This is a genomic window from Mesorhizobium sp. Cs1299R1N1, from assembly GCF_037179655.1.
Classification (GTDB): domain Bacteria; phylum Pseudomonadota; class Alphaproteobacteria; order Rhizobiales; family Rhizobiaceae; genus Mesorhizobium; species Mesorhizobium salmacidum.
Genome location: NZ_JAPYKR010000012.1, coordinates 53684 through 168555 on the forward strand (window position 1 = coordinate 53684; position 114872 = coordinate 168555).

General features: G+C 63.7%; 101 protein-coding genes (2 of these 101 running past the window's edge). 60 read left to right on the forward strand and 41 right to left on the reverse strand.

Going from position 1 to position 114872, the window contains the following annotated elements; translation table 11 throughout:
- From O7A70_RS24580 to O7A70_RS24635, 12 genes are all read left to right on the forward strand, one after another.
- Positions 1 to 1035, forward strand: the 3' portion of a protein-coding gene (locus O7A70_RS24580) for a DHA2 family efflux MFS transporter permease subunit (protein ID WP_337142713.1). 399 nt of this gene lie to the left of the window's left edge; the window shows 1035 of its 1434 coding nt (coding positions 400–1434); the start codon falls outside the window, past its left edge; its stop codon occupies positions 1033 to 1035.
- A 272-nt stretch (positions 1036 to 1307) separates the two neighbouring features.
- The gene (locus O7A70_RS24585) at positions 1308 to 2294 is read left to right on the forward strand and encodes an ABC transporter permease (protein WP_337142714.1); all 987 of its coding nucleotides are present in this window, start codon (positions 1308 to 1310) and stop codon (positions 2292 to 2294) included.
- 86 nt (positions 2295 to 2380) lie between these two features.
- Positions 2381 to 3406, forward strand: coding sequence for a sugar ABC transporter substrate-binding protein (locus O7A70_RS24590; protein ID WP_337142715.1), 1026 nt, complete (start codon positions 2381 to 2383; stop codon positions 3404 to 3406).
- Positions 3407 to 3496: 90 nt separating this feature from the next.
- Positions 3497 to 5620, forward strand: a complete 2124-nt coding sequence (locus O7A70_RS24595) for an ABC transporter permease (RefSeq protein ID WP_337142716.1) — start codon at positions 3497 to 3499, stop codon at positions 5618 to 5620.
- A complete protein-coding gene (locus O7A70_RS24600) occupies positions 5617 to 6669 on the forward strand; it encodes a hypothetical protein (protein WP_337142717.1) in 1053 nt (350 codons plus the stop codon). Before O7A70_RS24595 ends, O7A70_RS24600 begins: the two co-directional genes overlap by 4 nt.
- Positions 6669 to 8165: a sugar ABC transporter ATP-binding protein gene (locus O7A70_RS24605; protein WP_337142718.1), complete on the forward strand. Its 1497-nt coding sequence runs from the start codon at positions 6669 to 6671 to the stop codon at positions 8163 to 8165. Before O7A70_RS24600 ends, O7A70_RS24605 begins: the two co-directional genes overlap by 1 nt.
- A gap of 218 nt (positions 8166 to 8383) precedes the next feature.
- Positions 8384 to 8794, forward strand: coding sequence for a carboxymuconolactone decarboxylase family protein (locus O7A70_RS24610; RefSeq protein ID WP_337142719.1), 411 nt, complete (start codon positions 8384 to 8386; stop codon positions 8792 to 8794).
- 146 nt (positions 8795 to 8940) lie between these two features.
- Positions 8941 to 9777 carry a metallophosphoesterase family protein gene (locus O7A70_RS24615; RefSeq protein ID WP_337142720.1) on the forward strand — a complete coding sequence of 279 codons (837 nt, stop codon included), beginning with the start codon at positions 8941 to 8943 and terminating at the stop codon, positions 9775 to 9777.
- A complete protein-coding gene (locus tag O7A70_RS24620; protein WP_337142721.1) occupies positions 9774 to 10931 on the forward strand; it encodes an ABC transporter ATP-binding protein in 1158 nt (385 codons plus the stop codon). The genes O7A70_RS24615 and O7A70_RS24620 overlap by 4 nt, the downstream gene beginning before the upstream one ends.
- Positions 10924 to 11847, forward strand: coding sequence for a carbohydrate ABC transporter permease (locus tag O7A70_RS24625; RefSeq protein WP_337142722.1), 924 nt, complete (start codon positions 10924 to 10926; stop codon positions 11845 to 11847). Before O7A70_RS24620 ends, O7A70_RS24625 begins: the two co-directional genes overlap by 8 nt.
- Positions 11844 to 12674 carry a carbohydrate ABC transporter permease gene (locus O7A70_RS24630; protein ID WP_337105066.1) on the forward strand — a complete coding sequence of 277 codons (831 nt, stop codon included), beginning with the start codon at positions 11844 to 11846 and terminating at the stop codon, positions 12672 to 12674. The genes O7A70_RS24625 and O7A70_RS24630 overlap by 4 nt, the downstream gene beginning before the upstream one ends.
- A 26-nt stretch (positions 12675 to 12700) precedes the next feature.
- Positions 12701 to 13966: an ABC transporter substrate-binding protein gene (locus tag O7A70_RS24635; RefSeq protein WP_337142723.1), complete on the forward strand. Its 1266-nt coding sequence runs from the start codon at positions 12701 to 12703 to the stop codon at positions 13964 to 13966.
- Positions 13967 to 14139: 173 nt separating this feature from the next.
- On the opposite strand, the gene O7A70_RS24640 is transcribed toward O7A70_RS24635, so the two are convergent.
- From O7A70_RS24640 to O7A70_RS24690, 11 genes are all read right to left on the reverse strand, one after another.
- Complete coding sequence (locus O7A70_RS24640) at positions 14140 to 15027, reverse strand: amidohydrolase family protein (RefSeq protein WP_337142845.1); 888 nt, start codon at positions 15025 to 15027, stop codon at positions 14140 to 14142.
- Positions 15027 to 16163 carry a vWA domain-containing protein gene (locus O7A70_RS24645; protein ID WP_337142724.1) on the reverse strand — a complete coding sequence of 379 codons (1137 nt, stop codon included), beginning with the start codon at positions 16161 to 16163 and terminating at the stop codon, positions 15027 to 15029. Before O7A70_RS24645 ends, O7A70_RS24640 begins: the two co-directional genes overlap by 1 nt.
- Before the next feature lie 202 nt (positions 16164 to 16365).
- Positions 16366 to 17247 (reverse strand): AAA family ATPase, encoded by an 882-nt coding sequence (locus O7A70_RS24650; RefSeq protein ID WP_337142725.1) that lies wholly within the window; start codon positions 17245 to 17247, stop codon positions 16366 to 16368.
- 9 nt (positions 17248 to 17256) lie between these two features.
- On the reverse strand, positions 17257 to 18258 hold the full coding sequence (locus O7A70_RS24655) for a xanthine dehydrogenase family protein molybdopterin-binding subunit (protein WP_027050994.1): 1002 nt from the start codon (positions 18256 to 18258) through the stop codon (positions 17257 to 17259).
- Position 18259: 1 nt separating this feature from the next.
- The gene (locus O7A70_RS24660; protein WP_337142726.1) at positions 18260 to 19627 is read right to left on the reverse strand and encodes a xanthine dehydrogenase family protein molybdopterin-binding subunit; all 1368 of its coding nucleotides are present in this window, start codon (positions 19625 to 19627) and stop codon (positions 18260 to 18262) included.
- A gap of 11 nt (positions 19628 to 19638) precedes the next feature.
- Complete coding sequence (locus O7A70_RS24665) at positions 19639 to 20121, reverse strand: (2Fe-2S)-binding protein (protein ID WP_337142727.1); 483 nt, start codon at positions 20119 to 20121, stop codon at positions 19639 to 19641.
- Between the two features lie 57 nt (positions 20122 to 20178).
- Positions 20179 to 20967 carry an FAD binding domain-containing protein gene (locus O7A70_RS24670; protein WP_337142728.1) on the reverse strand — a complete coding sequence of 263 codons (789 nt, stop codon included), beginning with the start codon at positions 20965 to 20967 and terminating at the stop codon, positions 20179 to 20181.
- A gap of 11 nt (positions 20968 to 20978) precedes the next feature.
- Positions 20979 to 21422 (reverse strand): SRPBCC family protein, encoded by a 444-nt coding sequence (locus O7A70_RS24675; RefSeq protein WP_337142729.1) that lies wholly within the window; start codon positions 21420 to 21422, stop codon positions 20979 to 20981.
- Positions 21423 to 21537: 115 nt separating this feature from the next.
- Entirely contained in the window at positions 21538 to 22365 is an 828-nt protein-coding gene (locus tag O7A70_RS24680) for an AraC family transcriptional regulator (protein WP_337142730.1), read from the reverse strand.
- Between the two features lie 272 nt (positions 22366 to 22637).
- Positions 22638 to 23636, reverse strand: a complete 999-nt coding sequence (locus O7A70_RS24685) for an ABC transporter permease (RefSeq protein ID WP_140502312.1) — start codon at positions 23634 to 23636, stop codon at positions 22638 to 22640.
- 52 nt (positions 23637 to 23688) lie between these two features.
- Positions 23689 to 24432, reverse strand: coding sequence for an ATP-binding cassette domain-containing protein (locus O7A70_RS24690; protein WP_027141547.1), 744 nt, complete (start codon positions 24430 to 24432; stop codon positions 23689 to 23691).
- A 447-nt stretch (positions 24433 to 24879) separates the two neighbouring features.
- On the opposite strand from O7A70_RS24690, the gene O7A70_RS24695 reads away from it, so the two are divergent.
- Together O7A70_RS24695 and O7A70_RS24700 are read left to right on the forward strand one after the other, a co-directional pair.
- Entirely contained in the window at positions 24880 to 25869 is a 990-nt protein-coding gene (locus tag O7A70_RS24695; RefSeq protein ID WP_337129282.1) for a sugar-binding protein, read from the forward strand.
- A 186-nt stretch (positions 25870 to 26055) separates the two neighbouring features.
- On the forward strand, positions 26056 to 26838 hold the full coding sequence (locus tag O7A70_RS24700) for a FadR/GntR family transcriptional regulator (RefSeq protein ID WP_337142731.1): 783 nt from the start codon (positions 26056 to 26058) through the stop codon (positions 26836 to 26838).
- Between the two features lie 21 nt (positions 26839 to 26859).
- On the opposite strand, the gene O7A70_RS24705 is transcribed toward O7A70_RS24700, so the two are convergent.
- On the reverse strand, positions 26860 to 27798 hold the full coding sequence (locus O7A70_RS24705) for an NAD(P)-dependent oxidoreductase (RefSeq protein WP_140747654.1): 939 nt from the start codon (positions 27796 to 27798) through the stop codon (positions 26860 to 26862).
- A 120-nt stretch (positions 27799 to 27918) separates the two neighbouring features.
- On the opposite strand from O7A70_RS24705, the gene O7A70_RS24710 reads away from it, so the two are divergent.
- The 3 genes from O7A70_RS24710 to O7A70_RS24720 all read left to right on the forward strand — a co-directional run bounded on the left by O7A70_RS24710 (position 27919) and on the right by O7A70_RS24720 (position 30299).
- Positions 27919 to 28815, forward strand: a complete 897-nt coding sequence (locus O7A70_RS24710; RefSeq protein WP_337142732.1) for an NAD-dependent epimerase/dehydratase family protein — start codon at positions 27919 to 27921, stop codon at positions 28813 to 28815.
- Positions 28816 to 28916: 101 nt separating this feature from the next.
- Complete coding sequence (locus O7A70_RS24715; RefSeq protein ID WP_027141552.1) at positions 28917 to 29693, forward strand: FadR/GntR family transcriptional regulator; 777 nt, start codon at positions 28917 to 28919, stop codon at positions 29691 to 29693.
- Positions 29694 to 29855: 162 nt separating this feature from the next.
- Entirely contained in the window at positions 29856 to 30299 is a 444-nt protein-coding gene (locus O7A70_RS24720) for an SRPBCC family protein (protein WP_337142733.1), read from the forward strand.
- Positions 30300 to 30340: 41 nt separating this feature from the next.
- Here O7A70_RS24720 and O7A70_RS24725 read toward each other — a convergent pair whose 3' ends face one another.
- Positions 30341 to 30631: a DUF3175 domain-containing protein gene (locus O7A70_RS24725; protein ID WP_337142734.1), complete on the reverse strand. Its 291-nt coding sequence runs from the start codon at positions 30629 to 30631 to the stop codon at positions 30341 to 30343.
- Positions 30632 to 30804: 173 nt separating this feature from the next.
- Here O7A70_RS24725 and O7A70_RS24730 point away from each other — a divergent pair, with 173 nt between their 5' ends.
- From O7A70_RS24730 to O7A70_RS24760, 7 genes are all read left to right on the forward strand, one after another.
- Positions 30805 to 32034 carry an MFS transporter gene (locus O7A70_RS24730; protein ID WP_337142735.1) on the forward strand — a complete coding sequence of 410 codons (1230 nt, stop codon included), beginning with the start codon at positions 30805 to 30807 and terminating at the stop codon, positions 32032 to 32034.
- 159 nt (positions 32035 to 32193) lie between these two features.
- Entirely contained in the window at positions 32194 to 33222 is a 1029-nt protein-coding gene (locus O7A70_RS24735) for a LacI family DNA-binding transcriptional regulator (RefSeq protein ID WP_027141556.1), read from the forward strand.
- A 286-nt stretch (positions 33223 to 33508) separates the two neighbouring features.
- Positions 33509 to 34636, forward strand: a complete 1128-nt coding sequence (locus tag O7A70_RS24740; protein ID WP_337105046.1) for a sugar ABC transporter substrate-binding protein — start codon at positions 33509 to 33511, stop codon at positions 34634 to 34636.
- 77 nt (positions 34637 to 34713) lie between these two features.
- Positions 34714 to 36261 (forward strand): sugar ABC transporter ATP-binding protein, encoded by a 1548-nt coding sequence (locus O7A70_RS24745; RefSeq protein WP_337142736.1) that lies wholly within the window; start codon positions 34714 to 34716, stop codon positions 36259 to 36261.
- Positions 36258 to 37238 (forward strand): ABC transporter permease, encoded by a 981-nt coding sequence (locus tag O7A70_RS24750; RefSeq protein WP_027141559.1) that lies wholly within the window; start codon positions 36258 to 36260, stop codon positions 37236 to 37238. The genes O7A70_RS24745 and O7A70_RS24750 overlap by 4 nt, the downstream gene beginning before the upstream one ends.
- Entirely contained in the window at positions 37235 to 38221 is a 987-nt protein-coding gene (locus O7A70_RS24755) for an ABC transporter permease (protein ID WP_337142737.1), read from the forward strand. Before O7A70_RS24750 ends, O7A70_RS24755 begins: the two co-directional genes overlap by 4 nt.
- A 2-nt stretch (positions 38222 to 38223) precedes the next feature.
- Positions 38224 to 38772 (forward strand): gluconokinase, encoded by a 549-nt coding sequence (locus O7A70_RS24760; RefSeq protein ID WP_337142738.1) that lies wholly within the window; start codon positions 38224 to 38226, stop codon positions 38770 to 38772.
- Here the strand turns inward: O7A70_RS24760 and O7A70_RS24765 are convergent.
- From O7A70_RS24765 to O7A70_RS24775, 3 genes are all read right to left on the reverse strand, one after another.
- The gene (locus tag O7A70_RS24765) at positions 38767 to 39918 is read right to left on the reverse strand and encodes a hypothetical protein (RefSeq protein WP_337142739.1); all 1152 of its coding nucleotides are present in this window, start codon (positions 39916 to 39918) and stop codon (positions 38767 to 38769) included. The genes O7A70_RS24760 and O7A70_RS24765 overlap by 6 nt on opposite strands.
- Positions 39919 to 39928: 10 nt before the next feature.
- Positions 39929 to 40378, reverse strand: coding sequence for an RrF2 family transcriptional regulator (locus O7A70_RS24770; protein ID WP_337142740.1), 450 nt, complete (start codon positions 40376 to 40378; stop codon positions 39929 to 39931).
- Between the two features lie 241 nt (positions 40379 to 40619).
- A complete protein-coding gene (locus O7A70_RS24775) occupies positions 40620 to 41603 on the reverse strand; it encodes a sulfate ABC transporter substrate-binding protein (protein ID WP_337142741.1) in 984 nt (327 codons plus the stop codon).
- A 247-nt stretch (positions 41604 to 41850) separates the two neighbouring features.
- Between O7A70_RS24775 and O7A70_RS24780 the strand changes: the two genes are divergently transcribed.
- Positions 41851 to 42132 carry a type II toxin-antitoxin system TacA family antitoxin gene (locus O7A70_RS24780; protein ID WP_027141564.1) on the forward strand — a complete coding sequence of 94 codons (282 nt, stop codon included), beginning with the start codon at positions 41851 to 41853 and terminating at the stop codon, positions 42130 to 42132.
- Entirely contained in the window at positions 42132 to 42608 is a 477-nt protein-coding gene (locus O7A70_RS24785; RefSeq protein ID WP_337142742.1) for a GNAT family N-acetyltransferase, read from the forward strand. The genes O7A70_RS24780 and O7A70_RS24785 overlap by 1 nt, the downstream gene beginning before the upstream one ends.
- Positions 42609 to 42673: 65 nt before the next feature.
- Here O7A70_RS24785 and O7A70_RS24790 read toward each other — a convergent pair whose 3' ends face one another.
- The 7 genes from O7A70_RS24790 to O7A70_RS24820 all read right to left on the reverse strand — a co-directional run bounded on the left by O7A70_RS24790 (position 42674) and on the right by O7A70_RS24820 (position 55353).
- The gene (locus O7A70_RS24790) at positions 42674 to 43714 is read right to left on the reverse strand and encodes a sulfate/molybdate ABC transporter ATP-binding protein (protein WP_337142743.1); all 1041 of its coding nucleotides are present in this window, start codon (positions 43712 to 43714) and stop codon (positions 42674 to 42676) included.
- A gap of 12 nt (positions 43715 to 43726) precedes the next feature.
- Positions 43727 to 44611: a sulfate ABC transporter permease subunit CysW gene (gene cysW / locus O7A70_RS24795; protein WP_337129272.1), complete on the reverse strand. Its 885-nt coding sequence runs from the start codon at positions 44609 to 44611 to the stop codon at positions 43727 to 43729.
- Positions 44604 to 45455: a sulfate ABC transporter permease subunit CysT gene (cysT, locus tag O7A70_RS24800; RefSeq protein ID WP_337142744.1), complete on the reverse strand. Its 852-nt coding sequence runs from the start codon at positions 45453 to 45455 to the stop codon at positions 44604 to 44606. Before cysT ends, cysW begins: the two co-directional genes overlap by 8 nt.
- A 22-nt stretch (positions 45456 to 45477) precedes the next feature.
- Complete coding sequence (locus tag O7A70_RS24805; RefSeq protein WP_337142745.1) at positions 45478 to 46506, reverse strand: sulfate ABC transporter substrate-binding protein; 1029 nt, start codon at positions 46504 to 46506, stop codon at positions 45478 to 45480.
- A 213-nt stretch (positions 46507 to 46719) separates the two neighbouring features.
- On the reverse strand, positions 46720 to 47469 hold the full coding sequence (locus O7A70_RS24810; RefSeq protein WP_337142746.1) for a M15 family metallopeptidase: 750 nt from the start codon (positions 47467 to 47469) through the stop codon (positions 46720 to 46722).
- A 204-nt stretch (positions 47470 to 47673) separates the two neighbouring features.
- Complete coding sequence (gene pbpC, locus O7A70_RS24815) at positions 47674 to 49779, reverse strand: penicillin-binding protein 1C (RefSeq protein ID WP_442921208.1); 2106 nt, start codon at positions 49777 to 49779, stop codon at positions 47674 to 47676.
- A 93-nt stretch (positions 49780 to 49872) separates the two neighbouring features.
- Complete coding sequence (locus tag O7A70_RS24820; protein WP_337142748.1) at positions 49873 to 55353, reverse strand: alpha-2-macroglobulin family protein; 5481 nt, start codon at positions 55351 to 55353, stop codon at positions 49873 to 49875.
- Positions 55354 to 55633: 280 nt separating this feature from the next.
- On the opposite strand from O7A70_RS24820, the gene O7A70_RS24825 reads away from it, so the two are divergent.
- From O7A70_RS24825 to O7A70_RS24850, 6 genes are all read left to right on the forward strand, one after another.
- On the forward strand, positions 55634 to 57562 hold the full coding sequence (locus O7A70_RS24825; protein ID WP_337142749.1) for an autotransporter assembly complex protein TamA: 1929 nt from the start codon (positions 55634 to 55636) through the stop codon (positions 57560 to 57562).
- A gap of 2 nt (positions 57563 to 57564) precedes the next feature.
- On the forward strand, positions 57565 to 63621 hold the full coding sequence (locus O7A70_RS24830; RefSeq protein WP_337142750.1) for a translocation/assembly module TamB domain-containing protein: 6057 nt from the start codon (positions 57565 to 57567) through the stop codon (positions 63619 to 63621).
- A gap of 252 nt (positions 63622 to 63873) precedes the next feature.
- The gene (locus O7A70_RS24835) at positions 63874 to 65532 is read left to right on the forward strand and encodes an ABC transporter substrate-binding protein (protein WP_140502334.1); all 1659 of its coding nucleotides are present in this window, start codon (positions 63874 to 63876) and stop codon (positions 65530 to 65532) included.
- A 149-nt stretch (positions 65533 to 65681) separates the two neighbouring features.
- Positions 65682 to 66716, forward strand: a complete 1035-nt coding sequence (locus tag O7A70_RS24840; RefSeq protein ID WP_337142751.1) for an ABC transporter permease — start codon at positions 65682 to 65684, stop codon at positions 66714 to 66716.
- An 11-nt stretch (positions 66717 to 66727) separates the two neighbouring features.
- On the forward strand, positions 66728 to 67885 hold the full coding sequence (locus O7A70_RS24845; RefSeq protein WP_337131425.1) for an ABC transporter permease: 1158 nt from the start codon (positions 66728 to 66730) through the stop codon (positions 67883 to 67885).
- Between the two features lie 48 nt (positions 67886 to 67933).
- Positions 67934 to 70714 (forward strand): dipeptide ABC transporter ATP-binding protein, encoded by a 2781-nt coding sequence (locus tag O7A70_RS24850; RefSeq protein ID WP_442921209.1) that lies wholly within the window; start codon positions 67934 to 67936, stop codon positions 70712 to 70714.
- Between the two features lie 25 nt (positions 70715 to 70739).
- Here the strand turns inward: O7A70_RS24850 and O7A70_RS24855 are convergent, their stop codons facing one another.
- Positions 70740 to 71330, reverse strand: coding sequence for a transglycosylase SLT domain-containing protein (locus tag O7A70_RS24855; protein ID WP_140502338.1), 591 nt, complete (start codon positions 71328 to 71330; stop codon positions 70740 to 70742).
- A 216-nt stretch (positions 71331 to 71546) separates the two neighbouring features.
- On the opposite strand from O7A70_RS24855, the gene O7A70_RS24860 reads away from it, so the two are divergent.
- Both O7A70_RS24860 and O7A70_RS24865 read left to right on the forward strand, forming a co-directional pair.
- A complete protein-coding gene (locus tag O7A70_RS24860) occupies positions 71547 to 73085 on the forward strand; it encodes a trimethylamine methyltransferase family protein (protein ID WP_337142752.1) in 1539 nt (512 codons plus the stop codon).
- Positions 73086 to 73327: 242 nt separating this feature from the next.
- Positions 73328 to 75754 carry a GcvT family protein gene (locus O7A70_RS24865; protein WP_337142753.1) on the forward strand — a complete coding sequence of 809 codons (2427 nt, stop codon included), beginning with the start codon at positions 73328 to 73330 and terminating at the stop codon, positions 75752 to 75754.
- A 20-nt stretch (positions 75755 to 75774) separates the two neighbouring features.
- On the opposite strand, the gene O7A70_RS24870 is transcribed toward O7A70_RS24865, so the two are convergent.
- Positions 75775 to 76170 carry a DoxX family protein gene (locus tag O7A70_RS24870; RefSeq protein ID WP_337142754.1) on the reverse strand — a complete coding sequence of 132 codons (396 nt, stop codon included), beginning with the start codon at positions 76168 to 76170 and terminating at the stop codon, positions 75775 to 75777.
- Between the two features lie 202 nt (positions 76171 to 76372).
- Here O7A70_RS24870 and O7A70_RS24875 point away from each other — a divergent pair, with 202 nt between their 5' ends.
- On the forward strand, positions 76373 to 76864 hold the full coding sequence (locus tag O7A70_RS24875; RefSeq protein ID WP_337142755.1) for a hypothetical protein: 492 nt from the start codon (positions 76373 to 76375) through the stop codon (positions 76862 to 76864).
- Positions 76865 to 76906: 42 nt separating this feature from the next.
- Here the strand turns inward: O7A70_RS24875 and O7A70_RS24880 are convergent, their stop codons facing one another.
- Positions 76907 to 77683: a VOC family protein gene (locus O7A70_RS24880; RefSeq protein WP_337142756.1), complete on the reverse strand. Its 777-nt coding sequence runs from the start codon at positions 77681 to 77683 to the stop codon at positions 76907 to 76909.
- Between the two features lie 175 nt (positions 77684 to 77858).
- On the opposite strand from O7A70_RS24880, the gene O7A70_RS24885 reads away from it, so the two are divergent.
- The 7 genes from O7A70_RS24885 (at position 77859) to O7A70_RS24915 (ending at position 83800) form a co-directional block, all read left to right on the forward strand.
- The gene (locus tag O7A70_RS24885; RefSeq protein ID WP_337142757.1) at positions 77859 to 78584 is read left to right on the forward strand and encodes a gamma-glutamylcyclotransferase; all 726 of its coding nucleotides are present in this window, start codon (positions 77859 to 77861) and stop codon (positions 78582 to 78584) included.
- Positions 78585 to 78705: 121 nt separating this feature from the next.
- Positions 78706 to 80061 (forward strand): NAD(P)-dependent oxidoreductase, encoded by a 1356-nt coding sequence (locus tag O7A70_RS24890; RefSeq protein ID WP_442921210.1) that lies wholly within the window; start codon positions 78706 to 78708, stop codon positions 80059 to 80061.
- A gap of 5 nt (positions 80062 to 80066) precedes the next feature.
- On the forward strand, positions 80067 to 80909 hold the full coding sequence (locus O7A70_RS24895) for a class I SAM-dependent methyltransferase (protein ID WP_337142759.1): 843 nt from the start codon (positions 80067 to 80069) through the stop codon (positions 80907 to 80909).
- Between the two features lie 12 nt (positions 80910 to 80921).
- Positions 80922 to 82235, forward strand: coding sequence for an NAD-dependent dihydropyrimidine dehydrogenase subunit PreA (preA, locus tag O7A70_RS24900; protein WP_337142760.1), 1314 nt, complete (start codon positions 80922 to 80924; stop codon positions 82233 to 82235).
- A 112-nt stretch (positions 82236 to 82347) separates the two neighbouring features.
- The gene (locus tag O7A70_RS24905; protein WP_337142761.1) at positions 82348 to 82866 is read left to right on the forward strand and encodes an RrF2 family transcriptional regulator; all 519 of its coding nucleotides are present in this window, start codon (positions 82348 to 82350) and stop codon (positions 82864 to 82866) included.
- A 28-nt stretch (positions 82867 to 82894) separates the two neighbouring features.
- On the forward strand, positions 82895 to 83353 hold the full coding sequence (locus O7A70_RS24910; protein WP_337142762.1) for a carboxymuconolactone decarboxylase family protein: 459 nt from the start codon (positions 82895 to 82897) through the stop codon (positions 83351 to 83353).
- A gap of 69 nt (positions 83354 to 83422) precedes the next feature.
- Positions 83423 to 83800, forward strand: a complete 378-nt coding sequence (locus O7A70_RS24915; protein ID WP_337142763.1) for a DoxX family protein — start codon at positions 83423 to 83425, stop codon at positions 83798 to 83800.
- 44 nt (positions 83801 to 83844) lie between these two features.
- On the opposite strand, the gene O7A70_RS24920 is transcribed toward O7A70_RS24915, so the two are convergent.
- Positions 83845 to 84567 (reverse strand): SDR family oxidoreductase, encoded by a 723-nt coding sequence (locus O7A70_RS24920; RefSeq protein WP_337142764.1) that lies wholly within the window; start codon positions 84565 to 84567, stop codon positions 83845 to 83847.
- Positions 84564 to 85424 carry an SDR family NAD(P)-dependent oxidoreductase gene (locus O7A70_RS24925; protein WP_337142765.1) on the reverse strand — a complete coding sequence of 287 codons (861 nt, stop codon included), beginning with the start codon at positions 85422 to 85424 and terminating at the stop codon, positions 84564 to 84566. Before O7A70_RS24925 ends, O7A70_RS24920 begins: the two co-directional genes overlap by 4 nt.
- Before the next feature lie 103 nt (positions 85425 to 85527).
- On the opposite strand from O7A70_RS24925, the gene O7A70_RS24930 reads away from it, so the two are divergent.
- Positions 85528 to 86409, forward strand: a complete 882-nt coding sequence (locus O7A70_RS24930) for a helix-turn-helix transcriptional regulator (protein ID WP_337142766.1) — start codon at positions 85528 to 85530, stop codon at positions 86407 to 86409.
- 134 nt (positions 86410 to 86543) lie between these two features.
- On the opposite strand, the gene O7A70_RS24935 is transcribed toward O7A70_RS24930, so the two are convergent.
- Positions 86544 to 87179 (reverse strand): TetR family transcriptional regulator C-terminal domain-containing protein, encoded by a 636-nt coding sequence (locus tag O7A70_RS24935; RefSeq protein ID WP_337142767.1) that lies wholly within the window; start codon positions 87177 to 87179, stop codon positions 86544 to 86546.
- Positions 87180 to 87405: 226 nt separating this feature from the next.
- On the opposite strand from O7A70_RS24935, the gene O7A70_RS24940 reads away from it, so the two are divergent.
- The 4 genes from O7A70_RS24940 (at position 87406) to O7A70_RS24955 (ending at position 91951) form a co-directional block, all read left to right on the forward strand.
- Entirely contained in the window at positions 87406 to 88734 is a 1329-nt protein-coding gene (locus O7A70_RS24940; protein ID WP_337142768.1) for an aspartate aminotransferase family protein, read from the forward strand.
- 68 nt (positions 88735 to 88802) lie between these two features.
- A complete protein-coding gene (locus O7A70_RS24945; RefSeq protein ID WP_337142769.1) occupies positions 88803 to 90053 on the forward strand; it encodes a Zn-dependent hydrolase in 1251 nt (416 codons plus the stop codon).
- Positions 90054 to 90119: 66 nt separating this feature from the next.
- Complete coding sequence (gene hydA, locus O7A70_RS24950) at positions 90120 to 91571, forward strand: dihydropyrimidinase (RefSeq protein WP_337142770.1); 1452 nt, start codon at positions 90120 to 90122, stop codon at positions 91569 to 91571.
- A gap of 2 nt (positions 91572 to 91573) precedes the next feature.
- Positions 91574 to 91951: a hypothetical protein gene (locus O7A70_RS24955; protein ID WP_337142846.1), complete on the forward strand. Its 378-nt coding sequence runs from the start codon at positions 91574 to 91576 to the stop codon at positions 91949 to 91951.
- A 26-nt stretch (positions 91952 to 91977) separates the two neighbouring features.
- Here the strand turns inward: O7A70_RS24955 and O7A70_RS24960 are convergent, their stop codons facing one another.
- The gene (locus O7A70_RS24960) at positions 91978 to 92382 is read right to left on the reverse strand and encodes a cupin domain-containing protein (RefSeq protein ID WP_015317160.1); all 405 of its coding nucleotides are present in this window, start codon (positions 92380 to 92382) and stop codon (positions 91978 to 91980) included.
- Between the two features lie 139 nt (positions 92383 to 92521).
- Between O7A70_RS24960 and O7A70_RS24965 the strand changes: the two genes are divergently transcribed.
- The 6 genes from O7A70_RS24965 (at position 92522) to O7A70_RS24990 (ending at position 97516) form a co-directional block, all read left to right on the forward strand.
- A complete protein-coding gene (locus O7A70_RS24965; RefSeq protein ID WP_027141599.1) occupies positions 92522 to 93313 on the forward strand; it encodes an ABC transporter ATP-binding protein in 792 nt (263 codons plus the stop codon).
- On the forward strand, positions 93306 to 93839 hold the full coding sequence (locus O7A70_RS24970) for an endonuclease domain-containing protein (protein WP_442920960.1): 534 nt from the start codon (positions 93306 to 93308) through the stop codon (positions 93837 to 93839). Before O7A70_RS24965 ends, O7A70_RS24970 begins: the two co-directional genes overlap by 8 nt.
- Positions 93840 to 94718: an ABC transporter permease gene (locus tag O7A70_RS24975; protein WP_337142771.1), complete on the forward strand. Its 879-nt coding sequence runs from the start codon at positions 93840 to 93842 to the stop codon at positions 94716 to 94718.
- Positions 94715 to 95869 carry an ABC transporter permease gene (locus O7A70_RS24980; RefSeq protein WP_337142772.1) on the forward strand — a complete coding sequence of 385 codons (1155 nt, stop codon included), beginning with the start codon at positions 94715 to 94717 and terminating at the stop codon, positions 95867 to 95869. Before O7A70_RS24975 ends, O7A70_RS24980 begins: the two co-directional genes overlap by 4 nt.
- A 40-nt stretch (positions 95870 to 95909) precedes the next feature.
- A complete protein-coding gene (locus O7A70_RS24985; protein WP_337142773.1) occupies positions 95910 to 96881 on the forward strand; it encodes an ABC transporter substrate-binding protein in 972 nt (323 codons plus the stop codon).
- Between the two features lie 191 nt (positions 96882 to 97072).
- A complete protein-coding gene (locus O7A70_RS24990) occupies positions 97073 to 97516 on the forward strand; it encodes a CHRD domain-containing protein (protein ID WP_337142774.1) in 444 nt (147 codons plus the stop codon).
- 52 nt (positions 97517 to 97568) lie between these two features.
- Here O7A70_RS24990 and O7A70_RS24995 read toward each other — a convergent pair whose 3' ends face one another.
- From O7A70_RS24995 to O7A70_RS25005, 3 genes are all read right to left on the reverse strand, one after another.
- Complete coding sequence (locus O7A70_RS24995; RefSeq protein WP_337142776.1) at positions 97569 to 99218, reverse strand: thiamine pyrophosphate-binding protein; 1650 nt, start codon at positions 99216 to 99218, stop codon at positions 97569 to 97571.
- On the reverse strand, positions 99215 to 100390 hold the full coding sequence (locus O7A70_RS25000; RefSeq protein ID WP_337142777.1) for a CaiB/BaiF CoA transferase family protein: 1176 nt from the start codon (positions 100388 to 100390) through the stop codon (positions 99215 to 99217). Before O7A70_RS25000 ends, O7A70_RS24995 begins: the two co-directional genes overlap by 4 nt.
- Before the next feature lie 99 nt (positions 100391 to 100489).
- Positions 100490 to 101422 (reverse strand): alpha/beta hydrolase, encoded by a 933-nt coding sequence (locus O7A70_RS25005; RefSeq protein WP_337142778.1) that lies wholly within the window; start codon positions 101420 to 101422, stop codon positions 100490 to 100492.
- Positions 101423 to 101609: 187 nt separating this feature from the next.
- Between O7A70_RS25005 and O7A70_RS25010 the strand changes: the two genes are divergently transcribed.
- Positions 101610 to 102617: a ribonuclease T2 family protein gene (locus O7A70_RS25010; protein WP_337142779.1), complete on the forward strand. Its 1008-nt coding sequence runs from the start codon at positions 101610 to 101612 to the stop codon at positions 102615 to 102617.
- A 49-nt stretch (positions 102618 to 102666) separates the two neighbouring features.
- Here O7A70_RS25010 and O7A70_RS25015 read toward each other — a convergent pair whose 3' ends face one another.
- Positions 102667 to 103953 (reverse strand): GGDEF domain-containing protein, encoded by a 1287-nt coding sequence (locus O7A70_RS25015; RefSeq protein WP_337142847.1) that lies wholly within the window; start codon positions 103951 to 103953, stop codon positions 102667 to 102669.
- Between the two features lie 253 nt (positions 103954 to 104206).
- Between O7A70_RS25015 and ettA the strand changes: the two genes are divergently transcribed.
- The 3 genes from ettA (at position 104207) to O7A70_RS25030 (ending at position 107912) form a co-directional block, all read left to right on the forward strand.
- Complete coding sequence (gene ettA / locus O7A70_RS25020; protein WP_015317172.1) at positions 104207 to 105856, forward strand: energy-dependent translational throttle protein EttA; 1650 nt, start codon at positions 104207 to 104209, stop codon at positions 105854 to 105856.
- Positions 105857 to 105901: 45 nt separating this feature from the next.
- Complete coding sequence (tam, locus tag O7A70_RS25025) at positions 105902 to 106672, forward strand: trans-aconitate 2-methyltransferase (protein ID WP_027141610.1); 771 nt, start codon at positions 105902 to 105904, stop codon at positions 106670 to 106672.
- Positions 106673 to 106790: 118 nt separating this feature from the next.
- Positions 106791 to 107912, forward strand: a complete 1122-nt coding sequence (locus O7A70_RS25030; RefSeq protein WP_337142780.1) for a beta-ketoacyl-ACP synthase III — start codon at positions 106791 to 106793, stop codon at positions 107910 to 107912.
- Between the two features lie 11 nt (positions 107913 to 107923).
- Here the strand turns inward: O7A70_RS25030 and O7A70_RS25035 are convergent, their stop codons facing one another.
- The 3 genes from O7A70_RS25035 to O7A70_RS25045 all read right to left on the reverse strand — a co-directional run bounded on the left by O7A70_RS25035 (position 107924) and on the right by O7A70_RS25045 (position 109457).
- Positions 107924 to 108490 (reverse strand): methyltransferase family protein, encoded by a 567-nt coding sequence (locus tag O7A70_RS25035; RefSeq protein ID WP_337142781.1) that lies wholly within the window; start codon positions 108488 to 108490, stop codon positions 107924 to 107926.
- Positions 108491 to 108606: 116 nt separating this feature from the next.
- The gene (locus O7A70_RS25040) at positions 108607 to 109023 is read right to left on the reverse strand and encodes a glyoxalase/bleomycin resistance/extradiol dioxygenase family protein (RefSeq protein WP_337142848.1); all 417 of its coding nucleotides are present in this window, start codon (positions 109021 to 109023) and stop codon (positions 108607 to 108609) included.
- A gap of 11 nt (positions 109024 to 109034) precedes the next feature.
- Positions 109035 to 109457 (reverse strand): hypothetical protein, encoded by a 423-nt coding sequence (locus O7A70_RS25045; protein WP_140717598.1) that lies wholly within the window; start codon positions 109455 to 109457, stop codon positions 109035 to 109037.
- Between O7A70_RS25045 and O7A70_RS25050 the strand changes: the two genes are divergently transcribed.
- Complete coding sequence (locus tag O7A70_RS25050) at positions 109447 to 110217, forward strand: TetR/AcrR family transcriptional regulator (RefSeq protein ID WP_337142782.1); 771 nt, start codon at positions 109447 to 109449, stop codon at positions 110215 to 110217. The two genes, O7A70_RS25045 and O7A70_RS25050, sit on opposite strands and share 11 nt — an antisense overlap.
- A gap of 7 nt (positions 110218 to 110224) precedes the next feature.
- A complete protein-coding gene (locus O7A70_RS25055; RefSeq protein ID WP_337142849.1) occupies positions 110225 to 110839 on the forward strand; it encodes an MOSC domain-containing protein in 615 nt (204 codons plus the stop codon).
- A 73-nt stretch (positions 110840 to 110912) separates the two neighbouring features.
- On the opposite strand, the gene O7A70_RS25060 is transcribed toward O7A70_RS25055, so the two are convergent.
- The 4 genes from O7A70_RS25060 to tsaA form a co-directional block, all read right to left on the reverse strand.
- Positions 110913 to 111752, reverse strand: a complete 840-nt coding sequence (locus tag O7A70_RS25060; protein ID WP_337142783.1) for an SDR family oxidoreductase — start codon at positions 111750 to 111752, stop codon at positions 110913 to 110915.
- A 154-nt stretch (positions 111753 to 111906) separates the two neighbouring features.
- On the reverse strand, positions 111907 to 112863 hold the full coding sequence (locus tag O7A70_RS25065; RefSeq protein WP_337142784.1) for a D-amino acid aminotransferase: 957 nt from the start codon (positions 112861 to 112863) through the stop codon (positions 111907 to 111909).
- 137 nt (positions 112864 to 113000) lie between these two features.
- The gene (locus O7A70_RS25070; protein ID WP_337142785.1) at positions 113001 to 113315 is read right to left on the reverse strand and encodes a DUF2293 domain-containing protein; all 315 of its coding nucleotides are present in this window, start codon (positions 113313 to 113315) and stop codon (positions 113001 to 113003) included.
- Positions 113312 to 113836 (reverse strand): tRNA (N6-threonylcarbamoyladenosine(37)-N6)-methyltransferase TrmO, encoded by a 525-nt coding sequence (tsaA, locus tag O7A70_RS25075; protein WP_027141620.1) that lies wholly within the window; start codon positions 113834 to 113836, stop codon positions 113312 to 113314. Before tsaA ends, O7A70_RS25070 begins: the two co-directional genes overlap by 4 nt.
- A gap of 176 nt (positions 113837 to 114012) precedes the next feature.
- Between tsaA and O7A70_RS25080 the strand changes: the two genes are divergently transcribed.
- Positions 114013 to 114872 carry the 5' portion of an ArsR/SmtB family transcription factor gene (locus O7A70_RS25080; RefSeq protein WP_337142786.1) on the forward strand. 163 nt of this gene lie beyond the right edge of the window, so only the first 860 of its 1023 coding nucleotides appear in the window; it begins with the start codon at positions 114013 to 114015; its stop codon lies off the right edge, out of view.

Sequence of the window (114872 nt, forward strand, 5' to 3'; positions counted from 1 at the left end):
CGCAACGCGTCGAAATCCGAATTGCTCAACGCCACGGCGCTGATCACCTGGCCGGCGCTGTTCGCGCCTGTCGTCGGGCCGGTGCTTGGCGGCTTCATCACCACCTATCTGTCCTGGCACTGGAATTTCTTCATCAACATCCCGCTCGGCGTGATCGGGCTGGCGCTGGTCGCCCGTTTCATCCCGGGCGACCGTGAAGCCGATGCCAAGCCACTCGACTGGCCGGGTTTTTTCCTGACCTCGCTGGGGCTCGCCTGCCTGCTCTATGGTCTCGAGCGCATCGCGCATCCGGAAGATGGCGCCTGGCCGACGGTGGGGCTGATCGTTGCCGGCATCGTCGTCGGCTGGGTAGCGGTGCGGCATCTCCGTCGCGCGCCGCATCCGCTGCTCGACCTCTCCTCGTTCAAGGTGCAGACCTTCGCCATCTCGACGCTTGCCGCCGGCACCATCTTCCGGGTGGCGATCAACGCCACGCCATTCCTGTTGCCGCTGCTGTTCCAGGTCGGCTTCGGGCTATCGCCGGTCGATGCCGGCATGATGATCCTGGCCTATTTCCTCGGCAATCTCGGCATGAAGACGGTGACGACGCCGACGCTGCGCCGCTTCGGCTTTCGCTCGGTGATGGTCGTCAACGGCATCATCGCGTCCGCATCGATCATGGCGTGTGCGGCGATCTCGCCACAGACGCCTCAGGCCCTGGTGGTGGCGCTGATGCTGATCGCCGGCCTGACGCGCTCGATGCAGTTCACCGCGCTCAACACGCTGGCCTTCGCCGATATCGCGGCTGGGCAGCGCAGCTCCGCGGCGACGTTATCCTCCATGCTGCAGCAGGTGGCGATGCTGTTCGGCGTTGCCGTGGCGGCGGCGATCCTCAACCTGTCGCAGATCGCCAGGGACCGGCCGGCGCTCGATCTCGTCGATTTTCGAGCAGCCTTCCTGGTGATCGGCGTCATCGGACTGGTTTCGTCGTTCCGTTTCCTGGTGTTGCCGAAGACCGCCGGCGCCGAGGTCTCGGGCCATATTGCCGGAAACTGAAATCGAATTTTCCCGTCGATCGCAGGGTTAAATTCCGTCTTCGCCTTTCGGCTTGGTGCGGTATCTTCGCGGGCACCGACGATGACGCAAACAATTGCCAAAAGCGCAGGAGTTTCCGGGCATTGCGCCAGATTCGGCAATCAATGCGTCCACTTTGCGAATCTCATCGCCAGACCGCCTTTTGAACGCGGATTCATTTGACGAAGCAGCGCTGAGCCGATTAGCTTTCTCTCCCAGGGATGGCAGCGCTGCCACCGGGGTGAAAGCAGACAATGAACATGGGCGGCTGGCTGAACTTCAGGAGCCTGAATCAGGAAGGCATTGTCTTTGCCATAGCGGTGGTGCTGTTCGTTGCCGCGGCTATAGGCCTGCCCGGCTTCATCGATGCCAACAATCTCGTCGCCATCGTCCGCTCGGTCTCGGTGCTGGGTATTCTGGCGCTGGGCATGGCGGTCGTCATCATCGGCCGCGGCATTGACCTGTCGGCGGTGGCGATCATGGCGATGTCGGTCGCCTGGTACCTGCAACTGCTCAATACCGGAACGCCGGATGGGCTGGCCTTCACCTATGTGCTGGCCGGCGTGCTCGCCATCGGCCTGCTCAACGGCTTTCTCGTCGCCTACGCCGATGTGCCGGCGATCTTCGTCACCCTGGCGACCGGCTCCTTCGTCTTCGGCTATGTCCGTTCGCAATTGATCACCCAGGACGCGGTGCCGGTGCCGCAGGGCCATTGGGTGGAACTGCTCGGCGGCCTGCGCTTCCTCGACGTCCCGATCGAGGTGTTCGTCTTCGCGGGTCTCGCCTTCCTGTTCTTCCTGTTCCTGCGCTACACCAAATGGGGCCGCTATATCTATTTCGCCGGCGACAATCCGGTCGCGGCGCGCAATATCGGCATTCCGGTACGGCCGATGCTGGTGCTGCGCTATGTGCTGTCCGCTTTCGTGGCACTGATCGCCGGCCTTTTGACCGCGGCCAGCCTGCATTCGATCAACACGCGCGTCGTCAATTCGACGCTGCTCTACGACATCGTGCTGGTGGCGGTGATCGGCGGCATCGGGCTGTCGGGCGGGCGAGGCGGGGTGCGCAACGTGCTGGTCGGGGCAGCACTCATCGGCATCCTGCTCAACGCCATGACCATCATCGATATTCCGCTGCTCTACCAAAACCTGATCAAGGCGGCGATCCTGCTTGGCGCCATCATCGTCGACGGCATCATCAATCCACGTGACGAACAGACAGCCCAGCAGGGCGACATTTAGAGCAGATGGGCTAGCCCATCTGCTCGGGGTACCCGGCGCGATCGGGGCGATCGGCCGGCAATGAAAACCGAACCAGAGGATGACACATGAAACTGATCAGGACACTCATGGCGGCGGCCACGGCCCTTGCCGTCACCGCCTTCGCGGCGCCGACCTTCGCCGCCGACGATCCAGGCCCCCCTGCCTATGCGCAAGCGCTGAAAGGCAAGCGCGTCATGCTGGTGCCGCTGGCGATGGGCTTCGACCTGGCGCAGGGCTGGGCGCATTACCTGAAGAAGGAAGTCGAGGCCTGGGGCGGCACGTTCGAGACGCGTGATCCGAACTGGGTGGTCGATGCCGGAGCGCAGGCGATCACCGATGCAATCTCGTCGGACACGAGGCCCGATGTGCTGATCATCCATGCGCCGGACCTCAACTCCTATTCCAAGCTGATGAAGAAGGCGCAGGCCGCCGGCACCTATGTGATCCTCGTCGACAATCCGGCGAATTTCCCCGCCGACGCCTTCGTCGGCAGCGACTGGGACCGGCTCGGCCAGCTCGAGGCCGAAGCCGCGATCAAGGGCTGCGGCGAGAACTCATCCAAGAAGATCGGGCTGGTGCAGGGCGACCAGGCCAACTCTTCCAGCCTCTACCAGTATGCCGGCATCATGAAGGTGCTGGACAAGCATCCCGACTTCAAGGTCGTGGCCAAGCCCGACTCCAACTGGGATGCGACGACGTCGCGCAACGTGACGACGACCATGCTGCAACAGAACCCGGACATCTGCTCGATCATCGACTTCTGGGATGGTGACGCGACCGGCGCATCCGCCGCGATCCGCGACGCCAAGCTCGACGGCAAGGTGTTTTTGGTCACCACCGGCGGCGGCGAAAAAGCGGCCGATTGCGACAAGCTGCAGGACGGTACTTACGGTGCTGTCGTCATGACGGAACTTGCCCGGCAGTCGGGCGACATGAACGCTATCATCAAATTCCTGCTGCAGAGCGGCCAGCCGGCCGGCACTTCGCACACCTACATCTATACGCTGGAGAAGGCGACGACGAAGGCCGATCTCAAGCCGGACAGCTGCTGGGACCTGAAGGCGCTGCAGGCCGAAGCGGCGGCGAAGTAAGCCGATTGCCGTCAGCTGGTATCAGCGAGGCGGCCGGACAATCCGGCCACCTCTTCTCTTTCCTTGTTCTCTCGTGCCCGCAGTGACCTGATGACCTTTCGCGAACGCCTGCAGTCCTGGCGCTACAATCTCGTGCCCGACCATCTGGTCGGCGAGATCCTGACCAAGCGCTGGACCGACAACGCCATTCCGTTCCTGGCGTTGGTGGCGACGCTCGGCGTGTTCGGGTCGATCATTCCAGGCTTCTTCAAGCTCTCCTCGCTGCAGGAATCGACCCGGCAACTCGGCGAATTCTCGATGGTGGTCACCGGCATGACGGTGGTGATGCTTGGCGGCGGCATCGATCTCTCGGTCGGCTCGATCTTCGCGCTGTCCTGCTTTTCCGCGGTCTATGTCTTCTTCATCCTCGAACAATCGATCTGGCTGGCGCTGGCCGCCTCGCTCGCCACCGGTCTCGTCTTCGGCGCGATCAACGGCTATCTCGTCGGGTACCTGCGGCTGCGTGCCTTCCTCACCACGCTGGTCACCTTCATCTTCGGACGGGCGCTGTTCGACATCCTGGTCACCACCTATGCCGCCGACGTACAGCTTTCGACCGCTACGTCCGACGTGCTCGATTTCATCGGCGACAGCACTTTCTGGGGTCTATCCGTTTCGGTGTGGCTGGCGATCATCCTGGCCATCGTCACCCATATCGCGCTGACACGCTCACGTCCCGGCTGGCATGTGCTGGCGGTGGGTGGCTCCCGGCGCTCGGCGCACAATGCCGGCATCCGGGTGCGCCGTACCGTGTTCATGACCTATGTCTTTTCCGGTTTCTGCGCCTCGATCGGCGGCTTTCTCATCGCTTGCCGCCTGAGCGGGGCAGGGCCGGGCACAGGCCTCAACCTCGAGATCATGGCGCTGACGGCGGCGGTGGTCGGCGGCGTCAGCCTCGGCGGCGGCCGCGGCTCGGTGATCAAGGGCCTGATGGGCGCCATCATCGTGCTCACCATGACCAATGGGCTGATCCGGCTTGGCTACGGCACCGGCACCAACCAGATGGTACTGGGCATCATGCTGGCGGTGGCGGTGACCATCGACATCCGCTGGCTGAAGAACCGCCACAAGGTGCTCAACGAGGTCTATGTCGCGCCGGTCTATCTCAAGATGGGCAAAACACAGTCCGCGGTGCCGGGCTCCGGCACGCCTTACGCCCTCGACAACCGACTATCGGCTGCGGACCATATCGGGCTCGGTGAGCTGGAAGGGCCAGAAGACGTCATCCTCGACCGCGATGACAATCTCTATTGCGGCACGCGCCATGGCGAGATCGTCCGCTTCTTCGCGCCGGACTATGTCAGGTCGGAAGTGTTCGCCCATATTGGCGGGTTTCCGCTGGGGCTGGCTTTCGACAAGTCGGGCAATTTGATCAGCTGCGTCGGAGCCATGGGGCTGTATTCGGTTTCGCCGCAGCGCGAAGTGAAACGGCTGTCGGCGGAGACGTCGCGCTCCTGGACGTCGATCGTCGACGATGCGCGGCTGCGCGATCCCAATGATTGCGACATCGCGCCGGACGGCCGCATCTATTTTACGGACTCGACCAAGCGCTATGATGCCCATGATTGGGCGCTGGATTCGATCGAAAACCGCGCCACAGGCCGGCTGCTGGTCTACGATCCCAGGGATGGGTCGACGAAGACGCTGCTCGACGGCTACCGCTACACCAATGGTGTCTGCATGGCGCATGACGGCAAGTCGCTGTTCTTCGCCGAAAGCTGGGCCTGCCGGGTGCACCGCTATTGGCTGGACGGGCCGAAGGCCGGCACCGCCGAATGCCTCATCCGCGACATGCCGGGTTATCCCGACAACATCAACCGGGCGTCGGACGGCAATTACTGGATGGCGTGGCTGGGCATGCGCACGCCGAGCTTCGACCTCTCGCTGCGCCATCCCGACATGCGCAAGCGCATGACGCGCCGGCTGCCGCAGGACGAATGGCTGTTTCCCAACATCAACACCGGCGGCGTGGTGAAATTCAACGAAAAGGGCGGCATCGTCGAGGCGATGGGCGACTTGACAGGCGGTGCGCACCCGATGGTCACCTCGATGCGCGAGCACAAGGGATATCTCTTCGTCGGCGGCATCCTCAACAATCGCATCGGCCGCTACAAAATTGCCGGCGCCGACCCGAGCTGGACCAGCCCCGCCTCCTACTGGGGAGCGAAGCCATGATCCTCGATCCGATCCTGGATATGTTTCGTGGCAAGGCGGTGACTATCCCGCCGCTCGACGGCGCCTTCCGCCCCAACACGCGGCTCGATGATGCGCCGGCGTTCGCCGAGCTGACCGAGCCGGACAATCTGCTGGTTGCCGATGGCCGGCTGCTGGCCTCCAGCGGCAACGCCGTCTGCGCGATTACTGTCGGTGTAGCACCTGTCGCAGTCGAGACCTTTCCGTCTCCAGTCGCGGCGCTGGCGCTGTCGCCTTCGGGCGAACTGACGGTGGGGCTGGAGAGCGGCAAGCTGTTGATCGCGGGCAGGGAGGTGTCCTTGCCGGCAGGGATCGGCTGCATCACCGCGCTTGCCTATGCAGGAGATGGTACGCTGTGGCTGGCCAATGGTTCGGCCGAATTCGCGCCGTCGCAATGGGCCGCCGACCTGATGAAGAAGGGCGCGTCCGGTTCGCTTTGGGCTCGGGCGGCGGGTGGCGCGTTCCGCAAGGTGGCTGGCGACATCGCTTTTCCCTATGGACTTCACATCCTTGGCAGCGATGTGCTGGTCAGCGAAAGCTGGCGCCACCAGCTTGTCCGTTTCGATGGCGCGACCGGCAACCGCTCGACGGTGCTGACGCATCTGCCCGGCTATCCCGCGCGGCTGTCGCCTGCTGGCGATGGCGGGGCGTGGCTGACGCTGTTCGCGCCACGCAACCGGCTGATCGAATTCGTGCTGCAGGAGACGCACTACCGTCAGGACATGCTCGACCAGGTGCCGCCGGCCTACTGGATTGCCCCGACGCTGGCATCCAGCCGCAGTTTCCTCGAGCCGCTGCAATGCGGCGGCATCCGCACGATGGGCATTCACAAGCCGTGGTCGCCCAGCCGCTCCTACGGGCTGGTGGTCCGGCTCGACCGGGAGATGCAACCACAATTCAGCCTGCACAGCCGCGCCAACGGCACGCGCCACGGCATCTGCAGCGTGGTGGAGAAAGGCGGCGAGCTGTTCATTGCTTCCAGGGGTGGCGATTGCGTGCTGGCCGTCGACCTTGCCTCGGGAGGTTTCTGATGGAACCGATCGTTCGCCTTGAAAACGTCACCAAGAATTACCGCGGCGTGCCCGCGGTGAAGAACGTCAGCTTCGAGCTACGCAAGGGCGAAATCCATGCGCTGCTCGGCGAGAATGGTGCCGGCAAGTCGACACTGACCAAGATCATCGCCGGTGTGGTCGATGCCACGTCGGGCAAGATGTTCCACAAGGGGCGGGAGATCGCCTACGCCTCGCCGCATGCGGCGCTCGAGGCCGGCATCGCCATGGTGTTCCAGGAGACCAGCCTGGTGTCGTCGATGACGGTGGCGCAAAACCTCTATCTCGGTACTGAAAAATTCCTCAACCGGCTGCGCGGCACGTATATTTCAGCACAGCAGTTCCTGCAGTCGCTGAATTTTCCGGTCGATCCCAACGCCACGGTGGCGACACTGGGTGCCGCCAAGCGGCAGATGGTCGAGATCGCGCGCGCCGTGCACCACAATGCCGAGATCATCATCTTCGACGAGCCGACGGCGACGCTGACGCCGGAGGAGAAGCGGCATTTCTTCGCGCTGATCCGGCGGCTGAAGGCGAACGGTGTGTCGATCGTCTTCATCAGCCATGCTCTCGAAGAGGCTCTGATGATCGCCGACCGCATCACGATCCTGCGAGACGGCGAACTGGTCATCACCGACGACACATCAACCTTCGACCGCGAAAAGATCGTCGCCGCCATGGTTGGGCGAACGCTGTCGGGACAGATTTACCGCCAGCGCGACGAAGCCAAGCTGCGCAAGGCCGGCAAGAAGGTGCTCTCGGTGCAGGACATCTCGATGAGCAATGTCGTGCGCAACAATTCCTTCTCGATCTTCGAAGGCCAGATCACCGGCGTGTTCGGGCTGATCGGTTCCGGCCGCACCGAGACCTTCAAGATCGTGTCGGGCATCTACAAGCGCGATTTTTTGCGCGGTGGGGCGATCGAACTGGACGACAGGCCGGTGCGCTACCTCGTGCCGAGCGAAGCGGTGGCGGACGGCATCGTCTATGTCACCGAGGACCGCAAGAGCGAAGGTATCTTCGAAACGATGGGCATTGCCGAGAACCTGTTCGGCGGGCTGCTGGCGGCAGGCCGCGAACAGGCCTGGGTGATCAACCAGCAGGAAATGCGTCAGCTTTCGGCGGAATGGACCAAGACGCTGAACATCAAGGCGATCAACGACAATGCGCGCGTGGTCGAGCTGTCCGGCGGCAACCAGCAGAAGGTGGTGATCGGCAAGGGGCTGGTGCAGCAGCCGCGCATCGTCATATTCGACGAGCCGACGCGCGGCGTCGATGTGGGCGCCATCGCCGAGATCCACCAGATCATCAACAGGCTGGCCGATGAGGGCCTCGCGGTCGTTGTCATCTCGTCCTACTTGCCGGAGATCATGAACCTGTCGGATCGCATTTTGGTCTGTCGGCAGGGCCGCATCGTCGAGGAGTTTTCCCCGGCGGAGGCGACGGAGGAGAAGATCATGTATGCGGCGGTGCATTAGGGTTATGGCCAGTGCGGAATCCGACAATTAGCTGGGATGCTGCTCCATTCGTCATCCTAGGGTCTCCGCGACGGAGCTTCGCTCCTGCTTCGCCCTAGGATGACGAAGTCGTGGGCCAGACTCCAAGGTTCTACGCTACATTGGAAAATGAATCATTCGAAGCAATTAGCCGCATTCGCTCGTTACCCGATTCAATTGCCCAAAGGGAAGGAAACACCATGGCCACCACAAGACTCCTCAGCGATGCCGAGGTGGAGAAGATCCCGGTAGTGAAGGCGGTGTTCGATGACATCAGGGCGACGCGCAAATCGGACTTCGTCAACAATTTCTGGCGGGGGCTCGCCAATGATCCGGCGGCGTTGAAGCGCATCTGGGAGCAGCTGAAGGTGGTGATGGTCGCCGACAGCGCCATCGACCCACTGACCAAGGAAATGATCTATATCGCGGTATCGACGGCCAATGGCTGTTCCTACTGCGTTCATTCGCACACGGCGGCAGCGCGGGCCAAGGGCATGACCGATGTACAGCATGGCGAACTGATCTCGATCATCGGGCTCGCTGGCCAGACCAATCATCTGGTCACGGCCATGCAGATCCCGGTCGATCCGCAATTCGAGGTGAAGAGCTAATCTAGGAGCCAGCCGGCCAATCGGCGTGGAAGGAAAATTTGTCCCCAGGCTGTTAAGGAAGTGACATGTAACGGCTCTAAGGAGACCCCACGCGAAGTCGCTCGCCGGTGGTTTTTCCGGCAGCCGGCTCTCGCAGTGGAGCCGGCATGAAAATCGTCCAGATCACCGATACCCATTTCAGCCCAACCAAGCCGCATTTCAACGGCAATTGGGAGCCGCTGGCCGCGTGGATCGCGCAAGGCGGCGCCGATCTCGTCATCCACACCGGCGACATCAGCGTCGATGGCGCCGACAAGGATGCCGACATCAGCTTCTGCATGGAGCTGATGCGGGAGATTTCGGTCCCGATGCTGCTCGTGCCTGGCAATCACGATGTCGGCCATCTGCCCGGCTCGTTGCAGCCGGTCAATGCGGAACGTCTTGAGCGCTGGCGCCGGCTGGTCGGTCCCGATTACTGGATGGAGGACGCTGGAAACTGGCGATTTATCGGCCTCGACAGCCTGCTGATGGGCTTTGATGATGCCGAGGAAGAGGCCCAGTTCGAATGGTTGCGGACTGTGCTGGAAAGCCGCGGCGGCCGTCGCGTCGCGCTCTTCGCCCACAAGCCGTTGTTCATCGATCAGCCGGGTGAGGGCGACACCGGCTACTGGAGCGTCAGGCCGGCGCAGCGCCAGCGTCTTTATGACCTGATCGGTTCCCATGATGTTGCATTGTTCGCCAGCGGTCACCTGCACCGGGCATGGCAAGGCAGATACGAAAACACCGCGCTGGTATGGGGGCCATCGGCAGCCTTCGTCGTCGGCGACATGGAGCGCGACATGCCGGGCGAGCGGCTGCTCGGTGCGGTCGTGCATGATTTCGGCGACGCAGTCACCAGCGAGATCGTCGCAATCCCAGGTATGAGCGTCCATGTCCTCGACGACGTGGTCGAGGAGGTCTACCCGCACGAGGCGCACAAGGTCCGCGGGAAGGTCGCATCATGAGCGCGCTCTCGCTTCGCGATCTGAACAAGTCCTTTGGCGGCAATGCCGTCCTGAACGGCGTCAGCCTCGACGTCGAAGCGGGCGAGTTCATCGCCTTGGTCGGCCCCTCGGGCTGCGGCAAAAGCACCCTGCTGCGCATCCTCGCGGGCCTTGATCATGCCGACAGCGGCGAGATTTTCGTCGGCGGCAAGGACATGTCGGCGGTCGCCGCGGCCGATCGCAACATCGCCATGGTGTTCCAGTCCTACGCGCTCTATCCGCATCTGACGGCCAGCCAGAACATCGCGGTTCCACTGGCCATGAAGCGGCTGAGCCGGACGCAGCGGCTGCCGTTGGTCGGCTCGGTCCTGCCGGGCCAGAAAGAGATTCGCGCCGGCATTTCACGCGATGTCCGCGAGATGGCAACCGTGCTGAAGATCGACCATCTGCTCGACCGCAAGCCGGGACAGATGTCGGGCGGGCAGCGGCAGCGCGTGACCTTGGCACGCGCCATGGTGCGCCACCCCAGCATCTTCCTGATGGATGAGCCGCTTTCCAATCTCGACGCCAATCTGCGCGTCCATGCCCGCGGCGAGATCGTCGAACTGCACCGCCGCGCCGGCGTGCCGACGCTCTATGTGACGCATGACCAGGCCGAAGCGCTTTCGATGGCCGATCGCGTGGCGGTGATGATTGGCGGCAACCTGCTGCAGCTGGCCGCGCCCGAAGCGATCTACAACGATCCCGCCCATATCGAGGTTGCGCGCTTCGTCGGCCAGCCAAGGATCAATGTCATACCGGCGCTCGCCGAAAACGGTCGGGTCAGTTTCGAGGGCATCAGGCTGGCCTTGCTGGAGAAGGTGGCGAATGGCCCGGTCAGCCTCGGCATCCGGCCTGAATTCGTCAAACTGTCTCCCAGCGGGCGGAGCGGCCTTGCGGGGCGGATCGAGCGTCTGGAATTCCTCGGGTCGGAGGTCGTTGCCCATTGCCGGCTCGACGCGACCGGCGACATCGTCATCGCCAAGCTGGCACCGCACGAGGCGAAGGACTTGATCGCGGGAATGCCGGTGGGTGTCCTTCTGTCACCTGAACAGGCCATGGTCTTCGGGCCGGAGGGGCGGCGGCTGCGCACCGCGAGTGCTACACCCGCACGCCAGGAGCCGGCCTATGTCTAGTATCGCACTGGCGGGCAATGTCCCGAGCGCCGCGGCCCTCCACAGGCGCAGCGAAGATCGCACCGCCTGGCTGCTGGCGGCTCCCGCGATCGTGCTGTTGCTGCTGTTCGTGCTGCTGCCGGTGGTTGCCGTTATTTTTCTCGGCTTTACCGATTTCGAGCTCGGCTATGGCAAATTTCGCCTGGTCGGCTTCGAGAACTACGCGCATCTCCTGACCGACCGCACCTTCCGCAGATCGCTGTGGAACACGTCAGTCTATACCGCGATCGTGGCACCGGTCTCGATCATGCTTGGCCTCGGCGTTGCCTTGCTGATCGAAGGCGAACCGCGCGCGCGCGGCTTCTTCCGCACCGTCTATTTCCTGCCTGTGGCGTCGCTGATCGTCGCCATGGCGACTGTCTGGCAGTATCTCTTCCATCCGACCATCGGACCGCTCAACGCGCTGCTTGCGCTCGCCGGCATTCCCGGTCCGAACTGGCTCGGCGCCTCGAGCACCGTGCTCTACAGCCTGTCGATCATCGGCGTCTGGCAGTCGGTCGGCTTCAACATGGTGCTGTTCCTGGCGGGCCTGACGGCGATCCCGCGCGAACTCTATGCCGCCGCACATGTCGACGGCGCGAAATCGGCGCTCGACCGGTTCTTCCTGGTCACCTGGCCGATGCTCGGACCGACGACGCTGTTCGTCGTCACCATCAGCATCACCAATGCGGTGAAGGTCTTCGAAACCGTGAAGATGCTGACCGACGGCGGTCCTAACAAGGCCTCCGAAGTGCTGCTGTTCACCATCTACCAGGAGGGTTTCGTCTATCTGCGCGTCGGCTATGCCTCGGCAATGACGGTCGTCTTCCTGGCGATCCTCGTCGTGCTGATGCTTCTCCAATACCGCGTGCTCGACCGGCGGGTGCACTACACATGACCAGCATCCCGGCCGGCCGCATCATCCGTTTCGCGCTGCTTTCGCTCGGCGCGCTGATGATCCTTGCGCCTTACATCTTCATGATCTCGACCGCGGGCAAGACGCAGAGCGACATCTTCACTTCGTCGCTGTCGCTCATCCCCGAGCATTTCTATTTCGCCGAGAATTTCGCCAAGGCGCTGAGCAAGGTGCCGATGGCAACGCTGCTGTGGAACGGCGTTGTCGTCTGCGGCCTGATCTTCTTCTTCCAGGTGCTGGTCGCCATTCCTTGTGCCTACGCCATGGCCAAGCTGAAGTTCCGCGCCGCTCGGCTGATGATGGTGCTGGTCATGCTCGGGCTGCTGGTGCCGATCCATGCCACGGCGCTGCCGCTCTACGTCGCCTTCGACAGGATGTCGCTGCTCAACAGCTACACCTCGCTGGTGGCGCCGTTCACCATCTCGGTGTTCGCGATCTTCATGTTCCTGCAGTTCTTCCGCGCCATGCCCGACGACCTCATCCACGCGGCGCGGCTCGACGGCATGTCCGAACTCGGCATCGTCGCGCGCGTCATCGTCCCCAACGCCTGGCCGGCGGTCACCGCGTTCGCGATCTTCTCGGTGGTCGCGCACTGGAACGATCTCTACTGGCCGCTGATCGTCGTCAGCAAGCAGGCCTACGCCACGCCGCCGCTCGGCCTGATGTATTTCCGCGCCGCCGAGGCAGGCGACGACTATGGCGCGCTGATGGCCGCCACGCTGATCATCACCCTTCCACTCGTCGTCGCCTTCCTGTTCGCACAGAAGCGCTTCGTCGAAGGCATCACCATGACCGGTCTCAAAGGCTGACCGGGTCGAACCAGGAGCACGAGCATATGAAGCAACTTCCCAGGATTCTCGCAGCGGCGGCGGTTTCGCTGGCGTTCGCCGTTCCGGCCTATGCCGACACGACGCTGACGGTTCATTACCCGATGCCCGGCTTCTTCAAGAACGTGATGGACACGATCTCGAAGAAGTTCATGGAAGAGAATCCTGACATCAAGATCCAGTTCGCCAGCCCGTCCGCCACCTATGAGGAAGGCATCCAGACCATCCTTCGCCAGGCCGGCACCGACGAAATGCCCGACATCACCTTCATCGGACTCAACCGCCTGCGGATGCTCAACGAGCGCGACGTTGCCGTCGATCTTGGCCCGCTGGTCAAGAAGGAAGGCAACATGGCGGAGCTCGGCTTCTCCGACACGATCCTGAAGCTGGCGCGGGTCAACGGCAAGCAGGTCGGCCTCGCCTTCGCCACCTCGAACCCGATCATGTATTACAATGCCGACCTGGTGAAAGCCGCCGGCGGCGATCCGGACAATCCGCCCAAGACCTGGGACGAGGTCATCGCGCTCGGCGGCAAGATCAAGGCGCTCGGCAATGGCGTCGACGGCATCGATTTCCGCTGGCAGGGCGACGACTGGATGTTTTCGGCGCTGCTGTTCGGCGCCGGCGGCAAGATGCTGAACGAGGACGAAAGCAAGGTCGCCTTCAACGGGCCGGAGGGCGAGAAGGCAATGGAAATCCTGCAGCGGATGGTGAAGGAGGGCGGCATGCCGGTCTTCACCAAGCCGGCGGGCGAGCAGGCTTTCGCGGCAGGCAAGGTCGGCTTCGAATTCCAGACCACCGGCGCCCTGGTCAACACCATCAAGAATGTCGGTGACAAGTTCACGCTGCGCACGGCCAAGATCCCGCTGATCGATCCTGTCAACGGCCATCTTCCGACCGGCGGCAACGCCGTGGTCATCCTGACCAAGGATGCGGCAAAGCAGGACGCCGCCTGGAAGTTCGCGAAATTCGCCGCTGGTCCTTACGGCGCATCGGTCGTCGTGCCCGGCACGGGCTATGTCCCCAACAATGAGCTCGCGGCGAAATCGCCGGAATATCTCGGCGATTTCTACAAGAAGAACCCGCTTTTCCAGGCCGGGCTCAGCCAGATGCCGCGGATGATACCGTGGTATGCTTTCCCGGGCACCAACGGTGTGAAGGTGACGCAGACCATCGTCGACAATCTGTCGCGGATCGTCGACCAGTCGGCGACCCCGAAGGAAGCGCTCACTGACGCGGCAAGCGATGTCGAAGGCATGCTGCCGACGCAGTAAGGGCTGTGGCCCTTCTCCCCTTGTGGGAGAAGGTGGCCTCGCGAAGCGAGGTCGGATGAGGGGTGTTCCAGGGAATGCCCACGTCTCACTCCGCTGGAACACCCCTCAACCGTCTCGGCGCTGCGCGCCGATCCACCTTCTCCCACAAGGGGAGAAGGGAAGTGCGCGCGCACCTAGGCCGGCCGGTAGACCCGCTCCGCCGTGTTCCAGAAGATATCCGCCTCGGCGGCCGCACCATGCTTTGCCACGGCATCGCGATGCACCCTGATCAGTTCGGCGTGGCTGGTCCAGAGTTTCTCGATGGGGAAGTTCGAGCCGAACATCAGGCGATCCGCGCCCAATATCTCGATCGCGTTGTCGACGATATAGGCGATCAGCGCCGGGTCGTTGCGGTGGACGAAGGTGCCCAGACCGGACAGCTTGGCGTAGAAGTTCGGCGCCGCCGACAGCGTGCGCAGGCCGGCCTTCCAGGCTTCGGTGGTTTCCGCGTCCATGCCGGTCAGCATGCCGGCATGGGTGAGAATGAAATTGGTTTGCGGGTTCTCGCCGACCAGCGTCAGTCCGTCCTTCATCTGGCCAGGGAAGAGCTGCAGGTCGAAGGACAGGCCGTAATCCTTCAGCCGCGCCACATTGGCTCGCACCTTCGGATCGATGACCTGATCGGGGCCAGTGGCAAAGCGGAAGGCGGGCGTTTCGTGCCAATGCAGTTGCATGCGCACGCCGCGCAGCAGCGGATATTTTTTCAGCCGGTCGATTTGGGGCCTGACATCGTCGACCGTCATGTCGGTGTAGCCGACGATGGCGTGCGGCCAGCCTGTCTCGTCGGCCGTTTTCTGCAGGAAGGCGACTTCCTTTTCGAAATCCTCCTTGGCCCAGTTGGTCTGGACATAGACGGCCTTCTCGACACCCGAACCCTGCTGGTCGGCGAGAAACTCCTCGATCGGGTAGTCGCGGCGGATTGGCTCGTAGGGGCCGAAGATGCGCGGCACCATCGGTCCGACCAGCCAGGGCTGGTCCTGCTGGCGCCAGATGTGGAAATGCGCGTCGATGGCTTTCTGCATCACGATACCCTTTTCCAGATGGTCTCGGCCGCCGGGGCGGGGCGGGCAAGCGACAGGATGAAATCGGTGAGGCTGTTCACCGACGAGCCGTCCACCAGATCGTCGAGCACTGGCAGGATTGCGCGGAGCGCCGCCGTTGCCGGCTGGAAGCGCGGGTCGCCGGCCAGAGGTGTCGCCAGCGACAGCCGGAAGGCGCGGGCGCTCAGCCGGCGGATAGCCGTCTCCAGTTCGGCATGGTCGCCGCGCTCCAGCGCGTCGGACAGAATGATGATGGCCGCACCGCGCGCAAAAGAGGAGAAGCGCGGCACCGATAGAAAAGCCAGCAGCGTCGGTCCCATGCGGGTTCCGCCGTCCCAGTCGTCGACCTGGGCGGCCGCGCGCGCCAGCGCCTGCTCGCGATCGCGGATGCGCAACGCCGTGGTGATGCGGGTCAGACGCGTGCCGAAGGTGAAGATTTCCGCCCGGTCAGCGCCCTGCACGGCGGCATGCGCGAGCTTGAGGTAGTCAGCCGTGTGGAGCTTCATCGAGCCAGAAACGTCGATCAGGATCAGCAGCTTGCGCGGCACGGCCTGGCGGCGGCGCAGCAGCGGCGAGGGGACATCGCCATCGGCGCTGACGATTTCCCTGAGCGAGCGGCGCAGGTCGAGCTTGCCGCGCGAATGGGTGCGCACCGTGCGGAAGGAGCGGCGGGCGGGCAAGGCGCTCGACAGTCGGCGGCGAAAGACGGTCAGGCTGTCGCCGTCGCGCTGGAAGTCGCGGCTGCTCAACTGCTCCAGCGCCGAGGACAGCTCGCCGCCTTCCTGTCGCTGCTCGGCCTCGATCCGCTCGTCGTCGGCGCCGCCATCATCCTTGATGCGGGTTTCCTCGTCGGCGTCGCCTGCCACCACGGCTGACGTGTCGCCGTAAAAATGGCTCTGGAAATGCGCCTCGAATTCGTCGCGGCGGTCAGGTGGCGGCGCCAGGGTGGCCAGCGCTGCTTCGCGGATATCCGCCATCGAGCGTGGCCCAAGCAATGTCACCGCCTGCATGAAGCCGGAGACTTGTTCGGGGGCGATGGCGAAACCGTAGCGATGCAGCAGCCGGGCGAAGGCGAGGAAGGGCGCGGCGGCACGGGGCAAGCTTGTTTCCCGCATCATTGCGTGGCGCCCCCCTCTGTCCTGCCGGACATCTCCCCCTCTAGGGGGGAGATTGGCAGCTTCGATGCTTCGCCTGGTTCTGCGATCTCGGGGATTAGCGAAAGCCGGGATGACAGCCGATCTCCCCCCTTGAGGGGGAGATGTCCGGCAGGACAGAGGGGGGCACTGTCCCGCCAGCGTTGCGGATTGCGCCGGTGGGATCTCACGCCAGCGCCTCCTCGACGATGCTGCCAAGCTCGGGCGCGATGTAGGAGAGGTCTTCCTCGTCCTTGATCAGCACGCCGATGGCGCGGCGGAAGGCTTCCGGCCACGGGCTGCCGCCTTTTTCAAGAATGGTGGCCGCGTTCGCCCATTCGACCGCCTCGGCGATGCCGGGCGGCTTGGCCAGCGGGCGCGCTCGGATGGTCTGCACCGCTGTCGCCACGGCGCGTGCGGTGGCCTGCGCGACATTGCCGGCGCGCAGCATGATGATGGCGGCCTCCCGTTCGGCGTCGGGATAGCCGATCCAGTGATAGACGCAGCGGCGGCGCAGCGCCTCGGCAAGTTCGCGGGTGCGGTTCGAGGTCAGGATGACGATTGGCTGTGCCTCGGCGCGGATGGTGCCGCGCTCGGGAATGCTGATCTGGAAGTCGGAGAGGAATTCCAGCAGCAGCGCCTCGAATTCATGGTCCGAGCGGTCGATCTCATCGACCAAAAGCACGCGCTGCCGCGGCGCCTTCAACACCTGCAGCAGCGGCCGGGCAATGAGGAAACGGTCGTCATAGATGTCGATCTCATGCTCGCCGGCATGGCGAATGGCGAGCAGTTGGCGCTGATAATTCCACTCGTAGAGCGCGTGCGCGGCGTCGATCCCTTCGTAGCATTGCAGACGCACCAGTTCGCGGCCGAGCAGCTCGGCGATCGCCTTGGCCGCTTCCGTCTTGCCGACGCCCGGCGCGCCTTCGAGCAGCAGCGGCTTGCCGAGCCGGATGGCAAGAAAGATGGCGGTGGCGAGGCTGTCGTCGGCCAGATAGCGCGAGGCGGCGAGATGCTGTGCCACCGCCTCCGGCGAGGTCGCGACAGTCTCGGTGTTCACCTCGGACATTTCTGGCACTCAGTTCGCTTGCGCCTTCAGCGCGCGCAAAATGCGCTCGGGCGTGATCGGCAGCGTGTCGATGCGCACGCCGACGGCGTCGAAGACGGCATTGGCGACCGCCGGTATTTGCGGGTTGGCGCACATCTCGCCCGGACCCTTGGCGCCATATGGTCCGTCGGCCGAGGGACGCTCCAGCACGATGATCTCGGTCTCGGCGAGGTCGCCGGGGCCAGGCATCAGATACTGGTTGAAGTCGGTGCCGCCATGGTCGCGGTTGGGATAATAGGGCTCGGTCGTTTCGTAGAGCGCGTGGCTGATGCCCATCCAGGAGCCGCCGACCAGTTGCTGCTCGACCATTTTCGGGTTCAGCGCGCGGCCGATCTCGAAGACGTTCTTCACTGTCAGCACGGTGACTTCGCCGGTCTCGTCGTCGACCTCGACTTCCGCCACCGTGCAGGCGTGCGCATAACAGGTCGACGGCTTCATCGCGCCGGTTTCCTTCTCCGGATAGGAGCGCGGGATCAAAAACATGCCTCGTCCCGAGATCGAGCGGCCGCGCTTGAAATGCGCCGACAGCGCGACATCGAAGATCGAGATCGACTTCTGCGGCGCGCCCTTGACCAGTATGTTGCCCTGGCCGTCGGTTTCGAGGTCCGAGGCGTTCACCTCCAGCTCTTCGGCCGCCACTTCCAGCATCACCTGGCGCGCTTCCCTGGCGGCCTGGATGACGGCGTTGCCGGCGCGGTGGGTGCCGCGCGAAGCGAAGGTGCCCATGCAATGCGGGCCGGTATCGGTGTCGGCGGTGTCGACAACGACGCGGTCGGTCGGCACGCCGATCGTCTCTGCGCAAATCTGCGCCATGATCTGCTTCATGCCCTGGCCGAGATCGACCGACGACAGCGTCACCATGAAATTGCCGGTCGGGGTCGAATGCACCAGCGCCTGGGTCGGGTCGCCGCCGAGGTTCATGCCGGTGGGATAGTTGATCGCGGCGACGCCGCGTCCGCGCCTGATCGCCATCTCAAGCTCCGCTCTTGTAGGAGGACATCGCCATGAATTTCTCCGCCACCGGCCAGTTGGCGGCGCGCGAGGCTTCCTGCATGCATTCGATCAGTGCTGCGCCCTCCGTCGGCTGGCGATGCGCCTTCATGTCGCCGTCGCGATAGGCGTTGATGAAACGGAATTCGAGCGGGTCCATGCCGATCAGCCGGGCCAGCTTGTCCATCTGAACCTCCAGCGCGAAATCGCCGATGGTGACGCCGAAGCCGCGCATGGCCGACGATGGCGTGCGGTTGGTGTAGACGCAGTAGGTGTCGATCCAGACATTCGGGATGGTGTAGGGGCCGGGATAGTGGCCCGCCCCCTTCTGCGCGCCATAGGGCGAGTGGCGGGAGTAGGCGCCGGCATCGGTGTAGCCTGTGACTTTTCTGGCGACGATGCGGCCGTCCTTCATGACGCCGTCCTTGATGACGACTTTTTCGGCCGCGCGGGGCGACGAGATCTGCATCTCCTCCTCGCGGCTGTAGATAAAACAGACCGGTCGCCCGGTTAATTTTGCGCCGAGGATGGCGATCGGCTCGACGATGACATCGACCTTGCCGCCGAAACCGCCGCCGACCGTGCCGCCGACGAAATGCAGCTTGCTGCCCGGCATCCGCAGGATGATCGATGTGTTGTCGAGGGTGAAGAACATCGCCTGCGTGTTGGTGTAGCAGGTGAAGCGGTCATTGCCCTCGGGCACCACCACGCAGCCGGTGGTCTCGGTCGGCGCGTGCTCGATGGGCGAGGACTGATAGCTTTGTTCCAGCACGTGATCGGCTTGAGCAAAGCCCGTCTCGACATCGCCGAAGCGCACCTTGCGGCACGCGCCGCTGTCATAGAGGTAATAGTTCTGGCCGTGATATTCGTTGACGATGGGCGCGCCGGGCTTCAGCGCTTCCTCCATGTCGAAGACGGCGGGCAGCACCTCATAGTCGACCTTGACCTTGGCGGCCGCTTCCTGGGCGGCACGCTCGGTTTCGGCCAGCACCGCCACCACGGCCTCGCCCTTCCAGCGCACCTTGCCGTCGGCCAGCACCGTCTCGTCCTCCGGTCCGACCTGGATGAGGATCAGGATGGTGTAGACATTGTGCGGCACATCCTTGGCTGTCAGCACCTTGATAACGCCTGGGTGTTGTTCGGCCTCGGAGGTGTCGATCGAGCGGATGCGGGCATGGTGGTGCGGGCTGCGCACCATCTTGAGGTGCAGCATGCCGGGGAAATTACGGTCGGCGAAATAGGCGGTTCTGCCGGTGACGTGGCCGGGCGAATCCGAGCGTGGCCGGGGCTGGCCGATCTCGTGCAGATCGTCCTTGCGGACATCGGCGAAGTAGCTCTTGCGCAGTTCCATTCCTTGGTCCCTCAGGCCGCGTTCTGCGAATTGGCGCGGGCGGCGGCGAGCACCGCCTGGATGATCGGCTCGTAGCCGGTGCAACGGCAGATGTTCCCAGACAGCGCCTCGACGACGTCCTCGCGGCTGGGATTGGGAGTGTGGTCGAGCAGCACCTTGGCCGCCATGATCATGCCCGGCGTGCAGAAGCCGCATTGCGTGGCGAATGTGTCGAGAAAAGCCCGTTGCAGCGGGTGCAGCACGCCGCCTACGGCAAGGCCCGACGTGGTGGTGATCGTTGCACCATTGCAGGTCTCGGCCAGCGTCAGGCAGGAGAGCCTCAACTCGCCGTCGATAATAACGGAGCAGGCGCCGCACGTGCCCTGGTGGCAGCCGCCCTTCGGCGAGGTGTCGCCGATCTTGTCGCGCAAGGCATTGAGCAACGTCGTGCCGCTGTCGATGAATTCGGCCTTTTCAGACCCATTGAGCGTGAATTGAACCGGGACTTTTGCCATTCTTCCTCCTTGCGCGCCTGCCCCGCAGGCAAGGGCGCGCCCCCGACGTGTTTCAGGCTAACTCAACAGCAGCCGGCCGAGGTGGACCGGCAGGACTTCAGCGCGATACCAGGCGCTGGCGATGGGATCGGTGATGGGCGCGGTGCCTTTGGTGGCGGCGGCCAGCGCTGCCGCGATGCCGTCCGGATCGAGCGTCCTGCCGAGCAGCGCCTTTTCCGCTGCCTTGGCACGCATCGGCCGATCGGCCATGCAGCCGAGCGCGATCCGCGCCGAGGACACGGTCCCGTCTCCAGCCTGTTCCAAAACGACCGCGATGCTGAGCACCGAGACTCCCTTGGGCTTGACCCGCGACACTTTGAGGAAGCGGAAGCTGTCGGCCTTCGTGAAACTGACCGACGTGACGATGGCGCGGCTGTCATCCCGCCCGGCCAGGAAAGTCTCGATGGGTGTTTCGCCCTCAGCGGTGTCGACCGTTGCATCGAGTGCCAGCAGGGCGACGGCGAAATCACCATAGGGCGCCGGCGCGAACAGATTGCCGCCGACGGTCGCCATATTGCGGATCGCCGGACCGCCGACGGCGCGGGCGGCCTTGGCAAGCGCACCGAGTTCCGGATGGCGGGCGATCTCCGCCATGGTTACCGAGGCGCCGATGCGGACCTTACCGCCGCTGACTGCGATGGCCGACAGCGCCGGGGCGGTCAACCTGACAAGGCTGGAGACCGAGACGTCGCCTTCATTGGCCGCGCGGACCACGAGTGTACCCCCGCCGAGATAGCGGGTGCCGGCGGACTTCAGGGCGGCATCCGCGTCCTTTACCGTCGAGAATGTCTGCAGCGCCAGCGCCATGGCCCGGTCCTTCAGCTCTGGCCGGCGAAATGGCTCTTCAATGCATTGAAGCCGCCTTGAAAAACATTGGTTCCCATGCCCTCGGCCAGCTTGTCGGCTTCCTCCGGGGCCGCGTCGAAGCTGGCGGTCCATTCGGCATAGGTGCGGTCGCCGTCGGTGACGCGCCTGAGCTGCAGCGTCGCCTTGTGGTTGGTGAGCGGCTGCGGTGTTTCCAGGATGGAATAGCTGACCAGGAAATTGTCATCGGAAAAGTCGAGCAGTTTTTCGCGCAGGCGGGCGCCGCTGGCGAGCTGGAAATTGCGCACGCAGCCAATCGTGGTGGCATCCTCGCCGTCTTCGATATGGCTTTCGACCATGCGCGGATGCCAGCCCGGCAGGCCGTTGAAGTCGCGTATGCGCGCCCAGACCTTTTCGACCGGCGCGTCGATGACGCTGGAGATGGTGACTTTCGCCATAAAATGTTCCCTTCCGAATGATCGTTGCGGCAAGGGTAGGGCGCCAGAGCGGGCAGCGCTTATCAATGCGTCTTGAGCGTGTATCAACCAGTCTGAAAAACAGATGGCTGCCGGTTCAGGCCGTCGCCCGCGCGGCCTCGCGGTAGAGCGTCGGCGGCACGCCGACATGATCGCGGAAGAAGCGCGAGAAATTGCCTTGCGTGGTGAAGCCGAGATTGCATGCGACAGAGATCAGCGGCTCCCGCGACCACTGCAACTGCCGCACCGCTTCCTCCATGCGCAGCGTGTTCCAGTAGACGTTGGGCGTCAGATTGGTCTGTTCCTTGAACAAGGCGAAGAAATGCGGCCTGGACAGGCCAACGGCGCGGGCGACGTCATCGAACGAGATTCGCTCGCAGACATTGGCCTTCATCAGCTGGATCGCCTTGCGGACGCGGAAATCCTGCATCGTGTTTATGCGGCCGCGCGCCTCCTGCGGTGCCGAAGCGTCGGCGGCATCGAGCACCGAGTCGATGAAGCGCTCGATCTCGTAATTGGCGACATCGTCGACGCTTTCATTGTCGGTGAGATGATCGAGCAGGCTGGCGGCGGCCTGGTGCAGCCATGGTTCGAGCGCGATCGCCGCCCGCGAGAACAGCGGCGCGCTGGACGGCAGGTCGCGGCGCCGGCGCGCCCAGTCCGGGTCGATGTAGAAGGCCAGGAACAGGCCCGGCCTGCCATCCTGGGACAGGACGTGGCTATGCGGCTGGAGCGAGTTGATGCCGGCGGCGATGCCCGGACCGAGGCGGACCGTCTCACGGCCGATTGTCATCTCGCCGGCAGTGCCTTCGAGCCAGATGATCAGATGTGCCTCGACATGGGCATGGGTGACGAAGTCGCTCGCGACATTCAGGACAGAAACATGTCCGAACCGGCCCCAGTAGAGCCTGATCGCTTCCGTCATGGGTATATCCTCCCGCAAGCGACTGGCCTCCCTTCGCCTGCAGGGGGATTGTGCGGCTGAGTGCTGGCTCGCGTCAAGCTACGGGGCCGGGACCTACGCTCGCAAGGGTTCCTGGCGACGGATTTTCAGACTGAGCGATAGGAGGCGAAAGGAATGGCGCTCGAGCGCGGTTTTCCAGCGGAGTGAGGCGTTGGTATTCCCTGGAACATCCCTCATCCGACCTCGCTTCGCGAGGCCACCTTCCCCCACAAGGGGGGAAGGAGGATGCAGCGCTAGTCGCTGCGCCTGAAATTGCGGATGCGGTCGAACAGAACCGCCAGCAGGATGGCGCCGCCGATGAAGGTGCCTTGCCAGAAGGCATTGATGCCAAGCAGGCCAAGGCTGTTGCGGATCACCTCGATGAGGGCAGCACCGACGATGGCGCCAAAGGCGGTGCCGACGCCGCCGGCCAGATTGGCGCCGCCGATGACGGTGGCGGCGATCACCTGCAGTTCCATGCCGTTGCCGAGATTGGTGGTGACGGCGCCGAGCCAGCCGGTCTCGATGATGCCGGCAATACCGGCCGACAGCGCCGAGATCATGTAGACGGCGACCTTGATCTGGCGCACCGGCACGCCGGTCAGCGTCGCGGCGTGCTCGTTGCCGCCAATGGCGAAGATATGGCGGCCGAACTTCGTCCAGCGCAGGATGAAACCGGTGATCAGCGCCAGCAGGATCATGTAGAGCACCGGATTGGCGATGCCGAACACCCAGGCGCCGCCGCCGAGTGCCAGAAGCTTGTCGTGGTCCGGCCCGAACTGGAAGACGACGGTGTTGTTGGAGGCGACCATGGCAAGGCTGCGGGCGATCGACAGCATGCCGAGCGTCACCACGAAGGGCGGAAAGCCCAGGTAGGCGATAAAAATGCCGTTGAAGGCACCGATGACGAGCGCGGTGGCGATCGAGGCCAGAATGCCGATCTCGATCGAATAGCCGGCATGCATGGTGACGGCCAGCACCATCGAGCACAGGCACAGCACCGAGCCGACCGACAGGTCGATGCCGCCGGTGATGATGACGAAGGTCATGCCGAGCGCGACGATGGCAACGAAGGTGATGTTGCGGGTGATGTTGTAGAGGTTCTTCGAGGTGGCGAAGGCGTCGGTGGCGAAGGACAGGAAAATACAGGCCAGGATGACGGCGATCACCACCCAGAAAGTCTGGCTGGAGAACAGGCGCGACAGGAAGCTGTGCTGCTTCTGCGCGATCGTCTGGTCAAGGGTGACTGCCATTATAGACCTTTCCTGCGCTGCCGATGCGCGGTGAAATCCGGGTTCGCCATTGTCATGCCACCTGCTCGATGGCGCCGGTGATCAGCCCGGTGACTTCCTCGGGCGAACTCAACGCGATCGCCTTGTCGGCGACCTTCCTGCCGCGCCGCATGACGATGACGCGGTCGGCGACGTCGAAGACGTCGGGCATGCGGTGGCTGATCAGCACTACCGCGATGCCCTGGTCGCGCAGATGACGGATGAGGTTCAGCACTTCGGCCACCTGCCGCACCGAGATTGCCGCCGTCGGCTCGTCCATCAGCACGATCTTGGCCTGCGACAGCATGGTGCGGGCGATCGCCACCGCCTGGCGCTGGCCGCCCGACATCTGCTTGACGAGGTCGCGCGGGCGGGTCTCGGATTTCAACTCGGCGAAGATCTGACCGGCGCGCTTGTACATCGCGGCATAGTCGAGGATGCGGAACGGGCCGACGCCACGGCGCAATTCGCGCCCGAGATAGACATTGGCCGCCGCCGTCAGATTATTGCAGAGCGCCAGGTCCTGGTGGACGATCTCGATGCCGTGCTGGCGCGCCTCGACCGGCTTGTGCAGGATCAGTTCCTTGTCGTCCATCCGCATCGTGCCATGGCTCGGCCGGAAGTTGCCGGCTATCATCTTGACCAGCGTCGACTTGCCGGCGCCATTGTCGCCCATCAGGCCGACAACCTGGCCCGGTTCGATCGACAGCGACACGTCGTTGACAGCCTGGATGGCGCCAAAATGCTTCGAGATGTTGGTGAGTTCGAGAACCGCCACCAGTCTTTGCCTCCCATGTCTGGCCCATCCGCCCGCGGACAGGCGACGGCTTCCATTGGCTTTCCCCAGCTCCTCCCGGGGACAGCGATGCGGTCATTTACGCGAATGGCGTCGCGGGCGTCAATTGTCGAACAGGCAATTGTCAGACGAATAGTGCCGTGCTGTTTTTGAAAAATCCGTTTTGTAGGACAAATAGCAATTGACGTTGGCGGCAAGCCGTTATTAGTTGAGCGTCGGAGGAAGACATGCCGGATTGACGACGCCATCGGCGCGCTACCGGCAGAAGGGTTTTGGCGATCTGCCGGCGTCATCGCTGAGCTGGTCGCATCTGAAAATGCTTATCGGCCTAGCCGGATTGAATGAGCGCACGCGTCTCAGTCATCTCGCATCCGGGCTGGTTTGTGTGGCGGGCACGCCGTGTCCGTCTGTTTCCAAGGGAGGACTGACATGAGGAAAACAGTATTGCTCGCCGCCGTCGCCGCCATGGCGTTGGGCGCCGGGCCGGCTTTGGCCAAGAAGCAGCTCGTCATCGTGGTGAAAGGCCTCGACAATCCATTCTTCGAAGCCATCCACCAGGGTTGCGAGAAGTGGAACAAGGAAAACGCCAGCTCGGAATATGCATGCTTCTACACCGGCCCGGCATCGACTTCCGACGAGGCCGGCGAGGCGCAGATCGTGCAGGATATGCTGAGCAAGGCCGACACGGTGGCGATGGCGATCTCGCCGTCCAACGCGCCGCTGATCGCGCAGACGATCAAGAGCGCCAATCCGTCGATCCCGATCATGACCGTCGACGCCGACCTCGCCAAGGAGGACGCGGCACTGCGCAAGACCTATCTCGGTACCGACAACTATCTGATGGGCAAGAAGATCGGCGAGTATATCAAGAAGGCCAAGCCGAATGGTGGCACGATCTGCACCATCGAGGGCAATCCCGCGGCGGACAACATCCTGCGCCGCGCGCAAGGCATGCGCGACGCGCTGACAGGCAAGGAAGGCCTCACGGCACTTGCCGGCGAAGGCGGCTGGACGGAAGTCGCCGGCTGCCCGGTGTTCACCAATGACGACGGCGCCAAGGGCGTTCAGGCGATGACCGACATCCTCGCCGCCAACCCCAAGCTCGATGCGTTCGGCATCATGGGCGGCTGGCCGCTGTTCGGCGCGCCGCAGCCCTATCGCGACCTGGTCGGACCACTGAAGGACCGGCTGGCCAAGAACGACTTCGTCATCGGCGCCGCCGACACGATCGGCGACGAGGTGGCGATCGCCAGGGACGGCCTTGTCACCGCGCTGGTCGGCCAGCGGCCCTTCGAAATGGGCTACAAGGCGCCGTCGGTGATGATCGACCTGGTCGAAGGCAAGAAGGTCGACGATCCGGTGTTCACCGGTCTCGACGAATGCACCAAGGACACGGTCGACACCTGCATCCAGAAATAGGCCGAGATTCGGGGCGCTCGCCAACGAGCGCCCCGTTTCCTCTCCAATTCTTCAACAGGACGCCTTGGTTGGGGCAGCAGGCTCCGGCCTTGACGCGTCCGTGGTTTGGATTTTCGGCAACGGATCGGTGCGCCGCGCGGGTTCAGATCAATCCGGGTGACGGGCGGCCGACCTATTGGAACGTGGATGCCGGACGAGAAGGCAAAGAGAAAAGCCGGCCGGGCCAGGGCGCAAGCCAGTCGCGACCCGGCAGCCTTGCGCAGGGCGGATGCGGCGCACTTTCCCGGGTCCAGCGTCCATGCCTCGCTCGCCAGCGAGATTGGCCTCAGGATCGTGCGCGGCGACTACCCGCCTGGCAGCATTCTGCCCAATGAGGCCAAATGGGCCGAAACCTTCAATGTCAGCCGTTCGGCGGTGCGCGAGGCGATCAAAATGCTGATGGCCAAGAGCCTTTTGGCGTCGCGCCCCAAGATCGGCAGCTGGGTCGAGCCGAAGGAGCGCTGGAACCTGCTCGACCGCGACGTGTTGGCCTGGTATGCGACCGCGCCGGATCGCGAGGCGTTCCTGCGCACCGTTCAGGAGTTCCGCCACATCATCGAACCGGAGGCGTCCGCCTTTGCCGCCATGCGGCGCAGCGACGAGCAGATGGCCGAGATCAGCCTGGCTTGCCGCGAGATGGGCGAGGCGGCCAACCTGCCCGAGCGCATCCGTGCCGACACGCGCTTTCATCTCGCCATCCTGCGGGCCTCGGGCAACGACCTCCTGGTGCCGCTCGGCGTGCTGATCGAATCGGCGCTCGACCATCTCTTCGTCTTCACCACGCGCCAGGTCGGCGATCAGCGGCGGGCGCAGAAACTGCACGAGGCGATCGAGAAGAGCATCCGCCTGCAGCGGCCCGCGGCGGCGCGTAGCGCCGTGCACAAGCTGCTTGCCGACACCGACGAAGGGATCGGAAGGGGCCGGCGGTAAGGCCCGCCGGCGGTCCGGGTCTCAGATCGTCTGCTTCTTTCCATCCTTCATCGGCATCAGGTCGACGCCATTCACCTTGGCGATGTGCGTGGCCAGCATCGGCACGAACTGCTCGGCCGGACCGGTTGCGTGGGCGCCGGCGAACGAGTTCTTGGTGGCGTTGCCAAGCGGGTTGGCGATGCCAGCCGCACCGGCCATCGATTCCAGATAGGTCAGGTCCTTGAAGGCGTTGGCGATGGTGAATTTGTGGGCGTCGCGGTCACCTTCCAGCGTCCAGCGCATGAAGGTCTGGTAGAAGCCGCAATCCATGCGGCCGTTGCGGATGACGCTGTCGAAACGCGGCGGCGAGATGCCGACCTTCTCCGCCAGGGCCAATGCCTCGGAGTAGATCGCGGCATAACCCAGCGAGATGAAATTGTTGAGCAGCTTCATGCGGTGGCCGTCGCCGGTGTCGCCGATATGGACGATGCGGCCGGCCCAGGTGTCGATCACCGGCTTGACCCTGGCGAAGACGGCGTCGGGCGCGCCGACCATGGCGTCGAGCGTGCCTTCCCAGGCTTCCTTCGGGGTGCGGCTGAGCGGCGCGTCGACATAGTCCACGCCAAGCGCGTTGAGTTCTGCGGCAAGTGCAACCGTCGAGACCGGATCGGAGGTGGAGCAGTCGACGACGACCGACCCCTTCTTCAACCCCTCCTTGAGGCCGCCCGGACCGCGAATAATGGCCTCCACCTCGCGCGAGCCGGTGACGCAGATGAAGACGATATCGGATGCCGCCGCCACGTCGCGGGAGGTCGATGCCTCGTGGGCGCCTCGGCCGAGGAGATCCTCCGCCGGCTTGCGGTTTTTCCGGCCGAGGAAGGTCAGGGAGTACCCCTTGTCGACGATGTTCTTGGCGATGCCGTGACCCATCAGGCCAAGGCCGACAAAGCCGATCTTCTCGCTGGTGGCGGTGGTGTTCATGCTGTCTGTCCTGTTTTGCGATTATCGATAATGTTGCCGCTGTTTTAGCCATGGATGGTTGCAGAAAGCAATATTGTCTGACAATACACGTCAATCCCAGGACTTTCGTGGAGACCAGAAATGACGAAGCGGATCATGTTCACCGGCGGCAGCGGCAAGGCCGGGCGCCACGTCGTGCAATATCTGCTGGAGCAGGGTTGCCAGGTGCTCAACATCGACACCAGGCCGCTTGACAATCCCAAGGTGCGCACGCTGATCACCGACATCACCGACAGCGGCCAGGTGTTCAACGCGCTGTCGAGCTATATGGGGCTGCACGAATTCGATCCGTCGCTACGTCCGCAGCCGGTCGACGCGGTGGTGCATTTCGCCGCCATCCCACGCATCATGATCACGCCCGACAACGAGGTGTTCCGCATCAACGCGATGGGCACCTACAATGTCATCGAAGCCGCGGTGAAGCTCGGCATCCGCAAGGTGATCATTGCTTCCAGCGAGACGACCTACGGCCTGGTGTTCGCCAACGAGCCGCGTGACCCCACGCATTTCCCGCTCGACGAGGATTACGATGTCGATCCAATGGATAGCTATGCGCTGTCCAAGATCGTCAACGAGAAGACGGCGCGCGCCTTCGCGCAGCGCAATGGCACGGACATCTATGCCTTGCGCATCGGCAACGTCATCGAGCCGCATGAGTATTCGCTGTTTCCGAAATGGTTCGCCGATCCGGGCTTTCGCAAACGTATCGCCTGGAGCTACATCGACGCGCGCGACCTGGGCCAGATCACGCTGCGCGCCATCGAGAAGGACGGGCTGGGCTACCAGGTGTTCAATGCCGCCAATGACGACACCTCGTCCGATCTGCCGACCGCCGAACTCTTGAAGCGGTTCTATCCCGGCGTGCCGGTCAAGAGCGAACTCGGCGAATACGAGACGCTGCTGTCGAACCGCAAGGCGCGTGACATGCTCGGCTTCCGGCCCGAGCATAGCTGGCGCAAATACGTCAAGACCGCCTGAGCGTGGTCGAATCGCGGCTGGGTTGTGCATAGAAGCCGGCTTTGCCGCCCCACGGCCGCACCGCGCTTGACAGCTTCCCTAAACCGGCCTTTCTGGAACCCATGCGGGACGCGAGGCCGAACAAGGAAAAATCGCCCAAAAAGGCTGTAGCCGCCGAGCGCCCGACCGGCGCTCGCCGGCCCGACGCGGCGCGTATCCCGGGCTCCAGCGTGCATGCGTCGCTGGCGAGCGAGATTGGGCTGCGGATCGTGCGCGGCGACTATCCGCCCGGCACCATCCTGCCCAATGAAGCCAAATGGTCGGAGACCTTCAGCGTCAGCCGGTCGGCGGTGCGCGAGGCGATCAAGATGCTGATGGCCAAGAGCCTGTTGGCATCGCGCCCCAAGATCGGCAGTTGGGTCGAACCGAAGGAACGCTGGAACCTGCTCGACCGCGATGTGCTTGCCTGGTACGCGACGTCGCCGGACCGGGAGGTGTTCTTGAGGACGGTGCAGGAATTCCGCCACATCATCGAGCCGGAAGCGACCGCCTTCGCCGCCATGCGGCGGACCGACGAGCAGATGGCCGAGATCAGCCAGGCCTGCCGGGAGATGGGCGAGGCGAAAAGTTTGCAGGAACGGACCCGCGCCGACACCCGCTTCCACCTCGCCATCCTGCGCGCCTCGGGCAATGATCTGCTGGTGCCGCTCGGCGTGCTGATCGAATCCGCCTTCGATCACCTGTTCACCTACACGACCCGGGAACTCGACGATTTGCAGCTCGCCCAGAAGATGCACGAGGCGATCGAAAAGAATATCCGCCTGCAGCGGCCCGATGCGGCGCGCAATGCCGTGCGCAAGCTGCTGGCCAATACCGACAACGTCATCCGTTCGCGGTAGAATTCACCGACACAGCCATTCGGCCCCCAGGCGTTTCCGCCTTGCAGGCCGTCGAAGCAATTCAGGCCGGCACCGCCAAAAAATTCGAGAGCCTGTGTCGGATGGGCTGTGTGGTCCCCGTCCTTGGGGTATCGAACAGGAAACCAGGAAGGAGAATTTGACATGCCCAGCACCGTTCGTCTGCATCGCGTTCTGACCACCAGCCCGGAGAAGGTCTACCGCGCGTTCCTCGAGGCGGATGCCCTTGCCAAATGGCTTCCGCCGAACGGCTTCACCTGCACGGTCCATCACTTCGAGGGCAAGGTCGGCGGCACGTTCAAGATGTCGTTCCGCAACTTCACCACTGGCGACAGCCACTCGTTTGGCGGTGAGTATGTCGAACTCGTCGCGGGCGAACTCGTCCGCTACACCGACAGGTTCGACGATCCCAACCTGCCCGGCGAGATGGAAGTGACCGTGACGTTGAAGAAAGTGTCCGTGGGCACCGAAGTGAACATCACCCAGGCCGGCATTCCGGACGTCATTCCCGCGGAAGCCTGCTATCTCGGCTGGCAGGAGTCGCTACGGAACCTGGCCAAGCTCGTCGAACCCGAGATCAAACAATAGGGCGCCCCATTCAGTCAGGTGCCATTGGCGGGCGAGGGCGGCTAATCCTCCTTTGGACGCCCGAATGCGGCGCGCAGTTCGTCCTTGGCGTCCTCAAGGATCTTCTCGCGCGCCGCGGGCAGGTTTTTGCCGGCCCTGTTGATGTAAAAATTCAGCATCGACATGGCGGACTGGAAGGGCTCGGCCTTGCGGCGGTGGCTGTGTTCGGCCGATCGCTTGAGCGAGGCGGCGATCTTCTTGGCGTCGTCGGATTCGAAGACATGCTCCTCGAGATCCATCGCATTGCTGTGCTCGGTCACCTCGGCCGACCATTTCTGCTTGGTGGCGGTCATGGCTGGGACTCCTTTGCAAGGTTGCTGATCGGAAACTCCAGATGTTGGCGTCGGTTCCCGCATTCGCATCGGCCTGGAGCCACGGATTTGCCCGCTGTGGCGCTGCTGTGCGCCGAGAATGCGTCGATAGTGGCCAAAACAGCAACGGTTGAGACCGCCGACAGGAAACGCCTTTGACGCGAACCGACGTGAGCCGGCCCAGCCCCGGCATCGATAGTTCCTACGCCTGGATGCGGCTGGCCATCTCGATGCTGCTGGCGACGATCGGTGCGGTCGGCATGTGGGCCGTTGTCGTCGTGCTGCCAGCGGTACAGGCCGAGTTCGGCGTCGACCGCGCCGCGGCATCCATGCCCTACACCGCGACCATGGTGGGCTTCGCCGCCGGCAATGTGCTGGTCGGCCGCGCCATTGACCGCATGGGCTACTGGATCCCGGCGCTGTTTTCCTCGATCGCGCTCTCCGCCGGTCTCCTGCTCGCGGCGCTGTCGACCTCGATCCTGCAATTCACCCTTGCCCAAGGGGTGCTGATCGGTGTCGGCACATCGGTGATCTTCGGGCCGCTGATTGCCGATATCTCGCACTGGTTCAACCGCCGGCGCGGCGTGGCTGTCACGGCGGCGGCGGCGGGCAATTACCTCGCTGGAGCGATATGGCCCACCGTCATGCCGACGCTGATCAAGGCGGAAGGCTGGCGCTTCACCTATGCCGCCATCGGCATCTTCTGCCTGGTCACCATGGTGCCTCTGGTGCTGTTGCTGCGGCGCGGCGCTCCGGAAGCGACGGCCGCCGGCTCGCCCGGAAGCCGGCCGGTGCAGCCGATTTCATTGTCGCCGGCGATGCTGCAGATATTGCTGGTCGTCGCGGGACTGGGCTGCTGCGTGGCGATGTCGATGCCGCAAGTGCATATCGTCGCCTATTGCATGGACCTTGGCTACGGCATGGCGCATGGCGCCGACATGCTGTCGATCATGATGGCCGCGGGCGTCGTCAGCCGGCTTGCCTCGGGCTTTGTCGCCGACCGGATCGGCGGCGTCAAAACGTTGCTTATCGGGTCCGTGCTGCAATGCCTGTCATTGCTGTTCTATATCCCGTTCGACGGGCTCGCCTCGCTCTATGTCGTGTCGCTGGTCTTCGGCCTGTCGCAGGGCGGCATCGTGCCTTGCTACGCGATCATCGTGCGCGAATACCTGCCGGCCAAGGAGGCCGGCCAGCGCATCGGCATCGTCATGATGGCGACGATTTTCGGCATGGCGATCGGCGGCTGGATGTCGGGCTGGATCTACGACCTGACGGGCTCCTACGCCGCCGCGTTCCTGAACGGCATTGCCTGGAACCTGCTGAACATACTGGCGATCGGGCTGTTCATGTGGAAGGCGAGGCACAGGGCGGCCGTAGCCGCCTGAGGAAAGCCAAGCACAGCCCCTCAATGGCTCAGCTTGACAACAGGCAGTCACTGCGCGACGCCAAGGCCGATGGGTGCTGAAACAGGCCGGTGAGATGGCGACAGCTGGAAAGATCGCATTGCGGGCGTGCTTGAATGGCCAGGCGCATGGGCCAAGGCCTTGATCAAGCCGCGCTCGCGCCGGGGCGGTGGCCGCCCGACCCTATCTGACGTGGCACGCAAGGCCGGGGTCGGCGCCATCACCGTTTCACGCGCGCTGCGCGAGCCGGAGCGCGTTTCCGAGGAACTGCGCCGCCAGATCCTGGCCGCCATCGAAGAGCTTGGCTATGTGCCGGATCCCAACGCGCGTGCATTGGCCTCGGCGCGGGCCGAGGTGTTCGGCGTTCTGGTGCCTTCGCTGACCAACAACGTCTTCGCGGAGGTGGTGCGCGGCATCTATGACAGCCTGTCGGACAGCCCGTTCCGCATCCAGCTCGGCAACACGCACTATTCCGGACTGGAGGAAGAGCGGCTGCTGCAGGTGTTTGGCTCCCAGCGGCCGGCAGCGCTGATCGTTGCCGGCATCGACCAGACACCTACCTCGCGAAAGCTGTTGGAAAATGCCGGTTGCCCGGTGGTTCAGGTGATGGAGACCGGGCCCGATCCCGTGGACATGATGGTCGGTTTCTCGCATCTCGAAGGCGGCAGGACGGCGACCCAGCACCTGATCGAGGCGGGGTATCGCAGGATCGGTTTCATCGGTGCGCGCATGGACCCGCGCTCGCAGCGGCGCCTGGCTGGTTACCGGCTGGCGATGGAGAAGGCCGGCCTGCTGGACCCGCGCCTGATCACCACAACGCCGGTGCCTTCCAGCGTGCCGCTTGGCCGCGAGCTGTTCCGCGATGCGCTTGCCAAAATGCCGACACTCGACGGCGTGTTCTGTAACAATGACGACATCGCGCTCGGCATACTGTTCGAATGCCATCGCGCCTCGATCGACGTACCGAAGACCATCGGCATTGTCGGCTTCAACGATCTCGACATGATGCAGGTGGCCTTTCCGTCGATCACCAGCATCCGCACCCATCGCTACGAAATCGGCAGGCGCGCGGTCGCCATGGCGCTGGCGGCGATTTCGGGTGACAGGCCGGAGCAGCGGGTCGTCGACCTTGGCTTCGAGCTCAAGCGCCGCGAGAGCACGGCACGTTGAAGCAGTTTAGAACCTGCTGAAATCAGCCTTTACAGGCATTCTTGGTAGCGCTACCATTCGAGCCGGTGTGAAGTCGGACTGTTGTTTATTATACATAAGCGACAGAATGTTCCTTGTTTATTATTGATAATATGATACTTTCGTTGCAGCTTAAGGAAGCAACGAGGAGGAACAGGTCGGCCGGGGCCACCTGACGTGCGTGGCCAGGGTGAGAGGTGCTGGGGCGAACACGTCATTGTACTGCAGCTAAACAAACAAGTCAGAACTGCAACTGGGAGGAATATCGATGATCAAGTCACTCGTTGGTGGCATCGTTGCCGCCACTGCATTCGTCATGTTGAGCTCAGCGGCGATGGCCGCAGGCCCAGAAGTCGTCAAGGGACCAGCAGCCGAGCCGGACTGCTTTGCCCCCTGGGCAGCCGATACGCAATTCTTCAAGTTCCCCAAGAAAGCCGGCCCATATCGCATCGCGCTCGCCAACGGCTATATCGCCAACACCTGGCGTATCCAGATGGTGCAGACCGCCAAGGCGTATGCGGCACAGCCGGATGTCGCCAAAAAACTGAAGGAATTCAAGGTCGTGTCGACCGGCGAGGACGTCCCGGCGCAGATCTCCGCGATCAACAATTTCATCGATTCCGGCTTTGACGCGATCGTTGTCAACGCGCAGAACCCGACCGCCTTCGGGCCAGTCATCAAGCGCGCCAGGGAGGCCGGGGTCGTGCTGGTCGCCTTCGACAACATTCTCGACACCAAGGATGCCATCAACGTCAATGTCGACCAGAAGGGCCTTGGCGCATTGTGGGGCAAGTGGTTGGTCTCACATGTCCCGAACGGCGGAAAGGTGCTCGAAGTGCGCGGCGTCGCCGGCACTTCCGTTGACACGGACCGTCATGCCGGCATCCACGAGGTGCTCGACGGCTCGGGCAAGAAATGGGAAGTCACCGAGGTGGTTGGCAAGTGGGACGACGGCGTTGCCCAGAAAGCTACGGCGGACGCGATTGCCACCAACGGACCCTTCGACGGCATCACCGGGCAAGGCGGCGACACCGGCATCGTCCAGGCGATGATGGATGCCAAGCATCCATTCGTTCCGTTCGGCGGCGAGACGGAGAACGGTTTTCGCAAGTTCTGTGCCGCGCATGCCGCCGACGGCTTGAAGTGCTCTTCCGCCGGCACCGGCCCCGCCCAGGTGGCCGTGGCAATCAAGACGGCAATCGCGGCCCTCGAAGGCAATGTCGTGCCGCAATCGGTGAAGCTGCCGCTGGCCATTGTCGAGGATCCGAACTTCAAGGCAGGCCAGGATTTCTTCCCCGACCAGTCCGACAATTTCTTCGTCGGCAACTCCTTCCCGACCTGCGGCATCAATTTCAGTGCCCAGGAAATCATGGGGCAGAGCAAGGAAAACCAGTAGTCACTGGCTATCATCTGGCGCCGCGGATGACCCCGCGGCGCCAGCCTGCAATCCCACAATCGCCCCGGGGAGGGTTGATGGACGGTGCGGCTCCACTCTTTCGCATGGAAGGCATTTCCAAGCGCTATGGCGGCGTGCGGGCGCTGGAAAAGGCCGAGCTGACGGTTTCCACCGGCAGCATCCACGCCATCCTCGGTGAAAACGGCGCCGGCAAGTCGACATTGATCAAGGTCATGGCCGGTGTCGTGGCGCCCGACGAAGGCCGTATGATGCTGGATGGGCACGAAGTGACCTTCGCCTCGCCCGGTGCGGCGAACAAGGCCGGCATCGTCTGCATCTTCCAGGAATTGTCGCTGATCCCCGAACTCAGCGTCGCCGACAACATCGTCATTTCGGATCCGCCCAAACGCTTCGGTATGATCGACCGCAAGGCGCAACGCCGCGTCGCCGAGGACGCGCTGGCGCGCGCGGGCGCCGCCGACATCCATCCGCTGGCGCTGGTCAAGGACCTGCCGCTGTCGCGCCGGCAGATGGTGGAGATCGCCAAGGCGCTGGCGCGCAAACCACGCATCCTCATCCTCGACGAGGCGACGTCGGCGCTGACGGCAGCGGATGTCGCGAAGATCTTCGGCGTGCTGAAGCGGCTGCGCTCGGAAGGGCTGGCGCTGCTCTACATCTCCCACCGCATGAACGAGATCGCCGAACTGGCCGACCACTGCACGGTGTTCCGCAACGGCCGCAATGTCGCCAGCTACAAGGCCGGCTCGAAGAGCGACAACGAGGTGGTCGAGCTGATGATCGGCCGCGAATACAGCCATATTTTTCCGCCCAAGCCGGCGGCGGCACCGGCCGGCGTTGCCCCCCGGCTCGAGGCGCGCAAATTGTCCTGGGCCGACCGGCTGGATAACATCTCGCTCACCGTCAGGGCAGGCGAGGTCGTCGGCCTCGGCGGGCTCGACGGCCAGGGCCAGCGCGAATTGCTGCTTGCTTTCTTCGGTGTGCTGCGCGGCCTCTCGGGCGAGGTGCTGATCGACGGCAAGCCGGTGACGATCACCAGTCCGGCGGTGGCCCGCGAGGATGGCATCGGCATGGCGCTCATCCCGGAAGACCGCAAGACCGAAGGACTGATGCTGCCGATGACGGTGCGCGAAAACCTGTCCTTCGCCGCGCTCGACCGGCTGTCGAAAGGCGGCATCATCGACCGCGCCGCCGAGCAGCGGCTGATCGACGACATGGTCGGCCTTCTGGCGATCAAGACGGCGGGGCTCGATATTCCGGTCGGCGCGCTGTCGGGCGGTAACCAGCAGAAGGTGGTGATCGCCAAATGGCTGATGCGCCAGCCGCGCATCATCCTGCTCAACGATCCGACGCGCGGCATCGATGTCGGCACCAAGCAGGAAATCTATCAACTGATGCGCAAGCTGGCGGACGCGGGCGCGGCGATCCTGTTCTATTCGACCGACTATGACGAGCTGATCGGCTGCTGCGACCGGGTGCTGGTGCTCTATGACGGGGCGGTCAAGCGCGAACTGGTCGGCGCCGAGATCACCGAACGAGCGCTGATATCGAGCGCGCTCAACATCCATGGCGAGGAGAGCCCCGTGGGCCTGGGAGCAAGCGTGTGAAAGATTGGCGCTATTGGCTGGCCGAGCAGCGCGGAACGCTGCTGGCGCTCGGCATCTTCATCGTCATGTTCGTCATCTACACCTCGAACCATCCGGCGGGCTTCACCGCCAATGTCGTGCAGACGGCAGCGAACAAGGGCGTGCTGCTCGCCTTCGTCGCCATGGCGCAGACGCTGGTCGTCATCACCTCCGGCATCGACCTGTCCGTCGGCATGATCTTCCTGCTCACCAACTGCCTGGCCTCCTGGCTGGTGGTCGGCACGCCGATGCAGACCACACTCGGCGTCATCGCCGTGCTGGTGGCGGGACTTCTGTGCGGCGCGATCAACGGCGCCATCGTGATCTACGGAAGGCTGCAGCCGATCGTCGCGACCATCGCCACCGGCGCGGTCTACTACGGCATCGGCCTTTTGCTGCGGCCCTTTCCGGGCGGCTCGGTCAACGAGGATCTGGCCGATGCTATGACAGGACGTCTGTTCGATCTGGTGCCGGCAAGCCTGGTCGTGCTGCTGGCGGTCGTGCTGTTGATCTGGGTGCCGTTCAGCCGCTCGGTACTCGGCCGTGCCGCCTACGCGGCCGGCTCTTCGGAAACGGCTGCCTATATGTCGGGCGTGCCGATAAGGCGCGGCAAGTTCGCCGCTTACACGCTTGCGGGGCTGCTGGCCGCGATCGGCGGGCTGTTCCTGACCTTTTTCACCTATACGGGCGAGGCCGCCTATGCCAGCGGCAACGCCTATACGCTGTTCTCGATCGCGGCCGTGGTGCTGGGCGGCGTGTCGCTGTTCGGCGGCAAGGGAAGCGCCATCGGCGCCATCTTCGGCGCGCTGGCCTTCCGCACCATCGGCGACCTGTTGTTCGTGTTCGATTTCGATCCGCTCTGGCAGCCGCTGTTCCAGGGCGTTATCCTGCTGGTCGCCGTCAGCCTCGGCGCCTTCGCCCTGTTTCGGGTCCGCAACCGGCTGGAGTGGTTCCTGTGAGCGATACGACCTTGGGCGGCATTGCCGGCCGCATGCCCAAATTCATCCGCCGCGCCGATCCGGCGGTGCTGACCGCCTTTGCCTGCATCGTGGTGCTGCTGTTGGTCGGCAGCCTCTATTCGCGCAGCTTCCTGTCGCCTGAATATCTCTTGCAGCAGCTCAAGGTCGCCTCGTTCCTCGGCGTCATCGCCACCGGCATGATGCTGGTCATCCTGCTCGGCCAGATCGACCTGTCCGTACCGTGGTCGGTGGCGGCGGGCGCGATGATGGCCTGCGCGGCGGCAGCCTACGGTCCGGCTGGCGTGGCATTGGCGATCCCGTTCGGCATCTTCTGCGGCGTGCTGATCGGCATCGTCAATGGCATCGGCGTCGCCTATCTGCGCATCCCCTCGATGATCATCACGCTCGCCACCAACGCCGTCGCGCAAGGGCTGATGGTGGTCTACACCGGCGGTTTCTCGCCGCAGGATTCGGCCACCGGCGCCATGCGCTACCTGGCCACCGGCTTCACCATTCCGGGCGTCCCCAACGCGGTCATCATCTGGGCGCTGATCGGGGCCGCAATGGTGTTCGTGCTGAGCCGTAGCGGCTTTGGCCGCGCGGTCTATGGCATCGGCAACCGCGAGCGCGCCGCCTATCTTTCCGGCATCGACACGAGACGCGTGGTGATGATCGCCTTCGCCGTCTCCGGCGGACTCTCCGCCTTTGGCGGCGTGCTGCTGGCCGGCTACGCCTCCAAGGCGGCGCAATCGATGGGTGACGCCTATCTGCTGCCGTCGATCGCGGCCGTGGTGCTCGGCGGCACCTCGATCCTGGGCGGACGCGGCTCCTATCTCGGCACGGTCGCCGGCGTGATCCTGATCACGCTGCTGCAATCCATCCTGTCGGTCATGCAGATGCCGGAAGCGGGACGGCAGATCATCTACGGCGTCGTCATCGTCGCCATGCTCCTGCTCTATGGCCGCGCGCCGGCGAGCCGCTGACGGTGGACGAAAACGCAGCGCAGGCACCGACGCGCGCTTCCGGTTTGGCGCCTTCGGCCGTCGTGGTGATGGGCGTCGCCGGCTGCGGCAAGTCAGCCGTCGGTATCGCGCTGGCCGACGCGCTGGGTGCCGTCTTCATCGAGGGCGACAGGCTGCATCCGCCCGAAAACGTTGCCCGCATGGCGCGGGGCGAACCGCTCACCGACCAGCTGCGCGAAGGCTGGCTCGACGCGATCGGCGAGCGCATCGCGGCCTCGATCGCCAAGGGACAGGGCGTGGTTGCAGCCTGCTCGGCGCTGAAGCGCGGCTATCGCGAGCGCCTGCGCGGCTTCTGCCCTGACATCATCTTCCTCTATCTGGAGATCGATCCGGCCACCGCGCGGCAGCGGGTCGCCGGCCGCAAGGGCCATTTCATGCCGGCAAGCCTGGTCGACAGCCAGTTCGCCATCCTGGAGCCGCCAGGTGCCGATGAGCGGGCATTGACGCTCGACGCGACGCGGCCGGTCGACGAACTCGTCGGCCAGGCAATGCGCTCGATGCGCCGGTCATGAGCCTTCTTCTTCGCTGAAGCCGATCCTGTCCTGAGCCTCTGTCAACCGTTCATGGCGCGACCAGGACATCATCTGCTCGGGGCACTGCTTCAGCGCCTCCAGCAGGCGGTCGCGCTTCAGCAGGATATAGTGTGCCTGCAGGGCCATGTTCTTGGCTCCGTCCCTGGTGGTGTCCACTGCCGGGAGCGCCGGTGCCGCCGGCATCAGTTCCGGGCTCAAGACGGCCCGGTATTCCCGGAAGGGCACCACCTCGAAAGTCGACATGGCAAACAGGGCCGTCTTGCCTCGGGCGGCGAAATTCGCCGGTGCCGAGGCAAGGTGTGTCCAGCCGCTTTCGCCCAGGGCGGTTTCGGTGAAGGTCGAGCCGGCATGGATGGTGTTGGTCATCAGCACGACGCCGTTCCGCTTCAACATCTTTTGAATGCGGATGGTGACCTGATAGGCGTCGTCGCGGTCGAAGACGATCCGGCTTTTCAGGAACCGGTTCTCGACATGAACCATTGGCGGGTTGAGGAAGCGCTGGCCGAATTCCGTCTCGGACACGCCATGCGTGTTGACGCTGACCTGATGCGCTCCGATGCCGGCCTCATGTATGGCGCGCTTGCCGATTATCGTATGGGCGGTGAATTGATCGCACCAGAGGATCGCGCCGTGGCCGCGTTGCAAGGCTGCCTGCAAGCCCTCGAGCCCTTCCAGCCGGATCGTCGGCGTCCAGCGACCGGCGACCAGATGCGCGGCGAGTTGCATGCGGCGGCGATGGCGCGCCGCGAGCAATGCCTCGAACAGCTTGCGTGCATCGATGCCGTCGCCGAGCACCGCGCGCGTTGCGGCGGCGTAGAAGCGGAAATCCTTGCGCATATGGCGCTTCAGGCGAAACCTCGACGCCCAATCGCAGATCGGCGACCACCAGCGAACCGGCAGTGCTGCCGCGACCGCGAGATAGAAGAGAGCAATCAGGCTCTCGCGAAGATCCCTGGTGGAGAAGCGGCGGAGCCTGCCGGGACTAACCACCTTGCGGCTGAAAAAGCGCACCTCCTCGGCATATTCGGGGACAAAGACGTCGGCGATGATCTCGGTGCGAAAGCTGGCTATCGATGGCTGCTTGCGTGCGGCTTTTCGGGATTTCGTAAACCTCGACAGCCTCATCCACCCGGCTCTAGATCTGCGATGTCAACTCGACCGGGAAATCGTCATTGTCGGCATCGCGCAAGGCGGCGAGGCTACGGTTGTCCAGCACCTCGGCAATCGCCTGGCGCACTTCCAGCATCATGTGCCGGACTTGGCAGGTCGCTTCATCACAATCCTCGCAGCGCTGGTACTGCGTGCGGCTGGCGCAAGGTATCGGCGCCAGCGGCCCGTCGAGCACGCGCACGACGTGGCCGATCTTGATCTCGGAAGCGGGGCGGGCGAGACGGTAGCCACCTTCCTTGCCCTTGCGGCTCTGGACGAAGCCGGCGTTGCGCAATTCGCCCAGGATGGCATCGAGGAATTTCTTCGGGATGTTGTTGGCGACGGCGATGTCGTTGACGAAGGCCAGTTGGCCAACCGGAAGATTGGAAAGATGCACGAGGGCCTTGAGGCCGTATTTGCCTTTTTTCGTCAGCATGCCCGAGTCAACCCGTTGAAGCCCCAACCACCCCGCATCTGGCGGCTGTTTGTGTGCAAATGATGACGGCGTTGCTTCCGCACGCCGCCGTTTCGCGAAACAAAGCCATTGGAAGCCATGTTAGGCACAAACGCGTTGATTCTTTGTAACGTTTTGCACGAAGGGTGCCGGCTTTACCCTATCGGCTGAATAAACGAGGAAAGCCGGCTTTCCTCGATCTTTCTATCGGGCAGCGGAGACTTTACCGACTGCCGTAAGCCTGATCGAGCAGACCGCCGGCGGCGAAATGCTCTTTTTGGACCTTGTCCCAGCCGCCGAAGACGTCTTCCACCGTCAGCAGGCGCACATCCGGAAAATCGGCCTTGTATTTGGCCGCGACAGCCGCGTCGCGTGCGCGCAAGCCATTGTCGGCGGCGATGCCCTGGCCTTCGGGTGTATAGAGGAAGTCGAGGTAGCTCTTGGCCAGATCGCGCGTGCCGTGCTCGTCGGCGACCTTGTCGACGATCGCCACCGGGAATTCCGCCAGAAGGCTGACCGAAGGCGTGACCTGCTCGAATTTGTCGTCGCCATATTCCTTGCGGATGCCGCGTGTCTCGGATTCGAAGGTGATCAGCACGTCGCCGATCTCGCGCTGCACGAAGGTGGTGGTCGCTGCGCGCCCGCCAGTGTCGAAGATCGGCACGTTGTTGAACAGCTTGGTGATGAATTCCTTCACCTTCGCGTCGTCGCCCTTGAAGGCTTCCTTGGCGTAGGCGGTGGCCGCCAGATAGGTGTAGCGGGCATTGCCAGACGTTTTCGGGTTGGGGAAGATCACCTGCACGTCGTCGCGCACGAGATCGTTCCAGTCCTTGATGTGCTTGGGGTTGCCCGCGCGGACGAGAAACGAAGGCAGTGAATAGAAGGGCGAAGCGTTGTCGGGAAAATCCTTCTGCCAGTCGGCCGAGACGAGGCCCTTCTTGACCAGGAAGTCGACGTCGGTGACCTGGTTGAAGGTGACGACATCGGCACCGAGGCCTTCGGCGATGGCGCGCGCCTGCGCGGAAGTGCCGGCATGCGACTGGTCGATGCTCACACCCGGGTGCTTGGCGATAAAGGCCTTATTGACCTGCACGAAGAGTTCGCGGCCGACGTCATAGGAGGCGTTCAGCAGCTTGTCGGCCGACCAGGCTTGGGAGGATGCGAGGAGGATGCCGGCGGCGGCGACGCCGATGAAAAATCGCTTCATGAAAAGGCTCCGGATGTCATGCTCTATTACTGGACCATAGCCGGGGCGCAGAGGAGCGGCGAGGCATAGATTCAGGGCTTGGCGGTTGTTGCTAGAAAACCGTTTCCCACACACGCACATCGTAGTTTTTTCTTTCACGTGGAGTCATCTTTTTTGAGGCCGGTCCTCTTCAGTCTCTTCCGAGAGAGGCGACAAATGGATACACATTGTGTATGCCCCATATTATGATGTTCGAAAGGAGTCTTCCATGGCGAAAGCCGCACCCGAAACCCACGCCAAGCCCGTCAATCTGCGCATCCGAGAGGACATACGTATACTAATTGACCGTGCCGCAAAGATACGCGGGAAGACCCGTTCCGACTTCATGATCGATGCCGCTTATCGTGCGGCCGAGGATACGCTGCTCGACCAAACATTGATCAAGGTGGATCCCGAGAGTTACCGGCATTATCTCGACATCCTCGATGAACCGCCAAGCGGGGAAGGTTTTGCACGCCTTATGGACGTGCCCAGGCCTTGGCGGGACTGATGCCATCGGCGCCCACGCCGCTGGCGGAACACCACGATCTCGAATTTTTCCAAAGCGGAACAGAAAGCCTCGATCAATGGCTTCGCCGTCGGGCACGGGCCAACCAGGTCAGTGGCGCATCGCGGACCTATGTGGTGGCGGAAGGCACACGCGTTGTCGGCTACTATTGTTTGTCTTCGGGCGGGCTTGATCTGGCGGAAGCGCCCGGCATCATTCGCCGCAACATGCCGGATCCCATTCCAATGGTCGTGCGCGGACGTCTCGCGGTGGATGCAAGCTGGCAAGGGAAGGGGCTGGGTGCGGCGCTTCTGCAAGACGCCGTCCTGCGCGCCGGTCAAGCCGCGACGATCCTGGGGATTCGCGGAGTTTTTGTTCATGCCATATCGGATGAAGCGAAAGCCTTTTACGAGCACTACGGCTTTGCGGCTTCCCCGAAAAATCCCATGACCTTGGTGTTGTCGTTGAAGGCCAGATGAAAGGGTAAGCGACCGCCACCGGACCAGGATATTCCCTGGTGACGAGATTCACAGTGGTCCGATCGCTATGCAGCCGGAAACAGCTTCCAGCGCCCCGGCCGGAATGCCACCCGGCTCTTTTGTGCCGCCGGATGATCGACCGGCAGTTCGATCTCGACCCGCTGGCGTTCGCCACCGATTTCGAGCTCGACGCGCCGTGTGCCGGCAACGCGGCGGCTGGCGGCCACGGTGCCGGCGATGCAGCCGCTGCAGCCGTCCAGCAGTTCGACATCATGCGGGCGAAAATACAGCATCGCATCGCCGTGGGGCGCGTGCGGCGCCGACAATCCGATCGGACGGTCGGCGAGCCAGATCTCGCCATTCTCGATCTTGACCGGAAGCGAGCTCGATTCACCAATGAAGCCGTAGACGAAGGGCGAGTTCGGCGTGTCGTAGATGTCGTCGGCGGTGCCGACCTGCTCGACACGGCCCTGGCTCATCACCACGACGCGGTCGGCAAGCTCCAGCGCCTCTTCCTGATCGTGGGTGACGAAGACGGTGGTGTGGCCGGTAGCGTCATGGATTTCGCGCAGCCAGCGGCGCAGTTCCCGGCGCACCTGCGCATCGAGCGCGCCGAACGGCTCGTCGAGCAGCAGCACCTTGGGTTCGATGGCCATGGCACGGGCGAGCGCCACGCGCTGGCGCTGGCCGCCAGAAAGTTGCGCCGGATAGCGTTTTTCCAGACCCGACAGCTGGACGAGATCGAGAAGCTCGGAGGCGCGGCGGCGGATTTCGGCCGCCGGCGGCCGCGTCGGCCCGTGCCGCACCTTGAGGCCGAAGCCGATATTGTCGGCCACCGTCATGTGCCGGAACAGCGCGTAGTGCTGGAAGACGAAGCCGACATTGCGTTCCTGGATCGACTTTTGCGACGCGTCCTCGTCGCCAAAGAAGATGTTTCCACGCGTCGGGCGCTCCAGGCCGGCGATCAACCTGAGCAAGGTCGTCTTGCCGGAGCCGGACGGTCCGAGCAACGCAATCAGTTCGCCCGACTTGATGTCGAGCGACACGTCGTGGAGCGCCGGAAACCGCTCGAATTCCTTGCGCACATTGGCAACGCGAACTTCCATGCAATGAACCTTCTAATGTCCGCGCGTCGCGGCGAGTTCGGCGCCGTAGCGCATCTCGAGCAGAGTTTTCAAGATCAGCGTGACGAGCGCCAGCCCGGCAAGCAATGAGGCGACGGCGAAAGCGCCGACGGCATTGTACTCGTTGTAGAGGATTTCGACATGCAGCGGCATGGTGTTGGTCAGGCCGCGTATGTGGCCCGACACCACCGAAACCGCGCCGAACTCGCCCATGGCGCGCGCGTTGCACAGAAGCACGCCGTAGAGCAGGCCCCATTTGACATTGGGCAAGGTCACATACCAGAACGTCTGCCAGCCATTGGCCCCGAGCGAAAGAGCCGCTTCCTCGTCGCCATTGCCCTGTTCCTGCATCAGCGGGATCAGTTCGCGGGCGACGAAGGGGAAGGTGACGAAGACGGTGGCCAGCACAATGCCCGGCACGGCGAACAAGATCTGGATGCCGTGTGCCTTCAACCACTCGCCGAGCAGCCCCTGGGCGCCGAACAGAAGCACGTAGACCAGACCCGAAATGACGGGGGAGACCGAGAAGGGCAGATCGATCAACGTGGTCAGGAAGGCCTTGCCCTTGAATTCGAACTTGGCGATCGCCCAGGCGGCCGAGATACCGAAGACGATGTTGAGCGGTACCGAGATCGCCGCCACCAGCAAGGTCAGGCGGATCGCCGAACGTGTGTCCGCATCGCTCAGCGATTCCAGGTAGGTGCCAACGCCCTTGGCGAAGGCTTCCTTGAAAACGATGATCAGCGGCAGCAACAGGAAGACGGCGAGAAAGACGAAGACGACGGTCATCAGCACGGCCCGTGCCGGCCGGCTTTCGGTCACCGCCGCCGAGCGGCTTTCATGGAACGGTTCGTAGGATTTGATCTCGGGTTCAGCCATAGCGCTTGCGGCTCCATGTCTGCACCAGATTGACGATCAACAGCATGATGAACGACAACGCCAGCATGATTGCCGCGATCGCGGTCGCCGCCGGGTAATTGTATTCCTCGAGCCGGATGACGATCAAAAGCGGCGCGATCTCGGATTTGTAGGGCAAATTGCCGGCGATGAAGATGACCGAGCCGTATTCGCCGACGCCGCGCGCGAAGGCCAGCGAGAAGCCGGTGATAATGGCCGGCGCCAGGCCTGGAAAGAGCACGCGGGTGATGATCTGAAAGCGGCTGGCGCCAAGCGTGGCGGCGGCTTCCTCCACTTCCTTGTCGATCTCTTCCATGATCGGCTGCACGGTGCGTACAACGAAGGGCAGGCCGATGAAGATCAACGCAATGACGATGCCAAGCGGCGTGTAGGCAACCTTGATGCCGAGCGGCATCAGTATTTTGCCGATCCAGCCATTCGGCGCGTAGAGCGTGGTCAGCGCGATGCCAGCCACCGCCGTCGGCAGTGCGAATGGCAGGTCGACCATGGCATCGACGATGCGGCGGCCGGGAAAACGGTAGCGCACCAGCACCCAGGCGACGAGCGTGCCGAAAACGACATTGACGACAGCCGCGATGAAGGCGGTGCCGAAGCTGATTTCAAGTGCGTTGAGCGTGCGGCGATCGGTGGCGATGGCCCAGAAATCGGCCCAGCCGAGAGCGGCCGAACGCCAGATCAGCCCGGACAGCGGGATGAGGATGATGAGGGTGAGGTAGGCAAGCGAGAAGCCGAGCGTCAATCCGAAACCCGGAATGACGCTCGGCTGTCTGAACCGCCACCCCGCCTGCGCGGGTGCTGTGGTCATGTCGTCCCGATCTAGGTTTAGTTCACTGGGCCGGTTTGTAGATCTGGTCGAATATACCACCGTCCCCGAAATGATAAGGCTGGGCCTTCTTCCAGCCACCGAAAAGCGGGTCGTCGATGGTGATCAGCTTGATAGGCGGCAGCTTGGCGAGATCCTCGGGCGGAACCAGATCGGGCTTGGACGGCCGGTAGTGGTTCTTGGCGATGATGGTCTGGCCTTCCTTGGAATAGAGGTAGCTCAGATAGGCCTCGGCCACCTTGCGCGTGCCCTTGGCGTCGACATTGGCATCGACCACTGCCACCGGCGGCTCGGCCAGGATCGAGGTCGGCGGATAGACGATGTCGAAATTGTCGGCGCCAAACTCGTCGAGCGCCAGATAGGCATCGTTTTCCCAGGCGATCAGCACGTCGCCCAGGCCTTTTTGCGCGAAGGTCACGGTCGAGCCGCGCGCGCCGGTGTCGAGCACGGGAGCATTGGCGTAGAGCTTGCCGACGAATTCCTTGGTCTTGGCTTCGTCGCCGCCATCGTTGGCGTTGGCATACGCCCAGGCCGCGAGATAGTTCCAGCGCGCGCCGCCCGAGGTCTTGGGGTTGGGCGTGATCACCTGCGTGCCGTCCTTGACCAGGTCGTTCCAGTCGTGGATGCCCTTGGGATTGCCCTTGCGGACAAGGAAGATGATCGTCGAGGTGTAAGGCGCTGAATTGTTTTCAAATTTGGTGCGCCAGTCGGGATTGATCTTGTTTGACTTGGAGACGATGGCGTTGATGTCGCCTTCGAGCGCCAGCGTCACCACATCGGCGTCCAGGCCGTCGATCACGGCGCGGGCCTGGGCGCCCGATCCGCCATGTGACTGCTGGACGGTCACCGTCTCGCCGGTCTCTGCCTTCCAATGGGCGGCGAAGGCCTCGTCATAGGCCTTATAGAGCTCGCGCGTCGGATCGTAGGACACGTTGAGAATGGTGGTGTCGGCAAACGCGAAACCGAGCGTGCCGAACTGGACAGATGTGGCGACCAGTGCGCCGAGCAGTTTCCGGAAATGAGGTTTGGTCATTTCTGCCTCCGTTGAACCCGCGCCAAATCTACCGAATTGATAGAAATAAGATGCATTGAATGTTTGCCTTTTTTGCCTTCCTGAAGAAAATCTTCGGCGATCTGTCGCGGCAATGGGAAAATATTTTCCTTGCAGCTGCTCCGCACCGGAGTCGGTCCGCCATCCGGCCTATCTAGGGATGCACGGCTGCCGGGCAAGTCTGCATTGGGCAGCTTACTCGGCGGTCACGGGGAAATCGAAGCGCTGCTTGGGAAATGGCTCGTGGGCGAGCGCAAAATGCCACCATTCGCGGGCATAGTTCTTGAACCCGCCAGCACGCATGGCATCGACGAGCAGCTTGCGGTTTGCCGCCGCTTCGGTGCCGAGCGGGCGATGCGCGGTCTCGCTCATCGTGTCGAAACAATCGAAGCCGGTGCCGAAATCGAGGGTGTCGGCATCGACAGCGCCGCTGGCCGGTTTCGGCACTGACGGACTGTCGGCAGGCGCGATAGCAACATCGACGGTTGAGCCGCGCGAATGTGCCGACTGCAGGGCGACGTAGCCCTCGGTGATGAGGTCGCTGCGCTTGACCCTCGGATACCACTGCGGATCCGGCGGTCCACCCGCGGTCGTCCAATCGCCCATGTCGGCCACCGCGCGGGCAGGGCGGTAGCAGTCGAACACGACCAGCGTCATGCCCCTGGCGATCATCGCCTTCTGAACGCTGGAGAGTGCCTTCGCCGCCTCCTCGGTGAGAATGCAGACAGGTGCGTTATAGCCGTTCACCTTGCGGTGCAGGAAATTGTTGGAGCTGGCGTAGCGAATGTCCTGGCGGATGGATGTGGCGATATCGGAGAGGCGGACGAAGCCGGCAGGGAGGGGATCGGCGCAGGCAGAGTGGATGACCGTCAGCAATGTGACGAGAATGGCGGCAACCTGGCGCAGGGCATAGCCAAGCAGGCCCCCCTCTGCCCTGCCGGGCATCTCCCCCTCAAGGGGGGAGATCGGCAACTTTGACGCCGAGCTCCGTCGTCGAACGTTGGCGAAATCAACGAGGAAGTCCGATCTCCCCACTCGAGGGGGAGATGGCCGGCAGGCCAGAGGGGGGCGCCTCGCACCAGGCGTCAGGCGAGCTATCCTTCTATCCCCCGTCTCAAAAAGCCAATGCGCTGAATCCCTTGGCGCACTCTACTCAACGAACACTTTCACACTCGCCGCTCGTCCAGCCGCATCGATGACGGTCAGCGTCGAGTAACCCGCGCCGTCGGGCTGCCAGGTGGCGGTGCGGCGGCGGTCGAGGCCGATGAGGGGCTTGCCGTTGGCCAGCCAGCGGAACGGCGCGCGGCCGCCTTGCAATTTCAGCACCAGCGGCGAGGCGTCGGCCGAATTGGTGGCGAGATCGACGCGGGCGCCGTCCGGCGGGAAAATGATGGTCGGCGCGGGTTCGGTCGGCGTCGCCTGCACCAGGCCATCCGCGCCGGCGCCGAAGCGGGCAAGCGTCACCGGAAGGTCCTCGCGCTTGGGGGTAAAGGCGCCAGGCGGTTTGCCCGGCAGCGGCACGGTCGCCAGCCCCGAGCGAACAAAGCCCTCGAACAGAATCGGAGCGGCCGAGACATAGCCGGAAAGACCCGGCACCGCGCCGGCATCGGGCCGGCCGACCCAGACACCCAGCACATAGCGGCCGTCGAAGCCCACCGACCAGGCGTCACGGTAGCCGTAAGAAGTGCCGGTCTTGTAGGCGATGCCACGCTGCAAAGCGCCTTCGGGTGGCTTCACACCCGAGAGGATGTCGATGATCTGCCAGTTGGCCTGGTCGTTGAGGATGGTGGTGGTCGAACTCACGGCGTTGGCCGGTTCGGTGCCGTCGCGCAGCGAGTGCGTCTTGCCGCCATTGGCGAGCCCTGTGTAGAGCTGGACGAGGTCGCGCAGCGTGACGCCGACGCCGCCGAGGCCGATGGCCAGGCCCGGCGCTTCGTTGACCGGCAAGATCGGGTTGACGCCCGCCTGGCGGAAGCGCGCTGTCAGCCGCGCCGGGCCGACCGCGTCGAGCACGCGGATCGCCGGCACGTTGAGCGACAGTTGCAGCGCCTGGCGGATGCTGACATCGCCCTGGTAGCCCATGTCGAAATTCTTCGGCCTGTAGCCGCTGAAATCGACCGGGCTATCCTCTATCAGCGTTTCCTGCGCCACCAGTCCCTGCTCGAAGGCGAGGCCATAGATGAACGGCTTCAGCGTCGAGCCGGGCGAACGCACGACCTTGGTCATGTCGATCCAGCCGGAACGGCTGGCATCGAAGAAATTGGCCGAGCCGACTTCGCCCAAAATCTCGCCGGTGCGGGCGTCGGCCAGCACCATGGCGACGGAGAGACGCGGCCCGAGCTTGGTGGCGGCGTCGCGCGCCACCTGTTCCAGTCCTTGCTGGACGCTTTTGCGGATCGTCAGCTTGAGCGGCTGACCGGGGACGGCCTTGGGGAGCATCGCATAGGAGGCATGCGCGGCAAGCGCCGGCAAGGTACGCCGCAGCCCCGACACATCGTCGAGTGCCGCGCGTGCCGCCTCGCGTTCGCCGATCAGGCCTGATGAGACCATGCGGGTGAGCACACGGTCGCGGGCTGCGTGGGCGATCTGGAGATTGCGGTCAGGCCGGCGCTTTTCCGGCAGTTGGGGGAGGGCGACGAGAAGGGCGGCCTCGGAAACGGTCAGCCGCTTCGGTTCTTTGCCGAAATAGGCGAGCGAAGCGGCGCGCACGCCCTCCAGGTTGCCGCCATAGGGCGCCAGTGTCAGGTAACGCTCGAGGATCTCGCGCTTCGACAGCCGCCGCTCGATCTGGATGGCGCGCAACATCTGCTTGATCTTGGAGCCGAGGCTGCGGCTCTCGCGCGGCTCGATCAGGCGGGCGAGCTGCATCGACAGAGTCGAGCCGCCGGAAACGATATGGCCGCTGGTGGCGAACTGGCCGGCTGCGCGGGCCAGCGCCAGCACATCGACGCCCTCATGGTCCCAGAAACGCTTGTCCTCATAGGTGACCAGCATGTCGACGAACTGCTTGTCGACCTGATCGAGCCGGGTTTCGAGCCGCCAGTAGCCGTCCGGGGTGGCGAAGGCGCGCAACAGCTGGCCGTCGCGGTCCTGGACTTCGGTGGAGACGGTGAGCTTTTCAGGAAGCGGGGGCGGGAAGGCGCGGTCGAGCTCCCAAAGCGCGGCGACGGCGATTGCCGCGAGTCCGGCTAGGGACGCTCCAGCAATGACCGCCCGGCAAAGGATTCTCTTGGAGAGCATGGCGCTGCCCCTCATCCGCCTGCCGGCACCTTCTCCCCGTATAGGGAGGGGGAGAAGGTAGCTGTGATGAACGCAACCGCCATGTGCATGATCGTTTCCACCGGCACCTTACGGTGCCTTGATCTCCATCATGCCGGTGGCGGTGCGGGCCGAATATTGCGGCCGGTACATGTCCTCCACCGTTGCCGCCGGATGGGCGTAGGTGCCCGGCGTCACGGCGCGCACGACATAGGCAAGCGTCAGATTGTGGTCGTGGTCGCCGTCGGCCGGGTTGAATGCCGCGACGAAGCGGTCGTCGCGGAATTCCAGATGCGCGGCGTCGGTCTGTGCCAGCCAGGAGAAGTTCGACAGCTGGGCGCTGGAGACGAGGCCTGGATTGTCGATCTCGAAGCCGGCCGGCAACAGGTCGGTGACCAGCAGGCGCGACGGCCAGCTGTTCTGTTCCGTCACCTTGAGCACGACGACATAGCGTTCGTTCTGGGTGGCCTCGGTCACATTGGCTTCGGTACCGTCGAGCTTGTAGTAGGTGCGGGCGATGGTGAAGCCGTCACCGCCGGCCGGCAAGGGCTGGATCGGCGACGCCACCGTGGTGACGACGGCCTGCAGCGGGGTCTTGCCCGTGTTGGCGATTTCGAGCGGGCTGTCGACCAGTTCCGAGCCGTTGACCTGGTTGGAATAGCCGCCGGAATGCGGCGCGCCATTGACGGTCAGCGTGATCGAATCATTGCCCTCCTTCAGCGCACGGGCCGCCAGCAGCATCCAGGAATCGTCCTGCGTGCTGGTCCAGCGGACTTCGGCGCGTTTCCTGGTCACCAGCTTGATCAGTTCGGGCACGATCGTCGATACCGGCTTCGATTCCGCCGCCAGCGACAGCATCGCCGCGCCGTCACGCAACGCCGAGCCGTAGTCGGAGCGGTACCAGTCGTAGTCGGTGCTCGACTTGGCGAGCTGCAGCGCGGTCTTGAACGTCGCCTCCGAACGCTGCGTGTCACCATAGAGCGCCAGACTCGACGCCAGCTGGGCAACGGCCATAGGACTCGAGAACGCTTCGAGCTGGGTGTCGGCGTAGTAGCGCAGGTCGCCGATCGAGGCCTTCTTGTTGCGAGCCAGCACATAGAGGGCGTAGGCGATCTCGCTGCCACGGTCCTGTACGCTCTGGTCGTAGCCGAGCGAGTTCTGCAGGTTGTTCAGGGCCTGGTTCATCGCAAGAGCCGGCACGTCGTATTTCTGCTCCCGCGCCCTGGTCAGGAACTCGCTGACATAGGCGTCGAGCCACAGATCGCCGGAGCCAGGACCCCACAGGCCGAAGCTGCCGCTCGAGGACTGGTAGCTCAGGACCTTGTAGATCGCATCCTGGATGCGGCCGTGCAGGTCAGGGTCGCTTTCCATGCCGATGCCCGATGCCATCTCGTTGACATAGAGAAGCGGCATGGCACGGCTGGTGGTCTGCTCGGCGCAACCATAGGGGTAGCGGTCGAGCGTCATCAGCAGTGAAGGTACGTCGAAGGCCGCCGCCTGCGAAACGCCGACGCTGACCGAAGCGCCCTCAAGCAGGCTTGCCGCCAGCAGTTCCTTGTCGACGCGCAACGCGCCGCCGTTGCCCTTGAGATCGACCACAAGGCGTGTGGTGACCGGCAACTGGGCCGGGCGCACCGGCACATAGAGCGTCTGCTCGACCTTGGTGCCGTCGGCGTGGGCCAGCTTGATGGTGAGCGAGGCATTGCCCGCCGTCTTTGCGATCAGCGGCACCGTCAAGGTCTGGCGCTTGCCCTGGGCGAGCGTCAGCTTCTGGGGCAGGGGCTTTTCGCCTGTCGACAGGTCGCCTGTCGTGTCGATCGACAGCGCATAGTCGCCGGCGGGGCCGTCCGTGTCGGCCACGTCGAGCCGCATGACGGCATTGTCGCCAGGCGCCAGGAAGCGCGGCAGGCCGGCGGTGATCACTACGGGATCACGCACGATCACGTCCGACTGGGCATGACCGACCGCCTCCTTGGTCCAGGCGACGGCCATGACGCGCACGGTGCCGTTGAACTGCGGAATGTCGAAGTCGATCCGTGCCTTGCCATCGGCGTCGAGCAGGACCGGACCGGAGAAGAAGGCGACCAGCTTTTCGGTGGGCGGGCTGCCTTGCGCCTGCATGTTGGCGCCGTCGCCACCGGTCCTGAGCTTGCCGGCGGTGCCCAGCGAGCCATCGATCAGGCGGCCGTAGATGTCGCGGATCTCCATGCCCAGCATGCGCTGGCCGAAGAACCAGTTCTCCGGATCCGGCGCCTTGTAGTTGGTCAAATTGAGGATGCCGACATCGACGGCGGCAACCATGACATAGGCGTTGGTGCCCGGCTGCACGCCGGCCACGGAAACCGGGATCGACAGCTGCCGGCGCGGCACGGTCTTGTCCGGCGGCGTGAGCGTGATGGCGAGCTTCTTGGCGCCCGGATCGACCGTCAGCCATTTCACGCCGATGGCGCGGGCGGGCATGCGCGTTTCCTGCGCATCGCCCGGCCGGAACAGGGTTGCGGTGACATAGGCGCCGGCGCCCCAGTCGTCACCGACCGGGATGTCGACGGTGCTGCCGCCAGCCGGCACGGTCGCCGTGATGGTCTTCAGCAGCTTGTCGGAGCCGATGTTGATCAGAAGTTCGCCGGCAAAATGCGGCGAGATTTTCAGCTTGGCCACTTCGCCGGCGGCATAATTGTCCTTGTCCAGGGCAATCTCCAGGCCGTCGGGCGTTTCTGTGGTGGTCGAGGCGACATACCAGCCGGCGTCGAACTCATAGCTGGTGGCGGGCCCCTCCGGGTCCGATGTCTCGACCTCGAGCCTGTACTGGCCCCAATCGACCGGTACGGAGACGGTTGCGTCGCCATCGGCGCCGAGGTCGACCTGACCGTTGGCGATCGACTTGGTCAAGCTCACCGGCTCGTAGTTCCAGGAATTGTTGGAGCGGTACCACTGGTAATTGCGTTCGACCTTGACCAGCGTCCACTGCGCGCCTTTCAGTGCCTCGCGCTTGCCGTCGGGATCGACGGCGATCAGGCTGAACTTGGCCGTGCCGCCTTGTGGCACTTCACCGTCGGCGAAGTCCGGACGGATGCCGATCATATGGCCTTGCGGGCGGATGCCGATGTTGAGCGAGCGCTCGATGGCGCGGCCGCCGGTTTCGCGCATGCGCACCGTCACCTTGCCGTCGACCAGCTTGGTGGTCGAGGGCAACTGGTCGACGGTAACAGGGAAGGTCGCCTTGCCGTCATCGCCAACCACCGGCAGATCGGTGAGCGGCGTGACCGTGGGCTCCGCCGACTGCTCGTCGGCGAGGCCGAACGAAAAGTTGGGGAAGCGGTCCCAGTCGCGCGACGTCGACAGCGTGAGTTCGCCTTCCAGCGCCAGGCCCGCCGCCGGCGCGCCATAGAGGAAGCGGCCGTCAATGTTGATGTTGGCGGTTTCGCCCCGCGCAATCTCCTGCTTGTCGGCCTTCATGTCGAATTCGATGCGATCCGGCACGAAATCCTCGACCAGGAACATCTGGCTGGCAACCGCCGGCTGCTTTGGATCGGTGTAGATCGACACCGACCATGTGCCGCGCATGGCGTTGGGTTCGAGCGGCAGGTCGACGGCGTGGCCGCCGGCCGAGGCGCCGTCGCTGACGATGCGGCGGTCCTCGACGCCATCGGGGCGCGAGAAGATGAAGGTCAGCGGCAGGTTCTCGACCGCCTTGGCCGCACCGTCGCGGGCAAGGGCGGCGACGTGGACGTCCTCGCCGGCGCGGTAGATGCCACGTTCGGTCCAGGCATAGACGTCGAGCGCGCCCGGTGCGGCGCGTCCGGTGACGCCACGGTCGGACAGGTCGAAGCCGGCCTTGGCCATGTCGAGGAAGACGAAATCATTGTCGCCGTGCTTGGCCATCAGCACGGCCGGCACCATGCCGCCGTCACCGCGCGTCAGGCCGGGGTTGAAGACGGCGTGGCCGTTCACATCCGATGTCGCGGTGCCGAGAACCTCGTTGTTACGGGCAACCAGCGTCAGTTCGGCGCCCGCTATCGGCTTGGCGCTGCCCAGCGAACGGGCAAAGACATTGAGCCCGTCCTGGCCGGTATAGGTCGACAGGCCGATGTCGGAGACGACGAACCACTGCGTGGCCAGCGAACCGTAATCGTCGCTCTTGTCGTTGACGGGCTGCGCGGTCAGCACGTAGACGCCGGGCTTGCGCTGCGGCAGCGCTTCGTCGACCGGGAACGAGGTGGTGACCTCCTTGTTGAGGTCGTTGACGATGTCGAGCTGGCCCTGCCAGACCGGCGCGCCCATCTGCTCGGAAATGTTGGAGATGTCATAGCCGTCGAGCTGGTGCAGGAACTGATAGCCCGACAGAAGCTGCGCCAGCGAACGATCGCCGATGCGGTAGAGCTTCATTTCGGCGGCGTTCATGTTGACGGTGACGACCGGGATGCCGCGGCGCGCGCCGGCCGGCAGCACGAAGCTGTCGCCGGTGAAGCGGGCGGACGGCGCGCGGTCCTGCACGTAGATCGACAGCACCACGGGGGCGGCGGTCACTTCGCCGATCGCCCCCGGCAGGCCGGCGCGGAAGGTGACGTCATAGTGCTGGCCGTGTTCGAGCCCTTCGACGCAGATCTGCTTGTCCTTGGCCTCGACGCCCTTGGGCGGCGCGTTGTCGACGGTGACGAACTGCGTGTAGTCGACACCGGTCTTGACCAGATCCTCGGAGAATTGCGCGCAGATGCGCGGTGCGCTGGTGTCGGCATCGACGGAGTGATCGATGACGCGGAACCCCTTGCGGGCCTTCAGATCGGCATAGTCGGCCTGCACCGCGGGCGCGCTTTCCAGCGCAAGGCTGGCCTCATAGGCTTGCAACGCCGGCCGGTAGAGATCGCGCTTGTCGAGACCATTGCCGAGCAGCGCCAGCACTTCGGCGCGCGTCTTGGTGGTGCGTAGCAGCTTATAGGCGTTGAAGGCGGCCGACGTGCCGTTTGCCGGCAAAGTCGAGGCTTCGGAGGTGTTCGCGGCAGGCTGCACGGCCAGCGTTTCGCGCGCCAGCCTGAGCCAGAGCTGGCCATCGTCAGGCATGACCGAGACCGCGGCCTCGTATTTCTGCATGGCGGCGCGATGGTCGCCGGTCAATACGGCCTGTTCGGCGGCATTGGTCAGCGCCGCCATGCCCTCCGTCGGCTTGTCGAAGGCCGGGCCAAGCAGCTTGTTGCGATATTGCTGGGCCTGGTCGGCCATCCAGTTGGGAAAGAAGGCGAGTTCCGGCGGCGCGCCGATATCGGGATCGCCGTCGATGTTGACGACCTTGCCGGCGATCGCGCCGGTGAAGGATTTCAACTGGTTATAGTCGGATTTGAGAAAGCACCATTTGGCCTTGGTGTTGTAGGTGAAGGCGCGGCAGGCCGGATCGCCGAGACATGTCGTCTTGCACTGGTCGAGCGTGACGTTCTGGTCCGACCTGAGGTCGAAACCGAAATAGTCGGAATTGTCGGTCGTTGCGATTCGCCGGGCCTCGGCCGCTTGCGCGACGCTGCCCCAGGCAAAGAAGAGAAGGACGAGAATCGACAGACCACGAGCCGCGCGCATTGCCATTACACCCTCCAGACAATTGCAGACGTCCGGGCATGATCAAGCTTCAGTCAGGCTTGTCAACGCGCGAACGCGGCAGGTGCCGCCTGCCAACGGTTTATTTTCCGGCCAAGGACCGGTATGCGGACAGTAACCTCCATAGGACAGGGGATCACGCATTCTTGCGGAAACGCAGAAGGTGTGAATTCCAAGCCCGTCCTATTTCAGACAATTGGATTGTGGCCCCTTTACGAGCGCTTCAGAACTTCATTCCAATTTTAGGTTTACGAACTAGGTTGTCTTAATGCCGGCGCATGAAGAGCAGATGTCAGGAGGGACCGCGCCAAGGCGCGTGCTTCCGCGCGCCCTGCTTTTGGCGATGCTGTGTTCGTCGGCGCTGCTTTGCGAGTCGAGGCACGCGGCCGCGTTCGAGCTTTTCGGCATCAAGCTGTGGGGATCCTCCAGCGACGAGGACGCCGATATTGCCGATCCCCTGCGTTACGCGGTGACCATCTCCGCACCCGATGCCGACAAGGACCTCGTCAAGAAGCTCGAAAACGCCTCGGCGCTGAAAGGCGATGAGGACCGGCCGGTTTCGGGCTCGCTCGGGCTGATGGCCAAGGCGCGCAGCGACCGTGAACAGCTGGTCGCCGCACTTTATGCCGATGCCCGTTATGAAGGCGTCGTCACCATCACCATCGACGGCAAACCGCTCGACGAACTGCCGCCGGACGCCGAATTCAAGGGCCCGCAGCCCATTCCGGTGGCGATCACTGTCGCCGCCGGCCCCAAATTCACTCTTGGCAATATCAGGCTGGAGGGCGACGCGGCGGGGCTGATGAGCGCCGACTATGGGCTGATATCTGGTGGCGACGCCGGATCGGGCGCGGTGCTGAAGGCCGAGGCGCTGATCGTGCGGACGCTGAAGGAGCAGGGCAGGCCGCTGGCCAGGGTGACCGACCGGCAGATCGCCGCCGACCATGCCACCTCGACACTCGACGTGACGCTGACGGTCGCAGCCGGGCCGGTCGCCGGCTATGGCGCGACCACCGTGGAAGGCACCGAGAAGGTCGACCGCGACTTCACCGAATACATGACCGGGCTGAAGCGCGGCAAGCAGTACTCGCCGCAGGAGATCAGCGACGCGCGCGACAGGCTGCTGGCGCTCGAGGTCTTCAACAGCGTGACGTTCAAGGAAGCCGACAAGCTCGACGCCGAAGGCAACATCCCGATCGACGTCCAGGTCAGCGAGCGCAAGCCGCGCTTTTTCGGGCTCGGCGGCACCTTCTCGAACACCGAGGGGCTTGGCCTGGAGGGGTACTGGGGCCATCGCAACCTGTTTGGCCGTGCCGAAAAGCTGCGCATCGACGGCGCCATTAGCGGCATCGGCAGCAACAATCTGTCCGAACTGAACTACAATGCCGGAATCATGTTCGAGAAACCCGGCGTCATCGGGCCGGCGTCGAAATTCTTCGCCAGCGTGAAGACCGTGCTCGAGCATCCGGACGCATACGACCATTTCTCGGTCAAGGGCAGCACCGGCCTGTCCTACGAACTCGACAAGAGGCAGACCGTATCGGCCGAGGTCGCGCTCGATTATTCGCGCATCCACGACGCTTTCGGCAAGCACACCTACCTGATCGCCAGCATTCCGCTGCAATATGTCTACGACAACAGGGACAGCAGGCTGAACCCGACCAGGGGCTTCAGGGTGCTCGCCTATGCCGAGCCGAGCTACGACATATTGAGTGGTGCCGCCTTCCTCAAGCTGAAGGGCGAGGGATCGGCCTATCAGTCGCTGGACACGGCCTCGAAATTCGTGCTTGCCGAGCGTGTCGCCATCGGCTCGATCGTCGGTGCCGGGCTGCAGAGCGTCCCGGCGGACCGGCGCTTTTATTCCGGCGGCGGCGGCTCTGTGCGCGGCTATGCCTATCAGGGCATCGGTCCCAAGGATTTCACGGGCCAGCCGATCGGCGGCCTGTCGTTCTTCGAGACCTCGGTGGAGATGCGCATCGCCGTCACCGACACGATCGGCATCGTGCCCTTCGTCGATGCCGGTACGGTGTCGACCAAGTCGGTTCCCAACTTCTCCGACGTCAAGGTCGGTGCCGGCGTCGGCCTTCGCTATGTCACGCCGTTCGGACCATTGCGCATTGACGCGGCCGTGCCGCTCAACCGTGATCCCGGCGACCCGCATTTCGGCATCTATGCCGGCATTGGCCAGGCGTTCTGACGATGAAAACGGTCTGGCGCATCCTTCGCATTGTCCTCTACACGCTGCTGATCGTGGTCGCGGGTACGATCGGCGCGCTCGTCGTGCTGACCAAGACCGAGCGCGGGCGCGACAACCTCGCCGGCATCATTTCGCGGCTGGCCTCGAGCGATGATCGCAAGGTTACCGTCAGCGGTATCGACGGCATCTGGTCGGGTAATCTCAGCGTTGACCATGTCGTGCTGGAGGACCGCGAGGGCGCGTGGCTGGTGGCGCGCAAGGTAGCCGTCGACTGGTCGCCGACGGCGCTGCTGTCGAAAAGCTTCAGCGCCGATCGCATCGCGGCCGAGCGCATCGAACTGGCACGGCTGCCGGTGGCCGGTACGCAGCCGCCGGCGCAAAGCGGCACGACGACGCTGCCGGTCTCCATCGACATCAAGCAGATCGACCTGCCGGAAATCGCGCTTGGCGAGCAGCTGGCCGGCAGCGGCATCGCGGAGCTCGCAGCCAAGGGAATGCTCAAGGCCGATGCCGCGCCACTGGCGGTCCAGACGGTGCTCAACGTCACCCGCCACGACGGTAAACAGGGCAATGTCGATGCCAAGATCCATTTCGCACCCACCGACAACAAGCTGGACCTCGACCTCAAGGCGTCGGAGCCGGCCGGCGGCATCATTGCCAACCTGCTCAAGCTGCCGGATGCGCCACCGGTCGATATCGCGGTTTTGGGCAGCGGACCGCTTGCCAACTGGAGTGGTGTCGGTACTTTCCTCGTCGACCATCGGATCGTCACCCAGCTCACCGGCCGCCATCAACTCACCGACAAGGGCAATCATGTCGAGGCAAAGGGCGACGGCGATTTTGCGCGCTTCCTGCCGGAAAACCTGAAGTCGCTGTTTGCCGGCAAGACCAGCTTCGATATCGCGGGTACCGCCACATCGGCTGGCGGCATCAGCATCGACAGGGCCAGCATCGAGAGCGATGCGGTGCACGGCACCGCCTCCGGTATTGCCGATCCCGCCGGCGCCAGCGACCTGTCGGTCGAACTCGCCGCCAAGGGTCCGCCCGTGGTGATCAGCGTCGGCAGCAAGGCGCAGCCGATCACGCTGGCGATCAAGAACGCCACCGCGCGGGCCTTCGGCGACGGCAAGGCGCCGATCGTCGACATTGGCGCGTCCTTCGTTTCGATCGTCGTCGGCGGCACGCGGCTGGACGATCTGGCGGCGCAAATCCATTCCGATGGTTTCGATATCCAGAACCGCGCCGGCCCGGTTGCCGTCAAGCTGGAGGCTGGCGGCCTGGAAACCGACGTCGCGACCTTGGCGCCGCTGGTCACCGGCAAGGTCAATGTCGATCTGGCCGGTTCAATCAGCAAGGACGCCATTGTTGCCATCGATCAGGGTACGCTGCGCTCCGATGCGCTCAACGCGTCGCTGACGGCGACGGTAGCGCTCGCCGACATGTCGATGCAGCTCAAAATGAACGCCGATGCCGTGGCGACCGCGTTCCCGCAGCAGATCGCCTCGGTGCTCGGCGGGCGGGTGAAATTCTCGGCCACGGCATCGCGCGATCCGCAGGGCTCTTTCGCCGCGAACTCGATCGAACTCACTTCGGGATCGCTCAGCGCCAGCGGTACGGCCAGCATGCAAGGCACGGACATCCAGGCCGACATCAAGGGCAAATTGGGTGACGTTTCAGTGTTGTCGCCGACGGTCGGCGTGCCGGTTACCGGCGGGGTCGATTTCGCACTGTCGGCGACCGGCGCGATCACCGCGCCGGATTTCACTGTTAGCGCCGACAGCGACAGCCTGACCGCTTCGGGCCGCACGGTGAAGGCCATCAAGCTGACCGCGAGCGGCAAGGCCGACATAACGAGCCCTTCCGCCAACGTCTCACTGACCGGTGCCGTCAACGACCAGCCGCTCGACATCAAGGCTGCCCTGGTGACCAGCGAGGGCAAGCGTTCGATCAACGGCTTCCTGGTCTCGCTGGGCGACAACAAGGTCTCGGGCGACCTGGCGCTCGACGACAAGTTCATGCCCTTGGGAACGCTGACGCTCGCCGCGCCGGCAATCGACCAATTGGCCGCGCTCGCCGGCCAGGCGGTGACCGGCGACATCAACGGCACCATCCTCTTCGCCAAGGACGGCGACGCACCCTCCATTGCCATCGATGCCAAGAGCACGTCGGTCGCGCGTGGCGAGGTGACGGCCAAAGCGATCGCCATCAATGCGCTGATCGCCAATTATCTCAAGGCGCCGGCGATCTCGGGCACCATCAAGGCGGATGCGGTCACTTCGGGAAGCACCGAAATCAGCGGCATCGGCGTCGATCTCAAGCGCGACGGCGACTGGACCAATTTCACCGGCGGCGCCACAATCGCGGGCATTCCGGCGACCGCTGCCGGCCGGGTGAAGATCGCCGAGGGCACCACCAGCGTCGAGATTGCCTCGGGCGACGCCACTATTCGCGGGATCAAGGCGGCGATTGCCGAACCGTCGGCTCTGACCATCGCCGACGGCACAGCCAACATCGAGAAGCTGGCGCTCGATATTGGCGGCGGCAAAGTGGCGCTTTCGGGCAGCGCCGGCGAGACGCTCGATCTGGCGGCACAGGTCTCCGCATTGCCTGCCACGCTTGCCAATGCGTTTTTGCCGGGCCTGGATGCTACGGGAACGCTTGATGGTATCGCTGAAGTGAGCGGCGCCCCGGCAGCTCCCGACATCCGGTTCAACGCGAAACTGGCCGGCGCCGAGACCAGCCAGACCCGGCAGGCAGGGCTCGGCCCACTCGCCGTCGATGCGGTCGGCAGCTACACCATTGCCGGCGGCGTCGCCCTCGACCGTGCCACCCTCTCCGGCGAGAAGGTCTCCGGCCAGGCCGCCGGCACCATCAACCCGAACGGGGCCAGCGATTTCGCGATCGATCTGACCTCGTCCGGCCCCAGCCTGCCGCTGACGGTCGGAAGTATCGAGAGCCCGGTCAAGCTCGAGGTCCGATCAGTGTCGGCCAAAATTGCGGGCGAAAGCACGCATGCCCGGCTGGACTTTTCCGCGATCCTGCCCTCGGTCGTCACCAACCCTGCGAAGGTGGACGGACTTACCCTGACGCTGCACTCGGACGCATTCGATCTCAGGAACCGCGCCGGGCCGGTTTCCGGAACGGTGTCGGTGGACAAGGTTGGGCTCGACAATGCAACGATCGCGCCGCTCATCGCAGGCAAGGTCACGGCGGCGCTCAACGCCCGGCTGAGCGCCGACGCCGTCGCCATCGACAGCGGCACGCTGAAAAGCGATGCGCTCAGCAGCCAGGTCGCTGGCCAGGTCTCGCTGCGTGACGGTGCCGTCGATCTCAACCTGAAGGCGGATGCGCCATCGTCGGCCCTGCCGGCGGCGGCACGCGGCATGCTTGGCGACCGCGCCCAGATAAGCGCCACGCTGAAGCGCGAGCCCAACGGCAATCTCAACATAGGTGGATTGAAGCTCACTTCGGGCGCGCTGAGTGCCGACGGCCAGGCAAGCCTTGCCGACAACAAGGTGACCGCCGACATTAGGGGGACGCTGAGCGACATCTCGCCATTGTCGAAGGATGCCAAGGGCGCCATCGCTTTTGCGCTGAGTGCGCAAGGACCGGCCATGGCGCCGGACCTGTCGCTCACCGTCAACAGCGACAAGCTCTCGGTGGCATCGCGCGAGATCACCGGATTGAAGCTCACGGCGACCGGCAAGGCCGATGCCGCCAACCCTGCAGCCAATGTGCAGCTCACCGGCATTGTCGCCGGCCAGGCGCTGCAGGGGAGTGCCGTGTTGGCAACGGCGGACGGCAAGAGCGCCATCAACGGCCTGCTCCTCTCGCTTGGCAAGAACAGGATTTCAGGCGATCTGGCGCTGGACGACAAGTTCGTGCCTGAAGGCACCATCTCGCTCGACCTGCCCGATATCGGCCCGCTCGCAGCGCTGGCCCTTGAAAAGGCAGAGGGCGATGTGCGCGGCACGATCGCCTTCTCCAGGAATGGCGCGGCGCCCCAGGTCGCCATCAAGGCGGCTACCGCCTCGATCACGCGTGGCGACCTCCAGGCGAAGGCCGTTTCCATCGATGCGTTGATCGCCAACTATCTCGCCGCGCCAGTCATCTCCGGGAAGATCCACGCCGACACCGTCACATCGGGCGGCACCGTGATCAGCGGCATCGATGTCGATTTGAAGCGCGACGGCGACTGGACCGGCTTTTCCGGCGGCGCCACGGTCAAGGGCATTCCGGCGAGGGCCGCCGGCCGCGTGAAGGTGGCCGGCGGCACCACCACGATCGAACTCGCTTCGGGGCAGGCGACCGTCCAAGGCATCAAGGCAGCTATCGCCCAGGCCTCGACCGTCAGCATCGCCAACGGCACGACGACGCTTGACAGGCTGGTGCTCAACCTTGGCGGCGGCACCGCGACGGTAACCGGCAAGGTCGGGCAGGCGCTCGACATCAATGCAGTACTGGCGCGCGTGCCGATGTCGCTCGCCAACAGTTTTTCACCCGGTCTCGATGCCGCGGGTTCCATCTCCGGCACGGTGAAGGTTACGGGCGCACCGGCGAGCCCCGCCGTTGCCTTCAAGATAGACGCGGCCGGCGTGCAGACGTCGCAGACCCGTGGCGCGGGCGTCGGCGCGGTCAGTGTTTCCTCGTCGGGTACCTTTGCCGGCAACAAGTTGACGTTCGACGCCAATATCAGCGATGGAGCCGGCCTTGGCCTCAAGGGCGGCGGCACGGTGACGACGGCGGGCACGCCCGCGCTGGCGCTCGATTTCAACGGTGCCGTGCCATTCGGCCTCCTCGGCGAGAAGCTTGCCGCGCAGGGCCTGGCGCTGACCGGCAACGCCAACGTCAATGTCCAGGTGCGCGGTCCGGCGACATCGCCCGTGATCGGCGGCAGCGTCAAAACCTCGGGCGCGCGGCTGGTCGACGCACGCTCGGGCCTTGCGGTCAACGATATCGCGGCGGACGTCTCGATAGGCAACGGCGTTGCCAGGATCAACCGGTTGACCGGAACGCTGTCGACGCGCGGCAGCCTGTCGGCCAGCGGTACGGTCGGCATCAATCCGGCGCAAGGGTTCCCGGCCGACCTGTCGATCAAGCTCACCGATGGCCGCTACACGGATGGACGCGTGGTGACCGCAAACCTTGGCGGCGACCTGACGATCAAGGGGCCGCTGACTTCTGCACCGGCCATTGCCGGCACCGTCAACCTGGCCAAGACCGTCATCACGGTTCCGGACAGATTGCCGGGCTCGCTCTCGGCACTCGACGTCAAGCACAAGAACGCGCCGGGTGCGGTCAGGGCACAGGACAAGGCGCTGCGCCCGGCGACGAGCAGCGGCAAGAGCAGTGGCAGCGGCTTTGCGCTCGACGTCACTGTCAATGCGCCGAACCAGATTTTCATCCAGGGCAGGGGTGTCGACGCCGAACTCGGCGGCTCGCTCAAACTGACCGGCCCGGCATCGTCGCCGCAAGCCGTCGGCACCTTCACCTTGCAGCGTGGCCGGCTGTCGATCCTTGGCAAGCGGCTGACCTTCACCGAAGGCACGGTCGGATTCTCCGGCTCGCTGGTGCCCTATCTCAACCTGACGGCGACGACGACCACGACCGGCGCAACCGTCACCATCGTGGTGTCGGGCGAGGCGACCAATCCAAAATTCACCTTCAGTTCGGTGCCGGCGCTGCCGGAGGATGAAGTGCTGGCGCAACTGATCTTCGGGCGGTCGATGTCCAACCTGTCGCCGCTGCAGATCGCGCAACTGGCAGAAGCGGCCGGCCAACTGGCTGGTGTCGGCGGCTCGACGTCGCTACTGGAGAATCTGCGCGGCGCCATCGGTGTCGACGATCTCGACGTCATCACCGATGACAAGGGGGGCACCGCGGTCTCGGCCGGCAAGTATCTCAACGACCGCACCTATGTGACCATCCAGAAGGGCGACAAGCCGGGTTCCGGCAAGGCGACCATCGACCTCAATGTCGGGCGCGGCGTCAAATTGCGCGGCGAGGCGACGGACGCCGGCGAAGCCAAGGGCGGAATATTCTACGAGAAGGAATATTGACGGCCTGGCCCTCGTCCTGGCCGCAACTGGCGCTGTCGTAACCAGTGCGAATGTCTCAGTTTAATCGCCCGAAGAGATTTTGGCGAAATCTGGGCGCACTAGCAATTTTGCGCCAAGACTGTCGCTATCACGCGAACTGCCCCCCTTTCAAAGTTGCACATTCGCTAACATGTTCCCAATCCATGTCGTCTTTGACATCATGGCCTGGATGCGGAATGTTAATCGGCGGAAAGCCAACAATGGGAGTTAGTCATGACAATCTATAAGAGCAATGGCGACAGCGTTCCGGATCACATCCTGGCGATGGCCGAAGAAGCCAAGTCGGGCAAGGTCGACCGCCGCGAATTCCTCGCGCTCGCCAGCGTCTTCGGCGCCTCGACGGCCATGGCCTACGGGCTGCTCGGCCTTGCCGCTCCGACCCCGGCCAAGGCCGAGGACGTCCAAGGCAAGAAGGGCGGCGTGCTGAAGGTCGCCATGTCCGTCAAGGATCCCAAGGATCCGCGTACAGCAGACTGGTCCGAGATTTCCAACGCCGAGCGCCAGGCGCTCGAGCCGCTGGTGAAATACACCAAAGAGTACACCTTCGCGCCATATCTGCTGGCAAGCTGGGACATCAACGACGACGCCACCGAATACACGCTGCATGTGCGGCCTGGCGTCGAATGGAACAATGGCGACAAGTTCACCGCCGATGACGTGATCTACAATTTCACCCGCTGGGCCGACAAATCAGCGGAAGGCAACTCGATGCCGGGACGCCTTGGCAGTCTCGTCGATGAGACGACCAAGAAGTTGCGCGAAGGGGCGATCGCCAAGGTCGACGACATGACCGTCAAGTTGAAGCTGTCGAAGCCCGACATCGCCATCATCCCGAACCTGTGCGACTATCCCGGCCTCGTCGTCCACAAGACCTTCGACGAGAAGGGCGCCAACTTCAAGAACTGCCCGATCGGCACCGGTCCGTTCGAGCTCGTCTCCTATGACGTCGGCCAGAAGGTGGTCTACAAGCGCCGCACGACCGGCAAGTGGTGGCAGGGCGAAGCCTTCCTCGATGGCGTCGAGTTCATCGACTACGGCACCGATCCGGCCGCGACGGTCTCGGCCTTCGAATCGGGCGAAGTGCAGACCAACCACGAAACCACGGCCGATTACGTCAAGATCATCGAAGGTGTCGGTGCGCCGGCTTCGGAAGTCGTGACCGCGGCCACCGTGGTCTCTCGCTTCAACATCAATGCCAAGCCCTATGGCGACCAGAAGGTGCGCCAGGCGATGTGCCTCGCCGTCGATAATTCGGTCGTGCTGCAGCTCGGCTATGGCAATGCCGGCACGCCGGCCGAAAACCACCATGTCGCGCCGATCCATCCGGAATATGTGGAACTGCCGAAGATCAAGCGCGACATGGCCAAGGCCAAGCAGATGCTGACGGAAGCCGGCGTGATCGATTTCGAGCACGAGCTGATCAGCAATGACGAGGACTACCACAAGAACACCACCGACGCGATCGCGGCCCAGCTGCGCGAGGCCGGCATCAAGGTGAAGCGCACCGTGCTGCCGAGCTCGACCTTCTGGAACGACTGGACGAAATACCCGTTCTCGGAAACCAACTGGAACATGCGTCCGCTTGGCATCCAGGTCATCGCCATCGCCTACCGCTCCGGCGAAGCCTGGAACGAGACGGCTTATGCCAATCCGGACTTCGACAAGAAGGTCAACGAGGCCCTCGGCATCGCGGATGCGGAGAAGCGCAAGGTCGTGATGAAGGACATCGAGACGATGCTGCAGGAGTCCGGCATCATCATCCAGCCTTACTGGCGCAAGCTCTACATCAACATCAAGCCCGAGGTGAAGAACCACTCGATGCACCCCACCTACGAGCACGACTTCGGCAAGGTTTGGCTCGATCAGGCGTGACCCACAGCTTGACGAATACGAGGGGCGACTGGCCCCTCGAATTCGCGGGATCGTCGCCGTTGCACTGGATGCAGCGGCGGCGTGACGTCGCAAGGTTTTCGAAACAGGGTTGACCATATCTGACCCCAACCCGGCCGGCAGGGGGTACAATGTTCTCATTCATCATCAGACGCATCGGCACTATACTGCTCACGATGCTGTGCCTGACGCTGGTCGTTTTCTTCCTCGTCAATCTCGAACCCAATCTGAAGAAGCTGGCGATCAGCCAGACCGAAATGCACACATCGGCCGAGCAGCTCGAAAGCTGGCTGGTCAATCACGGCTACCGCCAGAACTTCTTCGCTCGCTATGGCCAGTGGCTCGGCGTCGTGCCCAAGCAGCCGATCACGGATCCGGCGACGGGGAAGACGACACAGCGCTTCTCTTTCTGCAACGACCCGACGGTGCCGACATTCTCCGGTGTCATCGAGGGCGATTTCGGCTGCTCGACCAAGTTCAAGACCACGGTTGGGGCCAAGCTGTTCCCTGCGCTCGGCGCCACCGGCATCCTGATGTTCTGGGTGCTGGCGGTGATGGTGCCGGTCTCGCTGCTGATCGGCATCCTTGCCGGCATGCGCGAGGGCACGCGCACCGACCGCGTGCTGTCGGTCGCGTCGATCGCCTCGACGGCGACACCTGAATATGTGTCGGGCGTCATCTTCACCGTCGTCTTCGCCTCATGGCTCGGCTGGCTGAACGGTTCTGCCGCCTCGGCAAGCCAGGGTATCACCTTCTACAACTTCACGCTGCCGGTCATCACTTTGGCGATCTACGGCATCGGCTACATCGCGCGCATGACACGCGCCTCGATGGTCGAGGTGATGACGCAGCAATATATCCGTACGGCACGCCTGAAGGGGCTTTCCTTCAAGAGTGTCGTGGTCAAGCACGCGCTGCGCAACGCGTTGATCGCGCCGTTCACCGTCATCATGCTGCAGTTTCCATGGCTGCTCACCGGCGTCGTCATCGTCGAGGTGATGTTCCGCTACCAGGGCTTCGGCTACACGCTGGTCGAGGCCGCGGGCAACAACGACATCGATCTTCTGCTCGGCTGTTCGCTGGTCTCGGTGTTCATCGTCTTGATCACGCAGCTCATTTCCGACGTCGGCTACGCGTTCCTCAATCCGCGCATCCGCGTTCAGTAGGGAGAAGGCGCATGCAAGCTCAATATATCGGCGCCTCCACCATCATCCTCGAAGTGTTCTGGCGCTTCTGGCCGGTCTGGGTCGCGCTTTTCATCGTCATGGGCGCGAGCTTTCTCTACAAGAAGAAGCTGGCGCTCTATGGCCAGCTGTTTGACAGCGGCGTCGGCATAGCGGGCGTCTTCATCTGCCTGTTCTGGCTGTTCACGGCGATCTTCGCCTCGACCATCTCGCCTTTCGATCCGCTCGGCCAGGTCCCGATCATGAAGGACACGCTGCCCGGCGCCATCGAACCGCAATCGGGGCTCGTCTACCTGTTCGGCGGTGACAAGCTGGCGCGCGATGTGTTCTCGCGCATGGTCTATGGCAGCCAGATCGTGCTGATCATCGCACCCGCGGCGACCGGTTTCGCGCTCATGGTCGGCATCACGCTCGGCCTGCCGGCCGGCTATTACGGCGGCAAGATCGATTCCATCCTGTCGTTCCTGGCCAACCTCGTGCTGGCTTTCCCGGTGATCCTGCTGTTCTACCTGCTGGTGACGCCGGGCATCATGGATACGCCGATCCCCTATGCGCTGGCCGGTGTCTTCTTCCTGTTCCCGATCATCTTCTTCAGCGTGCTGTTCTGGACCCGCTACAAGAACCGGCCCGACCGGATCTATATCCTGCTTGGCCTGACGCTGATCATAGGCGGCTGGATCTACCTCGGCCTGGTCTTCGACAGGGATCCGCTGCACATCGTCCACATCGATCCCAACCAGCTCAACATTTTCGTGGCTGTGGTGTTCGCCTCCAGCCCCGGCGTGTTCCGCATCGTGCGCGGCCTTGTGATGGACATCAAGACGCGCGACTATGTGGCGGCGGCGCAGACGCGCGGTGAATCGCCGTGGTATATCATGCTGTGGGAAATCCTGCCCAATGCGCGCGGACCGCTGATCGTCGATGCCTGCCTGCGCATCGGCTACACCACGATCCTGCTCGGCACGCTGGGCTATTTCGGCCTGGGCCTTGCGCCCGAGAGCCCGGACTGGGGCACCGCGATCAAGGACGCCAGCCGATTGCTGCGCTCCTTCATCCATCCGGCGCTGCCGCCGACGATCGCGCTGATGTCGTTCGTGCTGGGGCTCAACCTGTTGGCCGATTCGCTGCGCGAGCAATCGATGAAAGACTGATTGACGGGCCTTGACCCGCGTCTGGTAAAATTTGGATTGGAGCGACCCATGAACGAGGCAGTTCGAAATCCCGCCAAGCCGACCAATGGGCCGACCAATGGGCCGATCATCGAGATCGAGAACCTGTCGATCTCCTTCTTCACCCGCAAGGGCGAGATACCGGCCGTGATGGATTTTTCCTGCACGGTCATGCCGGGCGAGGCGATGGGCATCGTCGGTGAATCCGGCTGCGGCAAGTCGACCGTATCGCTCGGCATCATGCGCGACCTGTCCAACATCGGAAAGATCGTCGGCGGCAAGATCAAGTTCCAGGGCAAGGACATGGGCGAGCTCTCCGACGAGGAACTGCGCGCCATCCGCGGCAACAAGATCGCCATGATCTACCAGGAGCCGATGGCCAGCCTCAATCCGGCGATGAAGGTCGGCCAGCAGCTGATGGAAGTGCCGTTGATCCACGACAAGGTGTCGAAGGAAGAGGCCTACTCCAGGGCGCTCGAAATGGTGCGCTCGGTCAAGCTTCCCGATCCCGAGCGCATGATGCGCTCCTATCCGCACCAGCTTTCCGGCGGCCAGCAGCAGCGCATCGTCATTGCCATGGCGCTGCTGTCGAAGCCGGCGCTGCTTCTGCTCGACGAGCCGACCACCGCGCTCGACGTGACCGTGGAAGCGGGCATCGTCGACCTGGTGAAGGGGTTGGGCGAGAAGTTCGGCACCTCGATGATCTTCGTCTCGCACAATCTCGGCCTGATCCTTGAAACCTGCGACCGCATCACGGTGATGTATTCGGGCGAGGCGGTGGAGACGGGCAAGATCAAGGACGTCTTCGACCGGATGCGCCACCCCTACACGCAAGGGCTGTTCCGTTCGATCCCGCTGCCGGGCGCCGACAAGAACTCGCGGCCGCTGATTGCGATTCCCGGCCAATTGCCGCTGCCGCACGAGCGGCCGAAAGGCTGCAATTTCGGGCCGCGCTGCCACCATTTCGTCGAGGGCGTCTGCAACGCCGCCGAGATCCCGATGATCGAGGTCGCGGGTCACGAAGGCCATTTCTCGCGTTGCGTACGCTTCAACGAGATCGACTGGGACGCGCTGCCGCCCGGCGCCAAGAAGATCAATGAACGTGTCGTGCCCGGCGCGCCGGTGCTCAAGATCGAGGACCTCCGGAAATATTACAAGGTCGGCGGCAGCGAAGTGTTCGGCTCGAGCGAAGGCCGCGTCGTCAAGGCCAACGAGACGATCTCGTTCATGGCGCGCGAATCCGAGACGGTCGCCATCGTTGGCGAATCCGGCTGCGGGAAGTCGACGCTGGCCAAGGTGCTGCTCGGGCTGGAGACGGCCAGTTCCGGCAGCGTGACGCTGGGCAACAAGGAAATCCAGTCGACCGGCATCGAGAAGCGCAGCGTCGACACTGTGTCGTCGATCCAGATGGTGTTCCAGAATCCGTTCGACACGCTCAACCCCAGCCATTCGGTCGGGTCGCAGATCATCCGCACACTGGAAAAATTCAATGTCGGCAAGACGGTCGCCGACCGGCGCAAGCGCATGCTGGAACTGCTCGACCTGGTGAAACTGCCCAGGGCGTTCGAGACGCGCAAGCCGCGCCAGCTTTCCGGCGGCCAGAAGCAGCGTATCGGCGTGGCACGCGCCTTTGCCGGCGACGCCAAGGTAGTCGTGGCCGACGAGCCGGTTTCGGCGCTCGACGTTTCGGTGCAGGCGGCGGTGACCGAACTGCTGATGGACATCCAGCGCAAGAACAAGACGACAATGCTGTTCATCAGCCACGATCTGTCCGTCGTGCGCTACATCGCCGACCGCGTCGTCGTCATGTATCTCGGCTATATCGTCGAGCAGGGCACGACCGACCAGATCTTCGCACCGCCCTATCATCCCTATACCGAGGCGCTGCTGTCGGCGATCCCGATCGCCGATACCAGCGTGGTCAAGAAGCACATCGTGCTGGAGGGCGACATACCCTCGGCGATGAACCCGCCGTCCGGCTGTCCGTTCCAGACACGCTGCGGCTACAAGAAGTTGGTCCCCGACAATTTGTGCGAGACCAAGGTGCCGCCGGTCAAGAATCTCGGCGACGGCCATATGAGCCTATGCTGGCTCTCCGACGACGTGCTCAAGACCATGGAGCCGGTGATCAAGTTCGACAAGGAACACGCCGCCCATGAGGGCGTGCCGGACGATGCGCCGCATGGCGACGGTCCGGGCTTTGCCGGTACGCCGCCTAACCGACCACATGGCAAGACGGCCAGTGCGGAAGCCGACGCCGTGGGGGAGGCCGCCGAGGAGGCCGAAGCCGTTTCGCGGGCTCGCCGCCACGAAGTTCGGGACGACGTCTCCGAGACCGGCGATGCCTCTCCGAAGCCCGCCAACGCCACCTCCGCGCCGTTCACGCCAAGGACGCTTGGAGACGGCCGCCAGGCGGAGAACGCACGCGTGGCACCAATTGGTGAGCCTGCGGCGAGGCAGACCAAATCAAGCCAAGGTGCGACAAAGGCGAGCGCGACTGCGGAGCCAGCCCGTCTGGCCGGCGCAAATGTCGACAAGAACCGCCCGTCGGGCATCGCCAGGCCTGCCAAACCCGATGACCTCAAGCTGATCTCCGGCGTCGGCCCGAAGACGGAAGGCATCCTCAATGGCCTCGGCATCTTCACCTACGCTCAGGTCGCCGCATGGAAGAAGGCAGAGCGCGAGTGGGTTGACGATCATCTGAGATTCCACGGCCGTATCGAGCGCGAGGACTGGGTCAAGCAGGCAAAGGCGCTAGCCAAGGGCGGCGAGGCTGAATACATCAAGGTGTTCGGCAAGAAGCCGCGCTGAAAGCCACGACCGTTGCGGCAACCCTTTAGTTGCCGCACTGGCTCAGTTGCTGTGCATAGTCGCGGGCCATCTTGTCGGTGGCCCTTGCATAGCCCTGGACGCCGGCATCGCCACGGTTGCCTCGGCCATAGGCGGTCCAGCCGAGATAATAGGCGAGATAGAGGTTGTAGGTGTCGTTGCGCGCGACGCCGTATGCGTCTGATGTCTTGGAATGATACCAGCCGACGAAGTCGACGGCGTCGGCGAATTTCGTCCGCCGCGCCGCCCAGTTGCCGGTCTCGCTCTGATATTGCGACCAGGTTCCGTCCAGCGCCTGCGAGAAGCCGGTGGCCGAGGAGACATGTTTCCACGGAATGAAGCCGAGCAGCTTGGTGCGCGGCGGCCGGGCGTTGCTCTTGAAGCCGGATTCCTTGCGCACGGTGGCCATCAGCACCGGCACCGGCACGCCGTATTTCTGGGACGCGCGCTCGGCGGCCGACTGCCAATTGTCGAACCAGCCGTCATTCTGGTCGAAGACGGCGCAGACATTGTTGATGTGGCTGGGCGCGGTGGCGCAAGCCGAAAGTGCCAGCAGCGCACACACCGCTACAATTTTACTAAAACTCGACCTACGCATTGGATGAGCAATAAGCCGAAATCATAAAGGGAATCTTGCTGCTGCCGTTAACGCCTGGTCGGCACGAGCAGGTGAGAAAATGCCATATCGGTATTCCGACGCTAATTGTCGTCATTTCTAAACAGACATTGCAGATATGCCGCCTTGGCTAAAATCACGCCGGCAAACGGCGTATTTCTGACAGACCGGCCGCGCTGCCGAAGCTTTGATGCCGGCATGACCGAACCAAGACGCAAGCGCGGCGCCGAGCGCACCAGCAACAGGGGGCCAGCGCCTATCGCGCAGCTGCCGCCCAGGCGGGTGACGAATCCCTATCCTCCGATGGCGTTGCTGTCACCAGACCAGATTGAGGCGATCCATCAGGCGTCGATGCATATATTGGAGAATTTTGGCATCGAGGTGATGAGCCCGCGTGCGCTGTCGCTGTTCGAGAAAGCCGGCGCCAAGGTCGATCACGCCTCGGCCAATGTGCGCGTCGATCGCGGCATGGTCGACGAGGCGCTGAAGACGACGCGATCTACCTATACGCTGACCCCACGCAACCCGGCCAAGTCAATCCATCTCGGTGGCAACACCATCAATTTCACGCTTGTGGCCGGTCCTCCCAATGTGCACGACATGGAGCGCGGCCGCCGTGCCGGCAATCTGCGCGACTATGCCGATCTCACCCGGCTGGCGCAGCATTTCAACTGTATCCACATGCTTGGTAACCAGGTCTGCGCGCCGGTCGAGCTGCCGGCCAACTCACGCCACCTCGACACCTATTTCACCAATCTGACGCTGACCGACAAGAGCTTCCATGTATCGGCGATCGGCCGGGGCAGGGCTCTGGACGGCATCGAGATGATGGCGATTTCGCGCGGGCTGACGCTGGATCAGATGCGGGGCGATCCCGGCATCGCCACCATCATCTCGGTCAACTCGCCGCGCCGCTTCGACGAGATGATGGCCGAGGGGCTGATGACCATGGCCGAGTACGGCCAGTCGGTGGCGGTGACACCGTTCACGCTGATGGGGGCGATGAGCCCGGTGACGCTGGCCGGCGCCTTGGCGCAGCAGAATGCGGAGGCGCTGTTCGGTGTTGTGCTGACGCAACTCGTGCGTCCCGGCGCGCCTGTGATGTACGGCGCCTTCACGTCCAATGTCGATATGAAGTCCGGCGCGCCGGCTTTCGGCACGCCTGAAAACACCAAGGCCAACATCGCCTCGGGTCAATTGGCGCGGCGCTACGGCCTGCCATACCGGACGACGCCCGGCTCGGCTTCCAACGCCGCCGATGCGCAAGGCGCCTATGAGACGCTGATGGCGCTGTGGGGCGCGGTGCTTGGCCATGGCAATCTCGTCTACCACGCCGCCGGTTGGCAGGAAGGCGGGCTGACGGCGTCGTTCGAGAAATTCATCATCGACGTCGAGATGATCCAGCACATGATGGAGTTTTTGCGCCCGATCGTGGTCGACGAAGCCGAGCTTGCCGTCGAGGCGCTGGGCGCGGTGCCGACCGGCGGCCATTTCTTCGGCGAGCCGCACACGCTGGAGCGCTATGCGACCGCCTTCTACCAGCCGATGCTCTCCAACTGGCAGAATTTCGAAGCCTGGCACGAAGCCGGCGGCCTCGACGCGACCGCGCGCGCGACGCGGCTGTGGAAGAAGGCACTGGCGGATTATGTCGAGCCGACGATGGACATTGCCGTACGTGAAGAGCTCGAGGCCTATGTGGCCAAGCGCAAGGAAGCGATCGGGCAGGGCGAGCCGTGATTTCCTTGGCGCCGGCGCGCGGCACCCCTCTCTGTCCTGCCGGACATCTCCCCCTCAAGGGGGGAGATTGGCCGCTGCCTCGGCTTTCGCCAATCGCCCACGCTGAAAGCGTAGTGCGGTTGCCAAAGCTGCTGATCTCCCCCCCTAGAGGGGGAGATGGCCGCAGGCCAGAGGGGGCGCCTTGGCTCCTGCTGTCCCGATTCATATCTCCCATCCAACTCACTGATATCAGAGAAAAGCCCATGAAATCGCATGCAAAAGTCGTGGTCATTGGCGGTGGCGTCGTTGGGTGCTCGGTGCTGTTCCACCTCGCCCGCCATGGCTGGACCGACATCGTGCTCCTGGAGCGCGATGAATTGACATCCGGCTCGACCTGGCACGCAGCCGGCGGCATGCATACGATCAATGGCGACCCCAACGTCGCCAAGCTGCAGAAATACACAATCAATCTCTACAAGGAGATCGAGGAGCTGTCGGGGCAGGCGACCGGCGTCCACCTGACCGGCGGCGTGCTTCTGGCTGCCACCGAGGCGCGGCTTGACTGGCTGCGAGGGGTCGTCGCCAAGGGCCGTTATCTCGGCATCGAGCTGGAGGAAATCTCGCCGAAAGAGGCGGCCGAGCTGATGCCGCTGCTCGACCCCAGCCAGTTCGTTGGCGCCGTCCGCAACAAGGAGGACGGCCACCTCGATCCCTCGGGCGTCACGCACGCCTATGCCAAGGCGGCGCGAAAGCTGGGCGCCGAGATCGAACGTTTCACCAAGGTGGAGGACATCGTGCGCCGTCCCGACGGGATGTGGCGCGTCATAACCAACAAGGGCGAGGTGGTGGCCGAGCATGTCGTCAATGCCGGCGGCCTGTGGGCGCGCGAGGTCGGCCGCATGGTCGGGCTCGAACTGCCGGTGCTCGCCATGGAGCACATGTACCTGATCACCGAGGATATGCCGGAGGTCGCGGCCTGGAATGCCAAAACCGGCACCGAGGTCATCCACGCGGTCGATTTCGACGGCGAGCTCTATCTGCGCCAGGAGCGCGGCGGGATGCTGATGGGCACCTATGAGAAGGCCAACAAGCCGTGGTCCGAGTATCAGACGCCGTGGAATTTCGGCCATGAGTTGCTGGCGCCGGACATCGACCGCATCGCGCCGTCGCTCGAGGTCGGCTTCCGGCATTTTCCGGCTTTCCAGAACACCGGCATCAAGCAGATCATCAACGGGCCTTTCACCTTCGCGCCCGACGGCAACCCGCTGGTCGGGCCGGTGCGCGGCCTGCCGGGCTTCTGGGTCGCCTGTGGCGTGATGGCCGGCTTCAGCCAGGGCGGCGGCGTCGGGCTCGCGCTATCCAACTGGATGATCGAGGGCGACCCCGGCGCCGATATCTGGGCGATGGACGTGGCGCGCTACGGCGACTGGGCGACCGTGGCCTACACCAACGCCAAGGTGCGCGAGAATTATTCGCGGCGTTTTTCGATCCGCTTCCCCAATGAGGAATTGCCGGCCGGGCGGACGCTGAAGACGACGCCCGTCTATGATTTGTTGTCGGCCAAGGGCGCGCAATGGGGTGTCGCCTATGGGCTGGAGGTGCCGCTCTGGTACGCACCGGAAGGCGTCAAGGACGAGTTCTCATGGCGGCGCTCGAGCGACTTCACCCATGTCGCCGCCGAAGTCGCGGCGGTGCGCTCAGGTGTCGGCCTGTCGGAGATATCGAGCTTCGCCAAATACAAGGTGACGGGCGAGGGGGCGGCGGCCTGGCTCGACCGGATGCTCGCTTGCAAGCTGCCGAAGCCCGGTCGCATGACCCTGGCGCCGATGCTGAAGGAAGACGGCAGGCTGATCGGCGATTTCACGCTGGCCAATCTAGGCCCCGATGGCTGGTTCCTGGCCGGCTCCGGCATTGCCGAGCAATATCACATGCGCTGGTTCGAGCAGCATCTGCCTGACGATGGCTCGGTCCATATCGAGGCGCTGGGGCAAAAGCTCACCGGCCTGTCGATCGCCGGTCCCAGGGCGAGGGACGTGCTGGCGAAAGCCACACGCTCCGACATATCGAACGCTGCGTTTCCCTTCATGGCCATTGGCAAGATGGATATCGGCATGGCACCGTGCCTGGTCGGCCGCGTCAGCTACACCGGGGATCTCGGCTACGAGATCTGGGTTGCGCCGGAATATCAGCGCGCCGCCTATCAGGCGCTGATGGCGGCGGGGGCGGAATTCGGCATCGGCCTGTTCGGCTCGCGCGCACTCAACGCGCTGCGGCTGGAGAAGAACTACGGTTCATGGGGGCGCGAATACCGGCCGATCTACGGGCCGCTGGAAGCCGGACTCGATCGTTTCGTCGCCTACGGCAAGGACGCCGATTTCATCGGCAAGGCGGCGGCGCTGGCCGAGCGCAAACAGGGCGGCAAGTTGCGGCTACGCGCCTTCATCGTCGATGCCAGCGATGCCGATGTCATCGGCGACGAGCCGATCTGGTTCGGCGGCGTGGTGCGGGGCTGGGTGACGTCGGGCGGCTACGCCCATCATTCGAAGAAGTCGGTCGCCGTCGGCTACGTGCCGAAGGAGATCGCCGACAAGAGCGACGGCTTCGAGATCGAGTTGCTAGGCAAGCGGCATGCGGCGCGCATGCAGGCGGCGCCGCTGTTCGATGCTAATTTCGAACGGATGCGGGGGTGAGAGCGGACCCCCGCATGGGATCATGCGTTGCGGCGGTTGTCGAGCGCAAAGGCGCCGGCGCCGGCGAAGACCAGATAGAGAAAGATAAAGCAGAACGAGATCGCCGAATCGCCGCCGTTGTTGACGGGGAAGAAGTCGCGCGGCATATGCGCCACGAAATAGGCGATCGCCATTTCGCCGGCCAGGAGGAACGCGACCGGGCGGGTGAAAAGGCCCAGTGCCAGCAGAATGCCGCCGACGAATTCGAGGAAGCCGGCTGCCAGCGGCAGTCCGCTCAACGCGGCGGCGGCGTGCTCGCCTGCGGGGAAATTGAACAGTTTCTGGCTTCCGTGCTCGACGAACTGCAGCGCGGTCATGATGCGCAAAACGCCAAGCGCCTGCGGCTGGTAACTGGCAAGGCCATCGAAAAGCTTCATCCAAAACTCCATTTGGCTTCTCGGCTCGGCCATAGGTTATCGCCCGGCTATGGACCATTCACTTCCCCTGGCCTGTCATCAACAATTGGTGATTGGAAATGTTCCCCGGCCTGACCTCTGATATTGTGCCCGTTAAGGTTGCAATTATATCGCTGTGGTTGTATTGATTTATGGACACTCCAGACATGTGGGTCCCCTCGCCATGAAAAAAGTCGCCATCGGCCTGTTCGCAATCCTTATGGGCACCACCAGCTTCGCCATGGCCGAGGACGCCGGCTGCGAGGCCTTCAAATGGCCGGTGACGCGCGAACAGGCGCTATTTCCCGCTGCGCCCTCAGCGCCCTCCGGAGCGACGCTGGCGGTGGGTGCCGCCGCGGATCTGGCGCTGGTGCCGGCCGAGAAAGCCGGTTTCGCGGTGCCGCCCGAACGGGCCCCCGCGGAGGGCACGTTCGGCGCCGTAGCCAGCGTGGCGGTGCCGCCGGAGGGGGCCATCCAGATCAGCCTGTCGGGCGAGGCCTGGATCGATGTGATCCAGGACGGCCATGCGGTGAAATCGGCGGGTTATAGCGGTGTCAAAACCTGCCCCGGCATCCGCAAGAGCGTGCGCTTCAAGCTGGCGGCGGGCCAAGCCACCGTCCAGTTCAGTGGTGCCAAGAAAGAAACCCTCAAGGTCGCGGTGCTGGCGCCGGAATGAGCCGACGCCAGCAGGCGTGATTTCAGCGGTTGGCGCGGACACTTACCGCACCGGCGCCATCAGAGCGAAATGCGCGCCTTGCGGGTCCTGGCATTGCACGATCCAGCTGCCTCCGGGCACCTCCATCGGCCCCATCAGGATCTTGCCGCCATTGTCGGTGACGCGTTTGGCTGCGGCGTCGATGCCGGTGACATTGAAATAGAACTGCCAGACCGGGACCGGAATCTGCTCGGGCTTGTTCATGATGCCGCCACCGGATTCGGGGCCGGCGGTAAAGGTCTGGTAGATGCCCATCGGGCCCATGTCGAATTCGCCGGCACTGGCCCAGCCGAACTGGCTGGAATAGAAATCGAACGCGGCCTTCCAATCGCTCGTATAAAGTTCGTGCCAGCCAATATGGCCAGGCGTGCTGGCCGGCACAACGGGCTGGTCGGGGCCGTTCGGCTGCAGGAACATGAACGTCGCGCCTTGCGGATCGGCGACGACGGCGAAGCGGCCGACGCCTGGAATGTCGTCGGGCTGGCGGTGAACGGTACCACCTGCCTTTTCCAGCGACGCCGTAGCGGCATCGACATCCCTTGCATGGATATAGCCCAGCCAGGCGGGCGGCATACCCATATTTGCCGCATCCTCCGGCATCGTCATCAGGCCGCCGACGCCACGCTCGCCGACATTCATGACGATATAACGCGGCATGCCTGGGGCCTTGTCGAAGGGCTCAGCCCTCCAGCCGACCACTTTTGTGTAGAAAGCCTCCGCGGCGTCGAGATCCGACGTCATCAGTTCGTACCAGAAGAAGGGCATCGGGGATTTTGGCATGGTCGGTCTCCTCACCGTTGTGCACCGATCGTCGTTCGATCCATCCTAGGACGATCTCGACGACAGAAATCCGACATCTGGGCTAGAAATCGGGAACGGCAAGGCCAGCCTCCTGGTATCTTGCGCGCCTTGCGATTTTCGCCTTTGCTTGGGCTCGAGAAGGGGGCCTCGATCCATGCGGCAGATGTCGCTTACAGCCGAGCTTGTCGCACTGTGCCATCGCGAGGAGGCCGATCCCGGGCCCAGCGGCAGCTGGACGCAGCTGAGTGACGAGGATTTCCGGGTCCTTTCCGCGCGGCTGTCCGATGAAGCCGATGCGGGGCCGCTATGGGTGTTCGCCTATGGCTCACTGATCTGGAAGCCAGCTTTCGAGTCCGTCGAACGCCAGCGCGCCACCGCCCATGGCTGGCATCGCTCCTTCTGCATCGACATGGTCCGCTGGCGCGGCAGTGTCGCGCAGCCAGGACTGATGATGGCGCTCGAACGCGGCGGGCGATGCGATGGTGTGATCTATCGTCTACCGGAAGGGGAGAAGGCTGCTCAGATCGAAAGGCTGTTGCGGCGCGAGATCGACGATCATGAGAGCGTCGCGTCGGTCAGGTGGGTCCCGGTGCGTACGGCGCTAGCGCAGTTGCGGGCGCTGGGTTTCTGGGTCGGGGTGACGGGCAGAGGCACTTCGCTCGGGCAGCCGCTGGAGACAGTGGCGCAAGTGCTGGCGCGCGCCTGCGGCCATGTCGGCTCCGGGGCGGAATATCTTTACAACACGGTCAGCCATCTCGAGGAATTCGGCATCCGCGACCGCAATCTTTGGACATTGCAACAATTGGTCGCTGATGAGATCAGGTTGATCCACGGCATTGGCATGGGCGGCAGCTCTATCCCTGCATTGCCGTCACCTTAACTTGAATTTGATTGTCATCTTTTAGTTCAGCCTTTTCAGCGGCTTGCGTCAAAAATTGACCAATTGATAAAAAAACAAAACGTGCTAGCCTTTCCCAAAACGAAAACATGGGGAACTGAAGATGCCAGTGGGCCAGTTCAAAGAAGGTATTGTCGGCGGCCGGCTCCTGCCGGACCAATACGCGGACAATTTTTCCGACCTGCATCCGCCGCTCGATCATCACGAGGCGCTGGTCGAATCCGACCGCTGTTATTTCTGCTACGACGCGCCGTGCATGAATGCATGTCCGACCTCGATCGACATTCCGATGTTCATCCGCCAGATCTCGACCGGCAACCCTATCGGGTCGGCCAAGACCATCTTCGACCAGAACATCCTGGGCGGCATGTGCGCCCGCGTCTGCCCGACCGAGACGCTCTGCGAGGAGGTCTGCGTGCGCGAGGTGGCGGAAGGCAAGCCGGTGCAGATCGGCCGTTTGCAGCGCTACGCCACCGATGTCGCGATGAGCGAGAACAAGCAGTTTTATCCACGCGCCGAGCCGACGGGCAAGACGGTTGCCGTGGTCGGCGCCGGCCCGGCCGGCCTTGCCGCCGCGCACCGGCTCGCTCGCCACGGCCATGACGTGACCATCCTGGAGGCGCGCCCGAAGGCCGGCGGCCTCAACGAATATGGTATCGCCGCCTACAAGAGCGTCGACGACTTCGCCCAGGCCGAGGTCGACTATGTCACCGCGATCGGCGGCATCGACATCCAGAACGGCAAGGTGCTCGGCCGCGACTACCAGTTCTCCGACCTGATCCGCAATTACGATGCGGTGTTCCTCGGCATGGGGCTTGGCGGCGTCAACGCGCTGCGCGCCGATGGCGAAGATGCCGCCGGCGTCACCAACGCGGTCGAATTCATTGCCGAACTGCGCCAGGCCAGCGACCTCTCGGGCTTGCCGGTCGGCCGCCGCGTCGTCGTCATTGGCGGCGGCATGACGGCGATCGACGCCGCCGTGCAGTCGAAGCTGCTTGGTGCCGAGGAGGTGACGATCTGCTACCGGCGCGGCCAGGAGCATATGAACGCCTCCGAGTTCGAGCAGGACCTGGCCGCCGCCAACGGCGTCACCATCCGCCATTGGCTGCAGCCGAAGCGGGTGATCGCCGAAGGTGGCAAGGTCAGTGCCATCGAACTCGAATACACCGCGCTCATCGGGGACAAGCTTGCCGGCACCGGCGAGACGCTGACGCTGGTTGCCGACCAGGTGTTCAAGGCCATCGGCCAGAGTTTTGTGCCGGTCGCCCTCAACGGCAGCGGGGCGTCAATCGACCTCGAAGCCGGCCGCATCAAGGTTGACGAGGAAGGGCGCACCTCGCTGGCCAAGGTCTGGGCCGGCGGCGATTGCATTTTTGGTGGCGACGACCTGACCGTCTCGGCCGTGGCGCAAGGGCGCGATGCGGCCGAAAGCATCCACAGGAGCCTGACCCAGGGATAAGGATCATGGCCACGGTGGAACCGGGCATTGCCCGTCACTACGAGATTTCAGGCCTGGAGCAGCGGATTCTTGCCGGGCTTGCCGATACTGGCGTGGAAATCGCCCTTCTGAGCGCCGACGATCTCGCCGCAGTCGACGAATTCCACATTGGCGGCGTGGCCGCCACCAGGGAACTCATCGACCAGATGGGGCTGAAGCCCGGCGCCAGGCTTCTCGATATCGGTTCCGGCATCGGCGGCCCGGCCCGTTTTGCCACGAACAATGCCGGCGCCGACGTCACCGGCATCGACCTGACGCAAAGCTATGTCGACATCGCGGCCAGCCTGTCGAAACAGGTGGGAATGGACGGCAAGACGCGCTTCGTGCAGGGCAGCGCGCTGGACATGCCGTTCGACAAGGCCAGCTTCGATGCGGCAATGATCCTGCATGTCGGCATGAACCTGCCCGACAAGCGCAAACTGATGAGCGAGGCCGCCCGTGTGCTCAAGTCCGGCGGCGTCTTCGCCGTCTACGACGTGATGCGGCTCAAGGACGGCGCGCTGACCTATCCGCTGCCATGGGCATCCGACGAGACCATGTCCTTTGTCGCCACGCCAGACAACTATCGTTCGGCGGCCACCGCGGCGGGCTTTTCGGTGACCGCGGAGCGCCCGCGCGGTGCTTTCGCCATCGAATTCTTCGCGACGATGCGGGCCCGCATGGCGGCCGCGCAGGCCGAGGGCAAAAAGCCGCCGCCCGGCGTCGGCCTCGTCATGGGCGAGGATGCCCGCACCAAGATCGCCAATCTCACCGCCGCGCTTGAGGGCGGCATTCTTGCTCCCGTGGAAATGCTCCTTCGTCTCGGTTGAAAGGGACCTGTCATGGCTGACATCCGCAACAATTTCGTCGGCATCAAATCGCCCAATCCGTTCTGGCTGGCCTCGGCGCCGCCGACCGACAAGGCCTACAACGTCATCCGCGCCTTCAAGGCGGGGTGGGGCGGTGTCGTCTGGAAGACGCTGGGCGAAGAGGGGCCGCCGGTGGTCAACGTCAACGGCCCGCGCTACGGCGCGATCTGGGGCGCCGACCGGCGCCTGCTCGGCCTCAACAACATCGAGCTGATCACCGACCGCGATTTGCAGACCAATCTGCGCGAGATGAAGCAAGTCAAGATGGACTGGCCCGACCGCGCGCTGATCGCATCCATCATGGTACCGTGCGTCGAGGAAAGCTGGAAATCCATCCTGCCGCTGGTCGAGGAGACCGGAGCCGACGGCATCGAGCTCAATTTCGGCTGCCCGCACGGCATGTCGGAGCGCGGCATGGGGGCGGCCGTCGGCCAGGTGCCGGAATATATCGAAATGGTGGTGCGCTGGTGCAAGCAGTATACGCGCATGCCCGTCATCACCAAGCTGACGCCCAACATCGCCGATATCCGCAAACCGGCGCGGGCAGCGCATGCCGGTGGCACCGACGCGGTGTCGCTGATCAACACAATCAATTCGATCACCGGCGTCGACCTCGACAGTTTCGCGCCGATGCCGACCATCGACGGCAAGGGCTCGCATGGCGGCTATTGCGGCCCGGCGGTGAAGCCGATCGCCATGAACATGGTGGCCGAGATCGCCCGCGACCCCGAAACCCGCGACCTGCCGATCTCCGGCATCGGCGGCATCACCACATGGCGGGACGCCGCCGAATTCATGGCGCTGGGCGCCGGCAACGTGCAGGTCTGTACGGCGGCGATGACCTATGGCTTCAAGATCGTGCAGGAGATGATCGCCGGCCTCGAAAACTGGATGGACGAGAAGGGCCACCGCTCGCTCGACGACATCATCGGCCGTGCCACGCCAAACGTCACCGACTGGCAGTACCTCAACCTCAACTATGTCGCCAAGGCGCGTATCGACCAGGACGCCTGCATCAAGTGCGGCCGCTGCCACATCGCCTGCGAGGACACCTCGCACCAGGCGATCACCAGCATTGTCAACGGCGTCAGGCATTTCGAGGTGATCGAGGCCGAGTGCGTCGGCTGCAATCTGTGCGTCAATGTCTGCCCGGTCGACAATTGCATCACCATGGAGCCGCTGGCGGCGGGCGCGTTGGACCAGCGCACCGGCAGCCCAGTGTCGCCGGTCTATGCCAACTGGACGACGCATCCGAACAACCCGATGGCCAAGGTGGCGGCGGAGTAGCGACAGATCTTCGACGAAAAAAGCGGCGTCTTCGGGCGCCGTTTTTTCATTCCCCTATTGCAGATAGGAATTATCCACGATAAAAGACATCCATGAATTGGAGATTGGCGTCATGAAGCTGGGTGAGGGCGTTGAAGCGGCCATCCACTGCGCGGCCACGCTGGCCAGCGTCGAGGGCAACAGCACGATGCCGGGCGCGGCACTGGCGGAGGCCTTTGGTCTTTCGTCGAGCTATCTGCTGAAGCATCTCAACATGTTGAGCGCGGCGCGGATCCTGGAATCGGTGCCGGGTCCGGCCGGCGGCTACCGGCTGGCGCGGGCTGCCGAGCGCATCACGCTGCTCGACATCGTGCTGGCCGTCGAAGGGCGCGAGCCGGCGTTTCGCTGCGGCGAGATCCGCCGCAACGGTCCGGTCAAGATCGACGCCTCGGCCTATGTCAAACCCTGCGGCATCAATGCCGCGATGCTGAAGGCCGAGCGCGCCTACCGGGCAGCGCTCGCAGAGGTGAAGCTGTCCGACATCGTGGCGGATTACGCGGCGGAAGGCGACCCCAGATCGTTTGCCGCGAGCTGCGCCTTTGTCGAGCGTCATCAGCGGCCGCAGAAATCCCGTTCAACCAACCAAGCCTAACCTCCCCAAAGATGCGAAAGGAAAGACGATGAAACAGAGACTGCAGTTTTTCGCCAAGGCGCCGGAAATCATGAAGACTGTGTCGGCGCTCAACAAGGCGGTCGACGAATGCGGGCTGGAGGTGAGCTTGCTGCACCTGATCAAGCTCAGGGCCTCGCAGATCAACGGCTGTTCCTTCTGCGTCGAGATGCACAGCCGCGAAGCCAGGCGCGACGGTGAGACCGAACAGCGGCTCTATCTGGTCGCTGCCTGGAAGGAATCGCCGCTCTTCTCCGAGCGCGAACGCGCCGCCTTCGCCTGGACCGAGGCGGTGACGCTGATCGCCAAAAATGGTGTGCCGGACGAACTTTATATCAGCACGCTCGAGCATTTTTCGGAAGAGGAACTGGTCAAGCTGTCCGTGGCGGTCGGCATGATCAACACCTGGAACCGGCTCTGCATCCCGTTCCATGCCATCCATCCGATGCCGGCCGCCAAGGCGGCCTGACAGTCCTGGTGTCTATTGGAGCGCCGCCGAGGAAGGCGGCGCTCCTACTGTTTTCAAAGGGAGAGTTTAATGCCCGTCGATTTGCCTTCGACCTTGCTGTTTCTCGGCCGCCTGCTGCTCGGCGGCGCCTTTGTCTTCGCCGGCCTGCGCAACATCCAGAACGCGGCATTGCTGACCGGTTTGATGGCCGCGCGTGGCGTGCCACAGGCCCGGCTGGCGCTGTGGGCCGGCATTGTCCTGCAGATCATCGCCGGGGTGCTGGTGATGGCCGGCCTCTGCACCGCGATTGCCTGCGCGGTGCTGGTGATGTTCCTGGTCGTGGCGACGCCAATGTTCCACAATTTCTGGGATCATCAGGGTCCAGACCGGGCAGCGCGCATCAACGGTTTCGTGGGCAATGTCGCGCTGAGCGGAGGGTTTTTGACGCTGATTGCGCAGTCGCTTTAATTTGTTCATGGAACAGTGGTCGCCTGGCGACCACCGCCAAACGCTCAGGCCGCGAACCGCAGGCCGCCATCGCAGGTCAGCACCTGGCCGGTCATGAAGCTGTTGGAGACGAGGAAGGCTATCGCCGAGGCGACGTCCTCGGCACGGCCGATGCGGCCGACCGGCGTTTTCCCCGCATATTCGGCGAAGACCGCCTGCCGCTGCTCAACCGGTAGAAAATCCCACCACGGCGTGTCGATGACGCCGGGCGCAACGACGTTGACGCGCAACGGCTTCAGTTCCATCGCCAGGATCGGCGCGACGGTCAGCAGCATGCCGTTGATGGCGCCGATGCCGGCGACGCCTGGCATCGCGACCTGGGCCGACACCGCCGAAATGAATGTGACCGATCCGCTCTTGCTTAGCGTCGGCAAGGCGGCCTGAAGGCAGGAGAGTTGCGGCCGCACTTTTTCGTCGACGCCCCCGGCGATGTCTGCAAGGTCGAGGGTTTCGAATGGACCGAGGCCCTTGCCGCCGCTGGCTGCCAGAACGAGATGGTCGAACGGGCCGAGGCGCTCGAAAAACTGGCGTACGTCATCCGGCTTCGAAGCGTCGAAGGCGGCCTTGTCGGCAGCGCCGCCAAGGCTCTTCCAGGCGCTGACGAGCTTGTCCTGGTTGCGCCCGGTGATGGTCACCTTCATGCCCGGGCCGAGCAGTTTGCGCGCTGTCGCCAGGCCGATGCCGGACGAGCCGCCGATGATGACTGTGTGTTCGGTTCTGTCGGTCATGACTGTTCTTTCTTCGATGGGGAAGCGACGCCGACAAGGTCGAGGCTCATGCTGCGCAATTGCTGTCTTGCCCTGGCGTCGTAGGCCTGGGCGTCGGCGCGGGATTCGCGCAGTCCGTCGAAGCGGGATTCGCGCAGTCCGTCGAAATAGAGGCCGCTGCGGCCTTCGAGCGCGGATGAGGTGGCGAGGTTCAAGATAGCTTCGGCGCCGGTTTCGACGGAGCTCCACGGCGTCACGCCCGCCTGTCGGACCATGGTGGTGTTCATGTAGCTCGCCGGATGCAGCGCGTTGACGGTGACGCCGCTGCCTTCCAACTGCTCGGCCAGATCGACAGTGAACAGGATCTGCGCCAGCTTGCTCTGGCAGTAGGCGCGCACGCCGCTATAGCCGTGGGTCAGCATGACATCGTCGAAATCGATCGCCTGCTGGCCGGCGGACGCGACATTGACGATCCGCGCCGGGGCGCTCGCCTTCAGCAGCGGCAGAAGCTCCGAGGTCAGCAGGAAGCCGGCGAGATAGTTGACGGCAAAGCGCAGTTCGTGGCCATCGGCGCTTGTCTGTCGCTTGTCGCCGGCGGTGCCGACGCCGGCATTGTTGATGAGGATGTCGAGGCGGGTTGTGCTGCCGCGCACAGCCTCGGCGAGGCGTCTTACTTCCGCCAGCGAAGCGAGATCGGCAGCGAGAAACTCGGCCTTGCCGCCAGCGGCTTCGATCTCGGCGATAACGGCCTTGCCACGGGTTGCATCGCGGCCATGCACCAGCACCCGTGCGCCGGCGGCACCCAGCCTTTGCACCACGACCCGGCCGACGCCGTCGGTCGAGCCGGTGATGAGGATGGTCTTGCCTTTCAATTCCATGTTCAGAGCCTCCTGTTGTTGCCCTGAACGCAAGATGGGGCGCTTCGCCCATGTCAAACAGTTCAAACTTTATCCTGGTATCGATACTGCTATAATAGCCGGCATGAACGCTCCCGCTGCCTCCACCCGATCTGCCGACGAGAGCCGCCGGCGTGAACTCGGCGCCTTCCTGCGTTCGCGCCGGGAAAGGCTGGCGCCGTCGGCCACCGGCATCGCGACAGGTCCGCGACGGCGCACGCCGGGTCTGCGGCGCGAGGAAGTGGCGATGATCGCCGGTGTCGGCACCACCTGGTACACCTGGCTCGAACAGGGCAGGGATGTGCGGCCCTCGGTGGAAGTGCTGGCGGCGCTCTGCGAGGCTTTGCGCCTCGACGCCGTCGAGAAGCGGCATCTGTTCATCCTGGCCGGCCGCCAGCAGCCGGAGCGGCGTGTGGCGGCGCCGGAAAAGGTCGACGCCACGCTGTTGCATATGCTGCAAAGCCTGGTGCTGCAGCCCGCCTATGTCGTCGGCCGGCGCTGGGACGTTCTTGCCTGGAACGAAGCGGCCGTGGCGGTGTTCGGCGACTATGGCCTGCTGGAGGGCGACAGCAGAAATATCGTCCACATGGTGTTCACCAACCCGCACCACCGCCGCCTGCTGGTCGACTGGGAAGAACTCGCCCGCGTGGTGCTCGCCTCGTTTCGTGCCGAAAGCGCCAAATATGTAGGCGATCCAGATTTCGAACGGCTGATCGCGCTGATGATGAACTCAAGTCCCGAGTTCCGCGACTGGTGGCCCCGGCGCGACGTGGCGCGAAAACTGACCGGCGTGAAGCACGTCCGGCATCCCAAGGCTGGCTTGATGGCTTTCGAGCATATGAGCCTGTCGATCGACGACGGCTCGGACATGCGGCTGATCGTCTATACGCCGCTCGCCGAGCAGAACTCGATCGCCAAGCTGCAGCAATTGCTCGATGGGATGCCGGCCGAACGGCGCAGCGCGTGAGACCCCTCAGCTTCGTCATCCTCGGGTCTGCGCTGCGTCGCTACGCTCCTTGCTCCGCCCGTGGATGACGAAATGATGAGCGCCTCCGCTAACCGCCACGGTCAGCAAGAACCAAGCAACCGGTGGGTCGGCCGCTAGCCGCTTGGCTTCAGCCCATCGAGGAACAATTGCTCCAGGAAGCGGGCAGCGTCCTCGAAGCGGCCGTCGCCGCCGCGGTTCGGCCCCAGAACGGCGCGGACCTGGACGTCGAAATCGGCATAGTGCTGCGTCGTTGCCCAGATCGCGAAGATCAGGTGCCAGGGATCGGTCCGGGCGATCTTGCCGGCGCGCATCCAGCCCTTGATGACGGCGGCCTTCTCGTCGACCAACGTCTTCAACTCGCCCGCCAACAGCGGCATGATGCGCGGCGCTCCCTGCAGGATCTCGTTGGCGAACAGCCGGCTCTCGCGCGGAAAGTCGCGGGCCATTTCCAGCTTGCGCCTGATGTAGCTCCTGAGTTCGGTCATCGGATCGCCGATGTCGTCGAGTTCCCTGAGCGGCGCCAGCCAGGTTTCGAGCAGCCGCTCCATCAATGTCTCGTGAATGTCCTCCTTGCGGCGGAAATAGTAGAGCAGGTTCGGCTTCGACATGCCGGCGGCTTCGGCGATCTGGTCGATGGTCGAACCGCGGAAGCCATTGGTGGAAAACACTTCGAGCGCGGCCTCCAGGATCAGTTCGCGCTTTTCCTGCTGGATGCGGGTGCGGCGAGGGGCTTGCGTGCTCGTGGTCACCGTTGCGGACCCTCGCATCGACGGTCATCTGGACCAATTCTCTGGACCAGTTTTTCTCCAGCCTGTGGAACGCACTTCAGGAGCCGCATTTCCGCTAGTAATCCATTGACCGCCGGCATGGCGGTGCTAACGTTTGTCCAATCGGTCAAAATTTGCGTAGCATGAAAGCGCGGCAAAGACCAAGCGTTGGGCGCAGCGAAACAGGTTACAAGGGGAAGTCTTGGTCATGTCCAACCGGCTGAAAGTCACGCCGAACGATCTCAGCGCATTCTGGATGCCGTTCACGGCAAACCGGCAGTTCAAGCAGGCGCCGCGCATGTTCGTGTCCGCAAAGGACATGCATTACACGACCAGCGACGGCCGCAAGGTGCTGGACGGCACCGCCGGCCTGTGGTGCGTCAACGCCGGCCATTGCCGCCCGAAGATCACCGAGGCGATCCAGCACCAGGCCGCCGAACTCGACTACGCCCCGGCTTTCCAGATGGGCCACCCCATCGTGTTCGAGCTGGCCAACCGCCTGGTCGACCTAGCGCCCAAGGGAATGGACCATGTGTTCTTCACCAATTCCGGTTCGGAATCGGTCGAGACGGCGTTGAAAATGGCGATCGCCTATCACCGCGTGAAGGGAGAAGGCTCGCGCACCCGGCTCATCGGCCGCGAGCGCGGCTATCACGGCGTCAATTTCGGCGGCATCTCGGTCGGCGGCATCGTCACCAACCGCAAGATGTTCGGCACGCTGCTGGGCGGCGTCGACCACATGCCGCACACGCATCTGCCGGAGAAGAACGCTTTTTCGAAAGGCGTGCCGGAGTATGGAGCGGAGCTCGCCAACGAGCTGGAGCGTATCGTCGCCCTGCATGACGCCTCGACCATCGCGGCCGTCATCGTCGAGCCGGTCGCCGGCTCCACGGGCGTTATCCTGCCGCCGAAGGGCTATCTCGAGAAGTTGCGCGAAATCTGCACCAAGTACGGCATCCTGCTGATCTTCGACGAGGTCATCACCGGTTTCGGCCGCCTCGGCGCGCCGTTCGCCGCCGACTATTTTGGCGTCACGCCCGACATCATGACCACTGCCAAGGGCGTCTCCAACGGCGTCATCCCGATGGGCGCCGTGTTCGTGAAGAAGGAAATCCACGACGCCTTCATGACCGGCCCCGAGCACATGATCGAGTTCTTCCACGGCTACACCTATTCGGGCAATCCGATCGCTTGTGCGGCCGCACTAGGCACGCTCGATACCTACAAGGAAGAGGGCTTGCTGACGCGTGGCGAGGAACTGGCACCCTATTGGGAAGACGCGCTGCATTCGCTGAGGGGCGAGCCGCATGTCATCGACATCAGGAACATTGGCCTGATCGGCGCGATCGAACTGGCGCCGATCGCCGGCAGCCCGACCAAGCGCGCGTTCTCGGCCTTCGTCAAGGCGTTCGAGCGCGGCGCGCTGATCCGCACCACCGGCGACATTATCGCACTGTCGCCGCCGCTGATCATCACCAAGGGCCAGATCAACGAATTGATCGACCATGTGCGGGAAGTGCTGCGGTCGATCGATTGAAGGGCTGGATGCAGCTTTCCCTCCCCTCGAGGGGGAGGGGGACGCCGCGCAATAGGAGAGGACTTTGAATGGCCGCACCCGGCGAGAATCTGCGAATCAATTCAGACCGCTTGTGGGATTCCATCATGGAGATGGCGAAGATCGGCCCCGGCATTGCCGGCGGTAACAATCGCCAGACCGTGACCGACGAGGACGGCGAGGGCCGGCACCTGTTCAAGCGCTGGTGTGATGCGGCCGGGCTCGAAATGGGCGTCGACGAGATGGGCACCATGTTTGCCCGCCGCGAGGGCACCGATCCCAGCCTGCCGCCGGTCTATGTCGGCAGCCATCTCGATACGCAGCCGACCGGCGGCAAGTATGACGGCGTTCTCGGCGTGCTCGGTGGCCTGGAGATCGTGCGCTCGCTCAACGATCTCGACATCAAGACCAAACACCCGATCGTCGTCACCAACTGGACCAACGAGGAAGGCGCGCGCTTCGCCCCGGCGATGATGGCCTCCGGCGTGTTCGCGGGCGTGCTCGACCAGGCGGACGTCTATCAGCATACCGACAAGCAGGGCAAAACGTTCGGCGAGGAACTGGAGCGCATCGGCTGGAAGGGCACCGAGAAGGTCGGCGACCGCAAGATTCACGCCTTCTTCGAACTGCATATCGAGCAGGGCCCGATTCTTGAGGACGAAGATATCGACATCGGCGTCGTCACCCACGGCCAGGGCCTGAAATGGCTGCAGGTGACGCTGACCGGCAAGGAGGCGCATACCGGCTCGACGCCGATGCCGAAGCGCCGCAATGCCGGGCTCGGCATGGCCAGGGTGATCGAACTGGTGCACGAGATCGCCATGGACTACCAGCCCGACGCCGTCGGCGCGGTCGGCCACATGGAAGTCTATCCCAATTCGCGCAACATCATCGCCGGACGCACCGTCTTCACCATAGACATCCGCTCGCCGGAGAAGGAAGTGCTCGATGCCATGGATGGCCGCATCCGCGAAGGCATCGACACGATCTGCGATGCGCTCGACATCCGATACGAGATCGAGCAGGTCGGTCATTTCGATCCGGTCACCTTCGACAAGGGCTGCGTCAAGGCGATCCGCGACGCCGCAGAGCGGCTTGGCTACACGCATCGCAATATCGTCTCCGGCGCAGGCCACGACGCCTGCTGGATCAACCGCGTCGCGCCGACCGCGATGGTGATGTGCCCATGCGTGGATGGGTTAAGCCACAACGAGGCGGAAGAGATCACCAAGGAATGGGCCGCGGCCGGCGCCGACGTTCTGTTCCACGCGGTGGTGGAGACGGCCGTCATCGTGGAGTGAATTTAGAGATTTACCTTCAACGCCGCTCACCAAGAAGCGCGAAGAGAAGAACAAGGGAACAGCAAAATGACCAAAGTTATCAAGAACGGCACTGTCGTCACCGCCGACCGCACCTGGAAGGCCGACGTGCTGATGCAGAACGGCAAGATCGTTGCCATCGGCTCGGACCTGCATGGCGACCATGAGTACGACGCCACCGGTTGCTATGTCATGCCGGGCGGCATCGATCCGCATACCCATCTCGAAATGCCGTTCATGGGCACTTATTCCGCCGACGATTTCGAATCCGGCACGAGGGCTGCCCTGGCAGGCGGCACGACGATGGTGGTGGATTTCTGCCTCCCGTCCCCGCAGCAGTCGCTGCTCGAAGCCTTGCAGATGTGGGACAACAAGACCTCGAAGGCAGCCTGCGACTATTCCTTCCACATGGCGATCACCTGGTGGGGCAAGCAGGTGTTCGACGAGATGGCCACCGTCGTCGACAAGGGCATCACCTCGTTCAAGCACTTCATGGCCTACAAGGGCGCGCTGATGGTGGACGACGACGAGATGTATGCGTCGTTCCAGCGCTGCGCCGATCTCGGTGCACTGCCGCTGGTGCACGCCGAGAATGGCGACGTGGTCGCCGCCCTGTCGCAGAAGCTGCTCGCCGCCGGCAACAATGGCCCCGAAGGGCATGCCTATTCGCGTCCACCGGAAGTGGAAGGCGAGGCGACCAACCGCGCCATCATGATCGCCGATATGGCCGGCGTGCCGCTCTATGTCGTGCACGTCTCCTGCGAGCAGAGCCACGAGGCGATCCGCCGGGCGCGCCAGAAAGGCATGCGGGTGTTCGGCGAGCCGCTGATCCAGCACCTGACGTTGGACGAGAGCGAGTATTTCGACAAGGACTGGGACCATGCGGCGCGTCGCGTGATGAGCCCACCCTTCCGCAACAAGCTGCACCAGGATTCGCTATGGGCGGGCCTGCAGGCCGGATCGCTGCAGGTGGTGGCGACCGATCATTGCGCCTTCACCACCGAGCAGAAGCGTTTCGGCGTCGGCAATTTCACCAAGATCCCGAACGGCACGGGGGGCCTCGAGGACCGGCTGCCGGTGCTGTGGACCAAGGGCGTCAACACCGGGCGGCTGACGATGAACGAGTTCGTCGCGGTGACATCGACCAACATCGCCAAGATCCTCAACATGTATCCAAAAAAGGGCGCTATCGTCGAAGGTGCCGATGCCGACATCATCGTCTGGGATCCTAGCGCCAAGAAAACGATTTCTTCGAAGAAGCAGCAGTCTGTCATCGACTACAACGTGTTCGAAGGCGTCGAGGTAACGGGCTTGCCGCGCTTCGTCTTCTCGCGCGGCGAGTTGTCGATCGAGGAAGCGGAGGTGAAGGCAAAGCCCGGCCATGGCCAGTTCGTCGGCCGCGAGCCGAACGCCGCGGTCAACCGGGCGCTGTCGACCTGGAAAGAGATCACCGCGCCGCGCAAGGTCGAGCGGACCGGCATTCCGGCGACCGGGGTTTGACGGTGAGGCGCGCGGGGTTCTATCTCACCGCCGTTCTTGTTCTGGCTGCCGGCTCCGCCTCGGCGGCCGGCATCGACCTGTCCAAGCCCTATGGCAACAAGACCGGCTGCATCAACAAGAATGGTCAGAAGGTCTACGCCGAGGACATGCTGCTGCTGACCGACACCGACTTCATCACCATCGCCAGCGCCTGTACCTTCACTGAAAAGCAGGTACAGGCCGACGGTTCGCTGGTGGCGAAGGCGCAATGCCAGGCGGAAGGCGAGGAAGGCCAGTCGCCAATCCAGTTCACCATCAAGCGCAGCGCCAAGAACGCCAAGAAGCTGGTGATTGCCGACGAGGACGGTACCGTCTACGGGGAAGTGTCACGGTGCCGATGACGGCCAGCGTCCCTCGTTCGAGGATATCAAGCGACCAGTGCATCCAGTTCCGGCAACAGGACGACGCTTTCCTGTTCGTTGGGGTCGGTGCGGGCGATGACGGCCGACGAGGGGGCGTTGCTCAGATTGGCCGGCAAATGCGGCACGCCGGCCGGAATGTAGAAGAGGTCACCGGCCTTGACGACGATGTGATGCTCCAGCCGGTCGCCATACCAGGTATGGACCTCGCCGGAGAGCACGTAGATCGCCGTTTCATGGTTCTCATGCAGATGCGCCTTGGCGCGGGCGCCGGGCGGCATGGTCAGCACATGCATGCAGATGCCGGAAGAGCCGACCGACTCGGTGGCGATGCCTGCGAAATAGGTTAGACCCTGCTTGCCTTCATAAGTGCTTTCAGGGCGGATAAGATGACAAGTGGGTTTAGGCGACATCGGGGAAACTCCGGGCGTCGATTGAGTGGGACAAGCTCAGCAGGGCTGGGGCCAATGGGATGGGTCGAATGGAAAACAACATCGCGATAAAAGCAATCGGAATCGGGACGGCGCCACGGGAACAGGCAGGCCGCAACCGATGACGGGAATTTCGCCAGCCGTCGTTTCGGCAAGCAAACTGGGCCTCACCTTCCAGACCAATGACGGGCCGGTGCAGGCGCTGTCCAATGTCGACCTGACCATCGGCAAGGGGGAGTTCGTCTCCTTCATCGGGCCATCGGGCTGCGGCAAGACCACTTTGCTGCGCGTCATCGCCGATCTGGAGAAGCCGACCTCGGGGGCGATTTCGATCAACGGCATGACAGCTGAACAGGCGCGCGAGAAACGCGCCTACGGCTATGTCTTCCAGGCCGCCGCCCTGTTTCCCTGGCGCACCATCGAGCGCAATGTCGCGCTGCCGCTGGAGATCATGGGCCTGTCCAGGGCCGAGCAGGCGGAGCGCATCAAGCGCACGCTCGACCTCGTCAATCTCAGCGGCTTCGAGAAGAAATATCCCTGGCAGCTTTCCGGGGGCATGCAGCAGCGCGCCTCGATCGCTCGTGCGCTCGCCTTCGACGCCGACCTCCTGTTGATGGACGAGCCGTTCGGCGCGCTGGACGAGATTGTGCGCGACCACCTCAACGAACAATTGCTGGAATTGTGGGGACGGACGAACAAGACCATTTGCTTCGTCACCCATTCCATCCCGGAGGCGGTCTATCTGTCGACACGCATCGTCGTCATGTCGCCACGTCCGGGCCGGGTCAGCGACGTCATTGAATCGACGCTGCCGAAAGAGCGGCCGCTCGGCATCCGCGAGACGCCGGAGTTCCTGGCGATCGCCGCGCGGGTGCGGGACGGGTTGAGGGCAGGGCATAGCTATGATGATTGAGTGGGGGCAGGATGAGTTTCCTCCTCTCCCCCACGGGGAGAGGGTGGCCGGAGCGAAGCGGAGGTCGGGTGAGGGGGCGGCGCCGACAGATCCGACCAAGAGGAAGATCGGGGCAACCGAACGCGCCCGAAGGCTGCGGGTTGAAGAGACCGAGGCTGAATACAGACTTTGGGGCGAACTGAGAGGCCGTCATCTCAACGGTTACAAATTTGTGAGGCAAGTGCCTCTCGGACCTTTCATCGCCGATTTCGTTTGCCGCGAGAACGGCCTGATTGTCGAACTTGACGGCAGCCAGCACGCGGATTCTCCAGCCGATGCCGTGAGAACCGCTTGGCTGAACGGCCAAGGGTATTCCGTTCTGAGATTCTGGAACCACGAAGTGTTGGCCGAGCGCCGAGCGGTCCTTGATACGATCTTGGCTTGCCTTGACGGAAAGATTTCTACCCCCTCACCCGACCTCCGCTTCGCTCCGGCCACCCTCTCCCCGTTGGGGAGAGGAGGGCGCCAGCCCGGCGAGGATCGCTAGATGGACACCTTCCGCGACAAGCTTATCCCGGTCACCTCGATCCTCGTTGGTGTCGTCGTGCTCTGGTACGTTTTCGCCGTCATCCTCAACGCGCCCTTCCAGCGCGATCTCGACCGGCGGGCCAACGAAACCTCGACGTTCAGCGAACTCATCGGCAAGACGTTGTCGCAGCCGAAGCCGACGCTGCCGGCGCCGCATCAGGTGGCGGTGAATTTCTTCGAGAACACGTTTCTGCGGCCCATCACCTCGAACCGCAGTCTTGTCTACAACGCCTGGGTGACGCTGTCCTCGACGCTGCTCGGCTTTGCCTTCGGCACCGCGCTCGGCATCGTCATCGCGGTGGGCATCGTCCATGTGGCGACGCTCGATCGCAGCCTGATGCCGTGGATCATCGCCTCGCAGACCATTCCGATCCTGGCCGTGGCGCCGATGATCATCGTCGTGCTGGCGGCGGTCGGCATCACCGGCCTGGTCCCGAAGGCGATGATCTCGACCTACCTGTCGTTCTTCCCGGTAACGGTCGGCATGGTGAAGGGGCTGCGCTCGCCCGAACTCATGCATCTCGACCTGATGCACACCTACAATGCCAGCCAGGCCCAGACCTTCTGGAAGCTGCGCGTGCCGGCCTCGGTGCCGTTCCTGTTCACCTCGATGAAGGTTGCGGTGGCGGCAAGCCTGGTCGGCGCCATCGTCGGCGAACTGCCGACGGGTGCTGTCGCCGGCATCGGCGCCAAGCTTCTGGCCGGCGCCTATTACAGCCAGTCCATCGACATCTGGTCGGCGCTGGTCGCCGGCTCGATCGTGGCGGCGCTGCTTGTGATGGTGGTTGGCATCGCCGGCCGCCTCGTCGACCGCGCCATGGGCGGGAGGCCGGCATGAACCGGCTGAAACCTTCCTGGCAAGCGGCGTTGGCGATCCTGGCGTGCCTGATCGCCGTTGCGCTCGGAGCGATCGCAGCGCCAAAAGTGGAACCGCTGGCGCAGCCTGCGGGGACGTTGATCTATCCCTATGCCGCGACGAGCTGGCTGATCTTCGGCGCGCTGCTTCTCGCCGCTTTGATCCCGATGGCCAAAGTACCGCCCGTGGTCGAAGCTGTCGTGCTTTTCATCGGTGCGCATCTGGCGGCCTGGCTGCTCATCGGGGGCATTGCCGGCTTCGAAGGTCTGGCGCGGGCGCCATATTTCCTGCTGCTCGCGGCCGCCTGGCTGCTTGGCTGGCGTTGTGTCGCGGTCTTGTCTGGACTGCGCCCGACGGACGGCTCGACGCGGACCGCTTTGCGCCTGATCATTCCGGCCATCTTCGGTGCCTGGATCCTGATCATCTGGGAGGCGGTAACGCGTGGCGCCGGCATTCCTTTCATCCTCCTGCCACCGCCGAGCGCCATCGGCGCGCGCATCGCCGGTTCGCTGCCGATCCTCGGCGCCGATGTCCGGCAGACCATCTTCAAGGCGGTGCTCTTCGGCTATGTCGTGGGCAGCGGTGCGGGCTTCGTCACCGCTGTTCTCGCCGACCGCGTGGCGTTCCTGCGGCGCGGGCTCTTGCCGATCGGCAACATGGTCTCGGCGCTGCCGATCATCGGCGTGGCGCCGATCATGGTCATGTGGTTCGGCTTCGACTGGCAGTCCAAGGCGGCTGTCGTCATCATCATGACCTTCTTCCCGATGCTGGTGAACACGGTCGCCGGGCTCGCCGCGTCCGGCCATATGGAGCGCGACCTGATGCGCACCTATGCGTCTGGCTATTGGCCGACGCTCATCAAGCTGCGGCTGCCGGCGGCAGCGCCTTTCATCTTCAACGCGCTGAAGATCAACTCGACGCTGGCGCTGATCGGCGCGATCGTCGCCGAGTTCTTCGGCACGCCGGTCGTCGGTATGGGCTTCCGCATTTCGACCGAGGTCGGGCGGATGAACATCGACATGGTCTGGGCCGAAATCGCAGTTGCAGCACTTGCGGGTTCGGTCTTTTATGGCGTGGTCGCCCTTGTCGAAAGGGCCGTCACGTTTTGGCATCCCTCTGTCCGTGGTGGATAGGGGCGGTGGGTTTAGGGCACTAACTTCAGAGGGTAACAAAATGAAAAAACTTATTATTCCAGTTCTGGCCGGCGCGATGTCGCTGGCCGCGTTCCAGGCGATGGCCGCCGACAAGGTGACCTTGCAGCTGAAATGGGTCACGCAGGCGCAGTTTGCCGGCTACTATGTCGCCAAGGCGAAGGGTTTCTATGACGCCGAAGGGCTCGACGTCGACATCAAGCCGGGCGGTCCCGACATCGCCCCGGAGCAGGTGATCGCCGGCGGCGGTGCCGATGTCATCGTCGACTGGATGGGCGGCGCGCTCGCCGCGCGCGAAAAGGGCGTGCCGCTGGTCAACATCGCCCAGCCGTTCAAGAAGGCCGGCATGGAGCTGGTCTGCCCGAAGGACGGCCCGATCAAGAGCGAAGCCGATTTCAAGGGTCATACGCTGGGCGTCTGGTTCTTCGGCAATGAATATCCGTTCTACGCCTGGATGAACAAGCTTGGCCTCAAGACCGATGGCGGCCCTGATGGTGTCACTGTTCTCAAGCAGAGTTTCGATGTGCAGCCGCTGATCCAGAAGCAGGCGGACTGCATCTCGGTCATGACCTACAATGAGTACTGGCAGCTGATCGACGCCGGCTACAAGCCCGAACAACTCACCGTCTTCAACTACTCGGCGATGGGCAACGACCTGCTCGAGGACGGCCTCTATGCGTCGGAAGACAAGCTCAAGGATCCGGCCTTCGAGGACAAGATGGTGCGTTTCGTGCGCGCTTCGATGAAGGGCTGGAAATACGCCATTGACAACAATGACGAGGCGGCAGGCATCGTCATGGATGGCGGCGGCCAGGACGAAAACCACCAGAAGCGGATGATGAGCGAAGTCGCCAAGCTGATCGACAACGCCGACGGCAAGCTCGACCCTGCGACCTACGAGCGCACTGCCAAGGCGCTGCTCGACCAGAAGATCATCACCAAGGAGCCGAAAGGCGCCTACACCACCGCCATCACGGACAAGGCGGTCAAATAAGCCTGGCAGGCGCAATCAACGGCGCCTGCGACCGGTTTGACGGCTGACACCAAAGGGGCGGGCGACCGCCCCTTTTCCATTCGCTCCGATCACAAAACCGTGTGCGGGGATACATTGTGCCAACCAGCCGTTGCATTGAAGCATGCGCGCGGCGGGGAGCCGTGACGCATAGCTTCAATCGGAGGTTCTTCATGCGCGCACACCCCTTCCTGCCGGCGCTATCGGCGCTTGCCATTTCCACCGCTTTCCTGTTCGCATCACCGGCCATGGCCGAGATGGTAAAATACAAGGCGACCCTGGATGGCGGCCAGCAGAGCCCAGCCGTCACAACCAAGGGCAAGGGGACGGCCACCCTCACCTTCGACACCACGAAGAAGAAGCTCAGCTGGAACGTGAAGTATTCCGGCCTCAGCGGCCCGGCGTCGGCCGCGCATATCCACGGCCCGGCGGCAATGGGTGAAAACGCGGATCCCGTGATCCCGTTCAAAGGCAAGCTCAAGAGCCCGATCAAAGGGTCGGCCACGTTGACCGATGCGCAGGCCGCTGACCTGGAGGCAGGCAAATATTACGTCAACGTGCACACGGCGGCCCACAAGGACGGCGAGATCCGCGGTCAGGTCGAAAAGGCGATGTAGCGGCCGAGGGCCGGCGGGACAGGGGGCGCCAGGAAACTCGGCCTGGCTACCCTTAAGCCTTGTCGCGTATCTGCGTCATCGTCCGGGTCGGCGTTATCGCTTCGGGATCGAGCCTGATCTCGACGATCGCCGGCTTGCCGCTTGTTCGCGCGCGCTCGAAGGCAGGCGCGAAATCAGCAGTTTTCTCCACCGTCTCGCCATGGCCGCCATAGGCGCGGGCAAGTGCTGCAAAATCGGGGTTCTTCAGATCGGTGCCGACGACACGACCGGGATATTCGCGCTCCTGATGCATGCGGATGGTGCCGTAAATGCCGTTGTTGACGACGATCACCACGATCGGCAGATCGTACTGCACGGAAGTGGCGAATTCCTGCCCGTTCATCAGGAAGCAGCCGTCGCCGGCAAAGGCGACCACGGTGCGCTCCGGATAAAGCGCCTTGGCCGCGACCGCCGCCGGCGTGCCGTAACCCATCGAACCCGACGTCGGCGCGGCTTGCGTGCCGAAGCGGCGGGAGCGGTGGAAGCGATGAACCCAGGTCGCATAATTGCCGGCGCCATTGGTCAGGATGGCATCGTCGGGCAACACTTTCTCCAGATAGTCCATGATCGGACCCATCTGGACCGCGCCGGGGCCGGTCTGTGGTGGCGTCGACCATTCGAGATAGGCCGCGTGGTGCCTGGGCGTCTCGGCCGCCCATGATGGCGTTCCGGCGGGCTTGCGCTTGGCGAAAGCCTCGACGAAAGCCGCTGGCGAGGCGTTGATCGCCAGCGTCGGGCGGTAGACCCGGCCGAGTTCGCCGGCATCGGCATGGACATGCACCAGTGCCTGGTCGGGATAGGGGCTCTTCAGCAACGTGTAATCCGAAGACGGCATCTCGCCCATGCGGCCGCCGATCAAGAGAACGACGTCGGCCTGTTTGATCGCCGCCGCCAGCTTCGGATTGATGCCGATGCCGACATCGCCGGCATAGTTTGGATGAAGATGGTCGAACAGCATCTGGCGGCGGAAGGAACAGCCGACAGGAAGCGACCAGACCTCGGCGATCTCATGCATCCGCGCCACGGCATCCGCGTTCCAGCGCGTGCCGCCAAGGATGACGAAGGGACGCTTCGCGCCGGCAAGCAGCATTTCCAGTGCGTCGAGTTCGGCCTTGCCGGGATAGGTCTCGACCGGCGTGTGCGGAAGTGCTTCCGGCGCTTCGACCATGCTGGTCAGCATATCCTCCGGCAGCGAGATGACGACCGGGCCGGGACGGCCCGACGTCGCCACGGCGAAAGCGCGGGTGACGAATTCAGGGATGCGCGATGCGTCGTCGATCTCAACCACCCATTTGGCGATGTCGCCGAAGAACCTGACGTAATCAACCTCCTGAAAAGCCTCGCGCTCCTTGGCGTGGCTGGCGACCTGGCCGATGAACAGGATGAGGGGAACCGAATCCTGCATGGCGATGTGGATGCCGGCCGAAGCGTTGGTGGCGCCGGGGCCGCGGGTGACGAAGCAGATTCCGGGCTTGCCGGTCAGCCGGCCCTGACAATCGGCCATCATGGCAGCACCGCCTTCCTGGCGGCAGACGATGGTGCGGATCGAGGAATCATGCAGCGCGTCAAGCACCGCAAGGTAGGATTCGCCCGGCACGCAGAAGATACGGTCGGTGCCGTTGGCTTCGAGGGCGTCGACGATCAGTTGTCCACCGGTCTTCATTTCCCAGACTTCTCCAGTTCGGCAAGGATTTCGTCAGTGTGCTCGCCAAGGCGCGGCGAGGGGCGCTCATAGGTGAGCGGTGTGCCCGACATCACCATCGGCGCGCGCACCGACGGCAGGCGGTTGCCATGGCCGTCGTCGAGGTCGAGCCGCATGCCGCGGGCAATGGTCTGCGGATCGGCGAACATCTGGCCGATCGTGTTGATCGGACTTGCCGGCACGCTGGCGGCTTCGAGCTTCGCCAGCAGCGGATCGCGATCAAAAATCTTCAGCGCCTCGATGATGCGTGCGCGAAGGTCTACGCGGTTGGCGACGCGGGCCGGATTGGTGGTGAAATCGGGATTGGCCGGCAAATCGTCCAGCCCGACCGCGGCGCAGAATTTAGCGAACTGGCCGTCATTGCCGACAGCCAGGATGATGTGGCCGTCCCTGACCGGAAGCACTTCGTACGGGGCAATGTTCATATGCGCATTGCCCATCTGCACCGGCGACTTGCCGGAAACGAGATAGTTGAGGTTCTGGTTGCCCAGCGCCGAGATCTGAGTGTCGAACAGCGCCATGTCGATGTGCTGGCCTTCGCCGGTCTGTTCGGCATGACGAAGCGCGGCCTGGATGGCGATGACCGAATAGAGGCCGGTGAAGATATCCGAGATGGCGACGCCGGCCTTCTGCGGCTCGCGGCCGGCTTCGCCGGTAATCGACATCATGCCGGCCATGGCCTGAATGATGAAGTCATAACCGGCGCGGGGCGCATAAGGCCCATCCTGACCAAAGCCGGTGATGGAGCAGTAGACCAGGCGAGGGTTGATCTTCTTCAGGCTGTCATGGTCGAGCCCGTATTTCTTCAGGCCGCCGAGTTTGAAGTTCTCGATCAGCACATCCGCCGTCGCGACCAGCCGGCGCACCGTCTCGGCGCCTTCCGGCGTTGAGAAGTCGATGGCGATGGAGCGCTTGCCGCGATTGCAGGAATGGTAATAAGCGGCCGACAGGTTCTCGCCGTCATGGCCCATGACGAAGGGCGGACCCCATTTGCGGGTGTCGTCGCCGCCATCGGGACTCTCGACCTTGATGACGTCGGCGCCGAGATCGGCAAGCAACTGCCCGGCCCAGGGCCCGGCAAGAATGCGGGCGAGTTCGACGACGCGGACGCCTTTCAGCGGGGGTTCGGCCATAAATCACCGTGTTTGCCGCAATCATCCTGATTGCCGCGAAAGCAGAGCCTCTATCAAGCCCGGCAGCGGCTGTCACGGTCCTTGCAATGGGCCAACCCGTCACGCCTTCAAGACAGTGTCCGCCCAGTTGGCGAAATCGTCCATGATGGTGTCGCGATTCACCTCGTGCAGGCTTTCGTGGCGGGTTTCGGCGTAAACCTTTGAAACCAGATTCGAAAAGCCCATCCTGCGCATGCGACTGGCGAGATGGGTGATGCCCTTGCCGTAGTCCGAGGCAGGATCTTTTTCGCCGCCGACGATGGCGACGGGGATGTCGCGGCGCACAGTGGCAAAGCCTGCATCCTTGCCGCCGTTCAGCGCCAAGGCGACCACATCGCGCCACATAGAGATTGAGGCATCCCAGCCGCAGAGCGGATCGGCGATATATTTCGCCACCTCCGCCTCGTCGCGCGACAGCCAGTCAAACAAGGTGCGATGGTTGGGCACCGCCTTGCCCCAGGCCTGGAAGGTAAGTTTCGGCAGCAGGCGCGACGGGACATCGGAGCCCAGCCGCATCCGTTCCCAGGCAAGGATACCGAGCGCCACCTGGCCGAGCAGGCCTTGCGAGAAATTGCCGTTCCAGATCGCGGCGGCATGGATGCGGTTCGAATGGCGCAGCATGAAATTCAGCGCCACGGAGGCGCCCATCGAGTGGCCGAAAAGGATCACCGGCAGGTCAGGCTGCTCGCGGGCGATGAGATCGTGGATGGCGTCGACATCGGCGATCACCTTGGCCGGGCCGTCCTTGTCGGCGAATCTGCCGAGCGGCGCGTCGGGCGCCTTGGTCGCTCCATGGCCACGGTGGTCATGGACATAGACATGGAAGCCCCGGGCGGCGAGGAAACCGGCGAAGCGGTCGTAGCGAGCGGCATGTTCGGCCAGGCCATGATTGATCTGGATCACCGCACGCGGAGGGGTGTCGGCCTGCCGGACGAACAGATTGAGGTCGGCGCCGGTCGGCGAGCGAACCACGCGCTGCTGGCTGAATGGCATGCCGGCCGGTCTCTCCCTGGTTCCGCCCTCGTGATGTCCAAACTGTGTGCGCCGGTGCCAGATTTGCGTCAATCCGGCCTGCCGGTTTTTCGACGACGATCTTTCTTGCCACGAGCCCGCAAAATATCGCAATTCTGACATGGAGACAGCTTCAGTCTGTCGCCCACTTTCCAGCAGGGGATTCTGCATGCGCATTGCTGTTGTTTTCGGATTGGCCTTGCTGGCGGGATCGCTGGCGGGCGCGGCGCATGCCGACGTCAAGATGAGCGGCACCTTCGTGGCCGACGCTGCCTGTCCGGCGACGCAGGCGATCAAGAACGGCAAGAACCCGGGCAATGTCTCGACGGATGCGGGCAAGACCTACCAATTGCTGGCCGGCAACAAGGACGCCCCGACCCACTACCTCATCCTGGTGCCGGGTGCCGATCCCGAGCGCCGCTGGGTGAAGGTCAGCTGCGGCCATCTCTCGGGCAGCAGTGCCGCGACCGTGCCGGCGGCTCCGGGCGGGCAAGGCAAGCCCGCGCCCTCGGGGAAACCCGAATACGTTTTCGCGTTAAGCTGGCAGCCGGCCTTCTGTGAGACCAAGTCGAACAAGACCGAATGCAAGGCGCAAAACCCTAGTGAGTTCGATGCCACCAACTTCACGCTGCACGGTCTGTGGCCGCAGCCGAACGGCAATTTCTATTGCCAGGCTTCGGCCAGCGACAAGGCCAATGACAATCCGGCTCACTGGCAGGACCTGCCGCCGGTCAACCTCGATGCCGACACCCGCACCGAGCTCGACAAGGTGATGCCCGGCACCGCCTCGAAGCTGGAACGGCATGAATGGATCAAGCACGGCACCTGCTACGGCAAAAGCCAGCAGGAGTATTTTTCCGACGCTCTTCATTTGATGCGTGAGGTCAACAGTTCGCCGGTGCGCGACCTCTTCGCCAAAAATATCGGCGGCAAGCTGACCGCGGATCAGATCCGCGGCGCCTTCGACGAGGCTTTCGGCGCGGGAGCAGGGGACCGGGTGCGGGTGTCCTGCCTTATCGATCCATCGAGTGGCCGGCGGCTGATCGGCGAACTGACGCTCGGCCTTGCCGGTCCGATCGGCCAGAACAGTTCGCTCAAGGACCTGCTGCTGGCCTCGGTGCCGACCAACAAGGCCGGTTGCCCGACCGGGACGGTCGATCCGATCGGCTTCCAGTAAGTGCGGGATCGCCGCTTCCGGTAAGCCGCCGCGGCCGTCGCGGAGAGAGCTAAACCTGGGCTGACCTGGTCCAGGCAATGGCGGCGTCGGCCTCATGCCCACCGGGTTCGCCGACGACGCGGTCGCGTCCGGTCGATTTCGCCTTGTAAAGACGCTGGTCGGCGAGCGCGAATAGATCGGCCAGGCACTGCGTCGTTTCGCTGACGGTGGAAACGCCGGCGCTGACGGTCAGCTCGAAGCGGCTGGTGGCGGCCGATGCCTTGAGCGCGGTGCGGACGCTTTCGCCAAACAGCCTGGCGACGGAATGCGGACGCGAACTGAGGATGGCGAATTCCTCGCCGCCGATCCGGAACACCTGGTCCTCGGCGCCTGCCGCCTCGCAAAGTACGGTTGCAACCGCCTTCAGCACCTTGTCGCCCTCGGCATGGCCGAAACGGTCGTTGATCGACTTGAAGTGGTCGACATCGACGATGAGCAGGCTGAGCGGCCTCGCCGTGCGCAGGCTGGCCTGGACGGCGGCTTCACCGTCGACATCGAAGCGTCCGCGATGCAACAGGCCGGTCAGGCCGTCGCGGCCGACATGCTCGACCAGCGCTTCGTAGCGTTCGCGATAGGTCAACGTCTCGAAAATGTCGGTCAGGCCGCGCGGCATCTGGACGTCCCGGACCTCGAACCATTTGAGATAGGCGACCAGCATGGCACTGAAAGCCAGTGCCGCCGCCATCTTGGCGAACCAGCCGCCGAAGAAGACCGCGATCGGTGCGCCGGCAACAAAATGCAGCGCGGTGAAGAAGCCGGCCTGGTCGAAGGTGAGCACGCAGGCAACCGAAACCAGGATGCGCACGAACCGCGCCTTGCGCAGCGTGCGCCCAAGCTTTTCATAGAGCAGGATGATCAGGATGGCGTCGATGACCAGCAGCGTCGTGCCCCACACCATCAGCCAGCCCATCTCGTCGATGAAGCCGATGTCGGGGAGCCGGCCATCGGGAAGCGGAGCGATGGCGTGCAGGCGCAGGAGCAAAACCAGCCCGATCATCACCGCATTGCCGAGCAGCAGGCCATAGATCGGCTGACGCACGGTGGCGGCATCTTCCTTCATGTAGAGCAGAAGGAGCATCACCAGCTTGCCGGAAAAGAGCACCGCCGAGCCCGGCGACACCATGCCGAACGGCAGGGCGACATAAAAGACGCTGGCGAGATAGGTCTCGAGGAAATGCATGACGCCAAGCGCGCAGACGAAGACGCCAAGGCCGATGCGCTTGCGGAAGCGGAAAAGCGTCACCATGACGCTGAAGTAGACGACCGCTTCGGCAAGGAGCAGGAAACTGTTCAGCAATGCCGTCGATCCGATCTCTCTCTGGAAATCGCGGCAAGCCGGCGATTCCACCCGATCCTGTTTTGACGCGGAAGGGTTAACCAGGGATTTCCGCGCGCGATCGACCGGTTGAAAACTTGGCTGTCGGTGCACACTTGTCCGTGTGGTTGGCTCGATGTGGCAAAAGCGATTGCCGTTCGGCGCCGCATCGCCTACATAGCGGCCAACCTCCACTCAATTCGACAAATCCAGTCATTTTTCAGGGAAAGCGCGCGTGGCACGCCAGTTCATCTATCACATGGCCGGCCTCAACAAGGCCTATGGCACCAAGAAGGTGCTCGAGAACGTTCATCTGTCCTTCTACCCCGACGCCAAGATCGGCATCCTCGGCCCGAACGGCGCCGGCAAGTCGACGATCCTCAAGATCATGGCTGGCATTGACAAGGACTGGAGCGGTGAGGCGTGGCTCGCCGAAGGCGCCACGGTCGGCTACCTGGCGCAGGAACCGGCGCTCGACCCCGACAAGACCGTGTTCGAGAACATCATGGAAGGCGTCGCGGCCAAGACCGCCATCATCGAGCGTTACAACGAATTGATGATGAACTATTCCGACGAGACGGCCGACGAGTCGGCCAAGCTCCAGGACGAGATGGACCGGCTGAACCTTTGGGATCTCGAACAGCAGGTCGAGATGGCGATGGAAGCGCTGGGCTGCCCGCCCAAGGATGCCAATGTCACCAAGCTGTCGGGTGGCGAGCGCCGCCGCGTCGCGCTCTGTCAGCTGCTGCTGCGCCAGCCTGATCTTCTGCTGCTCGACGAACCGACCAACCACCTCGACGCCGAGACGACGGCGTGGCTGGAAAAGCATCTGCGCGCCTATCCCGGCGCCGTGATGATCATCACTCACGATCGCTACTTCCTCGACAATGTCACCGGCTGGATCCTGGAACTCGATCGCGGCCGCGGCATCCCGTATGAGGGCAACTACACCAAATATCTCGAAGCCAAGGCCAAGCGCCTCAAGCAGGAGGGCCGCGAGGACGACGCCCGCCAGCGCGCCATCGGCCGCGAGCGCGAGTGGATCCAGTCGAGCCCGAAGGCCCGACAGACCAAGTCCAAGGCGCGTATCCAGGCGTTCCAGGACCTGCTCGATGCCGCCGACAAGCGGCGGCCGACGGATACGCAGATCGTCATTCCGCATGGCGAGCGGCTCGGCAACGTGGTCATCGAGGTCGAGGGCCTGTCGAAAGGCTTCGGCGACACGCTGTTGATCGAAGGCCTCGAATTCAAGCTGCCGCCGGGCGGCATTGTCGGCGTCATCGGTCCGAACGGCGCCGGCAAGACGACGCTGTTCCGCATGATCACCGGCCAGGAAAAGCCTGATGCGGGCTCAGTGCGCGTCGGCGAGACGGTGAAGCTCGGCTATGTCGACCAAAGCCGCGATGCGCTCGATCCGTCGAAGACCGTCTGGGAAGAGATCTCGGGTGGCGCCGAAGTGGTCAAGCTCGGTAAGTTCGAGGCCAACACCCGCGCGTACTGCGCTTCGTTCAACTTCCGTGGCGGCGACCAGCAACAGAAGGTCGGTAATCTGTCCGGTGGTCAGCGCAACCGCGTGCACCTGGCCAAGATGTTGAAGACCGGCGGCAATGTGCTGCTGCTCGACGAACCGACCAACGATCTCGATACGGAAACGCTGGCCGCACTCGAAGACGCGCTGGAAAATTTTGGCGGCTGCGCCGTCATCATCTCGCACGATCGTATGTTCCTCGACCGTCTGGCGACGCACATCCTCGCCTTCGAGGGCGACAGCCATGTCGAATGGTTCGAAGGCAACTTCGAGGACTACGAGCAGGACAAGATCCGCCGGCTCGGGCCCGAAGCCGTCAACCCGCACCGCATGACCTACAAGAGGCTGACGCGGTAAGGGGCACCGGGGCGGCGAATTCTCAAGCTGGCATGAGGAGCTCGAATGGCTGATTGGTCCGCCGCCCAATATCTGAAATTCGAGGACGAGCGCACGCGGCCGGCGCGTGACCTCGCAGCCCAGGTGCCGGTGGATTTTCCGCGCCGCGTCGTCGACATCGGCTGCGGGCCGGGCAATTCGACCGAACTTCTGGTCGAGCGCTGGCCGGATGCGCAGGTGAGCGGCTTCGACACGTCTCCCGACATGATCGAAAAGGCGAGGGCGCGCCTGCCCAATGTCAGCTTCGACCTCGCCGATGCGTCGACATGGCAGCCGGCCGAGCCTGTCAACGTGATCTTCGCCAACGCGGTGTTCCAGTGGCTGCCGGAGCATCCGGCGGTGTTCCAGCGTCTGATGGGTTTTCTGGCGCCCGGTGGCGCGCTGGCCGTCCAGATGCCTGACAATATGGCCGAGGATTCGCATCGGCTGATGCGGGAAACCGCGGCGCAAGTGCCTTTTGCGGCAAAGATCAGGGATGCGGCCCGCGCACCGCTGCCGCCGGTGTCGTTCTACTACGACCTGCTGTCGCCGCTCTCCGCTCGGCTCGACATCTGGCACACCATCTACAACCATCCGCTGGCCGACGCCGAGGCGATCGTCGAATGGGTGAAGTCGACCGGGCTGAAGCCGTTCCTCGATCCGCTGGACGCGGACGAGCGCAAGCTGTTCCTCGACAGCTACACGGCCAAGGTCGCCAAGGCGTATCCGAAGACCGCCGATGGCAAGGTGCTGCTGCGTTTCCCCCGCATTTTCATCGTCGCCAAGCGGGCGGGATAGGCTGGCGTAAGCCTTGGTTTAAGCCGACGTAAACCGGCCGAGTGAGAAAAGTGTTGCGCCGAAGCGTTTCGGCGCCCACATGAAGCCGCAATGCCCGCGGACGGGACGGACTGGAAACATGCATCGCGTCATCATCAGCGGCATCGGCGCTGAAATCCCCAGGCCTGTCATCACGAATGAGGAACTGGTCGCCAGCTTCAATGCCTGGGTCGACACGGAGAACGCGCGGCGCCAGGCTGCCGGCGAGACGCTGCTGCAGAAATCCGATGCCGACTTCATCGTCCATGCCTCGGGCGTGCGCGCCCGCCATGTGATCGAGCGGGAAGGCATTCTCGACCCGACCCGCATGGCGCCGCGCATTCCGGCGCGCCCGGACGAAGCGCTCTCGCTGCAGGCGGAATTCGGTGTCGCTTCGGCCAGGAAGGCGATCGAGCACGCCGGCATCGAGGCGTCGGACATCGATCTGGTGATCTGCTCGTCCTCGCATCAGCAGAGGCCGTATCCGGCCATCGCCATCGAAATGCAGGAGGCGCTGGGCACGAGGGGCGCCGGCTTCGATATGGGACTTGGCTGTTCGTCCGCGGCGGCTGCGCTGCACATGGCGGTCAATCTGGTGCGCTCGGGCGCACACAAGCGCATCCTGGTGACCACGCCCGAGATCATCACGGGCCATCTCAATTTCCGCGACCGGCAGACTCATTTCATCTTCGGGGACGCTTCGGTGTCGATGGTGGTGGAGGGGCTCGCCCAAGGCGAGAAGCGGCCGGGTCGCTTCGAGGTGCTGGACACGCGCATCTGGACGCAGATGTCGAACAACATCCGCACCAATCTCGGCTACCACACGCGTACCGCCCAGGACGATCCCTACATGATCAACCTGGAGGGCAATCTCATCAAGCAGGTCGGCAACAAGGTGTTCAAGGAAGTCACCGTCGCCGGGCACAAATTCATCGTCGAATTCCTGGCCGAGCATGGGCTGACGCCACAGGCGGTCCGACGCTTCTGGCTGCACCAGGCCAATGCGCGCATGAATGCCATGATCCTGAAACTGGCCTTCGGCCATGATGTCGGCCATGACCGCGCGCCCATGGTGCTGGAGCGGCTCGGCAACACGGCGGGCGCCGGTGCCATCATCGCGCTGTCGGAGAATCATGCCGATATGAAGCCCGGCGATTTCGGTCTGATCTGCGCCTTCGGCGCCGGGTATTCGATAGGCGGCGCGCTTATCAGAATGCTTTGAGTAATGTCGCGTCAGGCCGGTGTGAACGGAACCAGCATCGGCACCCGCCTGGCGTAGTCGTCATAGGCGGGGCCGAGTTCGTCGCGCAGGAAATGCTCCTCCAGCCTCGCCTTAATGACGACGCCGATGATGAGCAGGGCCGTACCGGCAGCGCCCCAGACCGTGCCCTTCGCCACCATGGTGGCGAGCACTGCCAGCAGCAGCCCGGTGTAGATCGGATGCCGGACCAGGCGATAGGGGCCGGTATCGACCACGCGATGATCCGCCTTGGCGGTGACCGTGGCGGACCACAACCGCCCGAGATGGATCCGAGCCCACCACGCGAAGCCGATGCCGACCGCGATCAGGGCAACGCAGGCCCAGGCTTCGGCGAGGGTCGGCGTCCACAACCTCAGCCTGCCTTCATAGCCATGCGCTGGAACGAACAGCAGGACGGTGCCTGCCAGCCAGAAGACGCGATAGCGAGCTTCCGCCCCGATGGTGGCGCGCTTTTGCGCCGGATCGGCCCATAGGGCAGCCACGATCCATGTGACCACCCAGATCAACCAAATCGCTGCGATCGCCGCTCCGGGACGCATGAGAACCTCCGTCGACGGTCCGGACTTCACCATGAAGCCGATGCAGCGCGGCGACAATGCGGCGCGGCGCCGTTTTTAGGTAAGAAGGTTGTGATCGAGCGGTCTGCGACCGGCCTCTATTCATTGGAGCAACTGAACATCCACTGCACGCCGAAGGCGTCGACCAGCATGCCGAAGCTGGTCCCCCAATATTGCCGGGCAAACGGCACGGTGATCCGGCCGCCCTCGGCCATGCGTGCGAAAAGCTCCTTGCGGGCGAAAACCTCTGGCGCCGCGGTCGGCCCATCGAATTCCAGCATCATGGCGGAGCCTTTCATCGGCTCCGCGTCGTCATTGTCCGAGGCGTGGAACAGCACACCCGGACCTTCGAAGCGGGCATGCAGGACTTTTCCGCGCATGGCTTCGGTGCGCACCGGCATATTGTTGTCGCCCCAGCGCAGCAGGATCGTTGCCCGACCAAGGCCGCATTGTTCGTAGAAGGCCAGCGCGGGCTCGCAGTTGGTGGTGAAGAACAGCGAAGGGGAGAGCCGCATCATCCTGTTCATCACCGCGCGGCGGCGGTGGCGGCCGCGATGAGCGCGTCGCCGGTATATTGCCTGTCACCGATGCCCCAGCCGCCGTCGGGCGCGTTGACGATGTTGATCCAGGTGTTTTCCGGCTTGTGGCTGGGTACGCAGAGTTCGCCGACAATCCGGGCGGCGGCGGCAATGAAGATCTTGCGGGCTTCGATTGAGCCAAGGGCGATATTGGGTAGCTTCAACTCGACCATGACGACCGGCCGGTTGGCGCCACCTGCATAAATGTGGCGCGGCGGCAGGATATGGACGGTGCCGCCGACGATCGCGGTGAAGAATGAATTGCCGGTGGCGCCGGAGGCTTCGATGAGTGCAGCGCTCAGGCGTGGCAGGATTTCGCGCTCTCCAGCGGGGATCAGTACGCCTTCCGGCGCGGTCACGGTGATCGGCATTGCTTTTCTCCTTGGGTTGCACGGCCTTTCCGGGAGGTCATCTTCCGGTTTGCCTGGTTACGTATCAATTGATATGTTATGTGGGAAAGGTGAGTCAACAGGTTTCGTATCGATCACTATGGAAAACTCGGACAAGTCACGCGGTGGCCGGCCGCGCGCATTCGACCCCGACCGGGTGCTCGATGCCGCGATGCATCTTTTCTGGGAGCACGGCTATGAAGCGACGTCGCTGGCCATGCTGCGCGAAGCGATGGGGCTGACGCCGCCACAGATCTACAACGCCTTCACCGACAAGGAGACTTTGTTTCGCAAGGCGTTGACGCGCTACCACGAGACCGAAATAAGCTTCGCGCTGGAAGCGCTGAGCGCGCCGGTGTCGACGGGGGAGGCGATACGGCGCTTGCTACTGGGCGCCGCGGCGGCCTATTCCAGGCCCGGCAAGCCGGGCGGATGCCTTTTCGTCAGCGGCGCGCTGGCGGCCTCGCCGCAGGCGCAAGCCATTGCGGATGAACTCAAGGCCTATCGCAAGGCGAGCGAGGCGGCGATCGCGGCGCGGCTGGCCAAAGGCAAGGCAGAAGGCGAATTGCCGGAAAACCTCGCCGTGGAAGGCTTAGCCAAATATATTGCAGGCGTCATGAACGGCATGTCGATCCAGGCACGGGACGGCGCATCGGTGGAGGAATTGCGCATTATGGCCCGAACCGCTCTTGCGGCCTTGCCGGGTGAAGGGCAAAACCAGGGCACGTCATCCAAGGAATGAAGTCACGCTGGATCTCTTTCCCGAGGCTGAAAAGCCGGCCGAAATCATTCCGGCAAAGAAGCTTACCGCCCGCGCGGCCGCGCTGTACGTCGCGCCAGCGGACCATTTCCAGACGCGTCCGGTGGACGAATTGCGGCTCGGCTTCGACGGCATTTCAGGCGACTTCCATGCAGGGCCGACGCGCCGCTCCGGCGGGCGCGAGCCCTGGTATCCGCGCGGCACCGAGATGCGCAACGAACGGCAGATATCGATCGTGGCAGCGGACGAATTGGCCATCGTCGCCGAACGGATGGGACTCGTCGAAATCAAGCCCGAGTGGATCGGCGCCAATCTGGTGATCGACGGCGTGCCGCATCTGTCGATGCTGCCGGCCGGCACGCTACTGTTCTTCAAGGGCGGCGTGACCCTCAAGGTCGACGCCCAGAACGGGCCATGCCGCATCGCCGGGCGATCGATCGCTGAAAACGCTGGAATGGCCGACGTCGAAGCCGGCGCGCTGTTGTTTCCCAAGGCGGCGAAGCGGTTGCGCGGCGTGGTCGCCTGGGTTGAAAAGCCGGGCATCGTCAGGGCCGGCGAAGAGATTTCGGTGCGGGTGCCGGAGCAATGGATTTATCAGGCATAGTCGCGCGCTCGCATCGTGGCTGAGGTGAGAGCTACGCCGCCTGTGAGGCGGCGGCGCAGTAAAACACCTGATGTCAGCCCTTGCGGTTCTTGTTGGCGCCTTGCGCCATGACGGAGACGTGGTCCCACTTGTCCCAGGTGGCGAGGCGGTTGGCGTATTCCTGGCGTATCATCGGCAGGCCGCCATCGCCGAAGAATACCCGCAGCGGCGGCTCGTCGGCATCGACGATGGCCAGCATGGCCGGACCGGTCGCCTCGGGATCGCCGGCGACCGAGTTGGCGCGGCGCTCGGCCATCCTGGCACGGGCAGGCGCATAGGCCTCGATCGGCTTGGAAACCTTGGCCGATGCTCCCGACCAGTCGGTGGCGAAGCCACCCGGCTCGACCAGCGTGACATGAATGCCGAATTCCGCGACCTCGATGCTGAGCGACTGGCTGAAGGCTTCCAGTGCCCATTTCGAGGCATGATAGAGGCCGAGCGAGGCAAAGGCGTTGACGCCGCCGATCGACGAAATCTGGATGACGTGGCCGGACCGCTGCGCGCGCATGATCGGCAGGGCGGCCTGGGTGACCCACAGCGCGCCGAACACATTGGTCTCGATCTGGTCGCGGGCTTCCTGCTCGCTGACTTCCTCGATTGCGCCGAAATGGCCGTAGCCGGCATTGTTGATGACGACGTCGATCCGGCCAAAGCGCTTGTGCGCCTCGGCGACAGCGGCATCGACGGCTTTCTTGTCGGTGACGTCGAGCTTTAGCGCGGCGACGTTGTCGCCGTATTTCTCGACCAGATCGGCAAGCGTGCCGGTGTCACGGGCGGTCGCGGCAACGCGGTCGCCGCGCGCCAACGCGGCCTCGGCCCAGACGCGGCCAAAGCCTTTGGACGATCCGGTGATGAACCAAACCTTTGATGTCATGATGTGGAATCCTTGCCCCGGCGGGCGCAATTTCTGGATGGAAGCGGAGGCTTCTCCGCTTCCGGGCATATACGGGCTGTCCCGTGATTTTCCAGAGGCGAGCGGAAATCTTTTTGAACTTGGGGCTTTCCAGTCGAACAAGAAATCGTGTGAATCAGGGGTAGTTCACCAAACTCGACCAGGCCGGGTCGTCGTGCTTTTGCCAATAGAGCGCCATCAGCCGGCTGGTGATCGGCCCGACCTTGCCGTCGGCGATGTCGGCACCGTCAATCTCCGTCACCGGCATGATTCCGCCGGCGGTCGAGGTGATGAAGACTTCGTCGGCGCCGCGCAGCATGGCCACGCTAACATTCATGGCCGTCGCCGAGAGTCCGATCTCTGCGCAAAGATCGAAGACGGTGCGGCGGGTGATGCCCGGCAGCACGCCGATGGCCGGTGTCGACAGTCTGCCGTCCTTGACGCAGAAGACGTTGAAGCCAGGACCCTCGGCGACATTGCCGTTGAAGTCGAGAATGAGGGCCGTCTCGGCGCCGCGATCATAGGCATCGTAGAGGCCGCGCACGAGGTCGAGCCAGTGATAGTTCTTGATCGCCGGATCGATCGAGGCCGGCGGAATGCGCACTTTGTCACTGACGGCGACACGCAGCCCGCGCTGCAACTGCTCGGCATTGGCGACCGAGCCGAACGGCACGGCGAACGCCATGAAGCGGTTGATCGCCTGGCGCGGGTCGCGGCTGAAGGTCGGCGAGGCGCCGCGCGTGCACAGCATCTCGACATAGGCGGCGCGATGACCCGACAGCGCGACGCAATTGTGCAGGATCTCGGCCACGCCATCGCGATCGAACGGGATCGTCATGCGCAGCTTTTGCAAGCCGCCGAAGAAACGGTCGAGATGCAGATCGAGGCGGAAGAAGCGGCCGTTCCAGACATGCACCGTATCGTAGGTGGCGTCAGAGTGCAGAAAACCCCAATCCAGCACCGAGACCTTGGCTTGTGACATCGGCAGGTACTGGCCGTCGAGGAAGGCAATGCCGTCGGGATAGGCGTGCGGGTCGACATGACGATCGCCCACAACAGGCAGCGGCGGTGTATCCTGTGCGATTTGGCTCATCGGCAGCTCCTTGCCATTACGTTACAAGCTATCGGCGGCAGGCCGATTGCATAGAGCCAGCACTCCGACTTCAGTCATCCTCAAGATGAAGATCCGGCCGGCATTACGAGTGAGCACCATTCCGCCCGACAATGGCGTCAGTCCTCCTCGTCATCGGCGTCGAGCAGGCGGGTGGCGCGCCAGCGCGTGAGCACGATGTTGGTTTGCTCGATGACGAAGAAACGCGCCGAGTCGCGATCATAGCCCTCGGCCAGCAGCTTTTCGTAGTCGGTGTGCATGTGACGGATATGGGCAATCGTCGCCAGCCAGACCGCGATCGTCGGCGGCAAGGTCTTCATATGCACGGAGCCGGCGTCGGTGCGGATCTTCTCCATGTCGGCATAAGGCGCCAGCGGCAAAAGTGCCGTCAGCGCCTTGGCGATGGCGCGGCGGCGGCCGGTCGGCGCGCTCATCGCTCCTCGCGCCCCTCAACGGTCGCCTCCGATATAGCGTCGGTCGAGGCGAAATAGGGCTTGATGTCGACGACCGGCGTGCCGTCGAGCACGTCGATGGCGTCGAGATCGATGCGCCCGGTGGCAATGTCCAAACCGACGAGCTTGGCTACATGCAGGCCGATTGGGTTTGGCCGGGCAGGGGAGCGCAACCCGAATACGCCTTTTGCTTCAGCCGCATGGCGGGGTTTTTGAACGATCAGATTCCGCGGCGCGTGATGCAGCCAGGACAGGATGACGACGTGGCTGGCGCGGTCCAGCCCACGCAGCCCTTCGCGATAGGGCGCTTCAATAGTCAGCGCCGCCGGCTGTCCCGTCTCGCGCGCGGCGCGCATGTTCTTCGGGCAGCTTTCCCGGGTGGTCCACGGCGAGGCGATGCGGCCGATGAAGACGATGCCGCTATCGGGCGGCATCGTTGCCGGATCCTGGTCCAGCCTCTGCTCGCCTTCACGTGCCTCGAACATCTCACGCTGCCCGGTCATTGCCTGTCCCTGTGCTGGTGCATGCCATTGTCTTCAAACCGCTAGACGTTTCGGGGTGACCTGGATCGGGAAATCACGCATGCGGCATTTTCTGGTCCGGAAGCGACATAGCGCTTGCAAGGCCGTCAAAATCGACATAAACATATGTTTATATCTTTTTCAAAGAGAATACGCTGATGCATGTCTCGCTCGACACCATGGTGGATACGCTTAAGGCGGCGGCCGAATCCAGCCGCCTGCGCATATTGGCACTGTTGTCGCGCGGCGACCTCACCGTTTCCGACCTTACCGAAATTCTCGGCCAGTCGCAGCCGCGTGTCTCGCGACACCTGAAACTGCTGCTCGAGGCCGGGCTGATCGGCCGCTATCAGGAAGGGTCGTGGGCATTCTTCCGCCTGTCGGACGCAGATTCGGCGCGAGACTTCGTCATGGGGCTGGTTTCCAGCATTCGCGGCGCCGACCCGCAGGTCGAGCGCGATCTGGAGCGGCTGACCTCGGTCAAGCGCAAGCGCCAGGACCGCGCCACCGCGTATTTTTCGCAGAACGCCGCAAGCTGGGATCATATCCGCTCGCTGCATGTGCCCGACCGCGCCGTAGAGGCCGCGATGCTGAAGCTGGTCGGCAAGCGGCCGTTCCAGTCCATGCTCGACGTTGGCACCGGCACCGGGCGGCTGCTCGAAATCTTCTCGCCGCTCTACCGGCGCGGCATCGGCATCGACATGTCGCGCGAGATGCTGACCGTGGCGCGCGCCAATCTCGACAAGGCCGGCGTTTCGAATGCGCAGGTGCGGCAGGGCGATATTTTTTCGCCGCCTGTCGAGCGCGATGCCTTCGATCTCGTCACCATCCACCAGGTGCTGCACTATCTCGACGATCCGGCCCGCGCCATCCATGAGGCGGCGCGGCTTTTACGCCCGGCCGGCCGTCTGGTCATCGTCGATTTCGCGCCGCACGCGCTGGAGTTCCTGCGTGACGAGCACGCGCATATGCGTCTCGGCTTTTCCGACCGGCAGATCGGGGACTGGTTCTCCGAAGC

Excerpts from the sequence above, each read along its gene's own strand:
- O7A70_RS24665 (WP_337142727.1), bottom strand. The coding sequence starts at position 20,121 with ATGGCAAAAGTCCCGGTTCAATTCACGCTCAATGGGTCTGAAAAGGCC.
- O7A70_RS24850 (WP_442921209.1), top strand. The coding sequence starts at position 67,934 with ATGAACGAGGCAGTTCGAAATCCCGCCAAGCCGACCAATGGGCCGACC.
- O7A70_RS24710 (WP_337142732.1), top strand. The coding sequence starts at position 27,919 with ATGACGAAGCGGATCATGTTCACCGGCGGCAGCGGCAAGGCCGGGCGC.
- O7A70_RS24985 (WP_337142773.1), top strand. The coding sequence starts at position 95,910 with ATGAAAAAACTTATTATTCCAGTTCTGGCCGGCGCGATGTCGCTGGCC.
- O7A70_RS24990 (WP_337142774.1), top strand. The coding sequence starts at position 97,073 with ATGCGCGCACACCCCTTCCTGCCGGCGCTATCGGCGCTTGCCATTTCC.
- O7A70_RS24895 (WP_337142759.1), top strand. The coding sequence starts at position 80,067 with ATGGCCACGGTGGAACCGGGCATTGCCCGTCACTACGAGATTTCAGGC.
- hydA (WP_337142770.1), top strand. The coding sequence starts at position 90,120 with ATGACCAAAGTTATCAAGAACGGCACTGTCGTCACCGCCGACCGCACC.
- O7A70_RS24700 (WP_337142731.1), top strand. The coding sequence starts at position 26,056 with ATGCCGGACGAGAAGGCAAAGAGAAAAGCCGGCCGGGCCAGGGCGCAA.
- O7A70_RS24715 (WP_027141552.1), top strand. The coding sequence starts at position 28,917 with ATGCGGGACGCGAGGCCGAACAAGGAAAAATCGCCCAAAAAGGCTGTA.
- O7A70_RS24695 (WP_337129282.1), top strand. The coding sequence starts at position 24,880 with ATGAGGAAAACAGTATTGCTCGCCGCCGTCGCCGCCATGGCGTTGGGC.
- O7A70_RS24825 (WP_337142749.1), top strand. The coding sequence starts at position 55,634 with ATGCCGGCGCATGAAGAGCAGATGTCAGGAGGGACCGCGCCAAGGCGC.
- O7A70_RS24595 (WP_337142716.1), top strand. The coding sequence starts at position 3,497 with ATGACCTTTCGCGAACGCCTGCAGTCCTGGCGCTACAATCTCGTGCCC.
- preA (WP_337142760.1), top strand. The coding sequence starts at position 80,922 with ATGGCTGACATCCGCAACAATTTCGTCGGCATCAAATCGCCCAATCCG.
- O7A70_RS24630 (WP_337105066.1), top strand. The coding sequence starts at position 11,844 with ATGACCAGCATCCCGGCCGGCCGCATCATCCGTTTCGCGCTGCTTTCG.
- O7A70_RS24875 (WP_337142755.1), top strand. The coding sequence starts at position 76,373 with ATGAAAAAAGTCGCCATCGGCCTGTTCGCAATCCTTATGGGCACCACC.
- cysW (WP_337129272.1), bottom strand. The coding sequence starts at position 44,611 with ATGGCTGAACCCGAGATCAAATCCTACGAACCGTTCCATGAAAGCCGC.
- O7A70_RS24820 (WP_337142748.1), bottom strand. The coding sequence starts at position 55,353 with ATGGCAATGCGCGCGGCTCGTGGTCTGTCGATTCTCGTCCTTCTCTTC.
- O7A70_RS24780 (WP_027141564.1), top strand. The coding sequence starts at position 41,851 with ATGGCGAAAGCCGCACCCGAAACCCACGCCAAGCCCGTCAATCTGCGC.
- O7A70_RS24805 (WP_337142745.1), bottom strand. The coding sequence starts at position 46,506 with ATGACCAAACCTCATTTCCGGAAACTGCTCGGCGCACTGGTCGCCACA.
- O7A70_RS24810 (WP_337142746.1), bottom strand. The coding sequence starts at position 47,469 with ATGCCCGGCAGGGCAGAGGGGGGCCTGCTTGGCTATGCCCTGCGCCAG.
- O7A70_RS24920 (WP_337142764.1), bottom strand. The coding sequence starts at position 84,567 with ATGACCGACAGAACCGAACACACAGTCATCATCGGCGGCTCGTCCGGC.
- O7A70_RS25065 (WP_337142784.1), bottom strand. The coding sequence starts at position 112,863 with ATGAGCCAAATCGCACAGGATACACCGCCGCTGCCTGTTGTGGGCGAT.
- O7A70_RS24865 (WP_337142753.1), top strand. The coding sequence starts at position 73,328 with ATGAAATCGCATGCAAAAGTCGTGGTCATTGGCGGTGGCGTCGTTGGG.
- O7A70_RS25035 (WP_337142781.1), bottom strand. The coding sequence starts at position 108,490 with ATGCGTCCCGGAGCGGCGATCGCAGCGATTTGGTTGATCTGGGTGGTC.
- O7A70_RS24840 (WP_337142751.1), top strand. The coding sequence starts at position 65,682 with ATGTTCTCATTCATCATCAGACGCATCGGCACTATACTGCTCACGATG.
- O7A70_RS24785 (WP_337142742.1), top strand. The coding sequence starts at position 42,132 with ATGCCATCGGCGCCCACGCCGCTGGCGGAACACCACGATCTCGAATTT.
- O7A70_RS24680 (WP_337142730.1), bottom strand. The coding sequence starts at position 22,365 with ATGACGGAAGCGATCAGGCTCTACTGGGGCCGGTTCGGACATGTTTCT.
- O7A70_RS24870 (WP_337142754.1), bottom strand. The coding sequence starts at position 76,170 with ATGAAGCTTTTCGATGGCCTTGCCAGTTACCAGCCGCAGGCGCTTGGC.
- cysT (WP_337142744.1), bottom strand. The coding sequence starts at position 45,455 with ATGACCACAGCACCCGCGCAGGCGGGGTGGCGGTTCAGACAGCCGAGC.
- O7A70_RS24770 (WP_337142740.1), bottom strand. The coding sequence starts at position 40,378 with ATGCTGACGAAAAAAGGCAAATACGGCCTCAAGGCCCTCGTGCATCTT.
- O7A70_RS24845 (WP_337131425.1), top strand. The coding sequence starts at position 66,728 with ATGCAAGCTCAATATATCGGCGCCTCCACCATCATCCTCGAAGTGTTC.
- O7A70_RS24890 (WP_442921210.1), top strand. The coding sequence starts at position 78,706 with ATGCCAGTGGGCCAGTTCAAAGAAGGTATTGTCGGCGGCCGGCTCCTG.
- O7A70_RS25060 (WP_337142783.1), bottom strand. The coding sequence starts at position 111,752 with ATGACATCAAAGGTTTGGTTCATCACCGGATCGTCCAAAGGCTTTGGC.
- O7A70_RS24765 (WP_337142739.1), bottom strand. The coding sequence starts at position 39,918 with ATGAGGCTGTCGAGGTTTACGAAATCCCGAAAAGCCGCACGCAAGCAG.
- O7A70_RS24635 (WP_337142723.1), top strand. The coding sequence starts at position 12,701 with ATGAAGCAACTTCCCAGGATTCTCGCAGCGGCGGCGGTTTCGCTGGCG.
- O7A70_RS24740 (WP_337105046.1), top strand. The coding sequence starts at position 33,509 with ATGATCAAGTCACTCGTTGGTGGCATCGTTGCCGCCACTGCATTCGTC.
- O7A70_RS24655 (WP_027050994.1), bottom strand. The coding sequence starts at position 18,258 with ATGGCGATCAGGCGCGGACGCGGCGTCGCCGCGATCAACTATCCCACC.
- O7A70_RS24650 (WP_337142725.1), bottom strand. The coding sequence starts at position 17,247 with ATGTCCGAGGTGAACACCGAGACTGTCGCGACCTCGCCGGAGGCGGTG.
- O7A70_RS24945 (WP_337142769.1), top strand. The coding sequence starts at position 88,803 with ATGGCCGCACCCGGCGAGAATCTGCGAATCAATTCAGACCGCTTGTGG.
- tam (WP_027141610.1), top strand. The coding sequence starts at position 105,902 with ATGGCTGATTGGTCCGCCGCCCAATATCTGAAATTCGAGGACGAGCGC.
- O7A70_RS24970 (WP_442920960.1), top strand. The coding sequence starts at position 93,306 with ATGATTGAGTGGGGGCAGGATGAGTTTCCTCCTCTCCCCCACGGGGAG.
- O7A70_RS24625 (WP_337142722.1), top strand. The coding sequence starts at position 10,924 with ATGTCTAGTATCGCACTGGCGGGCAATGTCCCGAGCGCCGCGGCCCTC.
- O7A70_RS24860 (WP_337142752.1), top strand. The coding sequence starts at position 71,547 with ATGACCGAACCAAGACGCAAGCGCGGCGCCGAGCGCACCAGCAACAGG.
- O7A70_RS24995 (WP_337142776.1), bottom strand. The coding sequence starts at position 99,218 with ATGAAGACCGGTGGACAACTGATCGTCGACGCCCTCGAAGCCAACGGC.
- O7A70_RS24960 (WP_015317160.1), bottom strand. The coding sequence starts at position 92,382 with ATGTCGCCTAAACCCACTTGTCATCTTATCCGCCCTGAAAGCACTTAT.
- O7A70_RS24745 (WP_337142736.1), top strand. The coding sequence starts at position 34,714 with ATGGACGGTGCGGCTCCACTCTTTCGCATGGAAGGCATTTCCAAGCGC.
- O7A70_RS24835 (WP_140502334.1), top strand. The coding sequence starts at position 63,874 with ATGACAATCTATAAGAGCAATGGCGACAGCGTTCCGGATCACATCCTG.
- O7A70_RS24940 (WP_337142768.1), top strand. The coding sequence starts at position 87,406 with ATGTCCAACCGGCTGAAAGTCACGCCGAACGATCTCAGCGCATTCTGG.
- O7A70_RS24620 (WP_337142721.1), top strand. The coding sequence starts at position 9,774 with ATGAGCGCGCTCTCGCTTCGCGATCTGAACAAGTCCTTTGGCGGCAAT.
- O7A70_RS24670 (WP_337142728.1), bottom strand. The coding sequence starts at position 20,967 with ATGGCGCTGGCGCTGCAGACATTCTCGACGGTAAAGGACGCGGATGCC.
- O7A70_RS25045 (WP_140717598.1), bottom strand. The coding sequence starts at position 109,457 with ATGCCGATCACCGTGACCGCGCCGGAAGGCGTACTGATCCCCGCTGGA.
- O7A70_RS24830 (WP_337142750.1), top strand. The coding sequence starts at position 57,565 with ATGAAAACGGTCTGGCGCATCCTTCGCATTGTCCTCTACACGCTGCTG.
- O7A70_RS24675 (WP_337142729.1), bottom strand. The coding sequence starts at position 21,422 with ATGGCGAAAGTCACCATCTCCAGCGTCATCGACGCGCCGGTCGAAAAG.
- O7A70_RS24610 (WP_337142719.1), top strand. The coding sequence starts at position 8,384 with ATGGCCACCACAAGACTCCTCAGCGATGCCGAGGTGGAGAAGATCCCG.
- O7A70_RS25010 (WP_337142779.1), top strand. The coding sequence starts at position 101,610 with ATGCGCATTGCTGTTGTTTTCGGATTGGCCTTGCTGGCGGGATCGCTG.
- O7A70_RS25005 (WP_337142778.1), bottom strand. The coding sequence starts at position 101,422 with ATGCCATTCAGCCAGCAGCGCGTGGTTCGCTCGCCGACCGGCGCCGAC.
- O7A70_RS24590 (WP_337142715.1), top strand. The coding sequence starts at position 2,381 with ATGAAACTGATCAGGACACTCATGGCGGCGGCCACGGCCCTTGCCGTC.
- pbpC (WP_442921208.1), bottom strand. The coding sequence starts at position 49,779 with ATGAGGGGCAGCGCCATGCTCTCCAAGAGAATCCTTTGCCGGGCGGTC.
- O7A70_RS24980 (WP_337142772.1), top strand. The coding sequence starts at position 94,715 with ATGAACCGGCTGAAACCTTCCTGGCAAGCGGCGTTGGCGATCCTGGCG.
- O7A70_RS24930 (WP_337142766.1), top strand. The coding sequence starts at position 85,528 with ATGAACGCTCCCGCTGCCTCCACCCGATCTGCCGACGAGAGCCGCCGG.
- O7A70_RS24975 (WP_337142771.1), top strand. The coding sequence starts at position 93,840 with ATGGACACCTTCCGCGACAAGCTTATCCCGGTCACCTCGATCCTCGTT.
- O7A70_RS24660 (WP_337142726.1), bottom strand. The coding sequence starts at position 19,627 with ATGGAACTGCGCAAGAGCTACTTCGCCGATGTCCGCAAGGACGATCTG.
- O7A70_RS24600 (WP_337142717.1), top strand. The coding sequence starts at position 5,617 with ATGATCCTCGATCCGATCCTGGATATGTTTCGTGGCAAGGCGGTGACT.
- O7A70_RS24775 (WP_337142741.1), bottom strand. The coding sequence starts at position 41,603 with ATGAAGCGATTTTTCATCGGCGTCGCCGCCGCCGGCATCCTCCTCGCA.
- O7A70_RS24880 (WP_337142756.1), bottom strand. The coding sequence starts at position 77,683 with ATGCCAAAATCCCCGATGCCCTTCTTCTGGTACGAACTGATGACGTCG.
- O7A70_RS24965 (WP_027141599.1), top strand. The coding sequence starts at position 92,522 with ATGACGGGAATTTCGCCAGCCGTCGTTTCGGCAAGCAAACTGGGCCTC.
- O7A70_RS24885 (WP_337142757.1), top strand. The coding sequence starts at position 77,859 with ATGCGGCAGATGTCGCTTACAGCCGAGCTTGTCGCACTGTGCCATCGC.
- O7A70_RS24615 (WP_337142720.1), top strand. The coding sequence starts at position 8,941 with ATGAAAATCGTCCAGATCACCGATACCCATTTCAGCCCAACCAAGCCG.
- O7A70_RS24915 (WP_337142763.1), top strand. The coding sequence starts at position 83,423 with ATGCCCGTCGATTTGCCTTCGACCTTGCTGTTTCTCGGCCGCCTGCTG.
- O7A70_RS24705 (WP_140747654.1), bottom strand. The coding sequence starts at position 27,798 with ATGAACACCACCGCCACCAGCGAGAAGATCGGCTTTGTCGGCCTTGGC.
- O7A70_RS25030 (WP_337142780.1), top strand. The coding sequence starts at position 106,791 with ATGCATCGCGTCATCATCAGCGGCATCGGCGCTGAAATCCCCAGGCCT.
- O7A70_RS24905 (WP_337142761.1), top strand. The coding sequence starts at position 82,348 with ATGAAGCTGGGTGAGGGCGTTGAAGCGGCCATCCACTGCGCGGCCACG.
- O7A70_RS24640 (WP_337142845.1), bottom strand. The coding sequence starts at position 15,027 with ATGCAGAAAGCCATCGACGCGCATTTCCACATCTGGCGCCAGCAGGAC.
- O7A70_RS25070 (WP_337142785.1), bottom strand. The coding sequence starts at position 113,315 with ATGAGCGCGCCGACCGGCCGCCGCCGCGCCATCGCCAAGGCGCTGACG.
- O7A70_RS25000 (WP_337142777.1), bottom strand. The coding sequence starts at position 100,390 with ATGGCCGAACCCCCGCTGAAAGGCGTCCGCGTCGTCGAACTCGCCCGC.
- tsaA (WP_027141620.1), bottom strand. The coding sequence starts at position 113,836 with ATGACCGGGCAGCGTGAGATGTTCGAGGCACGTGAAGGCGAGCAGAGG.
- O7A70_RS24925 (WP_337142765.1), bottom strand. The coding sequence starts at position 85,424 with ATGGAATTGAAAGGCAAGACCATCCTCATCACCGGCTCGACCGACGGC.
- O7A70_RS24725 (WP_337142734.1), bottom strand. The coding sequence starts at position 30,631 with ATGACCGCCACCAAGCAGAAATGGTCGGCCGAGGTGACCGAGCACAGC.
- O7A70_RS24645 (WP_337142724.1), bottom strand. The coding sequence starts at position 16,163 with ATGATGCGGGAAACAAGCTTGCCCCGTGCCGCCGCGCCCTTCCTCGCC.
- O7A70_RS24910 (WP_337142762.1), top strand. The coding sequence starts at position 82,895 with ATGAAACAGAGACTGCAGTTTTTCGCCAAGGCGCCGGAAATCATGAAG.
- O7A70_RS24855 (WP_140502338.1), bottom strand. The coding sequence starts at position 71,330 with ATGCGTAGGTCGAGTTTTAGTAAAATTGTAGCGGTGTGTGCGCTGCTG.
- O7A70_RS25040 (WP_337142848.1), bottom strand. The coding sequence starts at position 109,023 with ATGCGGCTCTCCCCTTCGCTGTTCTTCACCACCAACTGCGAGCCCGCG.
- O7A70_RS24685 (WP_140502312.1), bottom strand. The coding sequence starts at position 23,636 with ATGGCAGTCACCCTTGACCAGACGATCGCGCAGAAGCAGCACAGCTTC.
- O7A70_RS24605 (WP_337142718.1), top strand. The coding sequence starts at position 6,669 with ATGGAACCGATCGTTCGCCTTGAAAACGTCACCAAGAATTACCGCGGC.
- O7A70_RS24585 (WP_337142714.1), top strand. The coding sequence starts at position 1,308 with ATGAACATGGGCGGCTGGCTGAACTTCAGGAGCCTGAATCAGGAAGGC.
- O7A70_RS24790 (WP_337142743.1), bottom strand. The coding sequence starts at position 43,714 with ATGGAAGTTCGCGTTGCCAATGTGCGCAAGGAATTCGAGCGGTTTCCG.
- O7A70_RS24720 (WP_337142733.1), top strand. The coding sequence starts at position 29,856 with ATGCCCAGCACCGTTCGTCTGCATCGCGTTCTGACCACCAGCCCGGAG.